General features: G+C 70.4%; 86 protein-coding genes (2 of these 86 running past the window's edge). 49 read left to right on the forward strand and 37 right to left on the reverse strand.

The window, feature by feature from the left end; translation table 11 throughout:
• The 5 genes from ABZ928_RS00765 to ABZ928_RS00785 form a co-directional block, all read left to right on the forward strand.
• Positions 1-3,045 carry the 3' portion of a glutamate synthase-related protein gene (locus tag ABZ928_RS00765; protein ID WP_361514234.1) on the forward strand. It extends 2,430 nt beyond the left edge of the window, so only the last 3,045 of its 5,475 coding nucleotides appear in the window; its start codon lies beyond the left edge, outside the window; the stop codon is at positions 3,043-3,045.
• Entirely contained in the window at positions 3,042-4,760 is a 1,719-nt protein-coding gene (locus tag ABZ928_RS00770; RefSeq protein ID WP_361514236.1) for a sulfite reductase flavoprotein subunit alpha, read from the forward strand. The genes ABZ928_RS00765 and ABZ928_RS00770 overlap by 4 nt, the downstream gene beginning before the upstream one ends.
• A gap of 2 nt (positions 4,761-4,762) precedes the next feature.
• The gene (locus ABZ928_RS00775) at positions 4,763-5,749 is read left to right on the forward strand and encodes a hypothetical protein (protein WP_361514238.1); all 987 of its coding nucleotides are present in this window, start codon (positions 4,763-4,765) and stop codon (positions 5,747-5,749) included.
• A 128-nt stretch (positions 5,750-5,877) separates the two neighbouring features.
• Positions 5,878-7,053, forward strand: coding sequence for a pyridoxal phosphate-dependent aminotransferase (locus ABZ928_RS00780; protein ID WP_361514240.1), 1,176 nt, complete (start codon positions 5,878-5,880; stop codon positions 7,051-7,053).
• A gap of 74 nt (positions 7,054-7,127) precedes the next feature.
• Positions 7,128-8,234, forward strand: a complete 1,107-nt coding sequence (locus ABZ928_RS00785; RefSeq protein WP_361514242.1) for an FAD-dependent oxidoreductase — start codon at positions 7,128-7,130, stop codon at positions 8,232-8,234.
• A 69-nt stretch (positions 8,235-8,303) separates the two neighbouring features.
• On the opposite strand, the gene katG is transcribed toward ABZ928_RS00785, so the two are convergent.
• Positions 8,304-10,493 carry a catalase/peroxidase HPI gene (katG, locus tag ABZ928_RS00790; protein WP_361514244.1) on the reverse strand — a complete coding sequence of 730 codons (2,190 nt, stop codon included), beginning with the start codon at positions 10,491-10,493 and terminating at the stop codon, positions 8,304-8,306.
• A gap of 26 nt (positions 10,494-10,519) precedes the next feature.
• A complete protein-coding gene (locus tag ABZ928_RS00795; RefSeq protein ID WP_361514246.1) occupies positions 10,520-10,957 on the reverse strand; it encodes a Fur family transcriptional regulator in 438 nt (145 codons plus the stop codon).
• A gap of 166 nt (positions 10,958-11,123) precedes the next feature.
• On the opposite strand from ABZ928_RS00795, the gene ABZ928_RS00800 reads away from it, so the two are divergent.
• The 4 genes from ABZ928_RS00800 to ABZ928_RS00815 all read left to right on the forward strand — a co-directional run bounded on the left by ABZ928_RS00800 (position 11,124) and on the right by ABZ928_RS00815 (position 14,009).
• Positions 11,124-11,762: a hypothetical protein gene (locus tag ABZ928_RS00800; RefSeq protein ID WP_361514248.1), complete on the forward strand. Its 639-nt coding sequence runs from the start codon at positions 11,124-11,126 to the stop codon at positions 11,760-11,762.
• Between the two features lie 38 nt (positions 11,763-11,800).
• Positions 11,801-12,529: a YcnI family protein gene (locus tag ABZ928_RS00805; protein WP_361514250.1), complete on the forward strand. Its 729-nt coding sequence runs from the start codon at positions 11,801-11,803 to the stop codon at positions 12,527-12,529.
• 84 nt (positions 12,530-12,613) lie between these two features.
• On the forward strand, positions 12,614-13,276 hold the full coding sequence (locus tag ABZ928_RS00810) for a hypothetical protein (protein ID WP_361514252.1): 663 nt from the start codon (positions 12,614-12,616) through the stop codon (positions 13,274-13,276).
• A gap of 127 nt (positions 13,277-13,403) precedes the next feature.
• Entirely contained in the window at positions 13,404-14,009 is a 606-nt protein-coding gene (locus ABZ928_RS00815) for a sigma-70 family RNA polymerase sigma factor (RefSeq protein WP_361514901.1), read from the forward strand.
• An 84-nt stretch (positions 14,010-14,093) separates the two neighbouring features.
• Here the strand turns inward: ABZ928_RS00815 and ABZ928_RS00820 are convergent, their stop codons facing one another.
• Both ABZ928_RS00820 and ABZ928_RS00825 read right to left on the reverse strand, forming a co-directional pair.
• Positions 14,094-17,207 (reverse strand): FAD-binding and (Fe-S)-binding domain-containing protein, encoded by a 3,114-nt coding sequence (locus ABZ928_RS00820; protein WP_361514254.1) that lies wholly within the window; start codon positions 17,205-17,207, stop codon positions 14,094-14,096.
• An 80-nt stretch (positions 17,208-17,287) separates the two neighbouring features.
• Complete coding sequence (locus ABZ928_RS00825; RefSeq protein ID WP_361514256.1) at positions 17,288-17,770, reverse strand: MarR family transcriptional regulator; 483 nt, start codon at positions 17,768-17,770, stop codon at positions 17,288-17,290.
• Positions 17,771-17,862: 92 nt separating this feature from the next.
• On the opposite strand from ABZ928_RS00825, the gene ABZ928_RS00830 reads away from it, so the two are divergent.
• A complete protein-coding gene (locus ABZ928_RS00830; RefSeq protein ID WP_361514258.1) occupies positions 17,863-18,378 on the forward strand; it encodes a YceI family protein in 516 nt (171 codons plus the stop codon).
• Here the strand turns inward: ABZ928_RS00830 and ABZ928_RS00835 are convergent.
• Positions 18,359-20,071 carry a hypothetical protein gene (locus ABZ928_RS00835; RefSeq protein ID WP_361514902.1) on the reverse strand — a complete coding sequence of 571 codons (1,713 nt, stop codon included), beginning with the start codon at positions 20,069-20,071 and terminating at the stop codon, positions 18,359-18,361. The genes ABZ928_RS00830 and ABZ928_RS00835 overlap by 20 nt on opposite strands.
• Positions 20,072-20,183: 112 nt before the next feature.
• Positions 20,184-24,227: a bifunctional nitrate reductase/sulfite reductase flavoprotein subunit alpha gene (locus tag ABZ928_RS00840; protein ID WP_361514260.1), complete on the reverse strand. Its 4,044-nt coding sequence runs from the start codon at positions 24,225-24,227 to the stop codon at positions 20,184-20,186.
• A 274-nt stretch (positions 24,228-24,501) separates the two neighbouring features.
• On the opposite strand from ABZ928_RS00840, the gene ABZ928_RS00845 reads away from it, so the two are divergent.
• The 4 genes from ABZ928_RS00845 to ABZ928_RS00860 all read left to right on the forward strand — a co-directional run bounded on the left by ABZ928_RS00845 (position 24,502) and on the right by ABZ928_RS00860 (position 27,349).
• Positions 24,502-24,891 (forward strand): cell division protein SepF, encoded by a 390-nt coding sequence (locus ABZ928_RS00845; protein ID WP_361514262.1) that lies wholly within the window; start codon positions 24,502-24,504, stop codon positions 24,889-24,891.
• A 172-nt stretch (positions 24,892-25,063) separates the two neighbouring features.
• The gene (locus ABZ928_RS00850; protein WP_361514264.1) at positions 25,064-26,380 is read left to right on the forward strand and encodes an ATP-binding protein; all 1,317 of its coding nucleotides are present in this window, start codon (positions 25,064-25,066) and stop codon (positions 26,378-26,380) included.
• Positions 26,377-26,703: a nucleotide pyrophosphohydrolase gene (locus tag ABZ928_RS00855; protein WP_361514266.1), complete on the forward strand. Its 327-nt coding sequence runs from the start codon at positions 26,377-26,379 to the stop codon at positions 26,701-26,703. The genes ABZ928_RS00850 and ABZ928_RS00855 overlap by 4 nt, the downstream gene beginning before the upstream one ends.
• A 175-nt stretch (positions 26,704-26,878) precedes the next feature.
• Complete coding sequence (locus ABZ928_RS00860; protein ID WP_361514268.1) at positions 26,879-27,349, forward strand: DUF6099 family protein; 471 nt, start codon at positions 26,879-26,881, stop codon at positions 27,347-27,349.
• A gap of 36 nt (positions 27,350-27,385) precedes the next feature.
• Here the strand turns inward: ABZ928_RS00860 and ABZ928_RS00865 are convergent, their stop codons facing one another.
• A complete protein-coding gene (locus ABZ928_RS00865) occupies positions 27,386-27,553 on the reverse strand; it encodes a hypothetical protein (protein ID WP_361514270.1) in 168 nt (55 codons plus the stop codon).
• A gap of 238 nt (positions 27,554-27,791) precedes the next feature.
• On the opposite strand from ABZ928_RS00865, the gene ABZ928_RS00870 reads away from it, so the two are divergent.
• Positions 27,792-28,715, forward strand: a complete 924-nt coding sequence (locus tag ABZ928_RS00870) for an LLM class F420-dependent oxidoreductase (RefSeq protein WP_361514272.1) — start codon at positions 27,792-27,794, stop codon at positions 28,713-28,715.
• A 56-nt stretch (positions 28,716-28,771) separates the two neighbouring features.
• Here the strand turns inward: ABZ928_RS00870 and ABZ928_RS00875 are convergent, their stop codons facing one another.
• Positions 28,772-29,572 (reverse strand): SAM-dependent methyltransferase, encoded by an 801-nt coding sequence (locus ABZ928_RS00875; protein WP_361514274.1) that lies wholly within the window; start codon positions 29,570-29,572, stop codon positions 28,772-28,774.
• A 132-nt stretch (positions 29,573-29,704) separates the two neighbouring features.
• Between ABZ928_RS00875 and ABZ928_RS00880 the strand changes: the two genes are divergently transcribed.
• Both ABZ928_RS00880 and ABZ928_RS00885 read left to right on the forward strand, forming a co-directional pair.
• Entirely contained in the window at positions 29,705-31,174 is a 1,470-nt protein-coding gene (locus ABZ928_RS00880) for a 3' terminal RNA ribose 2'-O-methyltransferase Hen1 (protein ID WP_361514276.1), read from the forward strand.
• Entirely contained in the window at positions 31,171-33,750 is a 2,580-nt protein-coding gene (locus tag ABZ928_RS00885) for a polynucleotide kinase-phosphatase (protein WP_361514278.1), read from the forward strand. Before ABZ928_RS00880 ends, ABZ928_RS00885 begins: the two co-directional genes overlap by 4 nt.
• A gap of 35 nt (positions 33,751-33,785) precedes the next feature.
• On the opposite strand, the gene ABZ928_RS00890 is transcribed toward ABZ928_RS00885, so the two are convergent.
• Both ABZ928_RS00890 and ABZ928_RS00895 read right to left on the reverse strand, forming a co-directional pair.
• Positions 33,786-34,676, reverse strand: a complete 891-nt coding sequence (locus tag ABZ928_RS00890; protein ID WP_361514280.1) for a hypothetical protein — start codon at positions 34,674-34,676, stop codon at positions 33,786-33,788.
• Positions 34,673-35,713 (reverse strand): SPFH domain-containing protein, encoded by a 1,041-nt coding sequence (locus tag ABZ928_RS00895; protein ID WP_361514282.1) that lies wholly within the window; start codon positions 35,711-35,713, stop codon positions 34,673-34,675. The genes ABZ928_RS00890 and ABZ928_RS00895 overlap by 4 nt, the downstream gene beginning before the upstream one ends.
• 134 nt (positions 35,714-35,847) lie before the next feature.
• On the opposite strand from ABZ928_RS00895, the gene ABZ928_RS00900 reads away from it, so the two are divergent.
• Together ABZ928_RS00900 and argF are read left to right on the forward strand one after the other, a co-directional pair.
• On the forward strand, positions 35,848-37,071 hold the full coding sequence (locus ABZ928_RS00900; protein WP_361514284.1) for an arginine deiminase: 1,224 nt from the start codon (positions 35,848-35,850) through the stop codon (positions 37,069-37,071).
• Positions 37,072-37,153: 82 nt separating this feature from the next.
• Positions 37,154-38,164, forward strand: coding sequence for an ornithine carbamoyltransferase (gene argF, locus ABZ928_RS00905; RefSeq protein ID WP_361514286.1), 1,011 nt, complete (start codon positions 37,154-37,156; stop codon positions 38,162-38,164).
• A gap of 75 nt (positions 38,165-38,239) precedes the next feature.
• On the opposite strand, the gene ABZ928_RS00910 is transcribed toward argF, so the two are convergent.
• Positions 38,240-38,692 (reverse strand): ATP-binding protein, encoded by a 453-nt coding sequence (locus ABZ928_RS00910; RefSeq protein WP_361514288.1) that lies wholly within the window; start codon positions 38,690-38,692, stop codon positions 38,240-38,242.
• A gap of 315 nt (positions 38,693-39,007) precedes the next feature.
• Here ABZ928_RS00910 and ABZ928_RS00915 point away from each other — a divergent pair, with 315 nt between their 5' ends.
• Together ABZ928_RS00915 and ABZ928_RS00920 are read left to right on the forward strand one after the other, a co-directional pair.
• Positions 39,008-39,835 carry an enoyl-CoA hydratase family protein gene (locus ABZ928_RS00915; protein ID WP_361514290.1) on the forward strand — a complete coding sequence of 276 codons (828 nt, stop codon included), beginning with the start codon at positions 39,008-39,010 and terminating at the stop codon, positions 39,833-39,835.
• A 2-nt stretch (positions 39,836-39,837) separates the two neighbouring features.
• Positions 39,838-42,129, forward strand: coding sequence for a bifunctional salicylyl-CoA 5-hydroxylase/oxidoreductase (locus ABZ928_RS00920; RefSeq protein WP_361514292.1), 2,292 nt, complete (start codon positions 39,838-39,840; stop codon positions 42,127-42,129).
• A 37-nt stretch (positions 42,130-42,166) separates the two neighbouring features.
• Here ABZ928_RS00920 and ABZ928_RS00925 read toward each other — a convergent pair whose 3' ends face one another.
• The 5 genes from ABZ928_RS00925 to ABZ928_RS00945 form a co-directional block, all read right to left on the reverse strand.
• Positions 42,167-43,375, reverse strand: a complete 1,209-nt coding sequence (locus ABZ928_RS00925; RefSeq protein ID WP_361514294.1) for a GTP-binding protein — start codon at positions 43,373-43,375, stop codon at positions 42,167-42,169.
• A gap of 2 nt (positions 43,376-43,377) precedes the next feature.
• A complete protein-coding gene (cysD, locus tag ABZ928_RS00930; RefSeq protein WP_361514296.1) occupies positions 43,378-44,319 on the reverse strand; it encodes a sulfate adenylyltransferase subunit CysD in 942 nt (313 codons plus the stop codon).
• Positions 44,320-44,324: 5 nt separating this feature from the next.
• On the reverse strand, positions 44,325-44,876 hold the full coding sequence (gene cysC / locus ABZ928_RS00935; RefSeq protein ID WP_361514298.1) for an adenylyl-sulfate kinase: 552 nt from the start codon (positions 44,874-44,876) through the stop codon (positions 44,325-44,327).
• Between the two features lie 167 nt (positions 44,877-45,043).
• On the reverse strand, positions 45,044-45,856 hold the full coding sequence (locus tag ABZ928_RS00940; protein ID WP_361514300.1) for a PaaX family transcriptional regulator C-terminal domain-containing protein: 813 nt from the start codon (positions 45,854-45,856) through the stop codon (positions 45,044-45,046).
• Between the two features lie 15 nt (positions 45,857-45,871).
• Positions 45,872-47,464, reverse strand: coding sequence for an AMP-binding protein (locus ABZ928_RS00945; RefSeq protein ID WP_361514302.1), 1,593 nt, complete (start codon positions 47,462-47,464; stop codon positions 45,872-45,874).
• A 148-nt stretch (positions 47,465-47,612) separates the two neighbouring features.
• Between ABZ928_RS00945 and ABZ928_RS00950 the strand changes: the two genes are divergently transcribed.
• Both ABZ928_RS00950 and ABZ928_RS00955 read left to right on the forward strand, forming a co-directional pair.
• Positions 47,613-48,947, forward strand: a complete 1,335-nt coding sequence (locus ABZ928_RS00950; RefSeq protein ID WP_361514304.1) for an acyl-CoA dehydrogenase — start codon at positions 47,613-47,615, stop codon at positions 48,945-48,947.
• The gene (locus ABZ928_RS00955; protein WP_361514306.1) at positions 48,944-49,342 is read left to right on the forward strand and encodes a RidA family protein; all 399 of its coding nucleotides are present in this window, start codon (positions 48,944-48,946) and stop codon (positions 49,340-49,342) included. Before ABZ928_RS00950 ends, ABZ928_RS00955 begins: the two co-directional genes overlap by 4 nt.
• Positions 49,343-49,399: 57 nt before the next feature.
• Here ABZ928_RS00955 and ABZ928_RS00960 read toward each other — a convergent pair whose 3' ends face one another.
• The gene (locus tag ABZ928_RS00960; protein ID WP_361514308.1) at positions 49,400-49,588 is read right to left on the reverse strand and encodes a DUF5999 family protein; all 189 of its coding nucleotides are present in this window, start codon (positions 49,586-49,588) and stop codon (positions 49,400-49,402) included.
• Between the two features lie 241 nt (positions 49,589-49,829).
• On the opposite strand from ABZ928_RS00960, the gene ABZ928_RS00965 reads away from it, so the two are divergent.
• The gene (locus tag ABZ928_RS00965) at positions 49,830-50,252 is read left to right on the forward strand and encodes a DUF6299 family protein (protein WP_361514310.1); all 423 of its coding nucleotides are present in this window, start codon (positions 49,830-49,832) and stop codon (positions 50,250-50,252) included.
• Here ABZ928_RS00965 and ABZ928_RS00970 read toward each other — a convergent pair.
• A complete protein-coding gene (locus tag ABZ928_RS00970; protein ID WP_361514312.1) occupies positions 50,233-51,378 on the reverse strand; it encodes a helix-turn-helix domain-containing protein in 1,146 nt (381 codons plus the stop codon). The two genes, ABZ928_RS00965 and ABZ928_RS00970, sit on opposite strands and share 20 nt — an antisense overlap.
• 125 nt (positions 51,379-51,503) lie before the next feature.
• Between ABZ928_RS00970 and ABZ928_RS00975 the strand changes: the two genes are divergently transcribed.
• From ABZ928_RS00975 to ABZ928_RS00985, 3 genes are all read left to right on the forward strand, one after another.
• Positions 51,504-53,279: an FAD-binding dehydrogenase gene (locus ABZ928_RS00975; protein WP_361514314.1), complete on the forward strand. Its 1,776-nt coding sequence runs from the start codon at positions 51,504-51,506 to the stop codon at positions 53,277-53,279.
• 153 nt (positions 53,280-53,432) lie between these two features.
• Positions 53,433-54,314, forward strand: coding sequence for a helix-turn-helix transcriptional regulator (locus ABZ928_RS00980; protein WP_361514316.1), 882 nt, complete (start codon positions 53,433-53,435; stop codon positions 54,312-54,314).
• The gene (locus ABZ928_RS00985; protein ID WP_361514318.1) at positions 54,311-54,502 is read left to right on the forward strand and encodes a DUF397 domain-containing protein; all 192 of its coding nucleotides are present in this window, start codon (positions 54,311-54,313) and stop codon (positions 54,500-54,502) included. Before ABZ928_RS00980 ends, ABZ928_RS00985 begins: the two co-directional genes overlap by 4 nt.
• Positions 54,503-54,538: 36 nt before the next feature.
• Here ABZ928_RS00985 and ABZ928_RS00990 read toward each other — a convergent pair whose 3' ends face one another.
• Both ABZ928_RS00990 and ABZ928_RS00995 read right to left on the reverse strand, forming a co-directional pair.
• Positions 54,539-56,068 (reverse strand): UDP-N-acetylglucosamine 1-carboxyvinyltransferase, encoded by a 1,530-nt coding sequence (locus tag ABZ928_RS00990; RefSeq protein WP_361514320.1) that lies wholly within the window; start codon positions 56,066-56,068, stop codon positions 54,539-54,541.
• 73 nt (positions 56,069-56,141) lie between these two features.
• Positions 56,142-56,339 (reverse strand): DUF4236 domain-containing protein, encoded by a 198-nt coding sequence (locus tag ABZ928_RS00995; protein WP_328874363.1) that lies wholly within the window; start codon positions 56,337-56,339, stop codon positions 56,142-56,144.
• A gap of 249 nt (positions 56,340-56,588) precedes the next feature.
• On the opposite strand from ABZ928_RS00995, the gene acnA reads away from it, so the two are divergent.
• The 3 genes from acnA (at position 56,589) to ABZ928_RS01010 (ending at position 61,666) form a co-directional block, all read left to right on the forward strand.
• Positions 56,589-59,306 (forward strand): aconitate hydratase AcnA, encoded by a 2,718-nt coding sequence (gene acnA / locus ABZ928_RS01000; RefSeq protein WP_361514322.1) that lies wholly within the window; start codon positions 56,589-56,591, stop codon positions 59,304-59,306.
• Between the two features lie 135 nt (positions 59,307-59,441).
• Complete coding sequence (locus ABZ928_RS01005; protein ID WP_361514324.1) at positions 59,442-60,167, forward strand: response regulator transcription factor; 726 nt, start codon at positions 59,442-59,444, stop codon at positions 60,165-60,167.
• Positions 60,164-61,666: an ATP-binding protein gene (locus ABZ928_RS01010; RefSeq protein WP_361514325.1), complete on the forward strand. Its 1,503-nt coding sequence runs from the start codon at positions 60,164-60,166 to the stop codon at positions 61,664-61,666. Before ABZ928_RS01005 ends, ABZ928_RS01010 begins: the two co-directional genes overlap by 4 nt.
• On the opposite strand, the gene ABZ928_RS01015 is transcribed toward ABZ928_RS01010, so the two are convergent.
• Positions 61,639-62,382: a methyltransferase domain-containing protein gene (locus tag ABZ928_RS01015; protein WP_361514326.1), complete on the reverse strand. Its 744-nt coding sequence runs from the start codon at positions 62,380-62,382 to the stop codon at positions 61,639-61,641. The two genes, ABZ928_RS01010 and ABZ928_RS01015, sit on opposite strands and share 28 nt — an antisense overlap.
• Before the next feature lie 68 nt (positions 62,383-62,450).
• Between ABZ928_RS01015 and ABZ928_RS01020 the strand changes: the two genes are divergently transcribed.
• Positions 62,451-63,035: an HD domain-containing protein gene (locus ABZ928_RS01020; RefSeq protein ID WP_361514327.1), complete on the forward strand. Its 585-nt coding sequence runs from the start codon at positions 62,451-62,453 to the stop codon at positions 63,033-63,035.
• Position 63,036: 1 nt separating this feature from the next.
• Here ABZ928_RS01020 and ABZ928_RS01025 read toward each other — a convergent pair whose 3' ends face one another.
• From ABZ928_RS01025 to ABZ928_RS01035, 3 genes are all read right to left on the reverse strand, one after another.
• Positions 63,037-64,386 (reverse strand): MFS transporter, encoded by a 1,350-nt coding sequence (locus ABZ928_RS01025; RefSeq protein WP_361514328.1) that lies wholly within the window; start codon positions 64,384-64,386, stop codon positions 63,037-63,039.
• Positions 64,387-65,130 carry a GntR family transcriptional regulator gene (locus tag ABZ928_RS01030; protein ID WP_361514329.1) on the reverse strand — a complete coding sequence of 248 codons (744 nt, stop codon included), beginning with the start codon at positions 65,128-65,130 and terminating at the stop codon, positions 64,387-64,389. It lies immediately after the preceding gene.
• Between the two features lie 121 nt (positions 65,131-65,251).
• The gene (locus ABZ928_RS01035; protein ID WP_361514330.1) at positions 65,252-65,854 is read right to left on the reverse strand and encodes a Uma2 family endonuclease; all 603 of its coding nucleotides are present in this window, start codon (positions 65,852-65,854) and stop codon (positions 65,252-65,254) included.
• 306 nt (positions 65,855-66,160) lie between these two features.
• Here ABZ928_RS01035 and ABZ928_RS01040 point away from each other — a divergent pair, with 306 nt between their 5' ends.
• Positions 66,161-67,267, forward strand: a complete 1,107-nt coding sequence (locus ABZ928_RS01040) for a lytic polysaccharide monooxygenase (RefSeq protein ID WP_361514331.1) — start codon at positions 66,161-66,163, stop codon at positions 67,265-67,267.
• A 185-nt stretch (positions 67,268-67,452) separates the two neighbouring features.
• Positions 67,453-70,797: a GH92 family glycosyl hydrolase gene (locus ABZ928_RS01045; protein WP_361514332.1), complete on the forward strand. Its 3,345-nt coding sequence runs from the start codon at positions 67,453-67,455 to the stop codon at positions 70,795-70,797.
• On the opposite strand, the gene ABZ928_RS01050 is transcribed toward ABZ928_RS01045, so the two are convergent.
• Positions 70,778-71,776 carry an acetylxylan esterase gene (locus ABZ928_RS01050; RefSeq protein WP_361514333.1) on the reverse strand — a complete coding sequence of 333 codons (999 nt, stop codon included), beginning with the start codon at positions 71,774-71,776 and terminating at the stop codon, positions 70,778-70,780. The genes ABZ928_RS01045 and ABZ928_RS01050 overlap by 20 nt on opposite strands.
• 228 nt (positions 71,777-72,004) lie before the next feature.
• Between ABZ928_RS01050 and ABZ928_RS01055 the strand changes: the two genes are divergently transcribed.
• Genes ABZ928_RS01055 through ABZ928_RS01075 form a run of 5 tightly spaced genes read left to right on the forward strand, consistent with a single transcriptional unit; the run spans position 72,005 to position 78,283 of the window.
• Entirely contained in the window at positions 72,005-72,988 is a 984-nt protein-coding gene (locus tag ABZ928_RS01055; protein WP_361514334.1) for an ABC transporter permease subunit, read from the forward strand.
• Positions 72,982-73,854: a carbohydrate ABC transporter permease gene (locus ABZ928_RS01060; RefSeq protein ID WP_361514335.1), complete on the forward strand. Its 873-nt coding sequence runs from the start codon at positions 72,982-72,984 to the stop codon at positions 73,852-73,854. Before ABZ928_RS01055 ends, ABZ928_RS01060 begins: the two co-directional genes overlap by 7 nt.
• A 53-nt stretch (positions 73,855-73,907) precedes the next feature.
• A complete protein-coding gene (locus ABZ928_RS01065; RefSeq protein WP_361514336.1) occupies positions 73,908-75,563 on the forward strand; it encodes an extracellular solute-binding protein in 1,656 nt (551 codons plus the stop codon).
• Between the two features lie 21 nt (positions 75,564-75,584).
• Positions 75,585-76,277: a hypothetical protein gene (locus tag ABZ928_RS01070; protein ID WP_361514337.1), complete on the forward strand. Its 693-nt coding sequence runs from the start codon at positions 75,585-75,587 to the stop codon at positions 76,275-76,277.
• The gene (locus ABZ928_RS01075) at positions 76,274-78,283 is read left to right on the forward strand and encodes a beta-galactosidase (protein ID WP_361514338.1); all 2,010 of its coding nucleotides are present in this window, start codon (positions 76,274-76,276) and stop codon (positions 78,281-78,283) included. The genes ABZ928_RS01070 and ABZ928_RS01075 overlap by 4 nt, the downstream gene beginning before the upstream one ends.
• Here the strand turns inward: ABZ928_RS01075 and ABZ928_RS01080 are convergent.
• The 5 genes from ABZ928_RS01080 to ABZ928_RS01100 form a co-directional block, all read right to left on the reverse strand.
• Positions 78,270-79,475 (reverse strand): VWA-like domain-containing protein, encoded by a 1,206-nt coding sequence (locus tag ABZ928_RS01080; RefSeq protein WP_361514903.1) that lies wholly within the window; start codon positions 79,473-79,475, stop codon positions 78,270-78,272. The genes ABZ928_RS01075 and ABZ928_RS01080 overlap by 14 nt on opposite strands.
• Before the next feature lie 287 nt (positions 79,476-79,762).
• Positions 79,763-81,019 carry a MoxR family ATPase gene (locus ABZ928_RS01085; protein WP_361514339.1) on the reverse strand — a complete coding sequence of 419 codons (1,257 nt, stop codon included), beginning with the start codon at positions 81,017-81,019 and terminating at the stop codon, positions 79,763-79,765.
• Positions 81,020-81,140: 121 nt separating this feature from the next.
• Positions 81,141-82,568 carry a hypothetical protein gene (locus tag ABZ928_RS01090; protein ID WP_361514340.1) on the reverse strand — a complete coding sequence of 476 codons (1,428 nt, stop codon included), beginning with the start codon at positions 82,566-82,568 and terminating at the stop codon, positions 81,141-81,143.
• 126 nt (positions 82,569-82,694) lie between these two features.
• Positions 82,695-84,665, reverse strand: coding sequence for an alpha-glucuronidase (locus ABZ928_RS01095; RefSeq protein WP_361514341.1), 1,971 nt, complete (start codon positions 84,663-84,665; stop codon positions 82,695-82,697).
• Positions 84,666-84,686: 21 nt separating this feature from the next.
• Complete coding sequence (locus tag ABZ928_RS01100; RefSeq protein WP_361514342.1) at positions 84,687-88,445, reverse strand: GH92 family glycosyl hydrolase; 3,759 nt, start codon at positions 88,443-88,445, stop codon at positions 84,687-84,689.
• Positions 88,446-88,834: 389 nt separating this feature from the next.
• On the opposite strand from ABZ928_RS01100, the gene ngcE reads away from it, so the two are divergent.
• The 10 genes from ngcE to fxsT all read left to right on the forward strand — a co-directional run bounded on the left by ngcE (position 88,835) and on the right by fxsT (position 105,117).
• Positions 88,835-90,280, forward strand: coding sequence for an N-acetylglucosamine/diacetylchitobiose ABC transporter substrate-binding protein (ngcE, locus tag ABZ928_RS01105; RefSeq protein ID WP_361514343.1), 1,446 nt, complete (start codon positions 88,835-88,837; stop codon positions 90,278-90,280).
• Between the two features lie 67 nt (positions 90,281-90,347).
• On the forward strand, positions 90,348-91,283 hold the full coding sequence (locus tag ABZ928_RS01110) for a sugar ABC transporter permease (RefSeq protein WP_361514344.1): 936 nt from the start codon (positions 90,348-90,350) through the stop codon (positions 91,281-91,283).
• Between the two features lie 17 nt (positions 91,284-91,300).
• Positions 91,301-92,224 carry a carbohydrate ABC transporter permease gene (locus ABZ928_RS01115; protein ID WP_361514345.1) on the forward strand — a complete coding sequence of 308 codons (924 nt, stop codon included), beginning with the start codon at positions 91,301-91,303 and terminating at the stop codon, positions 92,222-92,224.
• A gap of 194 nt (positions 92,225-92,418) precedes the next feature.
• Positions 92,419-93,618 (forward strand): ROK family transcriptional regulator, encoded by a 1,200-nt coding sequence (locus tag ABZ928_RS01120; protein ID WP_361514346.1) that lies wholly within the window; start codon positions 92,419-92,421, stop codon positions 93,616-93,618.
• Positions 93,619-93,751: 133 nt separating this feature from the next.
• On the forward strand, positions 93,752-94,837 hold the full coding sequence (locus ABZ928_RS01125; RefSeq protein WP_361514904.1) for a substrate-binding domain-containing protein: 1,086 nt from the start codon (positions 93,752-93,754) through the stop codon (positions 94,835-94,837).
• A gap of 272 nt (positions 94,838-95,109) precedes the next feature.
• A complete protein-coding gene (locus ABZ928_RS01130; protein WP_361514347.1) occupies positions 95,110-95,901 on the forward strand; it encodes an ATP-binding cassette domain-containing protein in 792 nt (263 codons plus the stop codon).
• Positions 95,898-97,220 (forward strand): sugar ABC transporter permease, encoded by a 1,323-nt coding sequence (locus tag ABZ928_RS01135; RefSeq protein ID WP_361514348.1) that lies wholly within the window; start codon positions 95,898-95,900, stop codon positions 97,218-97,220. The genes ABZ928_RS01130 and ABZ928_RS01135 overlap by 4 nt, the downstream gene beginning before the upstream one ends.
• A 201-nt stretch (positions 97,221-97,421) precedes the next feature.
• Complete coding sequence (gene dxs, locus ABZ928_RS01140) at positions 97,422-99,347, forward strand: 1-deoxy-D-xylulose-5-phosphate synthase (protein ID WP_361514349.1); 1,926 nt, start codon at positions 97,422-97,424, stop codon at positions 99,345-99,347.
• Between the two features lie 147 nt (positions 99,348-99,494).
• Positions 99,495-101,018, forward strand: coding sequence for an amino acid permease (locus ABZ928_RS01145; RefSeq protein WP_361514350.1), 1,524 nt, complete (start codon positions 99,495-99,497; stop codon positions 101,016-101,018).
• A 160-nt stretch (positions 101,019-101,178) separates the two neighbouring features.
• Complete coding sequence (gene fxsT, locus ABZ928_RS01150; protein ID WP_361514351.1) at positions 101,179-105,117, forward strand: FxSxx-COOH system tetratricopeptide repeat protein; 3,939 nt, start codon at positions 101,179-101,181, stop codon at positions 105,115-105,117.
• 18 nt (positions 105,118-105,135) lie between these two features.
• Here fxsT and ABZ928_RS01155 read toward each other — a convergent pair whose 3' ends face one another.
• The 3 genes from ABZ928_RS01155 to ABZ928_RS01165 all read right to left on the reverse strand — a co-directional run bounded on the left by ABZ928_RS01155 (position 105,136) and on the right by ABZ928_RS01165 (position 107,461).
• Positions 105,136-106,032, reverse strand: coding sequence for an alpha/beta hydrolase (locus ABZ928_RS01155; protein ID WP_361514352.1), 897 nt, complete (start codon positions 106,030-106,032; stop codon positions 105,136-105,138).
• A 78-nt stretch (positions 106,033-106,110) separates the two neighbouring features.
• Complete coding sequence (locus ABZ928_RS01160) at positions 106,111-106,482, reverse strand: NTP pyrophosphohydrolase (RefSeq protein ID WP_361514353.1); 372 nt, start codon at positions 106,480-106,482, stop codon at positions 106,111-106,113.
• A 97-nt stretch (positions 106,483-106,579) separates the two neighbouring features.
• Complete coding sequence (locus ABZ928_RS01165) at positions 106,580-107,461, reverse strand: NAD(P)-dependent oxidoreductase (protein WP_361514354.1); 882 nt, start codon at positions 107,459-107,461, stop codon at positions 106,580-106,582.
• A 513-nt stretch (positions 107,462-107,974) separates the two neighbouring features.
• Here ABZ928_RS01165 and ABZ928_RS01170 point away from each other — a divergent pair.
• Entirely contained in the window at positions 107,975-108,994 is a 1,020-nt protein-coding gene (locus tag ABZ928_RS01170; protein WP_361514355.1) for a hypothetical protein, read from the forward strand.
• A 94-nt stretch (positions 108,995-109,088) separates the two neighbouring features.
• On the opposite strand, the gene ABZ928_RS01175 is transcribed toward ABZ928_RS01170, so the two are convergent.
• The 4 genes from ABZ928_RS01175 to ABZ928_RS01190 all read right to left on the reverse strand — a co-directional run.
• Complete coding sequence (locus ABZ928_RS01175) at positions 109,089-111,218, reverse strand: 3-hydroxyacyl-CoA dehydrogenase NAD-binding domain-containing protein (RefSeq protein ID WP_361514356.1); 2,130 nt, start codon at positions 111,216-111,218, stop codon at positions 109,089-109,091.
• Positions 111,215-112,432 (reverse strand): acetyl-CoA C-acyltransferase, encoded by a 1,218-nt coding sequence (locus ABZ928_RS01180; RefSeq protein ID WP_361514357.1) that lies wholly within the window; start codon positions 112,430-112,432, stop codon positions 111,215-111,217. Before ABZ928_RS01180 ends, ABZ928_RS01175 begins: the two co-directional genes overlap by 4 nt.
• A gap of 154 nt (positions 112,433-112,586) precedes the next feature.
• Positions 112,587-113,624: a LacI family DNA-binding transcriptional regulator gene (locus ABZ928_RS01185; protein WP_361514358.1), complete on the reverse strand. Its 1,038-nt coding sequence runs from the start codon at positions 113,622-113,624 to the stop codon at positions 112,587-112,589.
• Positions 113,621-115,343, reverse strand: partial view of a glycoside hydrolase family 2 protein gene (locus ABZ928_RS01190; protein ID WP_361514359.1) — the 3' portion only. The gene runs 650 nt beyond the window's last position; the window shows 1,723 of its 2,373 coding nt (coding positions 651-2,373); its start codon lies off the right edge, out of view — the gene reads right to left on this strand; its stop codon occupies positions 113,621-113,623. Before ABZ928_RS01190 ends, ABZ928_RS01185 begins: the two co-directional genes overlap by 4 nt.

Genomic DNA, 115,343 nt, shown 5'->3' on the forward strand with positions numbered 1-115,343 from the left:
TTCGGCGACATGGTCGAGGAGAAGCCGGAGTTCGGGAAGTCCGAGGACTCCGACGCGCTGCGCCTCCTCACCCTCGGCCAGCTCGACGACGCCTTCGGCATCACCGACGCCGCGTACCGGAACACGGGGTACGACGCCCTCCGCGACGCCGAGATCGACGCGTTCCGGATCACCCCGGGGTACCGGGCCTTCCTGCGGACCACGCACGAGGAGCGGTCCCGCCGGCCGGCCGCGCTGCGGGACGTGCTCGCGCTGCCCGCCGATGTCACCGGGCTGCGCACGGCGGAGGACTTCGCCCGCGAGCTCGGCCGGTTCTCGACGGACGGGAACGCGAGCATCACCCTCCGGGGTGTCGCCGTGTCCGGCACGGACCGGGACACCTTCCGGCTCCGTCTGACGAACCCCGACCCGGAGCGCCACACCGCCCTCGCCGAAGGCCTCGCGCACCTGGGTGAGGAGATCCTCGGCGTCGACGGGGACGGCGTCGAGGTCACCGGCCCCATCACCCGCCTCCTCGCCAACGCCCCCGCCAGCGTCCCCCTCGACGAGGTCCAGCCCGCCCACGAGATCACCCGCTCCCTCGCCTCCGGCGCGATGAGCCACGGCGCCCTGGTCGCCACCGCCCACGAGGCCGTCGCGCACGGCACCAACATGGTCGGCGGCATGTCCAACAGCGGTGAGGGCGGCGAGCACCACACCCGGTACGGCACCATCCGCGGCTCCCGCATCAAGCAGTTCGCGTCCGGCCGGTTCGGCATCTGGGCGGGCTATCTCGCCGACCCCATGCTGGAGGAGCTGGAGATCAAGATCGGGCAGGGCGCCAAGCCCGGCGAGGGCGGCCAGCTGCCCGCGCCGAAGGTCACGGTCGACATCGCGGCCGCCCGTGGCGGCACCCCGGGCATCGAGCTGATCTCCCCGCCCCCGCACCACGACACCTACTCCATCGAGGACCTGGCCCAGCTCATCCACGACTGCAAGGCGGCGCGGGTCCGGGTCATCGTCAAGCTGGTGTCCTCCGAGGGCATCGGCACCATCGCGGTCGGCGTCGCCAAGGCGGGCGCGGACGTCATCAACGTCGCCGGAAACACCGGCGGTACGGGTGCGGCGGCCGTCACCAGCCTCAAGTACGCGGGCCGTTCGGCGGAGATCGGCGTGGCCGAGGTCCACCAGGCGCTCGTCGCCAACGGCCTGCGCCAGAAGGTCGTCCTGCGCTGCTCCGGCGCCCACCAGACCGGCGGCGACGTCGTCACCTCCGCCCTTCTCGGCGGCGACAGCTTCGAGTTCGGCACCACCGCGCTGATGATGCTCGGCTGCGTGATGGCCAAGAACTGCAACGTGAAGTGCCCGGCGGGCCTCACCACCAACCCCGAGGTCTTCGAGGGCGACCCGCGCGCACTGGCCCAGTACCTGCTCAACATCGCCCACGACGTACGGCAGATCCTCGCCCGCCTCGGCCTGCGCTCCCTGCGCGAGGCCCGGGGGCGCACGGACCTGCTCCAGCTCCTCGACCACCCGGCGAGCGTGGGCCGCCTCGACGTGCGGCGCCTGCTCGCACAGGTGCCCGAGAAGATCGTCGAGAACCCGGAGTACCTGGAGAAGGACTTCACCACCGACGACGCCCTCATCGAGCGCGTCCGCGCCGCGCTGTTCGAGCGGCGCGAGCCGTCGCTGCTCGTCGAGGGCATCCGCCTCGGCAACAGCGACAAGTCGGTGGGCGGCCAGCTGAGCATCGACATCGAGCGGCTGCTCAACCACACGGCCGTCGAGGACGCCCCCGCCGTCACCACCGACGACCGCGGCCGTCGCCGCCTCACCGACGACGCCGTCCGCATCCGCACCACCGGCTCCGCCGGACAGTCGTACGGCGTCTTCTGCAACGACGGCATCACGCTGGAGCACACCGGTACGGCGAACGACGGCGTCGGCAAGAGCCAGAGCGGCGGCCGGATCGTCGTCCGCGCCCCCGGCGGCGGCAGCACCGAGCGCGGCGGCAACGTCCTCATCGGCAACTTCGCGCTGTTCGGCGCGACCGGCGGCCGGACCTTCGTGGAGGGCGAGGCCGGCGACCGGTTCGCCGTGCGCAACTCCGGGGCGACGGCGGTCGTCGAGGGCGTCGGCGACTTCGGCTGCGAGTACATGACCGGTGGCACGGTCCTCAACCTGGGCGGCTTCGGCAAGGGCCTCGGCAACGGCATGAGCGGCGGGTTCCTGTACCAGTACGACCCGTCGGGCGAGATCCGGGACCGGGTGAGCGCCGACTCGCTCCTCGTCTTCCCGGTGACGGACACCGCGCACGGCACCTTCCACGAAGAAGTCGTACGGCTCCTGCTGACCTGGCACGTCGAGGCGACCGGATCCCCGCTCGCCGCACGGCTGCTGGAGAACTGGCCGAGCGAACGCGAGCACGTGTACTGCGGAATGCCCCGCGCCCTCCTCCTCTACCAGGACGCCGGCGAGATCCTCGCCGCCGCGACCCGGGGCCAGCTCCTCGACGAGCTCGCGACCTCGATCGCCACGGACAAGCTCCGCGCGTTCAAGGTGGACTACCGCGACCGCCGTACCGTCCTCGGCGGCCGCGCCCCCGCCTTCGGCGACCAGGGCAGCGACGACATGTTCTCGCTGCTCTCCTCCTACACCGTCCTCGGCGCCGCCCAGGACCTCGCGCTCCAGCGGGTGCCGGGCGCGACCGGCCCGGACGACCCCCGGGTCACCGAGGCGGTCCGCAACCTCGTCCTCACCGAGGACTTCTTCGTGAAGCAGAAGGTCGTGAAGTATCTGCGCGGCACACTGGACCGTTTCGACGACGGAGAGCTGGCCACGCTCATCGCGATCAAGCGCCTCGACGACTACAAGCGCGCCCTGAAGCAGCGCAACAACCTCAGCGTGGACGCCCCCGGCACCTACGGCTGGATCGTCCACCAGACCATCAAGAACGCCGGCCGGGTCCAGGCCGCCCGCTTCGACGAGCTGCTCGCCACCGCCGCGCTCGACGACATCGCGAACCGCCACATCCCGCAGGCCCCGACCGAGGCGGTGACCGCATGACCGTCATGCCCCCTACCGGGACCCTCATCCCGGCCGACGCCCCGTTCTCCGCCCAGCAGGAGTCCTGGCTCGCCGGGTTCATCGCCGGCATCGCGGCGGCCGGACGCCGCGGCACCAAGTCCGACGCGCCTGCCGCGACCATCGACGTCCTCATCGGCACCCAGACCGGCAACGCCGAGCTGGTGGCCGAGGACATCGTCGCGGGCGCCCGCGCCCGCGGCCTCGGCGGCCGGGCCACCGCCCTCGACGACGTCACGCCCGAGGCGCTCGCGGCCATGTCCCATGTCGTCGTGGTCACTTCGACGTACGGCGAGGGCGAGATGCCCGACAACGCCGGGCTGTTCTGGGAGGCGCTCCAGTCCGACACCGCACCCCGCCTGGAAGGCGTGCGCTACTCGGTCCTCGGCCTCGGCGACCGCGGCTACGACGACTTCTGCCAGGCCGCGAAGCTCATCGACACGCGCCTGGAGCAGCTGGGGGCGACCCGGCTGCACGAACGCGTCGACTGCGACGTGGACTTCGAGGAGCCCGCCGCCGAGTGGACGACGGCGGTCCTTGACGTGCTCGTCGCCGAGACGGGCGCGAAGGGCACGGGCGCCGCCGCGGAGGCCGCCCCGAAGAAGCAGCGCTCCCAGTGGAACAAGCGCACCCCCTACCCGTCCCGCCTCACCACCAACCGCCTCCTCTCCGCCCCGCACAGCGCGAAGGAGATCCGCCACTACGAGTTCGACCTCGGCGACAGCGGCATCACCTACGAGGCGGGCGACGCGCTGGCCGTCGTACCGGTCAACGACCCGCGTCTCGTGGGCGAGTTGCTCGACCACCTCGGGGCGAGCGGCGACCGGGCGACGGCCGAACTCCTGCGCACGGAACGGGAGATCCGCACCCCGTCGAAGGAACTGATCGCCGACCTCGTCGAGCGCGCCCCGTCGAGCGAGCTGGCCGCCGTCGTCGCCCACGGCGACCGCGACGACCTCGACTCCTGGCTCTGGGGCCGGGACGTGCTCGACCTGCTCAGGGACGCCGGGCCCAAGGCGCCGGACCTCGCCGAACTCCTGCCGTTCCTGCGGCCGTTGCAGGCGCGCCAGTACTCGATCTCGTCGAGCCCGCTCGCCCACCCGGGCAGCATCCACCTCACCATCGCGTCCGTGCGGTACGACCGGTACGAGGGCGTGGCCTCGACGTACCTGGCGGACCGGGTCGGCGAGGACTCCACGGTGGGCATCTACCTCCAGCCCAACGCCGCCTTCAGCATCCCCGCCGACGACGACGCACCCATGATCATGATCGGCCCCGGCACGGGCATCGCCCCCTTCCGCGGCTTCCTGCACGAACGGGCCGCGCGAGGCGCCTCCGGCCGCAACTGGCTGTTCTTCGGCGACCAGCACCGCGAGACCGACTTCGTGTACGAGGACGAGCTGACGCGGCTTCAGAAGAGCGGCGTGCTCAGCGAGTTGGACCTCGCCTTCTCACGCGACCAGGCCGAGAAGGTCTACGTCCAGACCCGGATGCGGGAGCGGTCGGCCGAGCTGTACGCGTGGCTGGAGGAGGGCGCGTCCGTGTACGTCTGCGGCGATGCCTCCCGGATGGCGAAGGACGTCGAGGCGGCCCTGCTGGGGATCATCGGCGAGCAGCGCGGACGCGGCGAGGACGACGCGGCGGAGTACCTCGCGGACCTGCGGCGGGCCAAGCGCTACGTACGGGACGTGTACTGAGCATGACCGACCCGCACGGCTGTGCCTTCGACGGCTGCTGCCCGCGCCGGAACACCGGCGTCCGGCTGATCGACCCCCGCATGCCGGAACTGGCGCGATGCCTCACGCTCTTCCGGTACGTCCAGGCGGTCACCGGAGGCCCCGTCGCACGGATCGACCAGGCCGGCAGCTACGCCGTCCCGACCCTGCGCGGCGAGCCCTTCGCCGTCCGCCCGGGCACGATCACCCTGCGCCTCGACGCCGAGCGCGTGTCCACGGCCGTGGTCGCCCGCGAGGAGGGCTCGGTCCTCGTACGGCTCCTGGACGGCGAGGGCCGGACCGCACACGAGGGACGGCTCCTCTCGGACGGCGACCGGCTGCTGGCCGGGCTGGCCCGCACGGTCGAGGCGGGGGCGGTGCCGGGGGAGGCTTCCCGGGCTCGCGCGACACCGGACGAGGAGGCTTCCCGCGCGCCCGAGGCATCGGACGGGGAGGCCGGAAGCCCGGCCCGGGGGACTGGAACACCGGTCGGCGGGAGCGCACCCGTCTGGGAGTACGGCGATCAGCTCGCCCAGCTCGACGCCGTGCTGGCGGACGGCGGGGTCGCCCGGCGTGCCGCCTTCGGCCGGTATCGCGGGGAGCACCGGGAGGTCGAGGCCGGGCTCGTCTCCGCCGTGCTCGACCACGTCTGTTCCGTGGGCCTGCCCATCGGCGTCGCGGTGTTCGCCCCGGCGGCCATGCAGGCGTGCGCGGGCCGGGTCCATGTCACCGACCGGACCGTCGGCGGCCGGGTCTTCGCCGCGCTCGCCGACAGCTCGGTGGAGATCGACCTCGCCGACGTACGGGCGTGCCACCTGGTGCGTTCCACTGCGGCGCACGGCCCGACCTCGGCGCTGGAGCTCGACGACGCGGACGGGCGCTGTGTCGCGGTCCTCACCCAGTTCGGGATCGTCGGCGAGCAGGTGCACCGGGCGTGGGAGGACCTGACGGCATCCCTGCCCGACGCGTAGCCCCCTCGGTGTCAGGCTCGGCATCAGGCCCGCGTTATCAGGCCTGAGTCCGCCTGGATTACGGCACCAGCGCGCCACCACTTAGGCTCGAGTACGTCCCCATCCGTCGTCGAGCCGGAGGTCGCAGCATGCGGATCTCGCAGCGGGCCGCAGCCATCGCCCCGTTCTACGCCATGGAGTTCGGCAAGCACGCCGCCGCTCTGGAGGCCCAGGGCCACCACGTCGTGAAGCTCAGCCTCGGCGAGCCCGACTTCGGCGCGCCCCCGGCCGTCGTACAGGCGATGCGGGACGCCATGGACGGCCGGCCCATGTCCTACACGGAGTCCCTCGGCATGCCCGCCCTGCGGCAGGCGATTGCGGGGTTCTACGGAGAGCGGCACGGCGTGGACGTGGACCCGGGCCGCGTGGTCGTGACCGCCGGCGCCTCGGCCGGTCTGGTGCTGGCCGCGGCGGCGCTCGTGGACGCCGGGGACGAGGTGCTGATCGGCGACCCGTCGTACCCCTGCAACCGGCAGATCATGGAGAGCTTCGGCGCGCGGGTCACCCTCGCGCCGACCACCGCGGCCTCCCGCTTCCAGCTGGACGCCGACACCGTACGGGCGCACTGGACGGACGGCACCCGCGGGCTCATGGTCGCCACCCCGTCCAACCCGACGGGCACCTCGGTGCCGGGCGACGAGCTGACCGCGCTGTGCGACTTCGCGCGGGAGCGGGACGCGTGGCGGGTCGTCGACGAGATCTACCTCGACCTCGCCGACCACGACGCGCACGACCGCCCGCCGCGCAGCGCGCTCGCCTCCGACCCCGACGCCTTCGTCATCAACAGCTTCTCGAAGTACTTCGGCATGACCGGCTGGCGGCTCGGCTGGTGCGTCGTCCCCGAACCCCTCGTACCGGTGCTGGAACGCCTGGCCCAGAACTACTTCCTGTGCGCCTCCACCCCGGCCCAGCACGCCGCCCTGGCCTGCTTCACCCCGGAGTCCCTCGCCGTGTGCGAGGAGCGGCGCGCCGAGTTCGGGCGGCGCCGCGCGCTCGCCCTCGACGGTCTGGAGCAGCTCGGGCTGCCGGTGCCGGTGCGGCCCGACGGCGCGTTCTACGTCTACTTCGACGTCAGCGGCACCGGCCTCACCTCCTGGGAGTTCTGCGCCCAGGCCCTCCAGGAGGCCCACGTCGCGCTCACCCCGGGCCGCGACTTCGGCGTCCACACCGCCGAGACCCACGTACGGCTCTCCTACGCGGCCTCCGCGGAGGAACTGCACGAGGGGATCGCCCGGTTGGGCAAGTTCGTGGCGTCGCTTCACTGAACGCACACAGGGCTTCCCCGATAACTTTAAACTTCAAGCGTTAGGCTCGTCGCCAACCGAGTGGGGAGAGTCGTGTGAGCGACGGCGACGTAGTGGTGATCGGCGGCGGCTACGCGGGCGTCCGGCTGGCGAAGAAGCTGGACGCGACGGCACGGGTCACGCTGGTGGACCGCAAGGACGTGTTCTTCCACCGGATCGCCTCGCTGCGGGCCGGCGTACGGCCGGAGTGGTCGGTGACGCCGTTCATCCCGTACGACCGGCTGCTCACCCGCGGCCGGGTGGTCGTGGGCAAGGCGCTGCGCGTCGACACCGACGTACGCCAGGTCGTGCTGGCCACGGGGGAGCGGCTGCCGTACGACGTGGTGGTGATCGCCACCGGCGCCGACTACCCGGAACCGGCCCGCTTCAGCGGCACCACCACCGACGAGGCGGTGAAGGGCTTCGCCGGACACCAGCAGGCCATCGCCCGCGCCGGGCACGTCCTCGTCGTCGGCGGCGGGCCCTCCGGCGTCGAGCTCAGCGCCGAAATACGGCTGGCCCGGCCGGACGCCCGGGTCACCCTCGCCCACTCCGGGGCCGCGCTGCTGCACAACACCGGGAGCGAGCGGGCCGGGAAGAGGGCGCTCGCCTGGCTGGAGGCGCACGACGTGGAGGTCCGGCTCGACTCGTTCATGTCGCCCGGCTTCGACTTCGGCACCTATCGCGACGCGCACGGCAACGTCCTGGAGGCCGACCTCTCCTTCTGGGCGACCGGCACCACACCCAACACGCTCTGGCTGCGGCTCGGCGGCCACGGCGACTGGCTGACCCCCTCCGGGCACATCAAGGTCGACCGGACCCTGCGGGTCGCCGGGCACCCGGACGTGTTCGCGGTCGGCGACGTCAACGACGCGACCGAGGTGAAGATCACCCCCGCCGCGCTCGCCCAGGCCGACCTCGCCGCCCACAACATCCGCGCCCACCTTCAGAGTTCGGGCAAGCACCGCAAGGAACCCCGCTACTACAAGCCGGTCCACCGCACCCCGCTCATCGTCCCCTTCGGCGGGGCGGACGGGATGACCCTGCTCCCGGTGCCGGGCGGGGAGAGCGCGGTGCTGGGCGGCCGTACGTCGGTGCTGGCGAAGGCGAAGACGCTCATGACGCCTTATATGCGGCGGCAGTTGGGGTACGCGGGGAGCTGACCCACCGTCATATACAGGTGCGCCCCGGCCAACCCGTGAGGGCTGGCCGGGGCGCACCCGGTGTCAGGCTCAGACCAGGTCGAAGCGGTCAGCGTTCGACACCTTGACCCACGCCGCGACGAAGTCCTTCACGAACTTCTCCTTGGCGTCGTCGGACGCGTACACCTCGGCGATCGCACGCAGCTCGGAGTTCGAGCCGAACACGAGGTCGGCGCGCGTACCGGTCCACTTGACCGCACCCGAGGCGTCACGGGCCTCGAAGTGGTTCTGGTCCTCGGACGTCGACTTCCACTCCGTGCCCAGGTCGAGCAGGTTGACGAAGAAGTCGTTGGTGAGGACACCGGGGGTCTCGGTGAGGACACCGTGGGACGTGCCGCCGTGGTTGGTGCCGAGGACCCGCAGACCACCGACGAGGACGGTCAGCTCGGGGGCGCTCAGACCGAGCAGGTTCGCCTTGTCGAGCAGCAGGTACTCGGCCGGGAGGCGGTTGCCCTTGCCCTGGTAGTTGCGGAAGCCGTCCGCGGTCGGCTCCAGGGCGGCGAAGGACTCGACGTCCGTGTGCTCCTCGGTGGCGTCGACACGACCGCCGGTGAAGGGCACCTCGATGTCGTGACCGGCGTCCTTGGCGGCCTTCTCGATCGCGGCGGCACCGCCGAGGACGATCAGGTCGGCCAGGGAGACCTTCTTCGCGCCGGAGTTCGCGTTGAACTCGGACTGGACGCCCTCCAGGACACGCAGCACCTGGGCCAGCTCGTCGGGCTGGTTGACCTCCCAGCCGGCCTGCGGCTGGAGGCGGATACGGGCGCCGTTGGCACCGCCGCGCTTGTCGCTGGAACGGAACGTGGACGCGGACGCCCACGCGGTCGTCACCAGCTGCGAGACGGTCAGACCCGAGGCGAGCAGCTTGGCCTTGAGCGCCGTCACATCGGCGGCGTCGATGGCCTCGCCCTCGGCCTGCGGCAGCGGGTCCTGCCACAGCAGGGTCTCCTCCGGGACCTCCGGGCCGAGGTACAGGGACTTCGGGCCCAGGTCACGGTGGGTCAGCTTGTACCAGGCGCGGGCGAAGGCGTCCGCGAACTGGTCCGGGTTCTCGTGGAAGCGCTTGGAGATCTCGCCGTAGATCGGGTCGAAGCGCAGCGAGAGGTCCGTGGTGAGCATCGTGGGGAGCTTCTTGGAGTCGCTGTGGGCGTCGGGGATGATCGCCTGCGCGTCCTTGGCCACCCACTGGTTGGCGCCGGCGGGGGACTGGGTCAGCTCCCACTCGTAGCCGAAGAGGATGTCGAAGAAGTCGTTGCTCCACTGGGTCGGCTTGGTGGTCCAGGTGACCTCCAGGCCGGACGTGATGGCGTCGCCGCCCTTGCCGGTGCCGTAGGTGCTGGCCCAGCCGAGGCCCTGGGCCTCGATCGGGGCGGCCTCGGGGTCGGCGCCGACGCTCTCCGCCGGGCCCGCGCCGTGGGTCTTGCCGAAGGTGTGGCCACCGGCGATGAGGGCGACGGTCTCCTCGTCGTTCATCGCCATCCGGCGGAACGTCTCGCGGATGTCGCGGGCCGCGGCGATCGGGTCCGGGTTGCCGTTGGGGCCCTCGGGGTTGACGTAGATCAGACCCATCTGGACCGCGCCGAGCGGGTTCTCCAGCTCACGGTCGCCGGTGTAGCGCTGGTCGTCGAGCCAGGTGGTCTCGGGACCCCAGTACACGTCCTCGTCGGCCTCCCACACGTCGGCGCGGCCGCCGCCGAAGCCGAAGGTCGTGAAGCCCATGGTCTCCAGCGCCACGTTGCCGGTGAGGATCATGAGGTCGGCCCAGGAGATGGACTGGCCGTACTTCTTCTTGACGGGCCACAGCAGACGGCGGGCCTTGTCCAGGTTGCCGTTGTCCGGCCAGCTGTTCAGCGGCGCGAAACGCTGCTGACCGCGGCCGCCACCGCCGCGGCCGTCGCTGATGCGGTAGGTGCCGGCGCTGTGCCAGGCCATCCGGATCATCAGCGGGCCGTAGTTGCCGAAGTCGGCCGGCCACCAGTCCTGCGAGTTGGTCAGGATCTCGGCGATGTCCTGCTTGACGGCCGCGAGGTCCAGGTTGCTGAACGCCTCGGCGTAGTCGAACTCCGCGCCGAGCGGGTTCGCCACGACCGGGTCCTTGGCGAGGATCTTCAGGTTGAGCCGCTCCGGCCACCACTGCCGGTTTCCGCCACCCTGGGTGGGGTGGGCGGCGCGCTCGTGCGCGACCGGGCATTTACCTTCAGCGGCGCTGTTCTCGGACATGAGGGGGAATCCTTCCGGGTTGGTGCTCAAGCCTTGCGGGCGGTGGAACAGGTGGGGCAGAGCCCCCAGTAGATGACCTCGGCCTCGTCGATCGAGAAGCCTCGGTCGTCCGATGCGGTCAGACAGGGGGCGTGACCGACCGCGCAGTCGACGTCGACGACGGCACCGCACTCCCGGCAGACCAGGTGGTGGTGGTTGTCGCCGACCCGGCCCTCGTACCGGGCGGGGCTGCCCGGGGGCTCGATACGGCGGACGAGTCCGGCCGCGGTGAGCGCGTGGAGGGCGTCGTAGACAGCTTGCGTCGATATGTGGCCGACCCGGTCCCGGACCCCGGAGGCGATGGCGTCGGCACCGAGGTGGTCTCCGGCGCGGACGGTCTCCAGGAGCGCGACGCGGGCGGCCGTCACCCGCAGGCCGGCCCCCCGCAGATCCCCTGCGGTGGTCGGAGGCTGCGGTGAAGTCATGGGGCCAACCTACCCCCACAAACACGAATGGTTCAAGAAATGGATTCGTTCCAAGTCTGTGCCGTGTCGTGTCACCGGTTGTTCGCTTTCCTGCTATGTGCGCGATGACGCGAACAAGCTCACCCGGGGCCCCGCGGGCCCGCCCGCCGTGGCAGGATCGGGCGCCATGAAGGCGTCCCCCGCGATACGCGGCCTGCGCGCGGCGGTGTTCGGCGCGCTGTGCGTGCTGCTCGCCGTGGGGGCGCACGCGCTGGCGACCGGCGGGGCGCCCCCGGTGTGGGCGCAGGGTCTCGGGTTCGTGCCGGTGTTCGTCGCCGCCTTCGCGCTGGGCGGGCGGGAGCGGAGGCTGCCGTCCATCGGCGGCGGGACGATCGCCGCGCAGGGCGGGCTGCACGCCCTGTTCGGCTGCGTACGCCCGCATGCCATGGTGGGCGCACACATGGGTCACGCCCACACCATGACCGCCATGGGCGGTATGCGCATGACCCACCCGCACGCCCTGACCACCCACGCCCTGACCACCCACGTCCTGACCGCTCACGCCACCTCGGCCCATGTCACCGCAGCCCTCGTCCTGACCTGGTGGCTGCGGCGCGGCGAGGCCGCCCTGTGGTCGCTGCTGCGCCGGGCCGCCGCGTTCGTGCCGGGACTCGTCGCGTGGTGGCGGCGGGTGCGGGGCGTGCCCGTCGTGCCGCGCGCGGTGTGCCGGGCGGATGCCGGGGAGGCGCGTCCGCTGCGGCGGCTCCTGCTGCGGCACGCGGTGCAGCGGCGTGGGCCGCCGGCGGGGATCTCGTACGCGATCTGACCCCCAGACCTGCTTCCAGTACGGAGATCCACTCACCCATGTCCTCTTCGGTACGCACCACCCTGCGCCGCGGCGCCCTCGGCGCGGCCCTGGCCGCCGCCGCGGTCCTCACCGCCGCGGGCGCCGCCTCCGCGCACGTCACCGTCCACCCCGACAGCTACGCCAAGGGCGCCACCGACGGCGCCCTGACCTTCCGCGTCCCCGATGAGTCGGACACCGCGAGCACCACGAAGGTGCAGCTGTTCCTGCCGACCGACCACCCGCTGCTCGGCGTCGTCGTCAGCCCGCACGACGGCTGGACCGCCGAGGTCACCACCAGCAAGCTCAAGACCCCCGTGAAGACGGACGACGGCACCATCACCGACGCCGTCTCCGAGATCACCTGGACCGGCGGGAAGATCACGCCCGGCCAGTACGAGGACTTCGACGTCGCCTTCGGAGAGCTGCCCGACGACACCGGAGAGCTCACCTTCAAGACGCTCCAGACCTACTCCGACGGCAAGGTCGTCCGCTGGATCGAGGCGGACGAGCAGGGCGGGGAGGAGGCGGAGAACCCGGCGCCGGTGGTGAAGCTGACGGCGGCGTCGGATGAGTCGGAAGAGACACCCGCGCCGGCCGTGGCGGCGGACTCGGATTCGGCCTCGGAGTCAGCCTCGGACTCCACGGCCCGAGGGCTGGGCGCCGCCGGGCTGGGCGTCGGTGTCCTCGGTCTCGCGGCGGCGGTCTTCGCCGTCGTGCGGACGCGCTCCACGGGACGGACCGACTGAGTCGGCTGAGTCGGCTGAGTCGTCCGCGAGGGAATTCCGTACCCCCGCACGACGACCCAGGTCCGGATGCGAGGATGTGACGCCATGACCGCAGGGTGGTGTTCTCGCACGGTACGGGCCGCGGTGTTCGCGGCCGTCTGTGTGCTGCTCGCCGCCCTGGGCCACGTCCTCATGTCCGGGCAGCACGTACCCGCCTGGGCACTGGCCGTCGGCGCGGTCCTCACCGGGGCCGCGGGCTGGTGCCTGGCGGGGCGTGAGCGCGGGCTGCCGGTGGTCGTGGCTGTTGTGGTCGCCGCCCAGACGGCCCTTCACGAGGGCTTCTCGCTGGCGCAGTCCACCACCTCCAGCTCCGGCGGTGGCGGCATGGGGTCCATGGACATGGGGTCCATGCATATGCACTCCACTGACGCCATGGATATGGGCCACATGGGCGCGGGCCACACCGGCGCCGGAGTGGCCTCGTCCTCGTCCTCGTCCTCCTCCTTCGGCATGCTCGCCGCCCACTTGCTCGCCGCGCTGCTCTGCGGCCTGTGGCTGGCCTACGGCGAGCGCGCCGCGTTCCGCATCCTGCGCGCCGTCGCCGGATGGCTCGCGGCGCCGCTGCGGCTGCTGCTCGCCGTCCGGGTCCCGGCGCACCGCCCGCTTCCCGGGCGGCCCCGTCGGCGTTCCGAACGCGCGCCGCGCCTTCTCCTTCTCGTCCACGCGATCACCACGCGGGGTCCGCCCGCGGGGACCGCTGTCGTCTGACAGACAGCTGGTGACCCGAGGCAGCCCCTGTGCGCCTCGGGCTTCGGCCGTACGCCTGCTTCCGAGCCGTACGGCCGTCTCCCCGTTCCCGGATGACCTCGAAGGACACCTGGTGATCACTTCTGCCCTGCCCGTCGCGCGCGTCGCGCGTGTCTCGCACGAGGAACACGACCGACGAACCGCGCTCGACGAATCCGCCACCGCGTGGGCGCTCGCCGCCCGTGGCGGTGACCCGGTCGCCGTCGAGCACTTTGTGCGCGCCCTCCACCGTGACGTCCAGCGGTACGTCGCCCATCTGTGCGGTGACCCCCAGGCCGTGGACGACCTGGCTCAGGACACGTTTCTGCGGGCGCTCGGCAGCCTGCATCGGTTCGAGGGGCGGTCGTCGGCCCGTTCCTGGCTGCTGTCCATCGCTCGGCGGGCTGTGATCGACGGCTATCGGTGCGCGGCGGCGCGACCGCGATTGGCCGACGTGGCGGACTGGGAGCTCGCCGCCGAGCTTGCCCAGCCGTGTGGTGTGCCGGGGTTCGATGACGGTGTGGCTCTTCTTGATCTGTTGGAGGCGCTTCCTGAGGAGCGACGGCAGGCGTTTGTGCTGACCCAGGTGATGGGGTTGCCGTATGCGGAGGTGGCTGCGTTGAGCGGTTGTCCTGTGGGGACGGTGCGGTCTCGGGTCGCGCGGGCGCGGGAGACGCTGATCGAGTTGGTGACAACTGTTGATCTCGCCGCTTGAATCTGCGGGCCGGTGGGGGTTGATCGCGCAGTTCCCCGCGCCCCTGAAGGGGCGCGACAGCGCACCGGCATTCAACCGAGCCGCTCAGTAGTGCAGCCTGCGCGTCAGCCTGGTCGCCGCTCCCACGGCGGCCAGGCCTACCGCGCCCACCCCCGTCAGGGCCCATGCCTTGGCCGCCCGCCTCGGCGGCTCAGGTCGCACACCCGGCGCCACCCCGTACGCGCTGCCGCCCGCCCCCGGCACCCCGCACGCCAGCAGCTCCGCCAGATGCACCCCCTCATGGCCCCCGCTGTCCAACTGATGGATCTGCGTACGGCAACTGAAGCCGTCCGCCAGTACCACCACCCCCTCCTCCGCCTCCCGCAGCCGAGGCAGCAGCGCCCGTTCCGCGCACGCCTCGCTGACGTCCAGGTGGCCGGGCTCGAAGCCGAAGTTGCCCGCAAGGCCGCAGCACCCGGAGTCCAGCCGTTCCACGTCGACCCCGGCCCTGTGCAGCAGTTCGCGGTCGGCGTCCCAGCCGAGGACCGCGTGCTGGTGGCAGTGCACCTGGGCCAGGGCCCGCGCGGACCGGTCCGGTATCTGGGGCGGCTCATAGCCGGGGGAGTGCTCGGTGAGCAGCTCGGCCAGGGTCACCGTCTGTGCCGCCAGCCGCCGCACGTCCGGGTCGTCCGGGAGCAGCTCGCCCGCGTCCGAACGGAACACCGCCGTACAGCTCGGCTCCAGCCCGACCACCAGCCCGCCGCCCCGCACATGCTCGGCCAGCCGGCGCACGGTACGGCCCAACACCCTCTTCGCGACCCCCAGTTGCCCCGTCGAGATCCACGTCAGCCCGCAGCACAGCGGCTCCTCGGGCAGCTCCACCCGCCACCCCGCGTGCTCCAGCACCTCCACCGCCGCCTGTCCGACGTGCGGGTGGAAGTGGTCGGTGAAGGTGTCCGGCCAGAGCAGAACAGTGCCGCGCGCGCCATCCCCGTAAGACGAGCCATCCCTGCACGACGCGCTGTTCCCGTAAGTCCCGTACGGTTCACGCCCCTTGAACCACTGCCGCAACGTCCGCCCCGCGAACAGCGGCACCTCCCGGTCCTCGATGCCCGCTACCGCGACGGCGGCCCTCGACAGCGGTGGTGTGTGCGTGAGGGCGTTGACCGTCGAGCCGAGCCGCGCCCGTCCCACCGTCTGTGCCACCACCGGCAGCCAGCCCATGGAGAGATAGGCGCGCGGCCTGCGCCACCACCGGCCCTCGTAGTGGTGGGACAGGAACTCGGCCTTGTAGGTGGCCATGTCGACATCGGCCGGGCAGTCCTTCTTGCACCCCTTGCAGGACAGGCACAGGTCGAGCGCGTCCCGTACCGCCTCCGAGCGCCAGCCCTCCTCGATCGCGCTGTCGCCGTGGCCGTCGAGCATCTCGAACAGCAGCCTGGCCCGGCCGCGCGTGGAGTGCTCCTCCTCGCGGGTCACCTGATACGAGGGGCACATCACGGAGCCCTTGGACTCCAGCTGGCGGCATTTGCCCACGCCCACGCACCGGTTGGCGGCCGCCGCGAAGGAACCGCCGTCGTCCGGGAAGCGGAAGTGGAGGTCGTGGGGGGCCTGGGGGTCGTACGGGGTCCAGTCGCCGCCGAGGCGGAGGTTCTCGTCGAGTCGGTACGGCGCCACGACCTTGCCCGGGTTCATGCGGTTCCGTGGGTCGAAGACCTCCTTCAACTCACCGAACGCGTCCACCAGTTGCCGCCCGAACATGCGCGGCAGCAGCTCGCCCCGGCTCTGTCCGTCCCCGTGCTCACCGGAGAAGGAGCCGCCGAACTCGACGACCAGGTCGGCCGCTTGTTCCATGAAGCGCCGGTACGTGGCCACCCCTTCCACGCTGTACAGGTCGAAGGGGATCCGCGTGTGCACGCACCCCTGGCCGAAGTGGCCGTACAGGCTCGGCCCGGTGTCGCTCTGGTAGCCGAACTCCTCGAACAGGAGCCGCAGTCGGCGCAGGTACTCGCCCAGCCGTTCCGGCGGGACCGCCGAGTCCTCCCAGCCCTCGAAGGTGTCCGGGTGGCCGGGGATGTGGGCGGTGGCGCCCAGGCCGGACTCCCGTACCTGCCACAACTCCTCCTCGTGCGCGGGATCGTCGAGGAAGGCGACCTCCGGGTCGTGCTCGGACTCGTGGAGGGCGTCCAGCATCCGGTGCGCGCGCTCGTCGGCCTCCTCGACGGTGTCGCCGCCGAACTGGACCATCAAGTAGGCGTCGCCTGCGGGCATCTGGGCGCGGGCCTTGGGGTTGAGATGCTTGAGGCGTTCGTCGCGCAGGAGGTAGCGGTCGAGGCCCTCCAGGGCAATCGGCTCGTACGGCAGGATCTCCGGTACGGCGTCGGCGGCGCGGTCGATGCCGTCGAACCCCAGGACCACCAGAGCCCGTTCCTTCACCACCGGCACCAGCTCCAGCTCCGCGCGCAGGACGGTGACCAGCGTGGACTCACTGCCGACGAGCAGTCCGGCCACGTCGAAGCCGTACTCGGGGAGCAGCGAGTCGAGGTTGTAGCCGGAGACGCGGCGCGGGATGTCGGGGTAGCGGCGGCGGATCTCGTCGGCGTGGGTGTCGCGCAGGGCGCGCAACCGGCGGTACACGGAGGCCCGTAGGTCCCCCTGCCGCTCGATCTCGGCGTACTCCTCGTCGCTCGTCTCCCCGCACCAGAACCGGGTGCCGTCGTAGCAGAGCACCTCCAGGCGGGCGATGTTGTCGACGACCTTGCCGGTCGCCTGAGCGGTGGCCCCGCAGGAGTTGTTGCCGATCATGCCGCCGATCGTGCAGTTGGCGTGGGTCGCGGGTTCCGGGCCGAACCGCAGGCCCGTAGGCGCGAGTTGGCGGTTCAGGTCGTCGAGGACGATGCCGGGCTGGACGACACATGTGCGGGCGTCGGCGTCCACGGACTCCAGGCGGTGGCAGTACTTCGACCAGTCGATGACGACCGCCGTGTTCGTGCACTGCCCGGCCAGACTGGTGCCGCCGCCCCGGGACAGGACGGGCGCGTCGTGCTCCCGGGCCACGGCCACCGCCTCCGCGGCCGCCTCCGGAGTACGGGGGACGACCACGCCGATCGGGGTCTGCCGGAAGTTGGAGGCGTCCGTGGAGTAGGCGGCCCGGCTCCCGGCGTCGAAGCGGACCTCCCCGTCGACGCGTTCACGCAGGGCGGCTTCCAGAGCGGTCATGAACCCCTCCTCGGTGTCGGCGCGGGCACCGCCCGGGTACCCGCAACCGCACCGGCGACTACTCGGCCGCCCCTCTGTGACTACTCCGCCGCCGTCTCCTCGGCGAACCCCGACATCAGGCCCCGCATCGCCTCGCACTGCGTGGGCCCCATGATCCGGGCGAGCGCCTCCTTCACCGTCTCGGCGAGGATCCCGGAGGCCTCCGTCAGCAGCCCCCGCGCCTTCTCCGTGAGGGCGACCTCGATGCCGCGCTTGTCGCCGCAGACGGATCGGCGGACGACGAGCCCGGCGTGCTGGAGGCAGGCGATCTGGTAGGTCAGACGGGTCTTGGGGCGGCCCAGGAGCTCGGCGATCCGCGTCATGCGCACACCCTCGCCGGGGTTGCCGGCCAGCAGGCACAGGATCAGGAACTCGTCGTGCGAGACGTCGAGGCGCTCCTTGACGACCGAGCGCAGCTCCTGCTCCACCGCTCCGGTCGCGGCCAGCATCAGCATCCAGGCGTGCAGCTCCGCGGGCAGGAGTCCGCCACCTGCGGCGGAGGGGCAATCGGAGTGGTCGGCCATGGTTTCCAGTCTACCTGTTGTCCAAATTTGAAGTATCGGATAGCGTGCTGTCATCCAAATTTGGACTACAGCCGTAGCAGGAGTGAGTGATCATGACCGTCGCCGTCGAAACCGGAACCTGGCAGCTGGACTCCGCCGCCTCGACCGTGGGGATCAAGCACAAGACGATGTGGGGCCTCGTGACCGTGAAGGGCACCTTCGGCGCCGTCTCCGGTCAGGGCGAGGTGCGGCCCGACGGATCCGCCGTCGGCACGCTGACCCTGGCCGTCGCCTCCCTGGACACCAAGAACGCCAAGCGCGACACCCACCTCAAGGGCGCCGACTTCTTCGACGCCGACAACCACCCCGAGATCACCTTCGCGGTCCGCAGCGCCGAACTCCGTGACGGCGACAAGGTCCACGTCATCGGCCAGCTCACCGCGCGCGGCATCAGCCGCCCCCAGACCTTCACCGCCCGCCTCACCGGCGCGGACGCCGACGCGCTCACCCTGGACGCCGAGTTCTCCGTGGACCGCGACCACTTCGGGATGGGCTGGAACCAGCTGGGCATGATCCGCGGCCTGACCACGGTCAGCACCACCCTCCGCTTCACCCGGACGGCAGCCTGACGGACGCGCTGGACAGCGTCTGCGGCCCGTCCGTGAAGGCGCGCAGCCGGATCCGGACGCCCGCGCGGGGGATGACGTACCGCTCCAGGTACGGCCCCGCCGGAGGCCGGAGTTCGTAGCGCGCCGTGGCGTGTGCGGGGAGGGTCGCCGGGCCCCGTACGACCGTCCAGTACTGGCTCATGCCCTGCCCCGCGGTCAGCATGAAGTGGGGCGTGAGCGCGGTGTCGGCCGTGTTGGTGACCTGGAGGGTCAGCCGGGAGCCGGCCACCGGTGACGTCCGGTGCAGCGAGGCGACCCGCATGCGCAGCGGCGCCGTCCCGGTCGCCGCCCACGCGGCACTCGCCAGGGCCGGGAGCAGCACGAGCACGGCCACCGCGATCCGCGCCGGACGGGAGGGCAGGCGGCGCAGCCGAGGCTGCCACGCCGTCGCGAACTCGGACGCCGGGGCGGTGACCGCCGCCGCCAGCCACAGCGGCGTCATCATCAGGTAGTAGCCGTCCTGCGAACGCGTCGCCAGGAAGAAGGCGCACCAGGGCAGCACGGTCGCGGCGGGCCCGAGCCGCCGTACGAACAGCGTGAAGAGGACAAGCAGGCCCGCGGCCAGCAGCAGGCTCGCGTGGGAGTACCAGTCGAGGCGGTCGCTCCCGTCCGTGAGATAGATCGACACGTCCACCAGGCCCTGGCCGTGCAGCACCGCGCCCTGAGTCAACGGCAGCGCGACCCCGGTGAGCCAGCGGCCCGGCTCGCTCACGATGAAGTACGTGTTGATGAGCAGCCATACGGTGACGGCGACCCCGGCGACCCGCAGCACCACCAGCGCCGCGGCCCGGCCGCCCAGCTCCCCGCGCCGCACCGCGTAGATCCCCACCAGCAGGAACGGCGCGAGGAACCACGGCAGTTGCTGAGCCGCGCACGCCGCGCCGAGGCATGCGGCCCGTGCCACCCCGGCCGCCCCGAGCCGTCCGCCCCGCCCGATCCGCGGCCAGCGCACCACCACCGGCACCAGCAGGGCGAGCGCGACGATCGCCGGATAGCCGAGCCGCCCGTACTGCGGCAGCATCGCGAAGCCGAGGCACACCATCGTCGCCGCCGACCGCCACGGCACCGGCAGCATCCGCCACAGCACCAGCGCGCCGACGATCAGCGCGCCGGTGCTCACCGCTGTCGCCGGGGCGGCTCCGTGGCCGAGCCACAGCAGGGGCGCGGTCAGCAGCGGGGCGAGCGGGGGATAGCCGTACGTCAGGTCGTAGCCGCCCGTCACCGTCGGGGTGAGGGCGACACCGTGACCGAAGAGCCAGGGCCACGGCTGCCCGTAGACGGGGTGCCCGGCGACCAGCTCCTTCGCGGCCTGGGTGGTCAGCAGCGCCTCGTCGCTGCCTTGGTGGAACACCGACCAGGCGCACAGCGTCAGCGTCACCGCCGTCACCAGCACGCACAGGTCGATCCGCGCGAGCGAACGGCTCCGGCGGACCGTCAGCGCCAGCACCCCGCACACCAGGATCGAGGCGTAGCAGACCGAGATGACCAGGGCCACGGCGATCCGGTGTGTGGCCGCCTGCGCCCACACCGTGCGGGTGCCGATGAGCAGGCTGATGTCGGCGAGCAGGGTCAGGACGCGATGCCACTGCGCGGGGGGCTCCGGGGCGGCGGACACCGCCGACTGCGTCCGCCGGCCGGGTGTCACCGGCTTCATCTCTGCCAAGTGCACGGCATCGGACCGTAATCGGAGGCGGTGAGCGGGGCGGCGGTGGAGGTGAAGAGTCCGGTAGGAGGGCAGTAAGAAATACGAGGTATGCCCCCGTCTGTCAGTAGACGTCCCGCACGTACCGCTTCGCCGCCGCCAGCTGCTTCACATACGCGGCGGCCTCCTCCTCGCCCAGCCCGCCGTGCGCGACCGCGATGTCCCTCAGCGCCCGGTCCACGTCCTTGGCCATCCGGGAGGCGTCACCGCACACATAGAAATGGGCGCCGTCCTGGAGCCACCGCCACAGCTCGGGACCGTGCTCGCGCATCCGGTCCTGGACGTAGAGCTTCCGCCGCTGGTCCCGGGAGAACGCGGTGTCGAGCCGGGCGAGCGTCCCCTCGCCGAGCAGCTCGGTCAGCTCCTCCTCGTAGTAGAAGTCGCTGGCCCGGTGCTGCTCCCCGAAGAACAGCCAGTTGGGCGCCCGGTGCCCCAGCGCCCGCCGCTCCTGGAGGAAGCCCACGAAGGGCGCGACCCCCGTGCCGGGCCCGATCATCACCATCGGCGTCGCCGGATCGGCGGGCGGCCGGAAGTGCGGCGAGGCCTGCACGAACACCGGTACTTCGGTATCGGTGTCGGCATCCGCGAGGAAGGGGGAACACACCCCGCCGCGCGGAGTCCCGTGCAGGTTCTCGTACCGCACCACGGACACCGTCAGCGAGACCAGGTGCGGGTCGACGAGCGGGCTCGACGATATGGAATACAGGCGCGGCTGAAGCTTCTTGAGTACGGCGGCCCAGTCCCGCGCGTCCGCCCGGACCGGATGCTCGGCGAGCACGTCCACCGCCTGCCGCCCCCAACTCCACTGCGCGAGCCCGTCCTTGTTGTCGGGCCGCAGCAGCCTCTTCAACTCCCGGTCGTCGCGGACGCGTTCGGCGACGAAGCGCAGGAGGTCCGGGGTGATCCGGGTGATGTCGAGATGCCGGTGCAGCGCCTCGGCGAAGGGCACCTCCCCAACCCCGTTGACCTCCACGGCCGTCGACCCGTCGACACCGGTCACCGCGAGCCACTCCTCCACCAGGGCAAGGGAGTTGACCGGCCGCACACCGAGCGCGTCCCCCGCCTCGTACGTCAGGGGCGACCCGCTCGTGTCGAAGGTGAACCGCCGGACCTCCTTGCCCGCGCCGGGCAGGCTCAGCAGCCGGTTGCCGACGAGGCGGGCGGTGATGGGGGCGGGTTTGGGGGTACGGGCGGGGGCGGGCTTCACAGGAGCCTCGGTGCCCAGCGCCGTCAGGACCTGGTCCAGCCACGCGTCCGCCGACGGCTCGAAGTCCGGCTCGCAGTCCGTACGCGGGGCCAGCCGCACTCCGCCCAGTTCGTCGAGCCGGGCGTCAAGACGCCGTCCGTGCCCGCAGAAGTCGTCGTACGACGAGTCGCCGAAGGCCAGCACGGAGTAGCGGACCCCGTCCAGGCGCGGCGCCTGCTCGGCCGCGAGCCGGTCCCAGAAGCCGGAGCCGTTGTCGGGGGCGTCGCCGTCCCCGAAGGTGCTGGTGACGAGCAGCAGGTCGGCGCCCCGGGGCAGCGCGCCGGGGTCGGTGTCGTCCATCCCGGCGAGCGTGGCCCGGTGCCCGCTCGCCGAGAGCCGGTCGGCGACGGCACCGGCGAACTCCTCCGCGTTCCCGGTCTGCGAGGCCCACAGCACGACGACCTCGCGGCCGGACAGGGGGCTGGGCGTCCGAGCGGAACGTGAGTACATCCCGGCGAGGACACCGTTGACCCACAGGGCGTGCTCGGCGCTGAAGGGCGCGTCCGGCGGGAGCACCGGGACGCCGGGGGCGCCGGAGTCGATGCCCGCGAGGAAGCCGGTGAGATACAGACGCTCCTGCGCGGTCAGGACGGGCGGCGGGGCGGGGCCGAGGCCGAAGGGGTCGGCACCGGGGGTGACGGAGGTGGGGACGATGACCTCGGGTGCGAGCGTGGGCGCGGGCGCGAGCAGCGTCGTGGGTGTGGCCGCCGGAGCCGAGGAGACCCGGGTCAGCGACACCGCGCACACCTTGAACTCGGGCTGGAAGGAGATGGGGTCCACGGCATCGCTGGTCACCGCGTTGACGCTCAGATACTCGCCGAAGAGGTCGTTCCAGTGGAACGGAGCGAAGCAGCCCCCGGGGCGCACTCGGTCGGTCACCACCGCGGGCAGCACCGCCCGCCCCCGCCGCGAGGCGACCTCCACCCCGTCCCCGTCGGCCACGCCCAGCTCACGGGCATCGTCCGGATGGATCTCCACGAACGGCCCGGGGTTCAGCTTGTTCAGCTTGGCGACCCGCCCGGTCTTGGTCAGCGTGTGCCACTGGTGCTGCACCCGCCCGGTGTTGAGGACGAACGGGAAGTCGTCGTCCGGCATCTCGGCGGCCGGCATGTGCGGCCGCGCGTGAAAGACGGCCCGCCCGCTGGCGGTCGGGAACCGCAGCTCGCCGGTGCCGCTGTCGACGTACCGGATCGGATTGCGCGCGGGCCCGCCCTCGGCGGCCGGCCACTGCACGGGAGTCTCCCGCAGCCGCTCGTAGCTGACCCCGCGCAGGTCCCACCCCGTGACGGGGTTCCAGGCGCGTCGGATCTCCTCGAAGACGTCCTCGGCGCTGTCGTACGAGAACCCCTTCTCGTACCCCATCTCCCGGGCGACGGCCGCGATGATCCGCCAGTCCGCCATCGCCTCGCCGGGCGGGTCGGCGACCGGCTGGGTGAGGGTGAGGTTGCGCTCGCTGTTGACGAAGACGCCCTCGCCCTCGGTCCACATCGCGCCGGGGAGGACGACGTCGGCGTAGGCGTTGGTCTCCGTCTCCCCGAACACGTCCTGCGTGACGACGAACTCGGCGGCCTCCAGGCCCTCGATGACGGTACGGCGGTTGGCGACCGAGGCGACCGGGTTGGTGCAGATGATCCAGCAGGCCTTGATCTCGCCGTCGGCCATCTTCTGGAACATCTCGACGGTGCCCTTGCCGACGCCCTCCGAGCGGAGGGTGCCTTCGGGCAGGTCCCACAGCTCCTCGATGAACTCCCTTTCGGAGTCGACGAGGACGGACCGCTGGCCGGGCAGCCCCGGCCCCATGTACCCCATCTCGCGCCCGCCCATGGCGTTGGGCTGGCCGGTGAGGGAGAAGGGGCCGCTGCCCGGGCGGCAGATGGCGCCGGTCGCGAGATGCAGGTTGACCAGGGCGTTGGTGTTCCAGGTGCCGTGGGTGGACTGGTTGAGGCCCATGGTCCACAGGCTCATCCACTCACCGGCCTCGCCGATCAGCCGCGCGGTGGTGCGCAGGTCGTCCTCGGCCAGCCCCGTGATCCCGGCGACGGCGGCGGGCGCGTAGTCGGCGAGGAAGGCGGGCATCGCCTCCCAGCCCTCGGTGTGGGCGGCGATGAAGTCGGCGTCGGTGTGTCCGCCCTCGACGAGGAGATGCAGCAGCCCGTTGAGGAGGGCGAGGTCCGTACCGGGCTTGACCTGGAGAAACAGATCGGCCTTGGCGGCGGTGGCGGTCCGTCGCGGATCGACGACGATGAGCTTGGCGCCCGCCTTGACCCGCTCCATCATCCGCAGAAAGAGAATGGGATGGCAGTCGGCCATGTTCGACCCGATGACGAGGAAGACATCGGCCCGCTCGAAGTCCTCGTACGACCCGGGCGGCCCGTCGGCGCCGAGCGACAGCTTGTAACCGGCCCCCGCGCTGGCCATGCACAGCCGCGAGTTGGACTCGATCTGGTTGGTCCGCACGAACCCTTTGGCGAGCTTGTTGCTGAGGTACTGGGCCTCCAGGCTCAGCTGCCCGGACACATAGAAGGCGACCGCGTCGGGCCCGTGCTCGTCGATGATCGCGCGCAGCCGCCGCCCGGTCTCGGCGATGGCGTCCGCCATGGGTGCGGGTACGGGTTCCTCGCCCCGGCCGCCGTCCCGGACCAGCGCGGTGGTCAGCCGGCCGGGCGCGGAGAGCATCTCGGCGGTGGTCGCGCCCTTGGTGCACAGCCGTCCCGCGTTGGCGGGGTGCGCCTTGTCCCCGCTGGCCTTGAGGACGGTACGCCGACCGTCCGGCCCCCTCCCGACGTCCAGCACGATGCCGCAGCCGACTCCGCAGTAGGAGCAGACCGAGCGCACCTGGGACGTGGGGGTGGTGGGGGTCACACGCGGCCCTTCTTCGGCGGTCGGTCTGAGGTCTGGCTGGGTTCTGGCTCGGTTCTGGCTGGGTTCTGTCCAGGTTCGAGAGCGTACGAATCGCCCATTACGTCGATGTCACATGGCTTGATCATGAGGAGTTACGTCGCACACACAGCCGTCCGTGGTGCGATGTGAGGGGGCGGGACTGTCGCGGTCCGTGTCGCTGTTGGGCCGAACGGGTGACTTGGCGTAAGAATTGGCTGGTGCAGGCAATGAAGGCGAGCGAGTCCGGGGGGAACCGGTGAGCAGGTACGACGTCACCGATGAACAGTGGGAAGGGCTCGCCCAGGTCGTTCCGTTGCGCGGCCGGGACGCGTGGCCGTCCGCGGTGGACCACCGGGTGCCGCCCGAGGCGGCCACGGAGCCGCGCCGCCGGTTCGTCGTCCTCCGGGTCAACGTCTTCGGCGACGCCCGCGAGGTCGCCGAGACCCTGATGGCGGGCATCCCGGTGCTCCTCGACTTGACCGGAGCGGAGGGCGAGGTCGCCAAACGCGTCCTCGACTTCAGCACAGGCGTTGTCTTCGGCCTCTCCAGCGGCATGCACCGCGTCGACCGCAACGTCTTCCTCCTCACCCCACCCGGCACCGAGGTGAGCGGCCTGATGGAGACCGCGGGCGCACCCAACGCGTGAGCCCGGTCCCCCGATCGTAGGAAGCGACTCCGGACGGAACGGTTCGCCTGGCGGCGAGGCGAGCGGGAGATGGAGAGTGCGGGGCGCTCAGCATGCGAGCCCGGTCCCCCGATCGTAGGAAGCGGTCTCCGACGGAACGGTTCGCCTGGCGGCGGAGCCCTACGGTCCGGATATGACCGTGTCTTCAGCGTCAGCCGCGTCGGCCGGAGCCGACGCGCCGGTGCCCCCGGGAGAGTCGTCGTGCGCGGCATCCCCGGACCGGGTGCCGTCTCCCCGGATCGCCGCCGGGTCGCCGCCAGGGCGCGAGGCCGCCTCCGGGAACCGCGGGAAACACCCGGAGCCCGCCTCCCCCTCTCCCACGGGCGGCGGCCACCACCCGGCCCGGCCCCGTGTCACCGGCCTGCACCTCTCCGCCTTCGCCAACCACCGCAGCACCGAAATCCCCCTCGACCCCCTTACCCTTCTCGTCGGTCGCAGTGGCTCCGGCAAGACGAGTGCGCTGCGGGCCTACGACGCGCTCGCGCGGCTCGGTGGGGGTGCTGGGGTCGGGGAGGTGTTCGTCGATGCCCGTGGGTGTGTGCCGGAGGGGGCGCGGCGGGATGCGCAGGGGCGGCGGGGGTTCCGGATCGGGTGTACCGCCGACGGTCCTGAGGGGGCGGTGCGGCTCGATGTCGCCGTGCAGGTCGAGCCCGAACTGCGGATCGTGGGGGAGCGGCTGACGGCCGGCGGGTCCGTCCTGCTGGAGACCGCCCTGCGGGACCCCGCACGGCGATTCGTGCAGGCCGCCTGGCACACCGCGGGCTCCGCGCCGGTCACCCGCGCCCCGCTCCCCGACGACCGGCTCGGCACGACGCTGCTCCCGTTACGCGTGGCGGGCAAGACCGAGGGCCAGCGCCGCGTGCTCGCCGCCGCCGAACAGATGGTCGTCGCCCTGCGGTCCGTGTTCGCCTGCGACCCCCGCCCCGACCGGATGCGCACCCCCGTCCCCACCGGCTACGGACGCCTCCTCGGCGGCTGCGACAACCTCGCCGACGTCCTGTGGCGCACCCGCGCCGAATGCGGCCGCCGCCATGCGCAGTTCGTCGCGGCGGTACGCGCCGGCTGCGCCGGGCCCGTGACGGACGTCCTCGCCGAACTCCTCGACGACGGCACGGTCCGCGCGGTCCTCGACCGCGGCGACGGATCCCGTACGGCACTGGCGAGGCTCGGCGACGGCGAGTTGAGGTACCTCGCCCTCGCGCTCGTCCTGTTCACCGGACCCGGGGTCCTGGAGGTCGACCCGGCCGGTGAGGTGCCCGCGGCGATGCAGACCCTCACCGTCCTCGCCGACGGCATCGACCGGCGCCTCGACCCCGGCCAGCGCGGCGAACTCCTGCGGCTCGCCGCCCGGATGTGCGACCGCGGGCACATCCGCCTCCTCGGCACGGCGACCGACGCGTCCTGGGCCACGGGGGTCCCCGGACTCACGGTGGTACACCTGGACCCGTGACAGAACATCTCGATGTGGCGAAGCTCCAGCGCAGGCTGGCCGAGTTCGCCGCGGCGCGGAACTGGCAGCCGTACCACACCCCCAAGAACCTCGTCGCCGCCCTCAGCGTGGAGGCCTCCGAACTGGTCGAGATCTTCCAGTGGTTGACCCCGGAGGAGTCGGCCCGCGTGATGGACGACGCCGACACCGCGCACCGCGTCACGGACGAGGTGGCCGACGTCCTCGCGTATCTGCTCCAGCTGTGCGAAGTGTTGAGGATCGACCTCCTCGCCGCGCTGGACGCGAAGATCGACCGGAACGAGCGGAGATTCCCGGCGCCCTAGCGGCGGTTTCGGTCCGCGTGGGAGCAGCTCGGTCCGTTTTCACTCTCCGCAGTCAAAATCCGGCCCGAAACCGATTTGTTGTCCACAGATTTCCGCCTTCCTCTGGCTTTTCGTCCCACACACCCTCACTCTGGGTAGTGGACTACGGAGTTCGGGCGGCGGACGGGGGCAGCGGATGGACGCGGTGCGGCTCATCGTGACGAGCAGGCGTGCCCTCGCGGGCGGCGGCGACGCACCTGAGGTGATGACGGAGGTGTGGCAGGCACAGGCGCTGGCGCAGGCGATAGGCAGCAGACTCGCCGTCTCCGGACCGCCCCAACTCCGGGGCGAGGCGATCGGGTTGACCGAACTGGCGGGCAGAGGCTGCGGTGTCCTGGACCGTCCCGACCTGGACACCGCCGACCTGCGCGCCGCCCAGCTCACCGAACTGGGCGACGCCCGCCAGGCCCTGCTCTGCCTCGGCGGTCTCCTCGGCGAGGTGGGTATCGCCCTGGTCGGCCTCGCCTGCGCCGCGGACGACGAGGGCACCTACTGGCAGTGCATGGAGGCGATCGATGCGGCGGACGAGTCCCGGGACCGCGTCCTGTGGATGCTCCGCAAACTGGAGGACGGGAACCAGGGGGTACCGGAGCGGGCGGCGGGATGACACCCCGGCCGGCCGACTTGGCTTCGACGCCGGTACCTACTTCGCTTCGCTCTCCTCCGTACCGCGTCCCGCCGACTGCAGATCCGCGTCCAGGGCGGAGAGATCCGCGTTGAGCGCCGCCATCAGCTCCTCCATCTGCTGCAGCAGCCCCTTCGGCTGGCCGGTGGGCCCGGCCCCCTGCTGCGGGACGGATTCTTCGGACATGACGGCCTCCTCGGCCCAGGCCTCCACGGGAGGCCGACACGGGTGACGCCCGGCGCTGACCGGCCGGCGCGGGCGCCGGTCGGTCCGGCTCCGCCCGAGCAACGATCACCGCCGTCACCGGGTCACTGGCCCGGGCAGCCCCCGTGCGCGGCGTTGACGGAATTTCACCCGACCGGGCAGGGGAGGGGCCACCGGGGCGGGTGGGGTTGACCGGGGCGGTGGCGTGCAGGATGGAGGTATGGATCTTCGCATCTTCACCGAGCCCCAGCAGGGCGCCACCTACGACACCCTTCTCGCCGTCGCCAAGGCCACCGAGGACCTCGGTTTCGACGCCTTCTTCCGCTCCGACCACTACCTGAAGATGGGCAGCGTCGACGGCCTGCCCGGCCCCACCGACGCCTGGATCACCCTCGCCGGCCTCGCCCGCGAGACCAAGCGCATCCGCCTCGGCACCCTGATGACCGCGGGCACCTTCCGGCTCCCCGGCGTGCTCGCCATCCAGGTCGCCCAGATCGACCAGATGTCCGGCGGCCGTGTCGAACTCGGCCTGGGCGCGGGCTGGTTCGAGGAGGAGCACAAGGCGTACGGCATCCCGTTCCCGAAGGAGAAGTTCGGCCGCCTGGAGGAGCAGCTGGCGATCGTCACCGGACTGTGGGCGACCGAGGCGGGCCGGACCTTCGACTTCCACGGCACGTACTACGACCTCACGGACTCGCCCGCGCTGCCCAAGCCCGCCCAGGCGAAGATTCCTGTCCTCGTCGGCGGCCACGGACCGACCCGTACCCCGGCGCTGGCGGCTCGCTTCGCCGATGAGTTCAACATGCCTTTCGCGTCCATCGAGGACAGCTCGCGCCAGTTCGCCCGGGTGCGCGCCGCGGCCGAGGCCGCCGGTCGCAAGGCCGACGACCTGACCTACTCCAACGCCCTCGTCGTCTGCGTCGGCAAGGACGACCAGGAGGTCGCCCGCCGTGCCGCCGCGATCGGCCGCGAGGTCGACGAACTGAAGCTCAACGGCCTCGCCGGCACCCCGTCCGAGGTCGTCGAAAAGATCGGCCGCTACACCGAGATCGGCTCCCGCCGCCTCTACCTCCAGGTCCTCGACCTCCACGACCTGGAACACCTGGAGCTGATCTCCTCGCAGGTGCAGTCACAGCTGTCGTAAGACAGGGGCAGAGGGCGTCACCGGACTCGGCCGAGCCCGCTGACGCCCTCTCTCGATCACCGCTTGCGGGCCACCCCCACGTACAGCGGAATCTCCTCGCCGCCCTGCGGCTCACCGAGTTCCGGATGCCACGCCGCCGCGAGGACCACTCCGGGGTCGATGAGCTCCAACTCCGAGAAGAACGCGGAGAATTCGGCGTGCGAGCGCACCTGTGCGTCGGTGCCGCCCTTGCGGTACACCTCGACCACGCGCTCCCAGGTCTCCGGGTCGAAGTCACCGGTCGCGTGGGACAGCGTCAGACAGCTGCCGGGCGCGAGCGGTGCGAGCAACTCCCGGACGATCCTGGCGGGTTCGTCCTTGTCCGCCACGAGGTGCAGCAGCGCCACCAGGGACAGCCCGATCGGCTGGGAGAAGTCGAGTGTCTCCCGGGCCGCCGCGATGATCCGGCCCGGGTCCCGTACGTCGGCCTGGACATAGTCGGTGCGGCCCGCGGGCGTGCTGTGCAGCAGCGCCTGCGCGTGCCGCAGGACGATCGGGTCGTTGTCCGCGTACACCACCCGGGCGTCCGGGGCGATCCTCTGCACGATCTGGTGGAGGTTCGGCTCGGTCGGAATGCCGGTGCCGATGTCGAGGAACTGCCGCACGCCCCGCTCGGCCAGCAGCCGGGTGGCCCGGTGCATGAACGCGCGGTTGGTCCGCGCCATCTGGCTCACCGCGGGGAAGTGCGAGGTCACCTGCTCGGCGGCCGCCACGTCGACCGGGTAGTTGTCCTTCCCGCCCAGGAAGTAGTCGTACATGCGAGCCGAATGCGGTTTGCTCGTATCGATGCGGTCCGCGCCTAATCCGGTCTCCGTCATATGAGGCCTCCGCTTCCCTGTGTCCTGTTTCCCACGGGCGCATTCCCACGGGCGAAAAATTCCCGAGTGCTGCCGATGTCCGGTCTGTACGGTGTGCATATCAGCAGTTCAGACCCTACTTGAGGCCAGCCCGTGTTCCTTTCGATCAGCACGACCGGTACCCCGGAACGCCCCGCCACCGACCTCGGCTTCCTGCTCCACAAGCACCCCGAGAAGGCGCAGGCGTTCTCCACGTCCTACGGCAAGGCGCACGTCCTCTACCCCGAGGCCGATGCCCAGCGCTGCACGGCGGCGCTGTTGCTGGAGGTCGACGCGGTCGCGCTGGTGCGGAAGGGCAAGGGGCGCGGCGGGGCGCCCGACGCGGCGCTCGCGCAGTACGTCAACGACCGCCCGTACGCCGCGTCCTCGCTGCTCGCCGTCGCGCTGAGCGCCGTCTTCTCCAGCGCGATGCGCGGAGTGTGCAACGCCCGCCCCGAGCGCGCCGCCGCACCGCTCCCGCTGCGCATCGAGGTGCCCGCGCTGCCCGCCCGGGGCGGCCCCGACCTCGTACGGAAGCTGTTCGAGCCGCTCGGGTGGGCTGTCACCGTCGCACCGGTCGCGCTGGACGAGCGGTTCCCGGAGTGGGGTGATTCGCGGTACGTCGGCCTGGTCCTGGAGTCGGAGACCCTGACCCTCGCCGAGGCGCTGCGTCATCTGTACGTTCTGCTGCCCGTCCTCGACGACGCCAAGCACTACTGGGTCGCCTCCGACGAGGTGGACAAGCTGCTGCGCGCCGGAGAGGGCTGGCTGCCGGACCACCCCGAGCAGAAGCTGATCACCAGCCGGTACCTGTCCCGCCGTTGGTCGCTGACGCGCGAGGCCATGGAGCGACTCGAACTGGTGCGGCTGGCCGAGGCCGACGACAGCGAGGTCGAGGAGATCGACAACGCCGTGGAGGCGGAGACCGAGGACGAGGAGAAGCCGACCCCGCTCGCCGTGCAGCGGCGGGACGCGATCATCGCCGCCCTCCACGCCTCCGGTGCCGCGCGCGTCCTCGACCTCGGCTGCGGACAGGGCCAGTTGGTGCAGGCGCTGCTCAAGGACGTGCGGTTCACCGAGATCGTCGGCGTCGACGTGTCGATGCGTGCCCTCACCATCGCCTCCCGGCGCCTCAAGCTGGACCGCATGGGCGAGCGGCAGGCGTCCCGCGTCAAGCTCTTCCAGGGCTCGCTCGCCTACACCGACAAGCGGCTCAAGGGGTACGACGCCGCCGTGCTCAGCGAGGTCGTCGAACACCTCGACCTGCCTCGGCTGCCCGCCCTGGAGTACGCCGTGTTCGGCGCCGCCCGCCCCCGGACCGTCCTGGTGACGACCCCGAACGTCGAGTACAACGTGCGCTGGGAGACCCTCCCGGCCGGCCATGTCCGGCACGGCGACCACCGCTTCGAGTGGACGCGGGAGGAGTTCCGGGCGTGGGCCGGGGCGGTGGCCGAACGGCACGGGTACGACGTGGAGTTCGTGCCGGTGGGACCGGACGACCCGGAGGTCGGACCGCCCACACAAATGGCAGTGTTCGAGATCAAGTCCACCGCGAACGTGGAGAAGGAGGCGAAGGCGGCATGACCGAGAACCAGACCAAGGGGCGCGTGCTGCCCGTCACCGACCTCTCCCTCGTCGTCCTCGTCGGCGCCTCCGGCTCCGGCAAGTCCACGTTCGCGCACCGGCACTTCAAGCCCACCGAGGTCATCTCCTCGGACTTCTGCCGCGGCCTGGTCTCCGACGACGAGAACGACCAGAGCGCGACGAAGGACGCCTTCGACGTGCTCCACTACATCGCCGGCAAGCGGCTCGCCGCCGGCCGCCGTACCGTCGTGGACGCGACCAGCGTGCAGTCGGACTCCCGACGCCAGCTGATCGAACTGGCGCGGCAGCACGACGTGCTGCCCATCGCCATCGTCCTCGACGTGCCCGAGGAGGTGTGCGCGCAGCGCAACGCGGGCCGCACCGACCGGGCCGACATGCCGGTCCGGGTCATCAAGCGGCACATCCGCGAACTCCGGCGTTCCCTCCGGCACTTGGAGCGCGAGGGCTTCCGCAAGGTGCACGTCCTGCGTGGCGTGGAGGACATCGAGCACGCCACCGTCGTCACCGAGAAGCGCTTCAACGACCTCACCCACCTCACCGGCCCGTTCGACATCGTCGGCGACATCCACGGCTGCGCCTCCGAACTGGAGTCGCTGCTGGGCAAGTTGGGCTACGCCGACGGCGTGCACCCGGAGGGCCGTACCGCCGTCTTCGTCGGCGACCTCGTCGACCGGGGACCGGACAGCCCGGGCGTGCTGCGCCGCGTGATGTCGATGGTGAAGTCGGGCAACGCCCTGTGCGTCCCCGGCAACCACGAGAACAAGTACGGCCGTCACCTGAAGGGCCGCAAGGTCCAGCACACCCACGGCCTGGCCGAGACCATCGAGCAGATGGAGGGACAGTCGGACGAATTCCTCGCCGAGGTGCGGGAGTTCATCGACGGCCTCGTCAGCCACTACGTCCTCGACGGCGGCAGGCTGGTCGTCTGCCACGCCGGTCTGCCGGAGAAGTACCACGGCCGTACCTCCGGCCGGGTCCGCTCGCACGCGCTGTACGGCGACACCACCGGGGAGACGGACGAGTTCGGGCTGCCGGTGCGCTACCCGTGGGCCGAGGACTACCGGGGCCGGGCGGCGGTTGTCTACGGTCACACTCCGGTTCCAGAAGCGACATGGTTGAACAACACCATCTGCCTCGACACCGGCGCCGTCTTCGGCGGCAAGCTCACCGCGCTGCGCTGGCCGGAGCGGGAGCTGGTCGACGTACCGGCGGAGCGGGTCTGGTACGAGCCGACGAAGCCGCTGAAGTCGGAGGCGCCGGGCGGGCACGACGGCCGGCCGCTGGACCTGGCGGATGTCAACGGGCGACGGGTCGTGGAGACCCGGCACCAGGGGCGGGTGGCGGTCCGTGAGGAGAACGCGGCCGCCGCGCTTGAGGTGATGAGCCGTTTCGCGGTGGACCCGCGGCTGCTGCCGTACCTCCCGCCGACGATGGCACCGACGGCGACCAGCCACATCGACGGCTACCTGGAGCACCCGGCCGAGGCCTTCGCTCAGTACGCGGAGGACGGGGTCGCGCGGGTCGTGTGCGAGGAGAAGCACATGGGTTCGCGGGCGGTGGCGCTGGTGTGCCGGGACGCGGAGACCGCCCGGAAGCGCTTCGGCGTGGACGGTCCGACGGGGTCGATCTACACCCGCACCGGCCGCCCGTTCTTCGACGACGAGTCGGTGACGGAGGAGATCCTGGACCGGCTGCGGTCGGCGGTGACCGAGGCCGGGCTGTGGGCCGAACTCGACACGGACTGGCTCCTGTTGGACGCCGAGCTCATGCCGTGGTCGCTGAAGGCGTCGGGGCTGCTGCGCTCGCAGTACGCCGCCGTCGGCGCCGCGTCCGGGGCGGTGTTCCCGGGTGCGCTCGCCGCGCTGGAGGGTGCGGCGGGACGGGGCGTGGACGTCGGGGAGTTGCTGGGCCGCCAGCGTGAACGGGCCTCGAACGCGGCCGCGTTCACCGAGGCGTACCGGCGTTACTGCTGGACGACGGAGGGCCTGGACGGCGTACGACTTGCGCCGTTCCAGATCCTGGCGGTACAGGGCCGCAGCCTGGCGTACCTGCCGCACGACGAGCAACTGGCGTTGCTGGACCGGCTGGTGGAGCACGACGGCACCGGTCTGCTCCAGACCACCCGTCGGCTGTACGTCGACACGGCCGACCCCGAGTCCGTGCAGGCGGGCGTCGACTGGTGGCTGGAGATGACGGGCCGGGGCGGTGAGGGCATGGTCGTCAAGCCGCTGGGCGCCGTGGTGCGATGGGGGTCCCCCCGCTCGAGCGGAGCCGAGAGTGGGGGAGAGCAGGGGCGGCTGGTGCAGCCTGGCATCAAGTGCCGTGGGCGGGAGTACCTGCGGATCATCTACGGTCCGGAGTACACCCGCCCCGACAACCTCACCCGGCTGCGTCAGCGCTTCCTCAACCACAAGCGCTCGCTCGCGATCCGCGAGTACGCGCTCGGCCTGGAGGCGCTCGACCGGCTGGCCGAGGGGGAGCCGCTGTGGCGGGTGCACGAGGCGGTGTTCGGGGTGCTGGCGCTGGAGTCGGAGCCGGTGGACCCGAGGCTGTGATCGTCGGCCGATGTGCTCGGCAGGTGCTGTGACGGTCAGCCGACCAGTCGCAGCCGCTCCCCGCACACCCCCACCCGGACGCTCTGGCCCCAGGTCAGCTCCAGGGCGTCCGACTCCATCCCGTCCCCGAACGCGATCAGCCGTTCGGATTCGACGGTGAGGTGGAGGGCGGTCGCCGCCGGGAGTTCGCCGGCCACCAGGGACGTACCGGTGGCCGGCGAGGGCCAGGCCTCGCGGACGAACCACACCAGGCGGTCCTCGGTCGGACGGGGCAGGGGCAGGGCGCTGCCCCGCTCCTGCCACACCGACCGCAGCCAGCCCGTCGCGCCCGTCCCCGTGCCCACCAGCACGCCCGAGGAAGCCTGGGCCTCGGCGGCACCCCCGTGGTCGTCGAGGCCCAGGCGGTAGCGGGCGGTCTGGTGGCCGGGGGCGCCCAGGTAGATCTCGTTGAGGGCGACCAGGCGCTGGGTGTCGTCGGCGACCGCCTCGACCATGGTGAGTTCGTCGACGGGTGGGGTTCTGGATGTCAGGAGTTTCGCCGTGTTCCCGGGAGAGTGGCGGACGAGTACGCCCGGGTTGCGGGCGGGATCGGGGTTGATGCCCACCACGGGTTGGCCGGAGAGGTACTTGGCCGTGTTCGCCACGAGCCCGTCCTGGCCGACCACGACCACCACGTCCTCCGGCGCGAACAGGAAACGGTCCAAGTCGGCGCGCTCGACCCTCGATTGACGCCACGTGAGAGGGATCGCCGACGTCACCTCGGCCAGGGCGCGGCGGGTACGGCGGTGGCGTTCGGCGACCTCCTCGATGTCCCGGCCGCGGGAGGAGAGGAAGAAGGCGGCCTGGCCGTGGGTGCCGTGGTGGGCCACCAACTCCTCGTACTCCGTGGTGCGGTGGACCAGGACGACCCGGGGCGCGAGGCTCATGCCGGGTCCTGGTTCCCGCTCAGCTTGGCCAGCAGGCCGGTCAGCACGTCGGGGGAGATGGTGAGGTTCTCGATGTGCGGCAGGTTCTCCGCGAGCCGGGTCCCGGTGAGCGCGTGCAGCACCGCCACCTCCACGTCCCCGTGCACCCGCAACCACGCCTCCTGCGCCTGCGCCCGAGCCGCCCCCACGGCTCGCGCCCCCTCGGCCTCGGCCTCCGCCAGTTTCACGGTCCGGGCCGCTTCCGCCTCCGCCAGTTTCACCGACCGCGCCGCCTCCGCTCCGGCCCGTACCGCGTCCGCCGCCGCGGCCTCCTCCGCCTCCCGGCGGGCGTTCGTGCCGCGTTGCTCGACCAACTGCTCCTCGCGGCGGGCGAGTTCGATCTGACTGGCCAGTTCGTTCTCGGCGATGGCCCGCTCCCGCTCGACGGCCACGGCTCGCCGCTCGTAGGTCGCCCGGTCCGCCTCCTGCTGGATCTGCTCACGGGCCGGGGTGCGCAGGGCCCGCTCCACCTCCGGTTCCGGGCGCAGGGCGACCACGCGGACCGCGACCACCTCGATGCCCGTGGCCGGGAGGCGCGGTTCTGCCGCCAGTCCCGCGGCGACCCGTTCCCGTACCGCCGCCACCCCGTCCACCAGCGCCGACGCCAATGACGTACGGGCAAGGACGTCCAGCGCGTGCTGCTGGGCCGTCTCCGTGAGCAGGGTGCCGAGCTGTTCCAGCGGGGTGCCGCGCCACGCGCCCGTGTCCGGGTCGATCGAGAAGTCGAGGCGGGCGGCGGCGAGGGCCGGGTCGCTGATCCGGTAGGTCACCGTCGCCTGGACCGCGACGTCCTGGAAGTCGGAGGTGCGGGCGTGGAAGGTCATCGCCAACTCCCGGTCGTCGACCGGGATTTCGGAGAGCGCGGCGGTCAGCGTGCGGTACCAGAAGCTGAGCCCCGGTCCGTCGTGGACCAGCTTTCCGCCGTGGTGGTGTCTTACATGCGCTGTCGGCGCGCCGCGCAGGTGGCGCCAGCCGAGGCGCCGGGTGATGTCGGCCACGAGACCCCCTCTTTTCGTCTTGACGACGATAAGCGGTCACCTCGCTTGTCGTCAATGGGACGAGAACAAGAAGTGCTCCAGCGGAAGTGCTCAAGCAGGGGGTGAATACGGTCCCAGATGGTCAGGATGGAGACATGGGATTGCATGTCGACTCCGAGGCCGGGCGGCTCCGCCGCGTCATCCTGCACCGGCCGGATCTTGAGCTCAAAAGGCTCACGCCCAGCAACAAGGACGCCCTTCTCTTCGATGACGTGCTCTGGGTGCGCCGGGCGCGCGCCGAGCACGACGGGTTCGCGGACGTGCTGCGCGACCGCGGGGTCACCGTCCATCTCTTCGGTGACCTGCTCACCGAGGCCCTGGCGGTACCGGAAGCCCGCACCCTCGTGCTGGACCGGGTCTTCGACGAGAAGGAGTACGGCGTCCTCGCCACCGACCACCTCCGCGCTGCCTTCGAGTCACTGCCCGCACCCGAACTGGCCGAGGTCCTCGTCGGCGGCATGACCAAGCGGGAGTTCCTGGACGCCCACGAGGAGCCGGTCTCCGTCCGCTTCCATGTGATGGACCTCGACGACTTCCTCCTCGCCCCCCTGCCCAATCACCTCTTCACCCGCGACACCTCCGCCTGGATCTACGACGGCGTCTCCGTCAACGCCATGCGCTGGCCGGCCCGGCAGCGCGAGACGGTCCACTTCGAGGCGATCTACCGCCACCACCCCCTCTTCCGCGACGAGACGTTCCGGGTGTGGAGCGAGGGCCAGGCCGACTACCCGTCCACCATCGAGGGCGGCGACGTCCTGGTCATCGGCAACGGCGCCGTCCTCATCGGCATGAGCGAGCGCACCACCCCGCAGGCCGTGGAGATGCTCGCGCACAAGCTGTTCGCCGCCGGGTCCGCGCAGACGATCGTGGCGCTCGACATGCCCAAGCGGCGGGCCTTCATGCACCTCGACACCGTCATGACGATGGTCGACGGCGACACCTTCACCCAGTACGCCGGGCTCGGCATGCTCCGCTCGTACACCATCGAACCGGGCGTCGGCGACAAGGAGTTGAAGGTCACCGACCATCCGCCGGAGCACATGCACCGCGCGATCGCCGCCGCGCTGGGGCTGAACGAGATCCGGGTGCTGACCGCCACGCAGGACGTGCACGCGGCGGCGCGGGAGCAGTGGGACGACGGCTGCAACGTCCTCGCCGTCGAGCCGGGGGTCGTCGTCGCCTATGAGCGCAACGCCACCACCAACACCCACCTCCGCAAGCAGGGCATCGAGGTCATCGAGATCCCGGGCAGCGAGCTGGGGCGGGGGAGGGGCGGGCCGCGCTGTATGAGCTGTCCGGTCGAACGGGAGGCCGTATAAAAGTACACCTGATCGCATATAAATGCCGAACGTCGTATAGACTTCCACGAGTACCTGTCACCCGTATCTCTGGAGCGTCCCCATGGCGACCGTCCCGACCGCCCTCGCCGGGCGCCACTTCCTCAAGGAGCTCGACTTCACCGAGGAGGAGTTCCTCGGTCTGATCGAGCTGGCCGCGGAGCTGAAGGCCGCGAAGAAGGCCGGGACCGAGACCCAGTACCTGCGCGGCAAGAACATCGCGCTGATCTTCGAGAAGACCTCGACGCGCACCCGCTGCGCGTTCGAGGTCGCCGCGGCGGACCAGGGCGCCTCGACGACGTACCTCGACCCGTCGGGCTCGCAGATCGGGCACAAGGAGTCCGTGCGGGACACCGCGCGCGTGCTGGGGCGGATGTACGACGGGATCGAGTACCGCGGGGACAGCCAGCCGAAGGTGGAGGAGCTGGCCGCGTACGCCGGTGTGCCCGTCTTCAACGGTCTCACCGACGACTGGCACCCCACCCAGATGCTCGCCGACGTCCTCACGATGACCGAGCACAGCGCCAAGCCGGTCAGGGAGATGTCCTTCGCCTACCTCGGCGACGCCCGCTTCAACATGGGCAACTCGTATCTGATCACCGGCGCCCTGCTCGGCATGGACGTCCGGATCGTCGCCCCGAAGACCTACTGGCCCACCCATGACATCGTCGAGCGGGCCCGGGAACTCGCCGTGGACAGCGGGGCCCGCATCACGCTCACCGAGTCGCTCGCGGAGGGCGTCGCGGGCGCGGACTTCGTCGCCACCGACGTCTGGGTCTCGATGGGCGAGCCCAAGGAGGTCTGGGACGAGCGGATCACCGCCCTCGCCCCGTACGCCGTGACCATGGACGTTCTGCGCGCCACCGGCAACCCGGACGTCAAGTTCCTGCACTGCCTGCCGGCCTTCCACGACCTCGGCACCAAGGTCGGCCAGGAGATATACGACTCCCACGGCCTGGACAGCCTGGAGGTCACCGACGAGGTCTTCGAGTCGGCCCACTCGGTCGTCTTCGACGAGGCGGAGAACCGGCTGCACACCATCAAGGCGATCCTGGTCGCCACGCTCGCGTCGTAGGGGCGCCGGTCGTGCTTCGGCTGCGGGACGGCTGTGGCTGGTCGCGCAGTTCCCCGCGCCCCTAGGTGGGTCCGGTTAAGCGGGTCGCCATTGGGGCGGCACTGCCGGCAGGCGGAACCATACGGCTTTGCCGGACTCCGTAGGCCTGTGCCCGCACGACGAGCTCAGGGCCCGGATCAGCAGCAGGCCGCGGCCGTGCTCCTGCCAGGGGTCCGGCTCCATGTCCACCGGGCGTGTGAGATTGCCCGGCGGCTCCGGGTCCGGGTCGTGCACCTCGACCTGGCAGCCGCTCGGCAGCAGCTCCACAACCAGCTCTATCGGCGCGTCCCCCGCGGTGTGCTCGACGGCGTTCGCGACCAGCTCCGCGGTCAGCAGCTCCGCGGTGTCACTGTCGGCCCCGTGTTCCAGCTCGGCCAGCGCCGTGCGCACCAACGCACGGGCCACGGGCACGGCCGCGGCGGAGTGCGGCAGCGCGATGCGCCAGGAGGCGGAGGCTGAGGGGCGATCTTGCAAGGCGGTTCCGTTCATGAGCAGGCTGTCCTGCTTTCAACCTTATGAATGGTACGGCGCCGCCCGGCAGAGGCGTCCGACGGGCACCGTGCGGGACCTTCGGCCCCGTTACCGGGCGGCTTACCCCTCACAACGGCTTGCCTCGCACGGCTGCTCCCGCCGTAGCCGCTCTGTCGACGAGCCGTGACGGATGTGACGGGACCAGGTCACATCGAGGTCGCATCGGCGGTGTGCTATCGCGCACTCGTGACGACAGTCAAAGATGAGTGATAGCTTCGAAGGAGTAGAGCAGGGGAAAGCGCACCTTGTCCGCGTACGAGGAGGCCGCACCGCATGAGTCCCTTCACCGGCTCCGCCGCCCGCACCGCCCGCTGGGAACACCTGCGCCTGGAGGTGACCTCCGGCGTCGCCACGGTCACCCTCGCCCGCCCCGACAAACTCAACGCGCTCACCTTCGGCGCCTACGCCGACCTGCGCGATCTCCTCTCCGAGCTGTCCCGGGAACGCTCGGTACGGGCCCTCGTCCTGGCCGGCGAGGGCCGCGGCTTCTGCTCCGGCGGCGACGTCGACGAGATCATCGGCGCGACCCTCTCGATGGACACCGCCCAGCTCCTCGACTTCAACCGCATGACCGGGCAGGTCGTCAGGGCGGTACGAGAGTGCCCGTTCCCGGTGATCGCGGCGGTGCACGGGGTCGCGGCGGGCGCGGGAGCGGTACTGGCGCTCGCGGCGGACTTCAGGGTGGCCGACCCGACGGCGAGGTTCGCGTTCCTGTTCACACGCGTGGGCCTGTCCGGCGGCGACATGGGCGCGGCCTATCTGCTGCCGAGGGTGGTGGGCCTGGGCCACGCGACCCGCCTGCTCATGCTGGGCGAACCGGTCCGGGCACCGGAGGCGGAACGCATCGGCCTGATCAGCGAGCTCACGGACGAAGGGGCGGTGGACGAGGCGGCCCAGTCCCTGGCCCGCCGCCTGGCCGACGGCCCCGCACTGGCGTACGCCCAGACGAAGGCGCTGCTGACGGCGGAACTGGACATGCCGCTGGCCGCGAGCGTGGAACTCGACGCGTCGACACAGGCCCTGCTGATGAACGGGGAGGACTACAGGGAGTTCCATGCGGCGTTCACGGAGAAGAGGCCGCCGAAATGGCAGGGGCGGTAGGCATGGCAAGGACGGTAAGCGCGGTGCGTCCTCTGCGCGTCGCGGTCATCGGCGGCGGCCCCGGCGGCCTCTACGCGGCCGCGCTGCTGAAACGCCTCGACCCGGCCCGCGAGATCACGGTCTTCGAACGCAACGCCCCCGACGACACCTTCGGCTTCGGCGTGGTCCTCTCCGACGAGACCCTCGGCGGCATCGAGCACGCCGACCCCGTGGTCTACGAAGCCCTCCAACGCGACTTCGTCCGCTGGGACGACATCGACATCGTGCACCGGGGGACACGCCACACCTCAGGCGGCCACGGCTTCTCCGCCCTCGGCAGGAAGCGGCTCCTCGACATCCTCCACACCCGCTGCCGGGACCTCGGCGTCGACCTCCGCTTCCGCACCGAAGCCCCGCCCGGCCTGGCTCAGGCGTACGACCTCGTCATCGCCGCCGACGGAGTCAACAGCACCACCCGCGAGACCCACCCCCACGTGTTCCACCCCCATGTGACCACCCACCACTGCCGCTACATCTGGCTCGCCGCCGACTTCGCCTTCGACGCCTTCCGCTTCGAGATCGCCGAGACCGAACACGGCGTGATGCAACTGCACGGCTACCCGTACTCCGCAGACGCCTCCACGGTGATCGTCGAGATGCGCGAGGAGGTCTGGCGAGCCGCCGGCTTCGACGATATGGACACCCGGGAATCCATCGACCGCTGCGCCAAGATCTTCGCGGAAGCGCTCGGCGGCGGTCCGCTCCGCTCCAACAACTCGACGTGGACCACCTTCCGCACGGTCGTCAACGAGCGCTGGTCGCACGGCAACACCGTCCTCCTCGGCGACGCCGCCCACACCGCCCACTTCTCCATCGGCTCCGGCACCAAGCTCGCGGTCGAGGACGCCCTCGCCCTCGCCGCCTGCCTGGAGGAACAGCCGTCACTGGAAAGGGCGTTGGCGGCCTACGAAGCGGAACGCAAACCCGTCGTCGCCTCCACCCAGCGCGCCGCCCGCGCCAGCCTGGAGTGGTTCGAGAACCTCGGCCGCTATCTCGACCAGCCGCCCCGCCAGTTCGCCTTCAACCTCCTCACCCGCAGCCGCCGCGTCACCCACGACAACCTCCGCCTCCGCGACGCCCACTTCACAGGTGCCGTGGAGCGGGAGTTCGGCTGCCCGCCGGGTACGCCCCCGATGTTCACCCCGTTCCGGCTGCGCGGCCTGACCCTGCACAACCGGGTCGTCGTGTCCCCCATGGACATGTACTCGGCGGTCGAGGGCCTCCCCGGCGACTTCCACCTCGTCCACCTGGGAGCGCGGGCGCTCGGCGGGGCCGGACTGGTGATGACCGAGATGGTGTGCGTCAGCGCGGAGGGCCGTATCACCCCCGGCTGCACCGGCCTCTACACCGGGAAGCAGGCCGAGTCCTGGCGGCGGATCACCGACTTCGTGCACGCGCAGGCACCCGGCACCGCGATCGGCGTCCAGCTCGGCCACAGCGGCCGCAAGGGCTCGACCAAGCTGATGTGGGAGGGCATCGACGAACCGCTGCCCGACGGCAACTGGCCCCTCGTGGCCGCGTCCCCGATCCCGTACGGCCCTTCCAGTCAGACCCCGCGCGAACTCACCCGAGCCCAACTCACCGACCTGCGCGAACAGTTCACCGCCGCCGCCTGGCGGGCCGCCCGCGCCGGATTCGACCTCCTCGAACTCCACTGCGCGCACGGCTATCTGCTCTCCGGCTTCCTCTCCCCGCTCACCAACCTCCGCACCGACGCCTACGGCGGCACCCTCGCCAAGCGGCTCCGCTTCCCCCTCGAAGTCTTCGACGCCATCAGGGGCGTATGGCCGGAGGAACGGCCCATGACGGTCCGTATCTCCGCCACCGACTGGGCGGAGGGCGGCACTTCGGCCGAGGACGCCGTGGAGATCGCCCGTGCCTTCGCGGCGCACGGGGCCGACGCCATCGACGTGTCGACCGGGCAGGTCGTGGCTGACGAACGCCCGGAGTACGGGCGGTCGTACCAGACGCCCTTCGCGGACCGCATCCGCCACGAGACCGGCGTCCCGGTGATCGCGGTCGGTGCGATCTCCTCCTGGGACGACGTCAACTCCCTGATCCTGGCCGGGCGTACGGACCTGTGCGCCCTCGCCCGACCGCACCTCTACGACCCGCACTGGACCCTCCACGCGGCCGCCGAACAGGGTTACGACGGACCGGGCGTCGTCTGGCCCGACCCGTACCGGGCGGGCAGCCGCCGCCCCCAGACCGGACGCACGGACGCCCCCAAGCCCCGCCTGACACTCGGGACTTGAGGGCGCTCGCGACTGAGGGGCGGCCTGAGAAAGGGGCTTATGACAGCGCGACCATGCCCGCCGTCAGCGTCGCCCCGTCCGCCGGGTCGATCAGGATGAACGCACCCGTGCGCCGGGAGACGGCGTAGTCGTCGAGGGCGAGCGGCTCCGCCGTGCGCAGCGTGACGCGGCCCAGGTCGTTCGCGCTCAACTCGCCCGCGTCGCCGAGGTCCTTGACGATGGCCTTGACCGTGCGGGTGGTGTGCCGCACCAGCACCCGGTCGCCGACCCGCAGCGGACGGTCGGCCAGATGGCAGACGGCCGCGCGCACGTCCTGGGTGAGCACCGGGACATCGACACCGGCGGTGATCATGTCGCCGCGCGACACGTCCCGCTGGTCGGCGAGGCGCACCCCGATCGACTGCGGCGCGTGGGCCACGTCGGCGGGGACGCCGAGGACGTCGATGCCGGTGATCTCGGAGCTCTCGCCGGAGGGGTGGACCGTGATCCGGTCGCCGACCCGGAGCGTGCCCGAGACCAACTGGCCCGCGTAGTGGCGGACTTCGCCGTCCCGCAGGACGTACTGGACCGGGAAGCGGGCGGGCGCGTCGGCGGCCTCGACACCCACCGGCACGTTCTCCAGGAACTCCAGCAGAGCCGGACCCTCGTACCAGTCCATCTCCGCCGAACGCTCCACCACGTTGTCGCCGACGAGCGCGGAGACCGGGATCGGCGTGAAGGACGGCAGCCCCAACTCGGCCGCGTACCCGGCGAAGTCCTCGACGATCCGGTCGAACTCCCTCTCCGCGTACCCGACCAGGTCCATCTTGTTGACGGCGAGCACCACGTGCGGGACCCGGAGCAGCGCCGCGATCGCCGCGTGCCGACGGGTCTGCTCGACCACGCCGTTGCGGGCGTCGACGAGGATGATCGTCAGCTCGGCCGTGGAGGCACCGGTGACCATGTTGCGGGTGTACTGCACATGCCCCGGGGTGTCGGCGAGGATGAACCGGCGGACCGGGGTGGCGAAGTACCGGTAGGCGACGTCGATCGTGATGCCCTGCTCGCGCTCGGCCCGCAGACCGTCGGTGAGCAGCGCCAGGTCCGGTGCCTCCTGGCCGCGGTTGCGGGAGGCGGTCTCCACGGCCTCCAGCTGGTCGGCGAGAACCGACTTGGAGTCGTGCAGCAGCCGGCCGACCAGGGTCGACTTGCCGTCGTCGACGGAACCGGCGGTCGCGAAACGCAGAGTGTCGATAGTCGTGCTCATGGTTAGAAGTACCCCTCGCGCTTACGGTCTTCCATCGCGGCCTCGGACATCTTGTCGTCGGCGCGGGTGGCACCGCGCTCGGTGAGCCGGGACGCGGCGATCTCGGCGATCACCTTCTCGATGGTGTCGGCGTCGGAGTCCACCGCGCCGGTGCAGGACATGTCGCCGACCGTGCGATAGCGGACCTGCCGCTTCTCGACGGTCTCGCCGTCCTTCGGGCCGCCCCACTCACCGGCGGTCAGCCACATGCCGGCGCGCGGGAAGACCTCGCGCTGGTGGGCGTAGTAGATCTCCGGGAGTTCGATCCGCTCGCGGGCGATGTACTGCCACACGTCCAGCTCGGTCCAGTTGCTGAGCGGGAACACGCGGACGTGCTCACCGGGAGCGTGCCGTCCGTTGTAGAGGTTCCACAGCTCGGGCCGCTGGCGGCGCGGGTCCCACTGCGAGAACTCGTCCCGCAGCGAGAACACCCGCTCCTTGGCGCGCGCCTTCTCCTCGTCGCGGCGCCCGCCGCCGAAGACCGCGTCGAACTTCTCCGACTGGATCTTCTCGGTCAGCGGCAGCGTCTGGAGCGGGTTGCGGGTGCCGTCGGGGCGTTCCCGAAGCACACCCCGGTCGATGTAGTCCTGTACGGAGGCCACATGGAGGCGCAGCCCATGCCGGGCCACCGTGCGGTCGCGGTAGTCGAGGACCTCGGGGAAGTTGTGCCCGGTGTCGACGTGCAGCAGCGTGAAGGGGATCGCGGCCGGGGCGAAGGCCTTCAGCGCCAGGTGCAGCATGACGATCGAGTCCTTGCCGCCGGAGAAGAGGATCACCGGCCGCTCGAACTCGCCCGCCACCTCACGGAAGATATGGACGGCTTCCGACTCGAGGGCGTCCAGGTGGGAGAGGGCAAAGGTCTTCTCGCTGGTGGTCTTCTCGCCGGTCGTCTTCTCGCTGGTCACGGCGCTCACACCAGCCCCCGCTCGGCCAGCACGGCATAGACGGCGTCGGCCGACTCCCGGGGCGTCTGCTCCTGCGTCCGCAGCACCAGAGCCGCGTCCACCGGAGGCTCGTACGGGTCGTCGACACCGGTCAGCCCGGACAGCTCGCCCGCGGCCTGCCTGGCGTACAGGCCCTTCACATCGCGCTCGCTGCACACCTCGACCGGGGTCGCGACATGCACCTCGACGTACGGCGTCCCGCTCGCCTCGTGCCGCTTGCGGACTGCCTCGCGGCTGTCGGCGTAGGGCGCGATGACGGGGACGACGGACAGCACGCCGTTGCGGGCGAGGACCTCGGAGACCAGACCGATGCGCTGCACATTGGTGTTGCGGTCCTCACGCGAGAAACCGAGCCCCGCGGACAGGAACCGGCGTATCTCGTCGCCGTCGAGGACCTCCACCCGGTGTCCCTCGGCCTTCAGCCGGTCACCGAGGTGGCGGGCAATGGTCGTCTTGCCCGCGCTCGGCAGCCCGGTGAGCCAGACCGTGGCTCCCTGAGCCCTTGCCGTGGTGGTCATGCGCAACAGTCCTCACTTCTTACCCGGCGTACGACGTCGTACGACCGTAGGTAAGAACTCTGAGAGGACCGACTAAGAAGCCTGAGGTTTAGCTGAGTGACTCGTGGTGCGCAAGAGGTCACAGGGCTTTGCCATGAGCTGTTCACAAAGCGGGGTGGGCCCCGGTCTCACAGCCCGACGAACACCGCCCCCGCGTCCCTGAGCCGCTCGTGCAGCCCCCGGAACACCGCCGCCGACCTGTCGCCCGGCCAGTCCTCGGGGAGCAGCCGGGAGGGGAGGCCGGGGTCGGTGTAGGGGAGGTGGCGCCAGGAGTCCAGGGCGAGGAGGTAGTCGCGGTAGGCCTCCTCGGGCGGGGTGTCCTCGCGCGCCTGCCACTCCTCCAGCACGCGCGCGTGGCGGTCGAGGAAGTCCTCGTGCTCCTTGGCGATCGCCGCGAGGTCCCACCAGCGGGCGACGGCCTCGGCGGTCGGGGCGAAGCCGAGATGGTCGCCGCGGAAGAAGTCGACGTACGGGTCGAGGCGGAGCCGCTGGAGCACGTGCCGCGCCTCCTCGTACAGCCGCGCGGGGGCGAGCCAAACCCCCGGTGCCGCGGTGCCGAAGCCGAGCCCGGCCAGCCGGGAGCGCAGGACGTGCCGCTTCTGCCGCTCGGACTCCGGCACCGAGAACACGGCGAGCACCCAGCCCTCGTCCTCGGGCGGTGCGACGGCGTAGATGCGCCGGTCGCCGTCCTCCAGCAACTGGCGGGCGTCCGGCGACAGTTCGTACCCGGCCGCGCCCTGTGCCGTGCGGGCCGGGACGAGGAGTCCGCGGCGTTTGAGTCTGGACACCGAGGAGCGTACGGAGGGGGCGTCCACGCCTACCGCGGCGAGCAGCCGGATGAGCTCGGCGACCGGTACCGGGCCGGGCACGAAGCGGCCGTAGGCGCCGTAGAGCGTGACGATGAGAGACCGTGGTGCATGTTGGTCGGACACGTTGATCATCTTAGGTCGTCGGTATCACTGCTGGTCACCCTCGGTGCGCAGCCGGAACCGCTGGAGTTTGCCGGTCGCGGTGCGCGGCAGCGCGTCCAGGAAGACGATCTCGCGCGGACACTTGTACGGCGCGAGCTCGGCCTTCACGAAGGCGCGCAGCGCCTCGGCGTCCCGTTCGGCGCCCTCCTTCAGCACCGCGTACGCCACCACGACCTGCCCGCGCGCCTCGTCCGCCCGTCCCACGACCGCGGCCTCCACCACATCGGGGTGGCGCAGGAGCGCGTCCTCGACCTCCGGGCCCGCGATGTTGTACCCGGCCGAGATGATCATGTCGTCCGCGCGGGCGACGTACCGGAAGTAGCCGTCGCCCTCCCGGACATACGTGTCCCCGGTGATGTTCCAGCCGAAGCGCACGTACTCGCCCTGCCGCGGATCGGCGAGATACCGGCACCCGACGGGTCCGCGCACGGCGAGCAGCCCGGGCTCCCCGTCCGGCCGGTCCCGGCCCTCCTCGTCGACCACGCGCGCGTGCCACCCCGGTACCGGCACCCCGGTCGTCCCCGGCCGGATCCGCTCGTCGGCGGCGGATATGAAGATGTGCAGCAGCTCGGTCGCGCCGATGCCGTTGATGATCCGCAGCCCGGTGCGCTCGTGCCAGGCCTGCCAGGTGGCCGCGGGGAGGTTCTCGCCGGCGGAGACACAGCGGCGCAGCGAGGAGATGTCGTGCGTGTCCAGCTCGTCGAGCATCGCGCGGTACGCGGTGGGGGCGGTGAAGACGACGGACACCCGGTGCTCGGCGATCGCGGGCAACAGCTGCTTGGGACCGGCCTGTTCGAGGAGGAGGGCGCTGGCCCCGGCCCGCATCGGGAAGACGACGAGCCCGCCGAGCCCGAAGGTGAAGCCGAGCGGGGGGCTGCCGGCGAAGACGTCGTCCACATGTGGCCGCAACACATGCTGAGAGAAGGTGTCGGCTATCGCGAGCACATCCCGGTGGAAGTGCATGCACCCTTTGGGACGCCCGGTGGTGCCCGAGGTGAAGGCGATCAGCGCCACGTCGTCGGCGGCGGTCGGGACGGCCGGGTACGGGGTGTCCGGCGCTGTCCGGTTCAGGAGGTCGTCGGGCGCGTCACCGCCGTACGTCGCGATCCGCAGCCCCGATATCTCGGCCTTCGCGAGGTCGTCGACCGCCCGGATGTCGCACAGGGCGTGCCTGACCTGCGCGATCTCGCACATCGTCGCCAGTTCGTGGGGCCGCTGCTGCGCCAGCACGGTGACCGCGACGGCCCCGGCCTTCAGCACGGCCAGCCAACAGGCCGCGAGCCACGGTGTGGTGGGCCCGCGCAGCAGTACGCGATTGCCGGGTACGACGCCGAGGTCCCCGGTGAGCAGATGCGCGAGCCGGTCGACGCGGGTGCGCAGGGTGCCGTACGTCCATGTGTCCCCGGTGGGGGTGTGGAACACGGGGCGGTCGTCGGGCGGGCCCGTCAGCAGCTCGGCGGCGCAGTTCAGCCGATCGGGGTACCGCAGCTCGGGGAGGTCGAACTGGAGCTCGGGCCACTGGTCGGGGGGCGGGAGATGGTCGCGCGCGAAGGTGTCGACGTGCGCCGAGCGGTTCATGGCGGTTCGCCCCCTGCCTTGTAGGGCTGCCTTGTGGGCATCGTGGGTGGCCTCGCGCAACGAGCGTATCGTCTTGGTGACGACAGTCAATGGGACGCGATATCGTCGAAGGGCCCAGTGGAGAGAGGACCGGCAGAGAGGACAGGCAATGTCCGCATTCTCGCTCGATCCGGTACAAACCGCCTGGTGTGCGGAGCTGCGTACGACGGCCGCGGAACGGCTGCGCCCGCTGGCGGAGAAGGGCGAGCCGGGCCGCGTGAACCGCCCCCTCGTCGCCGAACTCGGTCAACTCGGCCTCCTGCGCCGCCTGTTCACCTCCGGCGCCCTCGACCTCTGCCTGATGCGCGAGTCCCTCGCCTACGCCTGCACGGAGGCCGAGACCGCCCTCGCCTTGCAGGGACTGGGGGCGCATCCCGTACACGCCTACGGGACACCGGCCCAGCGGGAGCGGTGGCTGCCCCGCGTGGAGGAGGGGACGGCGATCGCGGCCTTCGCGCTGAGCGAGCCGGGGGCGGGCTCGGACGCGGCGGCGCTGGGGTTGCGGGCGGACCGGGACGGCTCGCCTGGGGATGGGCCGAGCGTGGGTGTCGCGGGCGCCTTGGGCGGACCCGGAGGTGAGTCGGGTGGCGGCGCCGACGTCGGCGGCTCGCCCGCGGATGTTCCCGACGCCAAGCCTCACCCGGGCGCTCGCGCCGCCGAGCCGCACCTCGACGCCCACGCCACCGGTCCCCGCCCTGACTCCCTCGCCGCCGCCCCCGACGGCCCCTCCCGCTGGCGGCTCACCGGGGAGAAGTGCTGGATCTCCAACGCACCAGAGGCCGACTTCTACACCGTCTTCGCCCGCACCACCCCCGATGCCGGTGCTCGCGGCGTGACCGCCTTCCTCGTTCCCGCCGACCGGCCCGGGCTCACCGGCACCGCCCTCGACATGCTCTCGCCGCATCCCATCGGCGCCCTCGACTTCGACGGCGTGCCCGTCACCGCCGAGGACATCCTCGGGGAGCCGGACCGTGGCTTTCGGGTGGCGATGGGGACTCTCAATCTGTTCCGGCCGAGTGTCGGGGCCTTCGCGGTGGGGATGGCGCAGGCGGCGCTCGACGCGACGCTCGCTCATACCGCCCAACGGGAGGCGTTCGGGGGGAAGTTGAAGGATCTCCAGGCCGTGGCCCACCAGGTCGCCGAGCTCGCCCTGCGTACCGACGCGGCCCGGCTCATGGTGTACGCGGCGGCGACGGCGTACGACGAGGGCGCCCCGGATGTCCCGAAGCGGGCGGCGATGGCGAAGCTGCTCGCGACGGAGACCGCGCAGTATGTCGTCGACGCGGCGGTCCAGTTGCACGGGGCGCGGGCGCTGCGGCGCGGCCATCTGCTGGAGCACCTGTACCGGGAGGTGCGCGCCCCGCGTATCTACGAGGGGGCCAGCGAGGTCCAACGGGGCATCATCGCCAAGGAGTTGTACGCGAGTCTGGAGGCGTCCCAGTGAGCACCGAGCGTGTGAACCCGCCCGGCCTGTCCCCGCCCACCGGCTTCTCGCACGCCGTCGTCGCCACGGGCACCCGCGTGGTCTTCCTGGCCGGCCAGACCGCCCTCGACCCCGACGGAAAGGTCGTGGGGGAGGGGCTGGTGGAGCAGTTCGAGAGGGCGCTCAAGAATTTGCTGAGCGCGCTGGAGGCTTCCGGCGGCACCCCCGCCGACCTGGCCCGCGTCACCGTCTACGCGACGGACGTCGCCGACTATCGCGCCCGAGCCGCTGAACTCGGGGGTGTGTGGCGGAGGTTGGCGGGCCGGAACTACCCCGCGATGGCCGTCGTCCAGGTCGTACGCCTGTGGGACGAGGAGGCGCTGGTGGAACTGGACGGCTTCGCGGTACTGCCCTAGATCAGGTCCCTAGAGGTCCCTAGAGGTCCCTAGAGGTCCCTGGATCAGATCCCTGGATCAGGCCGCCATCGCGAGGTGCGTCACCCGGTGAGGCGCCACGACACTCCCGTCGGCGCGCAGCTCACCCGTGTCGTCGAAGACGATCGCCCCGTCGCACAGGAGGCTCCAGCCCTGCTCGGGGTGGGCTGACACGACGTGCTGACCGGTGGCGTCGGAGGAAGGGCACGAAGGCTGGTGGGAACACATGGCGACCTCCACATCGGGAGGACGATCCCTACGGGTCGTCCGTATGGATAGACCATGCTCCCGTCGCGAACTCATCGGAACGGCCCGACGCCAACCGTGACAACACGCGGACAACACCCGGACGGATCCACGAAGACCGCTGCGGACTCGCCACCGAAGGAGTGACGATCACACCCCTGGGCAGGCCGGACCGGTACCTGTGGAGGCTCCCGTTCCCGCCCCATTGGAAGGCACTCCGCCCATGTCCGTACGCCCCGCCCCCGCCCTCGCCTTCGCCACGCTGCTCCTTCTGCTCGTGGCCCCGACCGCCGCCGCCGACCCCTACGAGACGGTGACCGTCGACCCGACCGGCACCGTCGCCGCGGACGGCACGGTCACGCTGTCCGGCACGTACCGCTGTCTCGGCGACACGGGCCCCGTCTTCGTGAGCTCGTCCGTGGGGCAGAAGTCCCCGTCCGTCCGGCACGGCATCGGCGGCACCCGGGCGGTGTGCGACGGCGTCGAGCGCCGCTGGGAGAACACGGGCAAGCCCTCGCCCGGCGCCCTTGAGCCGGGCACGGCCCACGTCGAGGCCACCGTCATGGAACTCGCCCCGCAGGGCGGCCTGCCCCTGCCCCGCTTCCACGCGGCCCAGCAGCAGGACGTCACGCTGGTCGAGGGCTGACCTCCAGCCACGTGGTGAGCGCCCACCGCCAGTGCACGGCCGGCAGCGGCGGCAGGTCGGCGAGCGATCCGCCGGTGAGCCGCTGGAGTCTGCCGAGCCGGTAGCGGACCGTGTTGGGGTGGGTGAACAGGGCCGAGGCGGTCTGGTCGAGGCGGCGGCCGGTGTCCAGGTAGGTCAGCGCGGTGAGCGCGAGCTGCCGGTGGAAGCCGTCCGCCGGGTCGAGGCCGCCGAGCAGTCGGCGGCTCAAGTGCGAGCCCAGCAACGGCTGTTCGGCCAGGGCGATCTCGGCGGCGAGGTCCGTCAGTTCGTACCGGCCCTCCCGGCCCTGCCGCCGCCCGAGGTCCAGCGCGCGGACGCACAGCCGGTAGAGCGCCCGTAGTTCCGCCGGGGGAGCGGCCGGTGCGACCACGACCAGGGCGCCCGGCGCGACCTCCTCCGGCGCGGGCGGCCGTGGGAACAACCCCGCGAGACGCCCCTCGACGACGGCGGTCGCGGCCCGCGACGCCGGTAGCGCGTGCGGGGCCGCGGGGTCGGCGGCCAGACAGTGGTACAGGCCCTCGTCGTTCGGCCGGAGTCCCGCCCGCGCCAACTCCTCGGCGGGCGGCAGGAGTCCGCCGAGCAGCACCTGGCCGAGGAGCCGGGTACGCAGCGCGCCGGTCTCGCTCGGCGGCTCCTGCTCGGCGGCCCGGTACCCGTTGATGACATGCCGCTCGACGGCGTCGCCGTACTCCTTCAACCGCAGTACGACGCCCAGCAGTACGGCGTCCGGGACCCCCGCCGAGCGGCAGCGGTCCACGGTGATCTCCACGACCCGCGTCAGTGCGGCCTGTACCCCGCGCACGACCGCCGTCATGGGTACGCCCTGCACGGCCCGGTCCGCGCCGAGGAGCAGCGCGGCGGCGAAGTCCTGGTCGGGCAGGGCCTCCACGCGGTCGAAGGAGACGAACCAGGCGCCGGCCGCCCGGACCAGTTCGGTGACATGGCTGCGGGTCTCCGCCTCGGTGAGCCGGGCCAGTTCGGGGGAGCGGTCGCGGGCGGCACGGACGAGTTCGGCGCGGACCTCGGTGTCGACGGCCATGGCACGCAGGATCTCGACGACCGGCTCGGACGCGTGGACGACGGTCATGGCCCCCTCTGTGTGGCCGGGCCACAACGAAGCTGTGGCGGTGTTGGCGTCCGGCGACTACCGCACGGTCTTGGTGAGCTGTTTACCTTGTGCGCTACCGACGGTAACACTGGAGGGCCGCCCCGATGGAAGACCAGGACCCCACCACCTTCACCCGCCGCCGCGCCCTCACCGTCGCCGGCGGTGTCCTCGCCGGCGCCTACCTGTCCGGGGCCGCGCCCGCCTCCGCCGCCGAGTCGCAGCACGCCGACGCGATCGTCGTCGGCCACGGCCTCGCGGGACTCGTCGCCACCGCCGAACTCGCCGCCGCGGGACACAAGGTGCTGCTCCTCGACCAGGAGCCGGAGGCGAGCCTCGGCGGGCAGGCGTTCTGGTCGTTCGGCGGGCTGTTCCTCGTGGACTCCGCCGAGCAGCGGCTCATGGGCGTCAAGGACTCCCACGAGCTGGCGTGGCAGGACTGGTTGGGCACCGCCGGGTTCGACCGGGGCGTCGACGACCCCGCCGGACAGGACCACTGGGCCTACAAGTGGGCCGAGGCGTATGTGGACTTCGCGTCCGGCGAGAAACGGTCCTGGCTCGCCGGGCTCGGCATGCAGTGGTTCCCGATCGTCGGCTGGGCCGAGCGCGGCGGCGGCCTCGCGGACGGACACGGCAACTCGGTGCCCCGCTTCCATGTCACCTGGGGCACCGGCCCGGCGGTGGTGGAACCCTTCGAGAAGAAGGTCCGCGCGGCGGTCTCCGACGGCAAGGTCACCTTCAAATTCCGCCACCGCGTGGACGAGTTGGTGACCACCGGCGGTGCCGTCACCGGCGTCCGCGGCGCGATCCTGGAGCCCAGCGGTGCCGCCCGCGGAAAGCCCAGCTCCCGCACGGTCGTCGGCGAGTTCGAGCTCCGCGCCCCGGTCGTGATCGTCACCTCCGGCGGCATCGGCGCCAACCACGAGCTCGTACGCGCCAATTGGCCAGCCCGCCTCGGCACACCACCCAAGTCGATGATCACCGGCGTGCCCGCGCACGTGGACGGCCGCATGCTGGCGATCACCGAACAAGCGGGCGGCCGGATCGTCAACCCCGACCGGATGTGGCACTACACCGAGGGCCTCCAGAACTACGACCCGATCTGGCCGGACCACGGCATCCGCATCCTCCCCGGCCCGTCCTCGATGTGGTTCGACGCGACCGGCAAGCGCTTCTCGGCGCCCGACATCCCCGGCTACGACACCCTCCACACCCTCAAGTCGATCCGCGACACCGGCTACGACTACTCCTGGTTCGTGACGACACAGAAGATCATCGCGAAGGAGTTCGCGCTCTCGGGTTCGGAGCAGAACCCGGACCTGACCGAGAAGAACATCTGGATGCTGCTCTCCCGCATCTGGCAGACACCGGAGCCGATCGAACGGTTCAAGGAGAGGGGCGCGGACTTCGTCGTCGCCGACACCCTCCCCGAACTCGTCGCCGGAATGAACGAGTTGACGGGAGAGGGCCTGATCGACCTCGCGGGCCTCAAGCGGCAGATCGAGGCCCGCGACCGCGAGACTGACAACCCGTACACCAAGGACGCCCAGGTGATGGGCATCCGCAATGCCCTCAACTACCCCGGGGACACCCTGAGTCGTACGGCCTCCCTCCACAAGATCCTTGACGCGAGCGCCGGTCCACTGATCGCCGTCCGCCTCAACATCCTCACCCGCAAGACCCTCGGCGGCCTCCAGACCGACCTCTCCGGCCGCGTCCTCCACCAGTCCGGTAACCCCGTACCGGGCCTGTACGCGGCCGGAGAGGTCGCCGGTTTCGGCGGCGGCGGAGTCCACGGCTACCGCTCCCTGGAGGGCACCTTCCTCGGCGGGTGCCTGTTCTCCGGACGGCAGGCGGGGAAGGCGGCGGCAGCCGCGCTCTGACCCCCTGCCGACCGTCCCCGGCGACCGCCCGGCCCGTACGCAGAGTCAGCGTACGGGCACACACCGTAGACAGTACGGTGCTTGATTCGTCACGCTGAGTGGCGAGTGCGGGCGGTGCAAGGAGCCGTCGCGGTACGGAGAGAGGGGTGGCGGATGGACATCGTCGAAGGGGATCTGGCCGAGGCTGTGGGCGAGCGGGCGGTTCCGGCGGGGGAGGTGGTGCGGGAGCCTCACCCGTCGGACAGCCTGCGGACGTTCGGGGCCGTGGTACAGGCACTGCGTGAGCACGCGGGACTCAGCCGCGAGGAATTCGCCAGGCTGGTGCAGTTCTCCAAACACACCGTGGAGTCGGTGGAGTTGGGGCGCCGGATGCCGGACGAGGCGTTCGTGGAACGCGGGGAGGAAGCCACCGGCAACACGGGGGCGCTGCGGAGGTCGGCTCGGTTTCTGACCCGGGGTGACGTGGGGCTCGCGGCCTGGTTCCGGCGGTGGGCGCGCCTTGAGCGGGAGGCGGTCAGCCTGTGCACGTATGAATGCCGGTTGGTGCCGGGGCTGTTGCAGTCCGAGGCGTATGCGCGGGCGGTGTTCCTGGGCACCATCCCGCTGCGGACGGACGAGGAGCTGGACGCGCAGCTCACCGCCCGGATGGAACGGCAGGCGATGGTGCGGGAGCGGCCGAAGGTGCCGTTCAGCTTCATCGTCGAAGAGCATGTGTTCCGGCGGAGGTTCGGGGACGCGGAGGTCATGCGGGGACTGTTCGACCATGTGCTGGAGCGCACCGCGCCGCGCAACGTGACCCTTCAAGTCGTGCCGCTGGACGCCGGGTTGCACCCGTGTCTGGACGGACCGGTGCGGATCCTGGAGACCCCTGCGGGGCAGCGGATCGGCTACTCGGAAGGGCAGGAGAACGGGCGGTTGATCTCGGACCGGAAAGAGGTGAGCCTCCTCTGCCAGCGCTATGACACACTGCGCTCGCAAGCCCTGAGCCCCAAGGATTCCCGGGGCCTGTTGGAGCGACTGCGAGGAGAGCTATGAGCAGCGGTACGACGGAACTCGCCTGGTTCAAGTCGAGCTACAGCGGCAGCCAGGGCGACGACTGCGTGGAGATCGCGATCGCCGAACAGACCGTCCACGTACGGGACTCCAAGGACGCCGGCCGCCCAGCCTTCAGGGTGGGCCGTGAAGGCTGGGCGCCGTTCGTGCGGTTCGCGTCAGGTCGCTGAGCGACCGGAGGGGGACGGGGTCCGGCGGGCGGACGTTCAGATGTCCCGGAAGATCTCGATCTGCGCCCCGATCGAGTTCAGCCGCTCCGCCAGATCCTCGTACCCCCGGTTGATGACGTACACGTTCCGCAGCACGGATGTGCCCTCCGCCGCCATCATCGCCAGCAGGACGACGACGGCGGGCCGGAGCGCCGGCGGGCACATCATCTCGGCGGCGCGCCAGCGGGTTGGGCCCTCGACCAGCACGCGGTGCGGGTCGAGGAGTTGGAGGCGGCCGCCGAGGCGGTTGAGGTCGGTCAGGTAGATCGCGCGGTTGTCGTAGACCCAGTCGTGGATGAGGGTCTTGCCCGAGGCGACGGCCGCGATGGCCGCGAAGAACGGGACGTTGTCGATGTTCAGGCCCGGGAAGGGCATGGGGTGGATCTTGTCGATCGGCGCTTCGAGCTTGCTCGGGCGGACGGTCAGATCCACAAGGCGCGTACGGCCGTTGTCGGCGAAGTACTCCGGAGTGCGGTCGTGGTCGAGGCCCATCTCCTCCAGGACCGCGAGCTCGATCTCCAGGAACTCGATCGGCACCCGGCGGACCGTCAGCTCCGACTCCGTGACCACCGCCGCGGCCAGCAGGCTCATCGCCTCGACCGGGTCCTCGGAGGGGGAGTAGTCGACGTCGACGTCGATGGTCGGCATGCCGTGCACGGTGAGGGTGGTGGTGCCGATGCCCTCGACCTTGACGCCGAGCGCCTCCAGGAAGAAGCAGAGGTCCTGGACCATGTAGTTGGAGGACGCGTTGCGGATGACGGTGACGCCGTCGTGGCGGGCGGCGGCCAGCAGCGCGTTCTCGGTCACGGTGTCGCCGCGCTCGGTCAGCACGATCGGGCGGTCGGGGGAGATCGAACGGTCCACCTGGGCGTGGTAGATGCCCTCGGTCGCGGCGATGTCCAGACCGAAGCGGCGCAGCGCGATCATGTGCGGCTCGATGGTCCGCGTGCCGAGGTCGCAGCCGCCGGCGTACGGCAGCTTGAAGCGGTCCATGCGGTGCAGCAGCGGGCCGAGGAACATGATGATCGAGCGGGTGCGGACGGCGGCCTCGGCGTCGATCGCGTCCATGTCCAGAGCGGCGGGCGGCACGATCTCCAGGTCGACGCCGTCGTTGATCCAGCGGGTGCGGACCCCGATGGAGTTCAGCACCTCCAGAAGGCGGTAGACCTCCTCGATCCGGGCGACGCGGCGCAGCACCGTGCGCCCCTTGTTGAGCAGCGAGGCGCACAGCAGGGCCACGCACGCGTTCTTGCTCGTCTTGACGTCGATGGCGCCGGAGAGCCGGCGCCCGCCGACGACCCGCAGATGCATCGGGCCCGCGTAGCCCAGAGAGACGATCTCGCTCTCCAGGGCTTCACCGATTCGAGCGATCATCTCAAGGCTGATGTTTTGGTTGCCGCGCTCGATGCGGTTGACGGCGCTCTGGCTGGTGCCGAGCGCCTCCGCGAGCTGCGACTGTGTCCAGCCCCGGTGTTGCCGGGCGTCACGGATGAGCTTGCCGATGCGTACGAGGTAATCGTCTGCCATGGGGTTGAGGCTATCTCAGATATGAGATGGCGCATTCCGGGGGGTCCGTACGGGTGAGGGACCTGACGCCGCGTCAACGCCGCCTGCTGGTACGGGTCCGGCGCCACCCGAAAGGTCCGGGCAAATCAACCGATGTCGTACGACGTCCGGTGCTGCTGTGGGTCCGGCGCGGGCCGTGTCGGCCGCCGGTGGTGATGGACCAGGAGTGCCGGTTGATGTTCAGGCGTACGCCGGGAAGGATCCGGAAACTCTTGCGGAACGTGAGTGGCATGTCCGCCCCCTTTCGTTCCGTACCGGATACCCGGAAGGGGTCGGGGCATGACGGTTCGGCGCGGGGCTGGACATGACCATTCCGCGCCCATGTACTAGGGTTATCTCGACATCGAGATATCTGCCGAGGCGTACCGCAGCCGCCAGCCCTAGTAAGGGTTACCTAACTTAGCCCTACCTTAGCGGATAGGCCAAGACGCCGTGGCGGCAGGATGCGGTGGGAACGCGCACATCAAAGAAGGAGACTGTCGTGTCGGCGAACAGCTTCGACGCCCGCGCCACGCTGAGCGTGGGCGACGAGTCGTACGAGATCTTCCGGCTGGACAAGGTGGAAGGCTCGGCTCGCCTTCCGTACAGCCTCAAGGTTCTGCTGGAGAACCTGCTCCGTACCGAGGACGGCGCGAACATCACCGCCGACCACATCCGCGCCCTCGGCAACTGGGACTCCCAGGCCCAGCCGTCGCAGGAGATCCAGTTCACGCCCGCCCGCGTGATCATGCAGGACTTCACCGGCGTGCCCTGTGTCGTGGACCTCGCCACCATGCGTGAGGCCGTCAAGGCGCTCGGCGGCGACCCGGCCAAGGTCAACCCGCTCTCCCCGGCCGAGATGGTCATCGACCACTCCGTCATCGCCGACAAGTTCGGCACCAACGACGCCTTCAAGCAGAACGTCGACCTGGAGTACGGCCGCAACAAGGAGCGCTACCAGTTCCTGCGCTGGGGCCAGACCGCCTTCGACGACTTCAAGGTCGTCCCCCCGGGCACCGGCATCGTCCACCAGGTCAACATCGAGCACCTGGCCCGCACGGTCATGGTCCGAGGCGGCCAGGCCTACCCCGACACCCTCGTCGGCACCGACTCGCACACCACCATGGTCAACGGCCTCGGTGTGCTCGGCTGGGGCGTCGGCGGCATCGAGGCCGAGGCCGCGATGCTCGGCCAGCCGGTCTCGATGCTCATCCCGCGCGTCGTCGGCTTCAAGCTGACCGGTGAGCTCACCCCGGGCACCACCGCCACCGACCTCGTGCTCACCATCACCGAGATGCTGCGCAAGCACGGCGTCGTCGGCAAGTTCGTCGAGTTCTACGGTGAGGGCGTCGCCGCCACCTCCCTCGCGAACCGCGCCACCATCGGCAACATGTCGCCGGAGTTCGGCTCGACCGCCGCGATCTTCCCGATCGACGCCGAAACGATCAACTACCTCAAGCTCACCGGCCGCTCCGCGCAGCAGCTCGCGCTCGTCGAGGCGTACGCCAAGGAGCAGGGCCTCTGGCTGGACCCGGCCGCCGAGCCCGACTTCTCCGAGAAGCTGGAGCTCGACCTCTCCACGGTCGTCCCCTCCATCGCCGGCCCCAAGCGCCCGCAGGACCGTATCGTCCTCGCCAACGCCGCCGAGCAGTTCAAGCTGGACGTCCGCAACTACGTCGACGTCGTCGACGAGGCGGGCCAGGAGTCCTTCCCGGCCTCGGACGCCCCGGCCGTCGCCCCGAACGGCGCCCCGTCCAACCCGGTCACCGTGACCGCCCCCGACGGCTCGACGTACGAGATCGACCACGGCGCGGTGACGGTCGCGGCCATCACCTCCTGCACCAACACCTCGAACCCGTACGTCATGGTCGCCGCCGCGCTGGTGGCCAAGAAGGCGGTCGAGAAGGGCCTGACCCGCAAGCCGTGGGTCAAGACCACCCTCGCCCCGGGCTCGAAGGTCGTCACCGACTACTTCGACAAGGCGGGCCTGACCCCGTACCTCGACAAGGTCGGCTTCAACCTCGTCGGCTACGGCTGCACCACCTGCATCGGCAACTCCGGCCCGCTGCCGGAGGAGGTCTCCAAGGCCGTCAACGACCACGACCTCGCGGTCACCTCGGTCCTCTCCGGCAACCGGAACTTCGAGGGCCGTATCAACCCCGACGTCAAGATGAACTACCTGGCCTCCCCGCCGCTGGTCGTCGCGTACGCCATCGCGGGCTCCATGAAGGTGGACATCACGCGCGACGCGCTGGGTGTGGACCAGGAGGGCAAGCCGGTCTACCTGACCGACATCTGGCCGACCGAGGCCGAGGTCAACGACGTCGTGGCCAACGCCATCGGCGAGGACATGTTCAACAAGTCCTACCAGGACGTCTTCGCGGGCGACGCCCAGTGGCAGGCCCTGTCGATCCCCACCGGCGACACCTTCGAGTGGGACGCGGAGTCGACGTACGTCCGCAAGCCCCCGTACTTCGAGGGCATGACGATGGAGACCACCCCGGTCACCGACATCACGGGCGCCCGCGTCCTGGCCAAGCTCGGCGACTCGGTCACCACCGACCACATCTCCCCGGCCGGTGCCATCAAGGCCGACACCCCGGCCGGCAAGTACCTCACCGAGCACGGTGTGGAGCGTCGTGACTTCAACTCCTACGGCTCCCGCCGAGGCAACCACGAGGTCATGATCCGCGGCACGTTCGCCAACATCCGCCTGCGCAACCAGATCGCGCCGGGCACCGAGGGCGGCTACACCCGCGACTTCACTGTTGAGGGTGCGCCGGTGTCGTTCATCTACGACGCCTCGCAGAACTACCAGGCCGCCGGCACCCCGCTGGTCATCCTGGGCGGCAAGGAGTACGGCTCCGGCTCGTCCCGCGACTGGGCCGCCAAGGGCACCGCGCTCCTCGGCGTCAAGGCCGTCATCACCGAGTCGTACGAGCGCATCCACCGCTCGAACCTCATCGGCATGGGCGTCCTCCCGCTCCAGTTCCCGGCCGGCCAGAACGCCGACTCCCTCGGCCTGACCGGCGAGGAGACCTTCTCCATCACCGGCGTCACCGAGCTCAACGAGGGCACCACCCCGAGCACGGTCAAGGTCACCACCGACACGGGCGTCGAGTTCGACGCGGTCGTCCGCATCGACACCCCCGGTGAGGCCGACTACTACCGCAACGGCGGCATCATGCAGTACGTGCTGCGCAGCCTGATCCGCGGCTAGTCCTTCCCCGAAGGTCCGTGTCCCCGGTACGCCGGGGACACGGACCTTCGGCGTTTCCGGGAGAACGTCCCAGGTCATCACCCGCCCTCAGGCGGAACACAGGATTCCCTCAGCCCACCGGGACAGGATCGGGACATGACTGGCACCGCTGGGTACCGAAACGGCCGCGTCCGCGTGCTCATCGTCGACGACGAGCCCGCGCTCACCGACGTGCTCTCCGTGGCCGTGGAGGAGGCGGGCTGGCGGCCCTACCCGGCGCTGGACGGCCAGAGCGCGCTGAAGCTCGCCCGCGGCTGCGCCCCGCACGTCGTCGTCCTCGACGGCATGCTGCCCGACCTGGACGGCCTTCAGGTACTGCGCCGCCTGCGCCACGAGAACCCGAAGCTGCCCGTCCTCATGCTCACGGCCCGCGACGCCCTGGAACACCGCCTGGACGGCCTGGGCGCCGGCGCCGACGACTACGTCACCAAGCCCTTCTCGCTGGAGGAGGTCGTCGTACGGCTGCGCGGACTGCTGCGCCGGGCCGGAGCCGAACACGCCAGGACCGAGGGGCCCGTCAGTGTCCTCGGCGACCTCGTCCTGACCGAGGAGACCCGCGAGGTGCATCGCGCGGGTGTGCCGGTGCAGCTCACCGCCAAGGAGTTCGACCTGCTCAGCCTGCTGATGGCCCACCCGCGCCAGGTCCTCAGCAAGGCCCAGATCCTCGACCACGTCTGGAGCACCTCCTTCGACGGCGGCGGCAACCTCGTCGAGGTCTACATCTCCGGCCTGCGCCGGAAGATCGACAAGGGCCGGGCGCCGATGATCCACACCGTGCGCGGCCTCGGCTACACCATCCGCCCGGTGGAGGACGGGAGATGACCGCCCGACGGCGGCTGCGCTCGATGCGCACCCGCCTGCTGCTCTTCATCGGCCTGGCCCTGGTGGCCGTCTGCACCGCGATGGCGCTCACCACGGTCTTCGTCCAACGCGCCTACCTCTACGGCGCGTTGGACGAACGCGTCCAGAACTCCGTGGAGCGCTGCCTGGGCGGCGCCGCCCTCCAGCCCGAGCGCGAGGACGACCTGGGCTTCCTCCACGAGCAGGGCCACCCGACCGGCATGGTCGCCGCCCGCCTGGACGACGACGGGACCATCGTCAGCGCCGCGCTCGTGGAGAAGGAGTACGCCACGCAGCCGCTCACCGCCGCCCAGACCGCCGCCCTCAAGGGCATCGAGGCCGACGGTTCCAAGCACACCCGGACCCTCCCCGGCCTCGGCACCTACCGGATCACCGCCGTCGAGAGCGACGGTATCCGTGTCCTCGCCGGCATCCCGATGGGCGACGTCCAGCACATGATCACCGGGATGCTCGTCGCCGAGGTCGCGATCGCGGCCGTCGGGCTGGCGGTCGCCGGATGCGTGTGCGCGGTCGTCATCCGACGCCAGCTGCGTCCGCTGGGCCGCGTCGCCGGTACCGCCGTGGAGGTCTCCCGCGCCCCGCTCGGCAGCGGTGTGGTCGGCGGCCTCACCCGCGTCGCCGAACGCGACACCGACCCCGACAGCGAGGCCGGCCAGGTCGGCGCCGCCCTCAACCGCATGATCGACCACGTCGAGTCCTCCCTCTCGGAACGCCAGCGCACGGAGGAGCGCATGCGCCGCTTCCTCTCCGACGCCAGCCACGAACTCCGTACGCCCCTGGCCTCGATCGCGGGCTACGCGGAGTTGATGAACCGAGGCACGGACCGCATCGAACCGGTACTGGCCTGGCGCCGGGTCTCCGCGGAGTCGGCACGGATGACAGGCCTGGTGGAGGACCTGCTGCTCCTGGCCCGCCTGGACGAGGGCCGCCCGCTGGAGTCCGCCGAGGTGGACCTCGCCGCCCTGGTCGCCGAGGCCGTCTGGGACGCCCGGGCCGCCGGCGGCGACCACGACTGGCAGCTCGAACTCTCCCTGGACGCCCCCGCGTTGGTCAACGGCGACGAGGCCCGCCTCCACCAGGTGATCGCCAACCTCCTCGCCAACGCCCGCGTGCACACCCCCGCGGGCACGCGGGTGGTCGCGGTGGTGGAGGCGAACAGCGCCCACTGCGTCGTACGCGTGCGCGACGACGGCCCCGGCATCCCGCCCGCCCTCCTCCCGACGGTCTTCGAGCGGTTCACGCGGGCGGACGCGTCGCGGACCAGGGCGGGTGGACTGGAGGGCGGTTCGGGACTGGGCCTCGCCATCGTGGCGGCGATCACGGCGGCGCACGGCGGCTGGATCGATGTGCGGAGCGAGCCGGGCCGGACCGAGTTCACCGTACGACTGCATGTGGCGGGGGCGGATGCCGCACCGGCGGCCAGACGCGTCGATCAGTGGTCGGCCACCAGCAGCCGGTAGCCGACGTCGAAGGTCTCGCGGGTGAACAGGTCCGCGTGGCGGGCGTGCCAGCGGCCGCCGGCCAGGTCGTCCGCGAGGCGGGCCAAGCCCGGTGCGAGGACGGCCTCGTCGGGCTGGGAGAGCAGGGAGATGCCCGCACGGACCCGGGGGTCAAGGTAGGCGTGCGGGCGGCGCCAGTACGCGGCGGCGAAACCGTCGGTGCAGTCGTGGGGGACCGGTACGGGCTCCACCCGCGCCCCGCCGAGCAGTTCGGCCAGCCGGTCGGTCGGCACGGCACGGGTGTCGTCGAAGTCGGCGGCCTCAGGGAGATACTCCCGCACGAGCCAGAACCGCTCCCGGAACACACGCTGGTCCCAGGTCAGAACGACGACCCGGCGCCGCGCCACCCGACGCAACTCCTCGATCCCGGCCGCCTGGTCGCTCCAGTGGTGCACCGTGAGCAACGCCATGACGGCATCGGCGGCACCGTCCCGGAGGGGCAGGCACTCGGCGACGGCCTGCACGGCGGGTGCGGAACCCGGCGGGCGCTGGGCGATCATGACTTGGCTGGGCTCGACCGCGAGCACGGTCTCGGGCGGCTCGTACGATCCGGTGCCCGCACCGACGTTGACGACGTCCGTGGCATCCCCGAGGGCGGCGTGGATCTGTGCGGCGATCCGTGGATCGGGCCGACGGGTGTGGGAGTAGCTGGCGCCGAGAGTGTCGTAGGTGGCCATGCGGGTCATCATTCCCGGCGAGGAACGGGAGAGCCCTGGGTACGGGACGTTCCCCCTACCCTGTCCGCGTGACCACCGGCCTCCTCCACCGCGCCCTCCACGACCCACCTCTCCGCAAACTCCCCGACCAGGCAGCGGAGTTGCTGCAACAGCTCGACGCACCCCCACGCCTGGCCGCCCACCTCAGAGCCGTGCACGACGTGGCACACCGCATCGTCGAGTGGCTGGAACCTCGCCACCCCGCCCTGCCGCTCGACCGCGACGCCGTACTGTTCGGCGCGGCCACGCACGACATCGGCAAGACGACGTACATTGCCGAACTCTCCGGCCCGGGCTCGGCCCACGAGGACGCCGGCCGCGAACTGCTCCTCTCCCACGGCATCGCCCCGCACCTGGCCCGCTTCGCCGCCACCCACGCCGCCTGGACCGGCCCGGACATCGGCATCGAGGACCTCCTCGTGAGCGTCGCCGACAAGATCTGGAAGAACAAGCGCGTCCCGGAGCTGGAGGACCTGGTGGTCCGCAGGCTGGCCGAGGCGAGCGGGCGTCCCGTGTGGGAGGAGTTCCTGGACTTCGACGACCTGCTGACGACGGTGGGCGAAGGCGCCGACGCCAGGCTGGCCTTCCAGTCGTCCTATCCGGTGGGAACCTGAGTCAGCCCGAACCGGCCTCGGGCACGTCCATGCCCACGCACCCGTCCACGTCCACGCACCCGTCCACGTCCACGCACCCGTCCATGCCCACGTCCACGCCAAGCGTCGCATCGGGAGCCGCACGCAGCGGCGACAGAAGAACGGGAAGGACGCTCAACGTCATCCCCGCCGCCCCGATCCACAAGGTCGCCGCCGCCCCGAACGCGGAGCCCGCCGCACCGCCCAGCAGCCCACCCACCGGAATCCCGCCCCACGACACGAAACGCGCGGTCGCACTCACCCGCCCCAGCAGCCGGTCCGGAGTGAGCGCCTGCTGGAAGCTCGCCTGCGCCACCACCCGCACCACCCCACCCAGGGAAAGAGCCGCAAGCCCGACGGCAGCCACGTACACGCTCCAGCCCGGCCGGGCCATCGGCATCAGGGCCGTCAGCGGACAAGTGGCAAGCGGCGCAAGCCAGATGACACGTCCCTGGCCGGTCCACCCGGCCACCCTCGTCGCCGACAGCGCCCCCAGCAACGCCCCGCACCCCATCCCGGAGAAGACGAGGCCGACGCCGAAGGAGCCCAGCCCCAACTCCCGCTCCAGGAAGACCAGAAGCATGGTCTGATACAGGACGAGGAAGAGGTTGAAGACCGAGTCCCCCAGCATGACCGCCCTCAACTCGGCATGCCCGAGAACGAACTTCAGCCCTTCCCTGATCTCCCGTCCCAGCCGAGGAAGTTCACGCGGCTCCGACCGATGCTCGCGTTCGCGGATACCGGTCGCGAGGAGCCCCGACACGGCCATCCCCGCCGAACTCGCCAGCACCGTCGCGGGAGCGCCGACCCAGCCGATCAACGGCCCCGCCACCCCCGGCCCGCCGATGCTGGTCACCGACCGTATCGCCGACAGTTTCGCGTTGCCCTCGACGAGACGGTCACGCCCCACCAGATGCGGCAGAAAGCTGACATGGGCGACGTCGAAGAAGACGGTCAGCACGCCATGGGCCAACGCGACCGCGTACAGCCACCAGATGGTGAGCAGCCCCGCCCACCACGCCACGGGAATCGTCAACAAGGCCAGGGCGCGCGCGAGATCGGTGCTGATCATCACCGACCGCTTCCGCATCCGGTCCACCCACGCCCCCGCCGGCAGCCCCACCAGGAGCGAGCCCGCGGTGGTCATCGCGGTCAGCACCCCCACCTGGAACTCATCGGCGCGCAATGCCGTGATGGCGACCAGCGGCAGCGCCAGGAAGTTGATCCGGTCGCCGAGTTGACCGAAGGCGGTGGCGGCGAACAGCCGTCGGAAGTCCGCGTCGAGAATCAGGTTCCGGTTCCGGTTCCGGTTCCGGTCTCGGTTCCGGTTCACTCAGCGCCCGTCCACCGCGAACTCGTAGGCCACTTCCCGCCGAGCGTCCGGAATGACGATGTCGGCGGTCTCCACCGGACGGCCGCCGGTGTCGTAGATGGTCCGCTCGATCTGAAGCACCAGGTCCCCGAAACCGATCCCCAGCAGATTCGCCTGCGCCCGCGTGGCACGGGCCGGCCGGGGCAGCTCGACCACGGTCGCGACGGTCACCCCGATGGAACGCATGCGCTCGACCACCCCCTTGCCCGCGAGCGGCCCCTTCTCGGGCAGCATGACCGGCGTACCGTCCGTGACGGCCATCGGCTCCCAGGACTCGGAGAGCTGCACGGGCTGCCCGTCGGCGAGGAACTCGTACCGCGTCCTGACACAGAGGTCCCCGACGCCGATGGCGAGCCGCTCGGCGACCGCCGCGGGCGCGGGCACCCGAACCTGGCTGTGCGCGTCCCACGCACCGGCCCGACCCCGCTCCTTCGCGGCGGCGAGCGAAGGGGAGCCGTGCCGCGACCGGACCATCCGCAGCCGCTCACGCGGTACGCGGACGTAGGTCCCCGACCCGGCACGCCCTTCGAGCAGCCCCTTGACGATCAGCAGATCCACGGCCCGCTGCGTGACATTCCGCCCGACCCCGTACTCCTCGGCCAGCCGCATCCGCGACGGCAACCGCTCCCCGACCGCCCACTCCCCGGCGACGATCCGTGCCCCCAACGCTTCGGCGACGGCAAGATAGGGCGCCTCTCGCGGCATACGTGACTCTCCGGCTGCTGATGACTCCAGGTGACGTCGGCAAGCTACTGCACGTCGGGAGAGCTACTGGAGGAGCAATACGGTGGGGGGTCGCGGGGTGGGGGCGCGGGGCGAAACGGGATCAGAAGCCGACAAGCGAATCGAGGTCGATCTCGACAGGAAACGGCAACTCGGTGATGAGCTTGTGCTGGTGCACCGGGTGCGACGGCGCGGGGAAGTACGTGAGGGTGTCGGCGTTGAGCCAGTACTCGTGCACCGCGAGTTTCTGGTCCCGGTCCAGTTCGACTCGCCAGTAGTACGGGACCTTGTTCGCGGAGAAGAGGGCGGGCTTGCGTACGCGGTCGGCCTGGCGGGAGGTGGGGGAGACCACCTCCACGGCCAGGGCAACCTTCTCCACCGGAGCGCACTCGACCTCGAAGACATCCAGTCCGCGCGGGTCGCAGACGATCAGATCGGGCTTGACGACGTTGTGCTCGTCGACCATGACGCACTGACCGCTCACCGCCGCGTACGGCCCGGTCTCAGCGGCTCTCAATACGCTCACCAGGGCACCTCGGACATGGTTGTGCCACAACGCGGTCTCCCCACGGACCACGACCACCCCGTCGACGAGTTCCCAGTCGAAAGGCACCTCCAAGTCCTTGACCTGATCGAAGGTCCAGCCGGTGACGGGCGGGAACATCCAGGTCCGCTCGGTGGCCGTCCGTCGCTCGCCGGTTTCCATGAGGTCAGTCTGGGCGTCGGCAACCAGCGCGGTCGTTCAGACGGGTACATCGCCACCCGAACCCGCGATGCCTAGCCCCGCCCTTGACGTACCTCTCCCGCGCCACCCGTTTACACCCGCCCCCGTTCGCGCTACCTTCCGCAACAGGCGGGGTGGGAGCGCTCCCATGCGGATGGACCGGAACCCACCCGAAGGGAACCGCCCCACCCCGCTCAATCCGCACACACGCACCTCACCAACCCGCACCTCACCAACCCGCACACCCGCACCCACACGGCCGTACCCCAAAGAACGGACTGGACTGTCATGATCCTGACAAAGTCATCGGCGTCCCCGGGGCGCCGATTAGCCCTCCCCTCCCTCCTCGCTCTCCCCACCCGCGCCAGAGCCCTCTTCCTCGTCCTGGTCAGCCTCCTCGCCACGATTCCCGCCGTCGCCCTGGTCATGACGGCCGGCGGCCAGGCGGAGGCACACGGCACGCCCATGAAGCCCGGCAGCCGCACCTTCCTGTGCTGGCAGGACGGTCTGACCGACACCGGTGAGATCAAGCCGGTCAACCCGGCCTGCAAGAACGCGCAGGCGGTCAGCGGTACGACCCCCTTCTACAACTGGTTCTCCGTACTTCGCTCGGACGGCGCCGGCCGCACCCGCGGCTTCGTGCCGGACGGACAGCTGTGCAGCGGCGGCAACACCAACTTCACCGGCTTCAACGCCCCGCGCAACGACTGGCCGTTGACCCACCTCACCTCGGGCGCGACCGTCGACTTCTCCTACAACGCTTGGGCCGCGCACCCGGGTTGGTTCTACGTCTACGTCACCAAGGACGGCTTCGACCCGACCAAGACCCTCACCTGGAACGACATCGAGGACCAGCCCTTCCTCTCCGTCGACCACCCGCCGCTCAACGGCACCCCGGGCACGGTCGAGGCCAACTACTCCTGGACCGGGCAGCTTCCTTCGAACAAGTCGGGCCGCCACATCATCTACATGGTCTGGCAGCGCTCGGACAGCGCGGAGACCTTCTACTCCTGCTCCGACGTCGTCTTCGACGGCGGCAACGGCGAGGTCACCGGCATCCACGAGCCGGGCAACCCGACCGACCCGGTACCGGGCACCTGCACCGCCACCCGCAAGACGACGGGCAGTTGGAACGGCGGCTACCAGTCCGAGGTGACCGTCACGAACTCCGGCGACGTTCCGATGCTCGGCTGGATGGTCGACTGGACGCTCCCGACCGGCCAGACGGTGAACAGCCTCTGGAACGGCAACGCGACCTACACCGGCCAGGACGTGATGGTCCACAACGCCGACTGGAACGGCTCCCTCAGTCCGGGGCAGAGCACGACGTTCGGATACGTCGTCTCCGGCTCGGGTGGGGATACGGCCACGACCCTGCCCTGCCGGGTCGGCTGAGCGAGCCCCCTCCGTGCGGACCCGGTGGACACCCCCACCGGGTCCGCGAGCCGGGCAGACGAAGGGGGAGTCCCTGCCCGGGTGTTGGTTGGTCTGTGGTTGGTCTGTGGTCATGACCCGCGGTGACAGTGCGTTGCCGGACAACGTTGTCGAGTGGTCTAAACCTCACTCTATCGTGTCAACGGATGCCGAAGTCAAGCGAGTTGGTCCTGGGCCGTTCGGGTGGCGCACCCGCGTGGTCGAGCCACCACCCGTGCCGCCCCGTGGTACGGCTGACGCACGTGAAGTCCCTGATCCTCGCCGCCGCCCTCGCCCTCACCGGCGTCACCCTCACGGCCCCCACCGCCACCGCCCCCGCGGCCCCGCCCGAACTCGTCGACGACCCCACCCCGTACGTCGACCCCCTCATCGGCACCAGGAACGGCGGCAATGTCTTCCCCGGCGCCGTCACCCCCTTCGGCATGCTCTCCTGGAGCCCCGAGAACACCTGGGGCGACGCCACCCGCACCGCCGCGCCCGGCGGCTATCACTTCGGCGCCACCCGCGTCCGGGGCTTCAGCCTCACGCACATGTCGGGCACCGGCTGCGCGGGCGGCAGCGGTGACATCCCGTTCTTCCCGTACGCCGGTGAGGTCACCTCCTCGCCCGCGAGCGACACGAAGGACGCGGTGTACGCCGCCGACTTCACCCACGCCGACGAGACCGCCGAGCCCGGCCATTACAAGGTCGCCCTCGCCTCCGGTGTCACCGCCGACCTCACGGCGACCACCCGCACCGGCTCGGCGCGCTTCACCTACCCGGACGGCAAGCCCGCCTCGCTGCTGATCCGTACCGCCAACTCCGAGGTGGGCTCGACCGATTCGCGCATCGACATCGATCCGGCCACCCGGACCGTCTCCGGCTCGGTCACCTCCGGCAACTTCTGCGGCCACATCGACCCGGAGGGGCAACGCGCCTACTACACCCTCCACTTCACCGCCCGCTTCGACCGTGACTTCAAGGCGACCGGTACCTGGCAGGACGACCGGCTTACTCCCGGATCCCGTCAAGCCTCCGGCGGCACCGGCGGGTTCGCCAACGCCGGGCGGCCCGTCGCGGGCAAGGGCGCGGGCGGGTACGTCGAGTTCGAGCCCGGCGCCGGACCGGTGAACGTCAAGGTCGGCATCTCCTACGTCGACCGCGCCGGCGCCGAGGCGAACCTCGCGGCCGAGAACCCGCCGGACCGCACCTTCGACGACGTCCGGGAAGCCGCCCGCGGCGCCTGGCGCGACCGCCTCGACGCGATCCGGGTCGGCGGCGGCACGGACACCGAGCGCACCACCTTCTACACCGCGCTCTACCACTCCCTCCTCCACCCGAACGTCATCAGCGACACCGACGGCCGGTACCGCGGCCCCGACGGCGACCCCCACACCACCGCCCGCCGGGCCCAGTACGGCACCTTCTCCGGCTGGGACGTCTACCGCGACCAGGTGCAACTCCTCACCCTGCTGGAGCCGGAGACCGGCTCCGACATCGCCCAGTCCCTCTACGAACTGGCCCAGCAGAACGGCGGCATCTGGGACCGGTGGCTGCACGGCGCGAGCGGCACCCACGTCATGAACGGGGACCCCTCGGCCGTCGCCCTGGCCGGCATCCACGCCTTCGGCGGCACGGACTTCGACCTGCGCGGAGCACTCGCCTCACTGGTGAAGGCGGCGACCGTCCCGACGGCGGCGGACCTGTCGCCCGCCGGGAGACCGGTGCTGTCCGTGGGCCAACGCCCCTCCCTCGACCTGTACTTGAAGCACCACTACATGCCGTCCGTCTCCAACGCCTGGGGCGGCGCCGCCGAGACCCTGGAGATGTCCGGTGCCGACTTCGCCCTCTCCCAACTCGCCGCGGCCGCAGGGGAGAAGGACACGGCGGCCGACTTCAGCCGCCGCGCCCAGTGGTGGCAGAACAACTTCAACCTCGCCGCCCACCCCGACGGCGGCTACATCGCCAACCGCGCCGCCGACGGCAGCTGGGTCCCCGGCTTCACCCCGGCCACCGGCAACGGATTCGTCGAGGGTACGGCGGCCCAGTACACCTGGATGGTCCAGCACAACCCCGCCGGGCTCTTCGCCGCGATGGGCGGCAAGGGCAGAGCGCTGGCCCGCCTCGACGCCTTCTTCCATAAGGCCGACGGTAGTTGGGCCCTCACCGGCAGCGGCGGCGAGAAGTCCGAGCTGGACAACGAGCCCTCGATCAACGTCCCCTACCTGTACGCCTACGCGGGTGCTCCCGCCAGGACGCAGGAGACCGTACGGGCCGCGATGCGGCACCTCTGGTCGACCCGGCCGGGCGGCATCCCCGGCAACGACGACCTCGGCGCGATGTCGTCCTGGTACGTCTTCTCCGCGCTCGGCATGTACCCCCAGGTCCCCTCCCGCGCCGAACTCGTCCTCGCCTCACCCCTGTTCCCCCGGATCGAGATCGACCGCCCGGACGGCAACGGCATCTCCATCACCGCGGAGGGCGCCGCCGGCGGATCGCCGTACATCCACGACCTGAAGCTCAACGGCACCACGACAGCACGCCCTTGGCTGCCCGCCGCCTTCGTCCGGGACGGCGGACGGCTCGACTACACCCTCTCCGCCACCCCGCCGGACCCGGCCTGGGGCACCGCCCCGGAGGACGCCCCGCCCTCCTTCCGCGAGGGCGAGCAGCCGTACCAGATCGGCGTCGGCCCGACCACGGCGACGCTCGCACCCGGTGGCAGCACCAGGCTCGGCATCAAGGCCCTGGCGATGAGCGGGCGCGAGGACGTGCGCTTCCGGGTGGAGACGCCCGAGGGCATCACGGCAACTCCCGCCGAGGGCAAGGTCGTCGAGGGGACACAGGAGATCGTGCTGACCGCCGACAGGGGCATCAAGCAGGGCTTCTACGACGTCCAGGTCGCCGTCCCTTCGTACGCCCAACCCGTCGCCCTCACCGTCGCCGCCCCCGGCACCCTCCTCGCCGCCTACAACACCACCGGCATCTCGGACGACTCCGGCGACCACACGGAGGCCGACTTCGACGGCGGCGGCTGGAGCTACTCCCGGCAGGCGCTCAGTGCGGCGGGCCTGAGCCCAGGCGGCCGGGGGACATCCGCGGGCCTGGCCTTCACCTGGCCCGACTCACCGAGCGGGCGCCCGGACAACGCCTCCGCCACCGGCCAGACCCTGCAACTGGTCGAGCCTGTACGGCAGTTGTCCTTCGTCGGCAGTGCGGTCTTCGGCGGCCGGCAGTCCAAGGCCACCGTCACCTACACCGACGGCACCACCGACTCGATCCCCCTCTCCTTCACCGACTGGACCCTCGACGGGGGCGGCGGCAGCGTCCAGTACGGCAACGAGGTCGTCGCCAAGGCCGCGTACCGGAACATCGCGGGGGCGGGGAAGGATCCGGTCGCCACGTACGTCTTCGGCACCAGGCCGTTCACCGCCCCGGACGGGAAGCGCATCGCGAGCGTACGGCTGCCGGACGAGTCTGCTCTCCATGTCTTCACTCTGGCGACCGGTTGAACTGCCCCGCCAGCCAGTCCAGTTGGCGCCGCACCTGCACCGCGTCCCCACCCTCGTGGCCGTTGTACGGATAGGCGTGGATCTCCGTGCGCGGGTCGGCGCCGGACAGCTCCCCATACCGGTTGAACGCGGCGTACGCCCCGCTCGGCGGGCAGACCGTGTCGCGCAGGCCGACGCCGAAGTGGGCGGGGGCGTGGGCGCGGCGGGCGAAGGAGATGCCCTCCATGTAGGCGAGGGTGCGGTAGGCGGGTTCCTCGGCGCCGCGGTGGACCGAGAGATACGCCGAGATCTCGCCGTACGGGCTCGCGTCGGTGAGGTCCAGGGCGCGGCGGATGCCGCACAGGAACGGGGCGGTGACCAGGGCCGCCGTCAGGTCCGGGACCAGGCCGGCGACCGCGAGGGCGAGGCCGCCGCCCTGGCTGTTTCCGGCCGCCGCCACGCGTCCGGCGTCGACGCCCGGCAGTGCGCGGACCGCCGTCACCGCGCGTACCGCGTCCGTGATGAGGCGCCGGTAGTGGTAGTCGCGGGGGGAGAGCAGGCCGCGGACCGCCGGGCCCGGGCCGCCCGGGGCCGTCGCGTGCGGGTCCGGGGTGGCGCCGCCGTTGCCGTACTGGTCGCCCTGGCCCCGGTTGTCCATCAGGAGGTGGGCGTATCCGGCGTTCACCCAGGTCAGGCGTTCGTGGGGGAGGCCTCGGCCGCGGCCGTAGCCCGCGAACTCGACGACCGCGGGGAGGGGTTCGGGGGCGCCCGCCGGTCTGCTGAACCAGGCGCGCACCGGGTCGCCCGCGAAGCCCCGGAAGGTGACGTCCCAGGTGTCCGTCAGGCGCAGGCCGGTCTCCACCGGGCGCAACGACACCAACACCTCCTCCTGGGCTGCCTCTTTGAGGGTCTCGCTCCAGAACTCGTCGAAGTCGGTGGGCTCTTCGGGCAGGGGGCGGTGGTGCACGAGTTCCGTCAGCGGCAGGTCGAACGCGGGCACGGGGAACCTCGCAGGAGTCGGTCGGAACAAGGAAACTTGCGGAGATTACTGCGCCGGTCGTCCGGGTTCTACCCCGTGCGCAGACCGCTTCAACTCCCCATGCCCGCCTCAAAAGCGCGCTGCTGCACCCATTGACAGCGCTTTCTAGGTGCCTTTAAGTTGCCGCGAAGTTACCGGTAAGAGCTCGAAAGTTTCGGTTCACCTCCTCCCCTCCTGAGAGGACCGAGCATGAGCACCTCCACCAAGTCGGCCGCTCCGCCCGGCGTCCAGAACCCGCCCGCGCCCGCCCCGCCGAAGGCGCCGTCCGCGCGGACGACCTGGAGACGGGCGCTGCGCCGCGACTGGCAGCTGTATTCGCTGGCGCTGCTTCCGCTGCTGTTCTTCCTGGTCTTCCGCTATCTGCCGATGCTCGGCAACGTCATCGCGTTCCGGCGCTTCGAGCCCGGCGGCTCGATCTTCGGCGAGCAGTGGGTGGGCCTGCGCTATGTCGAGATGTTCTTCAACGACCCCACGTTCTGGCAGGTGTTCCGCAACACCCTCTGGATCGGCGGACTCACCCTCGTCTTCTGCTTCCCGATCCCGATCGTGCTCGCCCTGCTCCTCAACGAGGTGCGCCGGCGTTCGCTGAAGCGGTTCGTGCAGTCGGTGTCGTATCTCCCGCACTTCCTGTCGATGGTGATCGTCGCCGGTATCACCCTCCAGATGCTCGCCTCCGACGGCCCGGTCAACCATGTCCTGGGCTGGTTCGGCCACGACCCGATCCGGTTCATCCAGGAACCCGAGTGGTTCCGCACGATCTACGTCGGCTCCGAGATCTGGCAGACCGCCGGCTGGGGCACGATCCTCTACCTCGCCGCCCTCACCACCATCGACGAGGACCTGTACGAGGCCGCCCGCATCGACGGCGCCAACCGCTGGCAGCAGATCTGGCACGTCACCCTGCCCGGCATCCGCCCCACCATGATCACCCTGCTGATCCTCAACATCGGCACGTTCATGGCGGTCGGCTTCGAGAAGGTCCTGCTGCTGTACAACGCGCTGACCTACCCGACCGCCGACGTGATCTCCACCTACGTCTACCGGACCGGTGTGGAGTCCAGCAGCTTCAGCTACGCCGCCGCCATCGGACTGTTCGAGGCGATCATCGGCCTGGTGCTGATCACCTCCGCCAACCAGCTCTCGCGCCGCACAGTGGGGACCAGCCTGTGGTGAAGCCGAGCCGTTCCTACCGGGTGTTCCAGGGCGTCAACGGGGTGGTCCTCACCGTTGTGGTGCTGGTGACGCTGTACCCCTTCGTCAACATCATCGCCCGCTCCTTCAGCGGGGAACGCCAGATCCGGGCCGGTGAAGTCACCTTGTGGCCCAAGGGGTTCAACCTCACCACGTACAAGATCGTGTTCCAGGACTCGATGTTCTGGCGGAACTACGGCAACACCGTCTTCTACACGGTCGTATCGACCGCCGTGGCCATGGTTCTGACGACCTGTTACGCGTACGTCCTGTCGAAGAAGAACCTCAAGGGGCGTACCGCGCTCGTCGGTGTCGCCGTGTTCACCATGTTCTTCACCGGCGGTCTGATCCCGCAGTACGTCCTGATCACCAGCCTCGGACTGAAGAACAGCGTGTGGGCGATCGCGCTGCCCAACGCGATCAGCGTCTTCAACCTGCTGGTGATGAAGGCGTTCTTCGAGAGCCTGCCGAGCGAACTGGAGGAGGCCGCGCAGATCGACGGGCTGAGCACCTACGGCATCCTGCTCAGGATCGTGCTGCCGCTGTCCAAGGCGGTCGTCGCGACGATGGTGCTCTTCTACTCGGTGTCCTTCTGGAACTCCTGGTTCAGCGCGTTCCTCTACATGGACAGCTCCGATCTGATGCCGGTCACCGTCTATCTGCGCAACCTCATCCAGGGCGCCACCGGGGGCTCCAACGCCGGAGCCGGCACCGAACAGCTCAGTCAGGTCGGGGCGAACATCCAGGCGGTGACCATCGTGCTCACCGCGCTGCCGATCATCTGCGTGTACCCGTTCGTCCAGCGCTACTTCGTCTCGGGCGTGATGCTCGGCGCGGTCAAGGGCTGACGGGCGCGCGGCCTGACGCTCGATCAATTCACTTACGGAACAAGGGAGTATCCGTGATGAACGAAGGACAGCTGTCGCGGCGTCAGATCCTGGCCGCCGCGGGCTTCACCGGACTCGCCGTCCTCACCGGCTGCGGCAGCGGCGACGACGGCGGGGACGGCAAGGACCTCTCCAAGAAGCAGAACGGCGCCATGAAGGAGTACCGCGCCGGCCAGCGGTTCAAGGCCGCGAAGCCGCTGTCCTTCTCCATGCTGCACAACGACAACCCGGTCTACCCGATGAAGAGCAGCTGGCTGTTCTGGAAGGAGGTCACCCGGCGCACCGGCATCACCCTCAAGCCCCTCGACGTTCCGCTCGCCGACTACGAGAAGAAGCGCAGCGTCCTCATCGGCGCGGGCGACGCCCCCTTCCTCATCCCCAAGACCTACCACCCGGGCGAGGTCCCCTTCGTGGCCTCCGGCGCGATCCTCCCGGTCAGCGAGTACGTCCACCTGATGCCCAACTACCAGGCCAAGGTGAAGAAGTGGCAGCTCGAACCCGAGCTGGACTCCATACGCCAGTCCGACGGCAAGTACTACCTCCTGCCCGGCCTGCACGAGAAGGTCAAGTCCGGCTACTCGCTGTCCTTCCGCACGGACACCCTCGAAAAGCTCGGCCTGACCCTGCCGGAGACCTGGGACCAGGTGTACGACGTCCTCAAGGCCCTCAAGTCGGAGTACCCCGACAAGTACCCGTGGAGCGACCGCTGGAGCACCAACTCCCCCTTCCCGTGCGGGGCGTTGTTCCAGTACCTCGGCCAGGCGTACGGCGTGAAGGCGGGCTGGGCCTACGACAACATCAGCTTCGACGGCTCGGCGAAGAAGTTCGTCTTCACCGCGACGACGGACGCCTACCGCCAGATGGTCGAGTTCATGAGAAAGCTCGTTGCCGAGAAACTCCTCGACCCGGAGAGCTTCACCCAGCAGGACGACCAGGCCCTTCAGAAGCTGCTCGCCGAGAAGTCCTATGTGATCAGCGCCAATCCGCAGGTCCTGGTCCAGGACTACCGCTACAACCTGGAGAAGCAGGTCAAGGGCGCCAAGATCGAGATGGTCCCGGTCCCGCTCGGCCCGGCCGGTCCGGTCGTGCTCGGCGGGGCTCGTCTGGAGAACGGCATCATGGTCTCCAGCAAGGCCCTCAAGAACGACACCTTCGTCGCGATGATGCAGTTCGTGGACTGGCTCTGGTACTCCGACGAGGGCCAGACCTTCTGCAAGTGGGGCGTCGAGGGCCAGACCTACACCAGGACCGGCGACCAGTTCCGACTGAAGCCCGGCATCTCCCTCATGGGCTCCGACCCGGACGCCCCCAAGGACCTCCAGAAGGACTTCGGCTTCTTCAACGGCGTCTTCACCTACGGCGGCAGCTGGGCCCTGGTCTCCTCCAACTTCAGCCCGGACGAGAAGAAGTTCCAGGACGCCATGGCCCAGCGCACCCAGCTCCCCATCGACCCCGCCCACCCCCTCCAGTCCGTCGAGCAGGAACAGGCGACCCTCTGGGACACCCCGCTCAAGGACACCGCCATCCAGAACACCCTCCAGTTCGTCCTCGGCAAGCGCCCGATGTCCGAATGGGACCAGCACATCTCCGAGTTGAAGTCCAAGAACATGCAGCAGCTCGTCGACCTCCACAACAAGGCGTACGAACGGTTCAAGAAGGACAACGGGTGATCCGCTGAGAAAGGAGCCGCGATGACCTCCCCGACCCCCACCTCCTCCACCGCCTTCGGCATCGGCCCCCTCTCCCGCGCCGCCGCCCTCGTCCACACCCTCGTCACCGTCGAGGCGCTCCTCCTGGTCGCCGCCGCACCCGGTCTGGCCGGCCTGCTCCTGCTGGGCACCGACCCGGCCAACCTCCCCCTCGCCGCCGTATGCCTGCTCCCGCTCGGCCCGGCTCTTTCCGCGGCCCTCTACGCCCTCCACCACCGCGACCGGGACCTCACCGACCTGCACCCGGCCCGCACGTACTGGCGCGGCTGGCGGCTCAACGCCCTTCCCGCACTGAGGCTTTGGGCGCCCCTGCTCGCCTGGCTCACGGTCATCGCGTTCACACTGACCCACTTCTCCGCGACGGGCCTGCCCAGGTGGTGGGCGGCGCTGCTCGCGGTGATCGGCGCGGGATCCCTCCTGTGGGGAGCGCACGCCCTCGTGCTGACCTCCCTCTTCAGCTTCCGCGCCCGTGACACCGGCCGCCTCGCCGCGTACTTCCTGTTCCGGCACGGCCGCGCCACCCTCGCCGCCGGCTCGCTGCTCGTCCTGACGGCCGCGGGCACCGCCCTGCTCACCGAGGCCCTGCCCGCCCTGCTGGCGTCGCCGCTGCTGCTGTCCCTGCTGCACGGCAGCCGCGCGGTGATCGCCGAGACCCAGGAGGACTTCACCGTATGAGCCGCAAGATCCGGTACGGCGGTGACTACAACCCCGAGCAATGGCCGGAGGAGGTGTGGGACGAGGACCACCGGCTCTTCACCCGGGCCGGAATCGACACCCTCACCGTCGGCGTCTTCTCCTGGTCGCTCACCCAACCCGCCGAGGACACCTACGACTTCACCGTCCTGGACCGCATCCTCGACCGCGCCGCCACCGAGGGCCGCCAGGTCTGCCTCGCCACCGGCACCGCCGCCCTCCCGCCCTGGCTGGCCAGGAAGTACCCCGAGGTGAACCGCACCGACTTCGAGGGCCGCCGCCACCGCTACGGCCAGCGCCACAACTTCTGCCCCAGCTCACCGGCGTACCACCGCCTCTCGACAGCGATGGCCGCCAAGCTCGCCGAACGGTACGCGCACCACCCGGCGTTGCTCGCCTGGCACATCAACAACGAGTACGGCGGCGTCTGTTACTGCGAGCGGTGCGCACAGGCCTTCCGGGACTGGCTGCGCGCACAGTACGGCGACTCGCTCGACGCCCTCAACGACGCCTGGTGGACGACCTTCTGGTCCCACCGCTACACCGACTGGACCGAGATCGAGCCCCCGAACGCCCTCACCGAACACTGGCGAGGCCCCGACCACACCGCCTTCCAGGGCCTCACCCTCGACTACTTCCGCTTCACCACCGACGCCCTCCTCGGCTGCTTCCTCGCCGAGAAGGAGGCGATCCGCTCCCATGACCCCGACACCCCCGTCACCACCAACTTCATGGGCATGTTTCGCCCCCTCGACTACCACCGCTGGGCACCCCACCTCGACTTCGCATCCTGGGACAGCTACCCGCCCCTCGACGCCCCGCCGACCTGGCCCGCCCTCGCTCATGACCTGATGCGCGGCCTGAAGGACGGCGCCCCCTTCTGGCTGATGGAACAGACCCCGTCCACGACGGCCTGCCGAGACGTCAACCCCCTCCGCAGACCAGGTGAGTTGAGGCTCGCCACCTTCCAGGCGATCGCCCACGGCGCCGACGCCGCCCTCTACTTCCAGATGCGCGCGTCCCGGGGCGCCTGCGAGAAGTACCACGGGGCGGTCATCGGCCACGCGGGTCGCGACGACACCCGAGTCTTCCGTGAAGTGGCGGAACTGGGAGGGGAGTTGGAAACGCTCGGCGCGGCCACGCTCGGCGCCCGCACCCCCGCCCGTACGGCACTGGTCTTCGACTGGGACAGCTGGTGGGCCCTGGAGATCTCCGACGGACCCTCGCGGCTGGTGAAGTACCAGGAGGTGCTCCACGCCTACTACCGGGCCGCCCGCGAGGCCGGCGCCGACGTGGACGTCGTACCGCAGACCGCCGACCTGACCCCGTACGACGTGGTCCTGGCCCCCGTCCTGCACCTGGTCAAGGGCGACCTCGCCACCCGCCTCGAAGCGGTCGCCGCACGGGGCGGCACGGTGCTGACCACCTTCCTCTCGGGGCGCGGCGACGAACACGACCGGGCGTTCCTGACGGACGTCCCGGGGCCGCTGGCCCCCCTGATGGGGGTGCGGGTCGACGAATGGGACTCCCGGCAACCGGAGTTCGCCCAACCCGTGCCGGAGTTGGGTGCGCAGGCGCGCCTCGTCTTCGAGATCGTGCAGCTGAGCGGAGCGGAGGCGGTCGCCACATACGGCTCGGACTTCTACGCGGGAACCCCGGCCGTGACCCGTAACGCTTTCGGGGAGGGCGAGGGGTGGTACGTGGCGACCGCCCTCGATCAGCGGGGTGTCGACGAGGTCGTGCGGCGGGTGCTGGTCCGCCACGACCTGATCGGCCCGTACGCCGAACACCCGGGGGTGGAGACGGCCACCCGGGTCGCACCCGACGGCAGCCGTCTTCTCTTCCTCCTCAACCACAGCCCCGAACCAGCTCACTTGATCGCCCACACGACCGCGATGGACCTGCTGACCGGTGAACGGACCGAGAAGGGTGAGCCGTTGACCCTCGACCCGCTGGGCGTGGCGGTTCTGCGCCTCAGCCGATGGTGACGACACGGGCCCAGGGCGGTGGGGTGTCCGGGACATAGTCCGGGTCCTGTTCGTTCACGGCGTCACCCGGGCGCGGGAAGAGACCGACGACCGTACGGCAGGGCGGCGGCGCGGACGGCCACGGTGTCTGGCCGTCCGTCAGGGCGACGATCACGTCCGGGCGGGGCCGGGCACGCAGGGCCCTCGCGAAACCCGAGCGCAGGTCCGTGCCCCCACCGCCGATCAGCTCGATGGCCTCGGCGCGGCAGAGCGGTACGGCGACCCCGGCCGCCGCGTCGCAGGAGATCACCGAGACCAGGTCACGCCTGCCGCCCACCGCCCGCGAGATCGCCGCCACCTCCAGCAGGGCGGAGCCCAGTTCGGCATCGCTCACCGACGCGGAGGTGTCGATCACCACGCAGACCCGGGGCGGAGTACGCCGCAGGCTGGGCAGCAGCACCCCGGGGACACCGGCCGAGCGCCGGGACGGACGCCGGTACGTGTGATCCTCACCGGCCCCCGGCGCACCCGCCGCCGAACGCACCGCCGCGCCCAGCAACTGCCGCCACGGCTGCGGCGGTTGGAACGCCTCGTCCGCCCACCGGCGCCACCCCTCCGGGGCCTCGCCCGGCCGCGCCTTGATCCCCTCGGCGACCCGGAACCGTACGGCGTCCCGCTGCTGCCGGGTGAGCCCGTGCGCCCCGTCCGCCCCCAACTCCCAGGGCCGCTCCTGCCCGTCGGCACCGCTGCCGCAGTCCAGCCACGCGAGGTCGGCGGTGAGCCCGGACATCGACGACCGCCGCAGATACTCCTCCATCAGCAGGCCGTCGGGCAGCCCCAGCAGCGAGGGGAGCACGGCTCCGGCGGGCCGGGGCAGGCCGTCGCCGTAGATGTCGTCGTTGATCTCGAAGTCGGCGGCGATGTTGCGCCGCAGTCTTTCGCCCTGGCCGTGCTCCTCGTTCTCGCGCGCGTACCGCTCGCCCCGGCCGTGGTGGTCCCGGAGCAGATGAGACACCTCGTGCACCCACACTCCCGCCAGCTCCTCCACCGGCATGCGCGCCACGAAGCCGGGGGAGACGTAGCAGCGCCAGTGCGCGTCGACCGCCATCGTCGGGATCGACCGGTCCTCCACGACCTGGAGTGCGAACAGGGCCGCGGCGAGGTAGGGCCGCACCTTCACGGCGTGCAGCCGGGCCGCCAGCAACTTCTCCATGTCCAGGGGGAGCCCGGGCGGGTTGTCGGGGGTGGCCGGTCCGGAGGGCGGGGCCGGGACGGTGGCGCGTACGGGGCGTGGGGGTGGGGGAGGGGGCATGGGGTGGGGGACCGGGCGGGGTCGGCGCGCGGAGGTGCCCCCGTTTCCTGCCGCCTGGCTTGTGACTGGCCCGCTCCCGACTCCCGCCGCCTGGCCTGCGACCAGCCCGCTCCCTGTTCCCGCCGTCGGCCTCATCATCGGCACACCTCGGGTTCCTCCGGCTCCACTGGATCCTCTCGCGGCTCCGCTCATCGCCGTACCCCCGCCCCACGTCCCGCCGCGGCCGCCGCAGTCGCCCGGCCCACCGACCGTTCCGCCTCCCGGGCGAGTCCGATCACCCCCGCGAGCCGCTCCACCGCACCCGGCACCTCCCAGTCGTCGCGCCGCAGCCCGGCCAGGGCTGTGGCCGGGGCGACCAGCAGGTCCGGGGCGCCCGTCTCCAGCGCGCGGACCAGTACGGCCCACCCCGCCTCCCACCGCTCCCGCTCCGGCCGCGCGCCGACCGCCGCGACCACCGCCTCCAGCGCGGCTTGCCGCAGATCGCCCCGCTCCGGGAGCTCGGCGCCGGCCGGATCGGCGAGGAGGAACTCCGGGTCCGGCAGGTCCATCCGGTCGACGTGGGCGAGGAGTTCGAGCCCCGGACCGTCTCCTACGGCACCCCGCACCAGCAGCGCGAGCACCTCCCGGGAGACTCCGGCCGCCGTGCCGAAGGCGAGCAGGGTCAACGCCGTCTCCCAGCTCCGGGGCGAGGGCCAGGCACCGCCACGCCGCGTCTCCGTGCTCGGCAGCCGGTGGATCAGCGTCGGCCGGGCCTGGAGGAACCCGCAGACCGCACGCCGGGCGAAAGCCACCGCGTCCGGCAGCAACTCCGGCTCCAACCGGGGCAGTTCAGCGCGCGGCCAGACTCCGCCGAGCCCCCGCACCACCACATCCTGGTCGTGCACCCAGTACAGGTGCACGAACCGGTTGGCCAACGGCGGACTCAGCTCCCACCCGTCCGCCGCCGACGCCCGCGGGTTCGCGGCGGCCACGATCCTTACCCCCGGCGGGAGTTGCAGTGCCCCCACCCTCCGCTCCAGCACGACCCGGAGCAGCGCGGCCTGCACGGCCGGCGTGGCGGTGGACAACTCGTCCAGGAACAACAGCCCCCGCCCCGCCCGTACCAACTCCACGGCCCACTGCGGCGGCGCCATCGGCACCCCCCGCACCGCGGGGTCGTCGCCCACGATCGGCAGCCCGGAGAAGTCGGTCGGCTCATGAACACTGGCGATCACGGTCGTCAACGGCAGGTCGAGCGAGGCGGCGAGCTGCGTCAACGCCGCCGTCTTCCCGATCCCCGGCTCACCCCATAGCAGGACGGGCAGATCGGCGGCGACGGCCAGGGTGAGCGCTTCGAGCTGGTCGTCGGGGCGGGGTTCGGTGGTGGTCGTCCGAAGGAGGGTCAGGAGGTCGGAGGCGAGGGCGAGTTGGGAGGACTCGGCGGGCAGGAGCGTGCTGGAAGACATAGGCATCACCTGAGGGGTATAGGGGAACGGGACACGACCCGTTCCGGAGACGACGGAAAGCGCCCTGAGGGCACGGGAGTTGAAAGGGGGGCAGCCGGAGGCGAGGTAGGGCCGGGCGTGATCAGGCGAACTGACCGCTGCGCGGCCGAGCCCGACTGCTCCGCTTGCTGCGCAGCACAGGAGGAACACGCCGATCCAGCCGCGGCCGCCGACTCGTCGCCCCCTGCCCCTCGGCGCAATCCGCACCGGGATGCACGGGGACCAGCCCCGACCGGAACAGCCCCTGCTCGATACGGCGAACCGCGGCCGTCTCCAACTCCTCCCGGAGCGGCCCGTCCCGCAGCACCGCCGCCGAACCGAGCAGCCCCTCGACCACGGCGAGCGCCCCGACGACGTCACCGTGACGGAGCCGCTCCCGGACCGCCGGCAGCGCCTCCGGATTGCGGTGCACCGAGTCGATCGCCCGCAGACAGGGCAACGGAGGCCCACCGAGCGCCACGAGCAGCTCCTCGCGGTGCAGTTGGGCCGGATCGTGATCGACGGCGGTCAGCACCCCGTCCCGCAGCGCGATCCGATGGACCTCGCCCCGGCACTCGACGCGGTGCGGATCGCTTGTCACGACGGTGGAATCGGGCATCGCCCCCGAGTCGGGGCGCCCCTCCACCCCGCATGCCCTCAGCGCGTCGGCGACCAGAGGATGGAGCTCATCGACCTTGACCAGACCACCCCGTATCAGCTCCAGATCCGGAAGGGTCCGGGCCGCCGCATCGGGCAGCACCGGCAGCGCGGCGACCTCCTGCGGGGGCAGTGCCTCCAACAGCGGCCGGAAGGACGGGACATGACTGTCATCGGGGGCGACAAGTTCCAGCACGGCCCGCTCGCGCGTACCGAGCCGCACGGCGAAGGCCCCGCGAGAGCGCCCCTCCGCCCGCAACAGCAGTTCCGCTTCGGCGGCCCAACCACCCACCGCCCACGAGGAGTCGAGGTCAACACCCCGCTCGCCCACCCCGACGGCCACGCACCGCCGCGCCAACTCCCCACTCCGCCCGGCATCCCACAGATGCCGATGCAGATCGAGCCGGAAGCGCCGGTCGGGATGCGGATGAGGATGCGGATGGTGCCCGGTGCCGCCGTCGCCGCCCCCGGACTCCTCCCACAGCCCCAGCGTCATCCGCTGCCCGGCATCCGCCCAGGCCGGCGGCGTCCGCACGACCAACTGCGCACCCGCATACCGGGCCAAGGCAACGGTGAGACCGGGCCGGAGCCGCCCGTCGGGAGCGATCCGGGGCATGTGCCAGCGCAGCAGATCCGGCGCCAACCGACGCAGATCCCCACGCAACGACGTGACAAATGAACTGCCGTAGCGATGACGCACGGCGCGCAGATCGAGATCGACGTCGATCCGGGCGGCGGCACAGGCGCCGGCCCAGTCACCGGCCGCACGCCGTGCGGTGGCCGTCTCGATCATGGACAGTGGCACGGCGTACTCACGTACGCGCTGCCACATCAACAGGCGGGTCGGAATCGAGTTCGCGAAGTGAGCTGTCATCAGCACTCACCCTGAGCGAACGATTCCCCCAATCCGAACGAGGAGAAGTTCTTCATCGGCGGCATCATAAGCACCAGGTTCGCGATCTGTCAGCCGAGATTCATCAGCTGGGATTCAGTGGATGATTCAGTGGATGCGCCTTCCGTGGGCGTCCCCCACACCGGACTTCCGCAGGAAGTAGCTGTTGACCTGATCCCGCCACTCCCGCGCGCTGCGGACCTGCTCCTCGTACCGCTCCACCACCCGCACATACCGCTCCGCGTCGACGAGACCCGCCAGCGAGTCCCACACCGCACGGGCCTTCTCCACCTCCGCCACGCCCTCGAAGTGCGTGTCGTAGATGTGCTGGATCACCGTCTTCCCGCCGCGCAGCACATGCCGGTACGGCACATGATGGAAGAAGAGCAGCAACTCGTCCGGGCAGCTCTCCACGGACTCGTACACCTCGGCCCACCCCTTGCCGTACTGCCCCGCGAACCCGGTCCCCGTGCCCCGGCTCCGGTCCACCCCGATCCCGTCCCGATCGGCGAAGTGATACGTCCCCCAGGGGCTGTACTCGTACCCGTCCACACTCGGCCCGTAGTGATGCCCCGGCTGCACCATGAACCCGACCCCGAGCGGCGCGGTGTACTTCTCGTACGTCGACCAGGACCCGTCGAGCACGGCGTGCAGCCCCTCCACCAGCCGTGTCTCCGCGTCGGGGAAGGCGAGCCGGATCCACTCGTCGAGGATCTCCAGCGGATCGGCGTCCGGCTGCCAGGCCAGCCGCCCGAAGGTGTAGAGGTTCGCCTGGGCCAGCGGATGCCCGGTCCAGAACGGATCGTCACCCACATTGGACACGGCGACCAGTCCGCCCCGCGCCAACTCCCCGACGGACGGCCCCTCTTCGGCATCCGAGGGCCGGAACCGCAGCACCTCGCTCCACATCGGTCCCAGCCAGCACACATGCCGCTGCTGCCCGGTGTACTCCTGCGTGGCCTGCACCTCCACCGCGAGCCGCGTCCCCGGCATCGCGCCGATCAGCGGCGACACCGGCTCCCGCACCTGGAAGTCCATCGGTCCGTGCTTCACCTGGAGCACGGCGTTCGCCGCGAACTCCCCGTCCAGCGGCACGAAATGGTCGTACGCGGCCCGGGCCCGGTCCGTCGTCCGGTCCCGCCAGTCCTGGCGGTGGTCGTAGACGAACGCCCGCCAGTGCACGGTCCCGCCGTACGGCTCCAGCGCGGCCGCCAGCATGTTCGCCCCGTCGGCGTGCGTGCGACCGTACGCGAACGGCCCCGGCTGCCCCTCCGAGTCGGCCTTCACCACGTACCCGCCGAAGTCCGGTATCGCCTCGTACACCCGCCCGGTGGCCTCGGCCCACCACGCCCGCACCCCTTCGTCGAGCGGATCGGCCGTCGCGAGCCCGCCGAGCACGACCGGCGCGGCGAAGCTCACCGAGAGATGCGTGCGAATCCCGTACGCCCTGAACGCCTCGGCCAGCAAGGCGACTTCACCGATCCGATCGGTCAACAGGTGAGCCTCGGTCTCGTGCACATTGACGTTGTTCACCGCCAGGGCGTTGATCCCGCAGGAGGCGAGCAGCCGCCCGTACGCCCGCACCCGCTCCAGGTCCCCGCGCGCCCGCCCGTCCTCCCAGAACAGTGAGCCGCCCGCGTACCCGCGCTCCACCTGCCCCATGACCGGGTGCACGGCCACGTTGTCCCAGTGGTCCAGCATCCGCAGGCCCAGCGCGGGGCCGTGGGTCTCCCGCCGCGCCTCGCCCAGGAACGCGTCCTCGCCGAGCCGCACGACATGGAACAGGCCGTACAGCAGGCCTGAAGGGCCGGACGAGGTCACCTTCGTCCGGCCCTCCTCCCGTAGGAAGGTGAACCCCTCGGAGCCGTCGTCACCGGTCAGCTCCAGCAGCAGGTCATGCGGGTCGTACGGTCCGGGGGATGCGTCGCGCGAGACGCTTCCCCCGAACTGCTCACAAGCTTCGGCCACTTCGGTGTGCACGGTGTCCACCAGGGGACCCGAACCACGGAGCAGCGTCCGCCGGGTGCCGATCGGCCGGAACACCTCACGCGGCAGCCACGCCGGATCGACACCCTGCACAAGACCTCCCAATGGACCTGCTCAGGCGAGCAGTTCGGCTTCGGACAGCACCGCCTCACCGTCCAGTACGAGGCGGTACCTCTCGTACGTACCCGGCGACCCCACCGTGAACGCGCGTGTCTGTCTGTCCCAGGCGAAGGATTCCCCGGACCGCTCGTCCAGCGTCGTCCACGTGGTCCCGTCGGACGACCCCTGGAGCGTCCAGCCCCCGGGCGCCTTCGCGTGGTCCGCACCCGACGTCAGCGTGTACTGCGCCGCCTCCACACCCTTTGCGACGGGCAACTCGACAGCGGTAACCGCCACTTCAGTGGCCGACGTATCGTCGAAGAGTTCACCCTCCCCCTTCAACACATCCGCCCGAGGCGCCGGAACCTTGTCGTCCTCGGTGATCGACGTCGGCGCCGCGTCCTTGCCCGTGCCCCACGACGAGGGCCGTGGCCCCATGTCGAAGGTCAGGGTGCCGCCCTTGGCGATCAGTGAATGCGGAAGCGAAGTCGACGTCCAGGTACGCCCGTTGACCTTCAGCCCCTGGACGTACACATTGCGGTCGCTGTTCCTCGGCGCCTCGACGACGAGATCCCGCCCGTTCTCCAGATGCACGGTCGCCTTGGTGAACAGCGGTGACCCGACGGCGTACTCACCACTGCCCATCACCAGCGGGTAGAAGCCCAGCGCGGAGAACAGGAACCACGCCGACTGCTCGCCGTTGTCCTCGTCGCCGTGGTAGCCCTGTCCGATCGCGCTGCCGGTGTACAGCCGCGACAGCACCTCCCGGACGTTCCGCTGGGTCTTCCACGGCTGCCCGGCCGCGTCGTACATGTAGTTCACGTGGTGGGCGACCTGGTTGGAGTGCCCGTACATGCCCATCCGGACGTCCCGTGCCTCCGTCATCTCGTGGATGACCCCGGGGTACGAGCCGACGAACTCCGGTGAGGCCGTCTCCGGCGTACCGAAGTACGCGTCGAGCTTCTCGGCGAGCCCGGTCCGCCCGCCGTACAGGTTGGCGAGGCCCCGGCTGTCCTGCGGGGCGGTGAAGGCGTACCCCCAGCCGTTGGTCTCGGTGTAGTCGTAGCCCCACACGCGGGGGTCGTACTTCGAGGACTCCACGCGCCAGTCACCGGCCAGGTCCCGCCCCTGGAAGAATCCGGCCTCGGTATCGAACAACCGCACATAGTCCTGGGCCCGGTTGAGGAAGTACTCCGACTCCTCCCGGTACCGCTTCTCGCCCGTCTTCTCGTACAGCGCCCGCCCCATCCGCGCGATGCCGTAGTCGTTGAGGTATCCCTCCAACGCCCAGGAGAGGCCCTCGTGCGTCTCGGTGCTCGTGTAGCCGAGGAAGGGGGAGGTCTCCATCCCCTTCCGCCCGACCCCCGACATCGGCGGCACGACCGTCGCGTTCTTCAGCGCCGCCTCGTACGCCGACTTCGCGTCGAAGTCGACGCCCTTGACATACGCGTCGGCGAAGGCGACGTCCGAGGAGGTGCCGGTCATCAGGTCGGCGTAGCCGGGGGAGGACCAGCGTGAGGTCCAGCCGCCGTCCTTGTACTGCTGCACGAACCCGTCGACCATCTCGCCCGCCTGAGAGGGCGTCAGGAGCGAATACGCCGGCCAGGTCGTCCGATAGGTGTCCCAGAAGCCGTTGTTGACGTACACCTTGCCGTCGACGATCTTCGCGCCAGTGTGCGTGGGGGTGTCGGGACCCGGCATCGGTGAGAAGGGTGAGGCGTACCGGTACGTCGAACCCACCTTCTCGAAGCCGGAGTTGGGGTACAGATACAGCCGGTACAGGCTGGAGTACAGGGTCGTCAGCTGGTCCGGCGTCGCGCCCTCCACCTCGACCTTGCCGAGCAGCCGGTCCCACTGGCGCTGGGCCCCCGCCTTGACCGCCCCGAAGCTCGTCCCGTCGGGGATCTCCTGGCGCAGGTTGTCCTCGGCCTGGTCGACGCTGATGAGCGAGGTCGCGAGCCGCAGGGTGACGGTGGAGGCGTCGAACCGCAGATACCCCTTGACCCCGTCCACGGCCCCGTCCGTGACCGGCGCGTCGAACTTCCCGTACACGAACAGCCGGGTCGCCCCCGTCGACAGCCCGGACTTCACGTCCGAGTACCCGGTGACGACCCCGTTCTCCTTGTCGAGCGTCAGCCCCGCCTGGTCCGTCACGTTGTCGAACAGGACGCTCGCCTGGTCGCCGGGGTAGGTGAAGCGCAGCGCCGCCGCGTGGTCGGTCGGCGCCATCTCCGCCTTGAGCCCGTTCTCGAACCGCACCCCGTAGTAGTACGGCCGCGCGGTCTCGTTCTCGTGCCGGAAGGCCAGCTCCCGCGCCTCGCGGCCGGTGTCCGGCACCCCCGTCGCCGCCGAGGGCATCACCTGGAAGGTCTGCCGGTCGCCCATCCAGGGGCTCGGCTCATGGCTCGCGCTGAACGCCTGGATCGTCGGCAGGTTGTCTGCGTTGTTGGCCCGCGCGTAGTCGTACAGCCAGCTCAGCGATCCCGCGTCGGTCACCGGCGTCCAGAAGTTGAAGCCATGGGGCACGGCCGTCGCGGGGAAGTTGTTGCCGCGCGAGAAGGCGCCGCTGGAGTTGGTGCCGCGGGTCGTCAGCGCGTAGTCGGACAGATGGGCCTTCGGTCTCTCGGGTGCCACCGGCTCGATCCGTACGTCGTCCAGCCAGCCCCGGAACTTCGCCGGGCCCGCGGGGGAGTCGTACGCCACCAGGATCCGGTCGACGGTCTTCCCGGACGCCACCGACCCGATCCGCGAGACCACGTCGTTCCACTGGTTGACGTAGAGCACCTTCGCGGCGCCCTGAGCCCGCGGCGACAGCCCGAAGCCGTGCTGGTCGACGGCGCCGAGGGCGCTCAGATACGTGCCGTCCGTGAAGGCGAGGTCCACCGCCACGTTCGTGGCGTCGTAGTCCCGGTCGCCGTCCGCCATCGACGGGAACAGGCGGTACGAGAGGCGGGTGTCCCGGCCGACGGCCACGTTCACGTCGTAGACCTTGTTGTACGAGTACGCCCGGCCGGCCGCCGTGTGCCGTCCCGCATACCGCAGCGCCCGTTTGCCGGTGAATCCGGCCCGCGCCTTCGCGGTGGGGGAGCCCTTCGGGCCGCGGTCGACCAACGACAGCATGTCCGGGGGCGCGGGGCCGTCGCCGCCGCCCGTCGAGAACTGTACGTCGGCGAGCTGGAGGATGCCGGGGGCGCCGTTGTTCGCGGTGATGTCCAGGCGGAAGTGCTGGTACTCGGCCGGGTCCGTGAGGTCGTACGACTTCGTCTGGAACCGTTCGTCGAACGCCTGCCCGGAGCGGGTGTCGAGGGTCTTCCAGTCCTTGCCGTCCGTCGAGCCCTTGAGGGTCCAGTCCTTCGGGTCGCGTTCGGCGTAGTCGTTGGCCGAGGTGAGCGCGTAGGCGGCGATCCTGACCGGGTTGTCGAAGTCGAACTCGACCCAGCCGGTGGTCTCGAAGGCCAGCCACTTGGTGCCGGGCTCGCCGTCGACGAGGCGTTCCTTCACCTCGCCGCCGTCGGTGTTCTCGGCGCTCGCGCGGACGTCCGTGACATCGTCGGTGATGTTGCCGGGGATGCCGGTGGTCCAGCCGCCGTCCACCCCGGAGGCGCGCTCCGGGGTGCTGAGCCAGTCCGGCGGCGGATCGTCCGTCTCGAAGGAGGAGGCGAACCCCCGGTCGGCGGCCGCCGGGGCCTCCGGTAGCGCCGCCACCCCCTGTGAGCTCGCCGCCAGAGCGAAGGCCGCCAAGAAGGCGACCGCCGAGAACCGTCTGTGCCGCATGGGCCAGCACCCTCCCTGCCATCGTGGACAACGTTGTCAGCTTCGATGCGCAAGGATCAGTAGTGACCCAAGTGGTCAACGATGTCAAGGGTGTTGGGTGTGGCATTCGGGCGCAATGGCGAGCATATTTCCGTCACCCGCCGCACAGCTCGCACATATTTCCGCGAGGTCTCAACTCGGAAAAGACCAATGGCCAACCTTGCATTCGATCTTGCTCCGCTGGCGGGAAGTGGACTATACCTGTCGGCGATTCACCCGATCCGTTCGAGCGCGCCCTGCGCACGATCTGCATGATCCGCACTTCCTGCACGACCCAGCGTGACCCGATCGCGGTGCCCGGCAAGGATCCGGTTCACCGCCTGAGTCCTGGAGAAGGCGAGGACTTGAGCATGGGATCCACTTCCGCCGAGAACGACAAAGGCTCCGTCGGCCGCCGTGATCTGATCAAGCGGTCCGCCGCGCTCGGTCTGATCACCGTACCCACGATGAGTTTCCTGTCCGCGTGTGCCAGCGGTGGCGGGGACGACGACTCCGGCAACGACACACCCAAGGGCAAGACCACCAAGGACAACCCCTTCGGCGCCGAGAAGGGCAGCAAGCTCGACGTCGTCATCTTCAAGGGCGGCTACGGCGACAACTACGCGAAGGTGTGGGAGGCCGACTTCCAGAAGAAGCTCGGCATCACCTCCTCCCACACCGGGACGCAGGAGATCACCGGCAAGCTCCAGCCCCGCTTCAACGCGGGCACCCCGCCGGACATCGTGGACGACTCCGGCGCCCAGCAGATCAAGGTCGACGTCCTCAACAAGAACGGCCAGCTCCTCGACCTCGCCGAGGTCCTGGACGCCCCGTCGGTCGACGACCCCTCCAAGAAGGTCCGCGACACCCTCATCGCCGGCACCCTCGACCCGGGCACGTTCGAGGGCAAGGTCGTCGCCCTGAACTACATCTACACGGTCTGGGGCCTGTGGTACTCGGGCAAGCTCTTCAAGGAGAAGGGCTGGGAGGAGCCCAAGACCTGGGCCGACTTCCTCGCCATCTGTACCGACGCCAAGAAGCAGGGCATCGGGGGCCTGGCCCACCAGGGCAAGTACCCGTACTACATCAACGTCGCGATCATGGACCTGATCGCCAAGACCGGCGGCCTGGACGCCATGAAGGCGATCGACAACCTCGACCCCAAGGCGTTCGTCGGCTCCGACGCGGCCCAGGCGGGCGTCGAGGCGATCTACGAGGTCGTGGAGAAGGGCCTGTTGATGCCCGGCACCAACGGCCTCACCCACACCGAGTCCCAGACCCGCTGGAACCAGTACAAGGCCGTGTTCATCACCAGCGGCTCCTGGCTGGAGAACGAGCAGCTCAAGACCACGCCGTCGGACTTCGACATGAAGTTCCTGCCGATGCCGCTGCTGCCCGACAGCAAGCTGCCCTTCGAGGCGATCCGGGCCGGCGCCGGCGAGCCCTTCATCATCCCGAACAAGGCGAAGAACCTCGCCGGGGCCAAGGAGTTCATGCGGCGCATGCTCTCCAAGGAGTGGTCGACGCAGTTCGCCAAGGAGGCGAACTCGCTGACCATCCTCAAGGACGGCGTCGACTCCAGCGTCACGCTGCGCCCGGGCACCCAGTCCACGGTGGAGGCGTCCAAGGCGGCGGGTGACAACACCTTCCGCTACCTGTACGTCGACTGGTACAGCGAGATGGGGGCGGCCATCGAGGCCGCGTCCAACGAGCTGATGGCCAAGCGCATCCAGCCCAAGGAGTGGCTGAAGCGCGCCCAGGCCGCGGTCGACAAGCAGGCCAAGGACCCGGCCTCCAAGAAGAACCACCGGGACTGACCAACGCCGTTTCCCGGGCCGGATCCCCTTCCGGCCCGGGGAAGGACATCAGGGGCAGGAAACGCCAATGCGCAAAGGGCAGTACAGGTTCGTCGCGGGATTTCTGTTCGTCCCCGTGGCGCTCTATCTGATCTTCGTGATCTGGCCGTACGTCCAGACGTTCGGCTATTCGCTGACCGACTGGAAGGGACAGTCGCAGACCTTCAAGTTCGTCGGCCTGGACAACTACAAGGCGCTGTTCGACGACGACGTCTTCATGCAGGCCATCTGGCACAACATCCTGTTCCTGATCTTCATCCCGGTGATCACGATCCTGCTCGCCCTTTTCTTCGCGTTCATGCTGAACGCGGGCGGACGCAGCCGGGCCGGCGGAGTATCGGGCGTCGCCGGATCGTCGTTCTACAAAATCGTCTACTTCTTTCCGCAGGTGCTGTCCCTGGCGATCGTCGCGGTGCTCTTCAACGCCGTGTACCGCAGTGACGGCGGCGGTCTCCTCAACGGCCTCCTGATCAAACTCGGACTGGTCGACGCCCAGAACCCGATGGAATGGCTGAACGAGCCGAACCTGGTGCTGTGGATGCTGATGATCGCCGTGGTCTGGCACGGCGTCGGCTTCTACCTGGTGCTGTTCTCGGCCGCCATGCAGTCCATCCCCAAGGACATCTACGAGGCCGCCCTGATCGACGGCGCGGGCCGCAACCAGTCCTTCTTCCGCATCACCCTGCCGCTGCTCTGGGAGAGCGTGCAGACCGCCTGGGTGTACCTGGGCATCGTCGCGATGGACATGTTCGTCCTCGTCTCCTCGATGACCCAGAACATGGGCGCCTACGGCGGCGGTCCCGACCACAAGAGCGACGTGATGTCGACCGTGATGATGCGCAACTTCCAGTACTTCGGCAAGAGCGGATACGCCTGCGCGATGGGCGTCGTCATGCTGCTGCTCACCCTGGTCCTGTCCGTGGTCATGCTGCGTGCCACCCGCCGCGACCGCGTCGAGTTCTGAGCGGGAGAGATACGACGATGAGCGCCCCCATCAAGGAGACCGCGGACGCCCCCGTACGGCGCCCCGTGGCCAAGACCCCGGCCCGCCCCGGCGGTGAACGCAGCGAAGGCGTCGTCCTGAACGTCTTCTCGCACGGCTTCCTCGCCCTCTGGGCCCTGCTGATCATCCTGCCCCTGCTCTGGCTGGTCCTGAGCTCCTTCAAGACCGACACCCAGATCGGCGGTTCGGCCTTCGGCTGGCCGCAGAACTGGTCGCTGGACGTCTTCTCCCGGGCCTGGGACAAGGGCATCGGCGACTACTTCCTCAACACGGTCATCGTGCTGGTCTTCTCCGTGCCGCTGACGATGCTGTTCGGCTCGATGGCCGCGTACGTGCTGGCCCGCTATCAGTTCTGGGGCAACAGGTTCCTGTACTACTTCTTCGTGGCCGGCGCGATGTTCCCGGTGTTCCTCGCCCTCGTCCCGCTGTTCTTCATGGTCAAACGGCTGGACATGCTGAACACCTACCAGGGTCTGATCCTGGTGTACGTCGCCTACTCGATGCCGTTCACGGTCTTCTTCATGCACGCCTTCTTCCGGACCCTGCCGACCGCCGTCTTCGAGGCGGCGGTCCTCGACGGCGCCTCGCACAGCCGCACCTTCTTCCAGGTGATGCTGCCGATGGCCAAGCCCGGTCTGGTCAGCGTCGGCATCTTCAACACCCTCGGCCAGTGGAACCAGTTCATCCTGCCGACGGTCCTCATGCAGCCGCAGAGCGGTGACGATCCCGAGCGCTACGTCCTCACCCAGGGGCTCATCCAGCTCCAGCAGCAACAGGGGTACGCCTCCGACCTCCCGGTGCTCTTCGCGGGCGTGACCATCGCGATGATCCCGATGCTGGTCGTCTATCTGTCCTTCCAGCGCCAGGTACAGGCGGGGCTGACCTCCGCCACCTTGAAGTGAGGCGCGGGTAGCGCTCCGGAACCGACCGTGCGCACGCCGTTCCCGGCCCTGGGAGCGGCGTACGCGCGCGTGCGTGGCGCCGCGGAAACTGTTCAACCTCTTGACGGAAGGCGACCCGAACGGCTCAGCTTAGAGTTCACTAGTTGGACATGGACGGGGCCTCATCGATGCGGTCCCGCGCGCAGGAGGTCGTCGTGGAGACTCCGGGGTCGCAGTCGTCGCTGCACCGAGCCAACCTGGAGCGGGTGGTCCGGGCCGTCCGGCTGGCCGGGTCGCTCACCCAGGCGGAGATCGCAAGGACCACCGGGCTGTCCGCGGCAACCGTCTCCAACATCGTCCGTGAGCTCAAGGACGGCGGGACCGTCGAGGTCACGCCCACATCGGCGGGCGGCCGCCGGGCCCGCAGCGTCTCGCTCAGCGGGGACGCCGGCATCGTGATCGGCGTCGATTTCGGCCATACGCACCTACGGGTCGCCGTCGGCAACCTCGCCCACCAGGTGCTCGCCGAGGAGTCCGAGCCACTGGACGTGGACGCCTCCTCCACCCAGGGCTTCGACCGGGCGGAAGAGCTGGTCAACCGGCTGATCGCGGCGACCGGCGTCGACCGCTCCAAGATCGCCGGGGTGGGTCTCGGCGTCCCCGGCCCGATCGATCTGGAGTCCGGCTCGCTGGGCTCCTCCGCGATCCTGCCGGGCTGGATCGGCACCAAGCCCGCCGAGGAGCTGGGCGGCCGTCTGGGCGTCCCCGTGCACGTCGACAACGACGCCAACCTGGGCGCCCTCGGCGAGATGGTCTGGGGCAGCGGCAGAGGCGTCAGAGACCTGGCGTACATCAAGGTCGCCAGCGGTGTCGGCGCAGGCCTGGTCATCAACGGCAAGATCTACCGGGGCCCGGGTGGCACAGCGGGAGAAATCGGGCATATTACTCTTGATGAATCCGGCCCGGTCTGCCGCTGTGGAAACCGGGGCTGCCTGGAGACCTTCGCGGCCGCGCGCTATGTGCTCCCGCTCCTCCAGTCCAGTCACGGCACGGACCTGACGATGGAAGGCGTCGTGCGGCTGGCCAGGGACGGAGACCCTGGCTGCCGTCGGGTGATCGCCGACGTCGGCCGCCATATCGGCAGTGGAGTGGCCAATCTCTGCAATCTCCTGAACCCGAGCAGGGTGGTCCTCGGCGGTGATCTCGCGGAGGCGGGCGAGCTGGTCCTCGGGCCCATCAGGGAGTCCGTCGGCCGGTACGCCATTCCCAGCGCGGCACGTCAACTCACCGTTCTCCCGGGGGCACTTGGGGGCCGTGCGGAGGTGCTCGGAGCGCTCGCTCTCGCGCTCAGTGAGATGGGCGATTCGACCCTTTTGGACGGCACGCTGCACACAGCGGCTCCTGCCTTCACTTAGAGAACGAAACCCGCCGTTGCCAACCCGTTAAGTATTTACTTCTTGACGTCGCACGTGTGGCCGAGTTGACTTCCAGCCACCTCGGCCGCAACGACGCGGCCTCGTCAGGGAGGTTTCTGAAGTGAACACGCTTATGCGTCGTGCGGCCGTACCCGTTCTGGTCTCGGCTCTCGCTCTGACCGCCGCCGCCTGTGGCAAGGCCGGCGACGACGACAACGACAGCGGCAGCTCCGACTCCGGCAACAAGTCGATCGGCCTGCTCCTGCCCGACAGCGTCACCACGCGTTACGAGCAGTTCGACCGGCCGTTCTTCGAGGCCAAGGTCAAGGAGCTGTGTGACGACTGCACGGTCTCCTACAACAACGCCGGCGCCGACGCCGCCAAGCAGGCCCAGCAGGTCAGCACCATGGTCACCAAGGGCGTGAAGGTCATCGTGATCTCCGCCCAGGACTCGGCCGCCATCAAGTCCTCGATCGACGCCGCGGTCAAGAAGGGCGTCAAGGTCGTCGCGTACGACCGTCTGGCCCAGGGCCCGGTCTCCGCGTACGTCTCCTTCGACAACGAGAAGGTCGGCCAGCTCCAGGGCCAGGCCCTGCTCGACTCGCTCGGCTCCAAGGCGACCCCCTCGGCCAACGTCGTCATGATCAACGGTGACGACGCCGACCCGAACGCCGCGCTGTTCAAGAAGGGCGCCCACAGCGTCCTCGACGGCAAGGTCAAGATCGCCTACGAGCAGTCCGGCCTCTGGAAGGACTCGATCGCCGCGCAGAAGATGAAGGCGGCCATCACCCAGCTCGGCGCCAAGAACATCGCGGGCGTCTACGCCGCCAACGACGGCATGGCCGGCGGTATCGCCACCACCCTGAAGGGCGCCGGCATCTCCGGCATCCCGCTGACGGGCCAGGACGCCGAGCTCGCCGGTATCCAGCGCATCGTCGCCGGCACGCAGTCCAGCACGGTCTACAAGGCCTTCAAGCCCGAGGCCGACGCCGCCGCCCAGCTCGCGGTCAACCTGGTCGAGGGCAAGAGCATCGACTCCCTCGCCACCACGACCATGACCAACGGCTCCGGCGACAAGGTTCCGTCGCAGCTGCTGACCCCGGTCTCCGTCACCGTCGCCAACATCAACGACACGGTGATCAAGGACAAGCTGTACACCGTCGACCAGATCTGCACCTCGGCCTACGCCGCCGCGTGCAAGAAGGCCGGCCTTCAGTAACCACCGCCCCGAGGGCGTGCCTGGACGGGCACGCCCTCCCGGCAGGAGAAGCCCCTCCGGCGCCCGCCCCGCCTTCATACCCCGCTAAAGCGGGTCGGTGTCCACCGACCCGCTAGGGGCGGGTGCCGGAGAGAAGCATGGCGAACGCGCCCGTTGCCAACCGGTACGGGCCGCGCGCAAGTTCATCAGTAAGCAATTCGGTGCCTCCTTCGGCACCCCCCTCCGCGTCTTACCCCAAGCGCGGCATCCCCGCCGGTCAGGCGGCGAAGGAGATGGTTCACGTGTCCGCTACGCCCGTGCTGGCGTTGCGCGGAGTCTCCAAGCGATTCGGTGCGGTGCAGGCACTCACCGACGTCGAGCTGGAGGTCCACGCCGGAGAAGTAGTCGCCCTGGTCGGCGACAACGGCGCAGGAAAGTCCACGCTGGTCAAGACGATCGCCGGCGTCCACCCCATCGATGAGGGCGTCATCGAGTGGGACGGCAACCCGGTCAGCATCAACAAGCCGCACGACGCCCAGGGACTCGGCGTCGCGACGGTCTACCAGGACCTCGCGCTGTGCGACAACCTCGACGTCGTCGGCAACCTCTACCTCGGACGCGAGCTGCTGCACCGCGGCGTCATCGACGAGGTCACGATGGAGAAGAACGCTCGGGAACTGCTGAGCACCCTCTCCATCCGCATCCCGAGCGTCCGCATCCCGATCGCGAGCCTCTCCGGCGGTCAGCGTCAGGTCGTCGCCATCGCGCGCGCCCTGATCGGTGACCCCAAGGTCGTCATCCTGGACGAGCCCACCGCCGCCCTCGGCGTCGAGCAGACCGCACAGGTCCTCGACCTCGTCGAGCGGCTGCGCGAGCGCAACCTCGGCGTCATCCTCATCAGCCACAACATGGCCGACGTGAAGGCTGTCGCCGACACCGTCGCCGTGCTGCGCCTGGGTAAGAACAACGGTTCCTTCTCCGTGAAGGACACCACCCACGAAGAGATCATCGCCGCCATCACGGGCGCCACGGAGAACGCCGTGACCCGTCGTGCGGGGCGTCGCAGCACGGAGGCGGCAAAGTGAGCGACACGTCGAAGGTAGAGAAGTCGGACGGCGTGGTGGAGGAACAGACCACCGTGGCCCCCGCCGACGACCCCACGGCCGCGCCGGTCGCCGTCGTCGACCCGCGCCTGCTGATCCGTGAAGAGGGTCTCAAGGGCTACTGGACCGAGTTCAAGCGCAAGGTCAAGGGCGGCGAGCTCGGCCAGCTGCCGGTCGTCGTCGGCCTCATCGTCATCTGGACGATCTTCCAGCTGAAGAACGACCTGTTCCTGAGCGCGGACAACCTGTCCAGCATCAGCTACTTCCTGTCGGCCACCGGCATGCTCTCCATCGGCCTCGTCTTCGTGCTGCTGCTCGGCGAGATCGACCTGTCCGTCGGCTCGGTCAGCGGCCTCGCGTCCACGATCTTCGCGGTGTTCGTGGTCAACCACGGCATGAACGTCTGGCTGAGCCTGATCCTGGCCGTCCTGACCGGTATCGCCATCGGTGTCCTGCACGGCTGGTTCTTCGCCAAGATCGGTGTGCCGGCGTTCGTCGTCACCCTGGCCGGCTTCCTCGGCTGGAACGGTCTGATGCTGTGGCTCCTTGGCGACAGCGGCACGATCAACATCCCGGACGACAGCGGCCCGATCCACATCCTCGGGCAGGGCTCCTTCTTCATGGACCAGGCCATCGTCGGCGCCTACCTGCTGGCGGCCCTCGGTGTGGCGTCCATGCTCGTGGGCTCGCTGATGGAGCAGCGCCGCCGCAAGGCCGCGGGTGTGCCGTTCCGTCCGACCAGCGAGATCCTGGTGCGCGTCGGTCTCCTCGCGGTGGCGTCCTTCGCCGCCGCGGCCGTGCTGAACAACGCCGCGGGTGTCTCCAACGCCCTGGTGATCTTCCTCGCCGCGCTGGTGATCGTCGACTTCGTGCTGCGTCGCACCACGTTCGGCCGCAAGGTCTTCGCGGTCGGCGGCGGTATCGAGGCGGCGCGTCGTGCCGGTATCAACGTGGCGGCGATCCGGATCTCCGTGTTCGCCATCGCGGGTGGCTTCGCCGCGATCGGCGGCATGTTCTTCGCCGGCCAGACGGCGTCGGCGACGCTGAACGCGGGCGGCGGCAACACGCTGATGCTGGCCATCGCGGCCGCGGTCATCGGCGGTACGTCGCTGTTCGGTGGCCGGGGCACCGTCTGGTCGGCCCTCCTGGGCATGCTGGTCATCCAGTCGATCCAGACCGGTCTTGACCTGCTGAACATGAACACGTCGATCCAGTACATGATCACCGGCGGCGTCCTCCTCGGCGCCGTGGTCATCGACTCGGTCTCCCGCAGGAGCCAGAAGGCCGCAGGCCGCGGCTAGCCCGCACGGAAATGGCCCGGCGCTGTTCAGCGCCGGGCCATTTTCATGTCGTACGACCCATGGATCTTACGAACGGCGGATCTTGGGTACAGCCGATCGCGTGACGTATGACGCACCTCCCGGGCGCCGTCCGCAAAGGCGGAACATTAGACTCGACAAGCCCGGCAACAGCTCGATCAGCTCTACTGCAAGGAGGCACGGGTGCCGCTGCTGACCCGCATCAGGGGACCGCGCGATCTGGACCGGCTCAGCCTGGAGCAGCTGGACCAGCTGGCAGAGGAGATCCGGACCTTCCTCGTCGACGCCGTCTCCAAGACCGGCGGCCACCTCGGCCCGAACCTCGGCGTGGTCGAGCTCACCATCGCCCTGCACCGTGTCTTCGACTCCCCGAAGGACAAGGTGCTCTGGGACACCGGCCACCAGTCCTACGTCCACAAGCTGCTCACCGGCCGCCAGGACTTCTCCAAGCTGAAGATGAAGGGCGGCCTGTCCGGCTACCCCTCGCAGGCCGAGTCCGAGCACGACGTCATCGAGAACAGCCACGCCTCCACGGTCCTCGGCTGGGCCGACGGCCTCGCGAAAGCCAACCAGATCCAGAAACGCGACGACCATGTCGTAGCCGTGATCGGGGACGGCGCCCTCACCGGCGGTATGGCCTGGGAGGCGCTGAACAACATCGCCGACGCCAAGGACCGCCCGCTGGTCATCGTCGTCAACGACAACGAGCGCTCCTACGCGCCCACCATCGGCGGCCTCGCCAACCACCTCGCGACCCTGCGCACCACCGACGGCTACGAGCGCTTCCTCGCCAAGGGCAAGGACCTCCTGGAGCGCACCCCGGTCGTCGGCAAGCCGCTCTACGAGACCCTCCACGGCGCCAAGAAGGGCCTCAAGGACTTCATCGCCCCGCAGGGCATGTTCGAGGACCTCGGCCTCAAGTACGTCGGCCCCATCGACGGCCACGACATCGAGGCCATGGAGTCCGCGCTGGCCCGCGCCAAGCGCTTCGGCGGCCCTGTCATCGTCCACGTCCTCACCGAGAAGGGCCGCGGCTACCAGCCCGCCCTCCAGGACGAGGCCGACCGCTTCCACGGCATCGGCCCCATCCACCCCGACACCGGCCTGCCGATCAAGGCCTCCGGCGCCGACTGGACCTCCGTCTTCGGCGACGAGATGGTGCAGCTCGGCAAGGAGCGCAAGGACATCGTGGCCATCACGGCGGCGATGCTCCAGCCGGTCGGCCTGAAGAAGTTCGCGGACACCTTCCCGGACCGGATCTACGACGTCGGCATCGCCGAGCAGCACGGCGCGGTCTCCGCGGCGGGCCTGGCGACCGGCGGACTGCACCCCGTCTTCGCCGTCTACGCCACCTTCCTCAACCGCGCCTTCGACCAGGTCCTCATGGACGTGGCCCTGCACAAGTGCGGCGTGACGTTCGTCCTGGACCGCGCCGGCGTCACCGGCACCGACGGCGCCTCCCACAACGGCATGTGGGACATGTCGATCCTCCAGGTCGTCCCGGGCCTGCGCCTGGCCGCCCCGCGCGACGCCGACCAGGTCCGCGCCCAGCTCCGCGAGGCCGTACAGGTCGACGACGCGCCGACGGTCGTACGCTTCTCGAAGGGCGCCGTAGGCCCCGCGGTACCGGCTGTCGGACGCGTCGGCGGCATGGACGTACTGCGCGAGCCGGGCACGGACACGCCGGACGTGCTCCTGGTCTCCGTCGGAGCCCTCGCCCCCATGTGCCTGGAGATCGCCTCGCTCCTCGACAAGCAGGGCATCACCACCACCGTCGTCGACCCGCGCTGGGTCAAGCCGGTGGACGAGGCCATGGCCCCGCTCGCCGAACGCCACCGCGTGGTCGTCACGGTCGAGGACAACTCCCGCGTCGGAGGCGTCGGTTCGGCGATCGCCCAGGCCCTGCGCGACGCCGGCGTCGACGTACCGCTGCGCGACTTCGGCATCCCGCCGCGCTTCCTCGACCACGCCTCGCGCGCCGAGGTCATGGCGGAGATCGGTCTGACGGCCCCGGACATCGCCCGCCAGGTCACCGGCCTGGTCTCGAAGCTGGACGGCAGGTACAGCAGTGCGGCGGCGGCCGAGGAGCCGGAGCCCGCGCGCGACTGACACGCCTGACACGCCGCAATGGGCCGGTCGAACCACCGCGAAGGGTGGTACGACCGGCCCATTTGCGTGAATCCCCACGCGCCGGGGCATACGCAGTACGCCCCCTCTCGATCATGTCGAGGACGACACAGCGTGGGAGGTACGCCCGTGAGCAGCACACTCTTCCGGACGAAGAGAGTCGAGCAGTCCATCCTCGATACCGAGGAACCAGAGCACGCGCTGAAGAAGTCCCTGTCCGCTCTGGACCTGACGGTCTTCGGCGTCGGCGTCATCATCGGCACCGGCATCTTCGTCCTGACCGGCACGGTCGCCAAGAACAACGCCGGACCGGCGGTCGCCCTGGCCTTCGTCGTCGCCGGCGTCGTCTGCGCGCTCGCCGCGCTCTGCTACGCCGAGTTCGCCTCCACGGTCCCGGTGGCCGGCTCGGCATACACCTTCTCGTACGCCTCCCTGGGCGAACTCCCCGCCTGGATCATCGGCTGGGACCTGGTCCTGGAGTTCGCGCTCGGCACGGCGGTGGTCGCCGTCGGCTGGTCGGGCTACATCGCCTCGCTCCTGGACAACGCGGGCTGGCACCTTCCGGAAGCGTTGAGCGGCAGGGACGGCGCGGACGGCTTCGGCTTCGACATCCTCGCGGCGGCCCTCGTCCTGATCCTGACCGGCATCCTGGTCCTGGGCACGAAGTTGTCCGCGCGGGTGACCTCCCTGGTGGTCGCCATCAAGGTCACGGTGGTCCTGACCGTGATCATCGCGGGCGCCTTCTTCATCGAGAAGGACAACTACGACCCGTTCATCCCGAAGTCACAGGCGGTCGAAGCGGGCGGCAGCCTCCAAGCCCCGCTGATCCAGCTGATGTTCGGCTGGGCCCCGTCCAACTTCGGCGTGATGGGCATCTTCACGGCCGCGTCCGTCGTCTTCTTCGCCTTCATCGGCTTCGACGTGGTGGCCACGGCGGCGGAGGAGACGAAGAACCCGCAACGGGACATGCCGAGGGGAATCCTGGGCTCGTTGGTGATCTGCACGGTCCTGTACGTGGCGGTGTCGATCGTGGTGACCGGCATGCAGAAGTACACGGACCTGTCGATCACCGCACCCCTGGCGGACGCCTTCAAGGCGACCGGGCACCCCTGGTTCGCGGGCTTCATCAGCTTCGGCGCGGCGGTGGGCCTGACAACGGTCTGCATGATCCTGCTGCTCGGCCAGACCCGAGTCTTCTTCGCGATGAGCCGCGACGGCCTCCTGCCCCGCTTCTTCTCCCACGTCCACCCACGCTTCAAGACCCCGCACCGCCCGACCATCCTCCTCGGCGTGATCATCGCGATCGTCGCCGGCTTCACGCCCTTGAGCGAACTCGCCGAACTGGTCAACATCGGCACCCTGTTCGCGTTCGTGGTGGTCGCGATCGGCGTCATCATCCTCCGCCGCACCCGCCCGGACCTGCACCGCGCGTTCCGTACGCCGTGGGTGCCGGTCCTGCCGGTGGTGTCGGTGCTGGCCTCGCTGTGGCTGATGTTGAATCTGCCGGCGGAGACGTGGCTGCGGTTCGCGATCTGGATGGTGCTCGGGTTCGTCGTGTACTTCCTGTACGGGCGGTCGCACAGTCGGCTGGCTCGGGGGGAGGAGACTTCGGTGGGGGAGGTGTTGAAGCGGCCGGGTGGGGGTGTGGAGTAACCAACGGCGGCCTCGTGTCCCGGCCCCGTACGATGCGCCGCGTCGCGTTGTGCGGGGCCGGGGCATGTGCTGCGGCTTGTCCTATCCTGGTGTGAATAGGCCGTTGCCATAAGGTAGTTGAACTTTCGCCCGGTAGCCGGGGCGACCAGGAGGCCCATCCGTGACTGGCGTGCACCCTCGCTCCGGAGACGGCAAGATCGTCACCTTCTACGCCTACACGGGGGGTACCGGCCGCACCATGGCCCTGGCCAATATCGCCTGGATCATGGCCTCCCAGGGGCGACGGGTCCTCATGGTCGACTGGGACCTGGACGCCCCTGGGCTCGACCGCTTCCTTCGCCCGTTCCTGGATCCGAACTCCTTACGCGACCGACCCGGAGTGCTGGAACTCATCAACGACTATGTCCTAAAGGTCGATCACCTGGGTGACACCCACGTGCGCAGCGAGTGGATCGCCGAACAAGCCGACATCGGCCGCGCGGTGAACCCGCTGGTGTGGAACTTCCCCGGCGACGGCCGCCTGGACCACATCTCGGCGGGCCGTCAGGACCGCAACTACTCCTCGATCTTCTCCCAGTTCGACTGGACCCGCTTCTACGAGGAGCAGTACGGCGGTCAGTTCCTGGACGCCATGTGCGCCCAGTTCCGGCACGGATACGACTACGTCCTCATCGACAGTCGTACCGGCCTCAGCGACATCTCCGACATCTGCACCCTTCACTTCCCCGACGTGCTGGTGAACTGCTTCACCCACAACGACCGGAGCATCGAGGGCGCCGCGGCCGTCGCCCGCCGCGTGGCGGACACGTATTACCGCGAACGGCGCATCCGTATTCTGCCGGTGCCCATGCGGGTGGTGGACTCCGAGGCGGACCGGCTGGAGGCCGCCCGCGCCAAGGTCCGGCTCGCCTTCGAGCAACTGCTGATCCGCACCCCGCACATTGACGTCAGCCGCTACTGGGGCAACGTGGAACTGCCCAGTAAGCCCACATACGCCTACGAGGAGATGCTCGCCACCTTCCGTGACGAGCCGGGCAACCACAACTCCCTGCTTGCCGCCTGTGAGCGGCTGACCTCGGTCATCACCGAGGGCGAGGTGAGTTCGCTCGTTCCTATGAGCGACGAGGAACGTCAGAACTACCTCAATGGCGTCGTGCGGCGCAGGCCGCCGGACCCCACCCATGTGTTCCTCAGCTACGTCCCCGAGGACCGAATGTGGGCCGAGTGGATCGGGCAGACCCTCGGCGACGCCGGTTTCACCGTCAGTGATGCCCGTTCCGAGGACGGCTCCGGGGCTGGTGTCGCACTGCGCGACCACACCGACAGCAAGGTGCGCGGCGCCACCCGCACGGTGGCCGTGGTGTCCGCCGCCTATCAGAGGTCCCCGCAGGCCAGAGCGGTGTGGGAGGCGGTCGCTGCGGCCGACCCGATAGGCGCGCGGCGCACTCTGGTGCCGGTGAGGATCAGCGACGCACGGCTTCAGCATCCGTTCTCGGACCGGACGCCGATCGACCTGAGCACCATGGACGAGAGCCAGGCCAGGAAGGCGCTGCTGCGGGCTCTGGACGCCCACGCCGTCCAGGGCGAGCACCCCGCGGACGCGGGAGCCGGCGGCCCTCGCTTCCCCGGCGCGGAGCCACGCGTATGGTCCGTCCCGGTACGCAACGCGGCCTTCACCGGACGCGTCGAACTGCTGGAGCACCTGCGCCAGCGACTCAAGGACACCGGTACCGCCGCCCTGCTCCACGGCATGGGCGGTGTCGGCAAGACACAGCTGGCGACCGAGTACGCGCACCGCTACCGGGGTGACTACGACGTCGTCTGGTGGATCGAGGCGGAGTTCGGTGACCTCGCGCTGCGTCAGTACTCCGAACTCGCCACCCATCTGGGCGTGGCGGAGCGGGACAGCATCAGTGCCACTGCTGACGCGGTCCGGGACGCGCTGCGCCGGGGCACCCAGTACGACCGTTGGCTGCTGGTGTTCGACAACGCGACAACTTCCGAGTCCATCGAGCGGCTGCTGCCCAACAGCCCCACCGGCCACGTACTGATCACTACCCGTAACGAAGGCTGGGCTCAGGTAGGCGAGCGCGTCGAGGTCGACGTCTTTTCGCGTACCGAGAGTGTCGAGCACCTCCTGCGCCGCGTCTACGCCATCAGCACCGAGGACGCCGACCGGGTTGCGGACGCCCTCGGCGACCTGCCGCTCGCCGTGGACCAGGCGGCGGCCTGGCTGAACGAGACGGGCCTGGATCCCACCGAGTACCTGAGGTTGCTGGAGGCCCAGTTGGAGAGTTCGGAGGCGGACATCGACGTCTCCGGCGTCCCGCTCCAGGTGGGCGCGACTTGGAGCGTCTCCATCCAGCAACTCAAATCTCCGGCCGCGCGGCGGCTGTTGGAGCTGTGCGCGTTCTTCGGCGCGGATCCCATCTCCCTCGACCTGGTGTTCGGCAAGGAGATGAGCGACGCGCTGCGCGAGGCGGAGCCGGGCAGCGGCAGTACGGCGCTGCTGTCGCGGGCCATCCAGCAGCTGCACCGCTACGCCTTGGCCAAAGTCGACCGCAGGAGCAGGAGCATCCAGGTGCACCGGCTCGTCCAGGCCACCGTGCGCTCGTCGATGTCCGCCAACGAGCAGGAGGCGGCGCTCCGTGCCGTGCGCAATGTTCTTTCCGGCGCCCGCCCGGTCGAGGGCGATGTGGAACGGCCGGCGAACTGGGAGCGCTACGACGCCATCTGGCCGCACCTCAGGACTCCGTGGACCAGGTACTCGCTCGACGACCGGATCCGCAGACTGATGACCGAGTGGGTGCGGTATCTGCGGGCCCGCGGCGAATACGCGGAGGCCATGGCGCTCGCCGAGGATCTGCTGGGCGTCTGGCAGCGAGAGACCGGCCCCGGCGACCGCTGGACCCTGCACCTGCGCCACGAGACCGCCAACCTGCTGCGGCTCCAGGGCTGGTACAGCAGGGCGCTCGACATCGACCAGGACGTCTACGAGCAACAACGCGAGGCCCTCGGCGACGACGACAGCCACACCCTCATGACAGCGGGCGGCCTTGCCTCCGACCTACGGGCTGTGGGACGAGTTGGAGAGGCCCTGGAGATCGACCGCCAGACGTACGAGCGGTCCATGGAGCTCCTCGGTGAGGATCACCCCTGGACCCTGTTCGCGGCGAACAACCTCGCCGTGTCGATGCGCATTGCCGGAGACTGCTACGAGGCCCTGGACATCGACAAGGAGAACTGCGACCTGCGCGGCTTGACCCTGGGCCGCGAGCACCCGTGCACGCTGTTCTCCCGGATCAACCTCGGCCGCGACCTGCGCTCCTGCGGCCAGTACGAAGCCTCGGAGGAGACGCTGCGCCGGGTCTACGAGACTGGCGTGGAACTCGGACCGGAATCACCGCCGGCGCTGGAGGCCGCCAAAGCTCTCGCGATCACACTCCGCCGCCTCGACCGGCTGGACGAGGCCATGGACATCAGCGGACAGGTCCTGGACATCTGCCGTCGGCGACTGGGCGAGGCCTCGCCCGAGACGCTGGTGGTGCGCCTGGGGTACGCCGGCCACCTCTCGGCGGCGGAACGCCACGAGGAGGCCTGTCGGGAGACCGCCGACCTGCTCGACCGGTTCCGCGCCACGCTCGGGGAGAGCCACCCCAACACGCTGGCGTGCGCGGTCAACCACGGCATCAACCTGCTGTCGACCGGCAGGCTCACGCAGGCCCGCGAGGTGTGCGAGCAGGCCGGTGCCGCGCTCCGGGCCACGCTCGGTCCGGAGCACCCCTTCAGCATGAACTGCCGGATGAACCTGGCCAACACCGAGGCGGCGCTGGGTGAGACGGAGAAGGCGGAGAGCAACTACCGCAAGGCGTACCGGGCGTTGTCCGATCGCCTCGGTGAGGATCACCCCACCACCCTCACCTGCCGAGGCAACCTCTCGGTCCTGCTGCGCGAGCTCGGCCGTACCGCCGAGGCCGACCAGCTGTCCGGGGAAACCCTCGACATGCTCAGCACCAAGCTCGGCGCCAAGCACTCCAGGCTGATCCGGCTGCGCGTCGGCCAACGCGTGGGTCTGGAACTGGATCCGCACCCGATCTGACGGCGGCGGATCCGGGGGTCACGCCGTCGTGGCGCTGCCATCGGGCCGCGCCTGGTCCCGAAGCCACCCGAGCACCTCGGGCAGCACGGGAACGGCCGCGAAGTGCGCCGCGGAGGGCTGAAGTACGACGGTGGCGTGCTTGATGCGTCGGGCCAGCCACTTGAAGTGCTCGACGGGGGAGAACACATCGTCCTCACCGTGCCACAGCAGGGTGGGCGCGGTGATCTCCCCCGGGTCGAAACCCCAGCTCCTGCTGAAGGCGATGGCGTCGTCGATCCAGCCGTCCGCGTTCCTCTCGATCGCGCTCGCGAAGTTCCGGTGCAGCAGCCGGCGGATACCGGCGTCCGCCACGATCTGCCGGTCGACCGCGGGCATCTCGTCGTCGAGGCCGTCGAACAGGGCCATCGGGTCGGCTCGCATGTCATCCGCGTTCTGCACGAGGGTTTCCATGAGCAGCTGCCGGTTGTCGCGGGCGTTGCGATACTCGCGGACGTTGAACTCGGTCATCCCCTCGAACCAGTCCAGCTCCTGCGCGTCCGGCGGAGCGAGACTGACCAGAACGGCCGCGCTCCGCACACGCTCCGGCAGCCTCGCGGCGCAGGCCAGCGCGTGCGGCCCACCGCCGGACCGGCCGACGACGGAGAACTCGGCCAGGCCGAGGTGGTCGGCGATGACCTCGACATCCGCGGCGGCGTCGACCACGGTGCGGCCCGGCCGGCGCGTCGAACCACCGTAGCCGGGACGGTCGTAGGCGATCAGCCGGATACCCAGCTGGTACAGCACCATCGACCGCGGCCGCGGCCCCTGATGGCTGCCCGGAGTCCCGTGCAGAAGAAAGACGGGGTGCCCTTGCGGGTCACCCCACGAATCGAAGACGAGCTCATGTGCGTCTCGGCTGAGAGCGGCAGGCGCCAACTCGGCCTCCCGTGCGACGTGATCGGGACGACACCGGACATCCGTGTCCCGGGATGCCGGGAGACTACGCCCAGGAAGCTAGCCGCGCACGCTCCGAGGCCCCGCCACCTCAGCCCCCAACTCGTCGACCCGCCGTCGCAGTTCCCGGTCCGCAGTGACGACCAGAACGTCCCGTCCGTCCGCCTCGGCGACCAGCTCGACCATACGGTCGTCCCCGCTGCCGGACGCCGACACGACCCGTACGCCGGGTACGGACTCCACACCCCGGGCGGCACCTTCGACCACGAGCACGATCTCCACGGGGCCTTCGCGCCCAGGCACCCCGTCCGCCGCGAGCCGGTCCCGCAGCCGCTCGGCGGCCCCTCTCCGGTCCCGCCACCATCCGTCGGGCACCGACCCGACGACGTTGGCGGCATCGACGATCACGAGGAGCGGGGCTTCGGCGTTCATGGGGTCAGGGTGCCAGGTCCGGCGCACCGGGGGGCGACCGGCGCCAGGGCGCGGGGTTCCGTGCTCCGAGCGGTGGACCGGCGTCGGCGTGCCGGTTTCACCCCTCGTCCTTCTCCTCGAAGCTCGCGAAATACGCCGCCGCCATGTCCTCCTCCCCATGCCCCAGCGCCCCCGCCCGCTCCAGCCGAGCCGCACTCGCCGCCGCCACGTCCAGCCGGACACCGTTCTCCTCACCGGCCTGGACAATCAGCCGGGCATCCTTCGCGGCCGTGTCGACCGCGAACTGGGCGGGCGAGAGCTTGCCGTCCAGCACCAGCCCCGCCTTGGCGCGCAGATACCCCATGTCCAACGGCCCGCCCTCGATCAGCGAGAAGAAGTCCCGCGGGTCCACGCCGAGCGCCTCGGAGAGGGCCAGCACCTCCCCGGTCGCCGCGGTCGCGGCCAGCACCCAGCTGTTGGCGACCAGCTTCAGCCGGGTCGCGCTGCCCGCCTCCCCGGTCCACACGGTCCGCGCGCCCACCGCGTCGAACACGGGCGTTACGGAGTGCCGGTGGGCCTCAGGGCCGCCCGCCAGTACGGTCAGTTGACCGGCCTCGGCGGGCTGGCGGGTGCCGAGGACGGGGGCGTCGTAGAAGACGAGGCCGTGCGCGGCGGCGAAGGCGGCGAGTTCGCCGAGCCCTTCGAGACCGGCCGTCGTCGACTGCGCCCACACCACACCGGGGCGCAGCGAGGGCAGCGCCTCCGTCATCACCTCCAGCGCGGCCGGACCGTCGTACAGCATGGTCAGGACGACATCCGCGCCCTCGACGGCCTCGGCGGGGGAGTCGGTGACGCGGATACCGGCGTCGGCGAGGGGCTCGGCCTTGGCGCGGGTGCGGTTCCAGGCACGGACAGTGAGCCCGGCCGAGGCGAGGTTGCGGGCCATGGCGGCGCCCATGATGCCGGTGCCCAGGACGGTGACGGTGAGCTTGTCGGTCATGCCGTCCACGCTAAGCGCTCCGCTGGATGTGCGGCGACGTGTCGGCGTTCGTCTGCGGCGCCGTCGTGGCTGGTCGCGCAGTTCCCCGCACCCCTTAGCGGCGCTGCCGTACCGCAGCCGACTTCACCGGGTCCGCTTAGTTCCTGTACGGCGGATCATGTCGGCGTCGGCGGGTCCGGCCCGCACATCCCCGGCGCTGCCCGGGCAGCCGACCCCCTCCTCTCGGCGCCGCCCGAGCCCCGAGCCCCGAGCCCCGAGCTCCGAGCCCCGAGCTCCGAGCTCCGAGCTCCGAGCTCCGAGCTCCGAGCTCCGAGCCCCGAGCCCTGAGCCCCGAGCCCTGAGCTCCGAGCCCCGAGCCCCGAGCCCTGAGCTCGAAGCCCGAGGGACGCCCATCGCCCCCCGCGGGTCGGCCGAACAGCACCGCTCCTCGCGGCCGCCCGCCCGATCCGCAGAACAGCCCCGGACATAGGGGCGACCGGCCAGCCCGCGAAACGCGCCGCATAGAGTGAACCAGTGAACGGCGACTGGCTCCTCCGCGGCCGTGACGGCCGGCTCAGTGTCTATCTGCCGTCCGGTGAGGCCGTACTGTGCCGGGCCGAGCGCGGACCTGGCGGCCCCTGGGAAGCGACCCCGCGCAAGGTGGGCGGCGAGCAGAAGCTCCGCCCGGGTCCGGCGATCGGACAGGGCGTCGACGGCTACGCCCATCTGGTGTCCTGGCGGCCCACGAAGCCGGGCGAGTCCGGGCTCGTGCACTCCACGCACTTCCGGCCGCGGCTGGCCGCCCTCGACTGGGCCCCGATCGGCCACCCCGACAAGACCGGCGACCGCACCGGCGCACCCGCCGTCACGGTCGACGGCCAGGGCCGCGCCCACGTCTTCGTCCGCAACAAGGGCGGCGGCGTGAGCATGGTCGCTCAGAAGGAGAAGGGCGGCTGGGACCCGTGGCGGGACCTCAAGGGGAGTGACGTACAAGAGGACTTGGCGGCCGTGACCGGTGAATCGGGGTGCGTCGAGCTGTACGCGGCCCTCCCCGGCGGCATCCTCTACTGGCGCCAGCAGGAGCCGGGTGCTCAACCCGCCCTGGAGGAGGCCCTGGAGACCCCGGTACGGCCGGGCACGCTCCGGGCCCTGCCCACCTCCGCCGAGCACACCACGGTCTTCTACACCGACGACTCCGGCGACCTGTGCGCGTGGCGCCCGGGCAGCAAGCCCGTCACTCTCCTCCCGTCGGCAGGACCCGGCCCCGTCTCCGCCGTCCGCTGCGAACTCGACGGCCACGACTGCACGTTGCTCGCCCAGCGCTCCGCGAGCGGCCGCGTCGCCTTCGCCGCGTACCCGACCGAGCAGGAGTCGGCGGGCGCCTGGTGGACCGAGTCGGGCCCTCAACTCCCCGCGGACGCCGAGGTGTCACTGGCCACCGACGAGGACGGCAGGGTCGTCGCGGCGACCGTGTCCCCGTCGAGCGGCCAACTCCTGCTGACCCGGCGGAAGGACGAGCCGGGGCTGGCGCTGGAGGCGTGGCGGGAGGTGTGAGGCGGCCTCCGCCCCGAGAACCGAACGGCAAAGGGCCTCCGCCCGAAAGCGGAGGCCCTCTTCACGGCCGTACGGCTGTTACACCGACTGAGCGTTACGCCGGAACCGACGCCACGCCTGGAGCCAGGAACTTCTTGCCGTTCACGCGCTCCGAGACACCCTCGCGGTCCAGGTAAGGCGTGATGCCGCCCAGGTGGAAGGGCCACCCCGCGCCCGTGATCAGGCAGAGGTCGATGTCCTGGGCCTCGGCGACGACACCCTCGTCGAGCATGAGCCCGATCTCCTGGGCCACCGCGTCGAGCACCCGGTCCCGGACCTGCTCCTCGGTCAGGACGACATCGCCCTGCTTCAGGAGCGCCGCGACCTCGGGGTCCAGCTCCGGCTTGCCGGAGTCGTAGACGTAGAAGCCGCGCTTGCCCGCCTTGACGACGGCCGCGAGGTTCGGGGAGACCGTGAAGCGGTCCGGGAAGGCCCGGTTGAGGGTCTCCGAGACGTGCAGGCCGATCGCCGGGCCGACCAGCTCCAGAAGCACCAGCGGGGACATCGGCAGGCCCAGCGGCTCGACCGCCTTCTCCGCGACCTCGACCGGCGTGCCCTCGTCGATGACGTTCTGGATCTCGCCCATGAAGCGGGTGAGGATGCGGTTCACGACGAACGCCGGGGCGTCCTTCGTGAGCACCGCGGTCTTCTTCAGCTTCTTGGCCACCGCGAAAGCGGTCGCCAGCGAGGCGTCGTCCGTCTGCTCACCCCGGACGATCTCCAGGAGCGGGAGGATCGCGACCGGGTTGAAGAAGTGGAAGCCCACGACCCGCTCGGGGTGCTGGAGCTTCGACGCCATCTCCGACACCGACAGGGAGGACGTGTTCGTCGCGAGGATCGCGTGCGCCGGGGCGACCGCCTCGACCTCCGCGAACACCTGCTGCTTGACGCCGATCTCCTCGAAGACGGCCTCGATGACGAAGTCGGCGTCGGAGAAGCCCTCGGCCTTGTCCAGGACACCGGTGACCAGGGCCTTCAGGCGGTTGGCCTTGTCCTGGTTGATACGGCCCTTGCCGAGCAGCTTCTCGATCTCGGCGTGGACGTAGCCCACACCCTTGTCGACGCGCTCCTGGTCGATGTCCGTGAGGACGACCGGGACCTCCAGGCGGCGCAGGAACAGCAGCGCGAGCTGCGAGGCCATCAGGCCCGCGCCCACGACGCCGACCTTGGTGACCGGGCGGGCCAGCGACTTGTCCGGGGTGCCCGCGGGACGCTTGCCGCGCTTCTGCACCAGGTTGAAGGCGTAGATGCCGGAGCGCAGTTCGCCACCCATGATCAGGTCGGCGAGGGCGACATCCTCGGCGTCGTAACCCTGCTGGAGGTCGCCGTTCTTGGCGTTGGCGATGATGTCCAGGGCGCGGTAGGCGGCCGGAGCGGCCCCGTGCACCTTGGAGTCGGCGATGAACCGGCCGCGCGCGACGGCCTGGTCCCAGGCCTCGCCACGGTCGATGACCGGACGCTCGACCTCGACGTCGCCCTTCAGCACCTGGGCGGTCCAGATGAGCGACTGCTCCAGGAAGTCCGCACCCTCGAAGAGGGCGTCGGCGATGCCCAGGTCGAAGACCTGCTGGCCCTTGAGCTGCTTGTTCTGGTTCAGGCTGTTCTCGATGATCACCGAGACGGCCTTGTCGGCGCCGATCAGGTTCGGCAGGATCGTGCAGCCGCCCCAGCCGGGCACCAGGCCGAGGAAGACCTCGGGGAGCGAGAAGGCCGGGAGGGCCTTCGAGACGGTGCGGTACTTGCAGTGCAGACCGACCTCGACGCCGCCGCCCATGGCGGCACCGTTGTAGTACGCGAAGGTCGGCACGGCCAGGCCCGACAGGCGCTTGAAGACCTCGTGGCCGCCCTTGCCGATGGCGAGCGCGTCCTTGTGCTCCTTCAGCAGCTCGACACCCTTGAGGTCGGCGCCGACCGCGAAGATGAACGGCTTGCCGGTGATACCGACGCCGACGATGCTGCCGGCCGCGGCCTCCGCCTCGACCTGGTCGATCGCGGCGTCGAGGTTGGCCAGCGACTGCGGGCCGAAGGTGGTCGGCTTGGTGTGGTCGAAGCCGTTGTCCAGCGTGATGAGCGCGAAGCGCCCGGCGCCGAAGGGCAGGTCGAGGTGGCGTACGTGCGCGGACGTCACGACCTCGTCGGGGAACAGCTCGGCCGCACCCTTCAGAAGCTCAGCGGTGGTGCTCACTTGTCCCCCTCGAAGTGCGGGTTCTCCCAGATGACGGTCGCGCCCATGCCGAAGCCGACGCACATGGTGGTCAGGCCGTAGCGGACGTTCGGCTGCTCCTCGAACTGACGGGCGAGCTGCGTCATCAGACGCACACCCGAGGAGGCCAGCGGGTGACCGAAGGCGATGGCGCCGCCGTACTGGTTGACGCGCGCGTCGTCGTCGGCGATGCCGTAGTGCTCAAGGAAGGCCAGCACCTGGACGGCGAAGGCCTCGTTGATCTCGAACAGGCCGATGTCCTCGATGGACAGCCCCGCCTGGGCGAGCGCCTTCTCGGTGGCCGGGATCGGGCCGTAGCCCATGACCTCCGGCTCCACACCCGCGAAGGAGTAGGAGACCAGGCGCATCTTCACCGGGAGGTTGTTCTCGCGGGCGAAGTCCTCGGAGGCGATGAGGGAGGCGGTGGCACCGTCGTTCAGACCGGCGGCGTTGCCCGCGGTCACCCGGCCGTGGACGCGGAACGGCGTCTTCAGACCGGTCAGGTTCTCGATCGTCGTGCCCGGGCGCATCGGCTCGTCGGCGGTGACCAGGCCCCAGCCCGTCTCACCGGCCTCCGGGTTGGTACGGCGCACGGAGATCGGGACCAGGTCGGCCTGGATCTTGCCGTTGGCGTACGCCTTGGCGGCCTTCTCCTGCGAGCGCACGGCGTACTCGTCGGCGCGCTGCTTGGTGATCGTCGGGTAGCGGTCGTGCAGGTTCTCGGCGGTCATGCCCATGAACAGGGCCGACTCGTCGACGAGCTTCTCGCTCACGAACCGCGGGTTCGGGTCCACGCCCTCACCCATGGGGTGGCGGCCCATGTGCTCGACACCGCCGGCGATGGCGATGTCGTACGCACCGAAGGCGACCGAACCGGCGACCGAGGTGACGGCGGTCAGCGCGCCGGCGCACATGCGGTCGATCGAGTAGCCCGGGACGGACGTGGGCAGACCGGCCAGGATCCCGGCGGTACGGCCGATGGTCAGGCCCTGGTCACCGATCTGCGTCGTCGCGGCGATGGCGACCTCGTCGATCTTCTTCGGGTCCAGACCCGGGTTGCGGCGCAGCAGCTCCCGGATCGCCTTCACGACGAGGTCGTCGGCGCGGGTCTCGTGGTAGATGCCCTTCGGGCCCGCCTTGCCGAACGGGGTGCGGACGCCGTCGACGAAGACGACGTCCCTGACGGTACGAGGCACGATGGCTCTCCTCCAGATGCGGGATGGCACTGCTGGCACTGCTGCGCGGCGCATGCGCTGAGCGCGCGCTCAGGCCCATGCTACTTGTGGGTAACGTAGCTGCACAGTCCTGGAGGGGGGAGCGGCGAAGGTCACATCCGCGGGGGAGCGATGTTCACATCCGCGGAGGTGCCGTCGAGCCACGCGGAGTGAGTACGGGGGTGGGCACAGGGTGTGACCCCGGCCCCTGCCCGGTGATCACCCCGAACAGCGTACGAGCCGCCTCCGCCCCGAATCCGTGCACGTCATGGCTCATCGCGGACAACGTCGGATGCGTCAGTCGGCACAGCTGCGAGTCGTCCCAGGCGAGCAGCGACACATCCCCCGGCACGCTCAGCCCCATCTCCGCGGCCACTGACAACCCCGCCACCGCCATGATGTCGTTGTCGTACACGATCGCCGTCGGCCGGTCCGCCACGTCCGCGGTCAGCATGGACCGCGTGGCCCGCGCCCCCGCCTCCCCCGAGTAGTCGGTGGTGACCTGCCAGGCCCCCGCCAGCTCAAGGGAACGCGCCGCCTCGTCGAAGGCGGCGGTCCGCGCCGAGGTGTGCCCCAGAGCCGCCGCACCCCCCACCCGGGCGATCCGCCGATGCCCGAGCGCCGCCAGATACCGCACGGCCTCCGTCACGGCGGTGGCGTCATCGGTCCACACGGAGGTGAGGCTCCCGGTCAGCGAGGGGTGCCCCACCGCCACCACCGGCATCCCCAGCCGCTCCGCCAGCCCCACCCGAGGATCGTCGGGCCGGAAGTCGACGAGGATGGCCCCGCCGATCTGCCGCCCCCGCCACCAGGACTCCTGGAGCCCGACCTCCTCCTCCACATTCCGCACGAGCCGCAGCAGCAGCGCACACGAATGCTCGGTCAGCACGCTCTCCACACCGGAGATGAACTCCATGTAGAAGGGCTCAAGGCCGAGCAGCCGCGCGGGCCGGCAGATCGCCAGCCCCACCACGTCCACCCGCGACCCGGCCAGCGTCCGCGCCGTGAGATTCGGCGCCCACCCCAACTCCCGCGCGGCCCGGAAGATCCGGTCCCGGGTCGCCTCCGACAACCCCGGTTTGTGGTTGAAGGCGAGCGACACGGCCCCCTTGGACACCCCCGCACGCGCGGCGACGTCCTTGATGGTGACGCGGGAAGCCGGTTGAGCTGTCATCGTGCGGACTCCATGCAGAACAGGGCGGACCGGGCAGCGGCCGCATCAGGAGTCTCCCAGCCACTGACACCGATGGTGACCCGTTCCCCGGGCAGCAAGGTCACCAGCCCCCGATCGGCCCGAGCATCCGGATCCAGCCGATCGGCCTGAAGCAGCAGATCCCGTACGAGGGTATGGGCCGTCACCGTCACCGAACCCGGCGCGACCGCCACGTCGAACTCCGGCCGGGGGTACGGGATTTCACGGTCCGCCGCGGGAAAGTGACAGGCCCGCAGCCCGCCCGCGTCCCCGACCAGGAACTCCTTCGCCCCCGCGGGCTCCAGCTCCTTCGCTACGTCGAGGAGCGCGACGCCCCGCGCACCGACCCCGAACTCCACCTCCCCCTCGCCGATCACCTCCCCCTCCACCGACATCCGCCGCAGCCGCACACTCCCCGACCACTCCCCCGCCCCCTGATTGACGACGGCCAACACCAGCCCACCGCCCCGCACTTGAACCGTCAGCAACCGGTCCGCGTACAGCCGCCGCAGCTCGTGATACAGCGGCTTCTCCCGCCCGTCCCCGTCGATCGCCGCCCACGACGTCACGGGCCAGCAGTCATTCAGCTGCCACACGACGGTCCCCGCGCACACCGGCCAGTTGGACCGCCAGTGCTCGATCCCCGTGGCCACGGCCCGCGCCTGATTGACCTGAGTGAGGTAGTGCCACCGATCGAAGTCCCCCTCGGGAAAAGCGAAATGACGCTCAAGCCCCCGCCGCAGCTTCCCGTTCCCGTCCTCCGCCTTCTGGTGGTGCAGCATCCCGGGGGAGTCCGGCGCGAGCTCCTCACCCGGCAGCGCCCGCCGCAGGGTCGCGTACGCGGGCGGCGCCTGCCATCCGAACTCAGCCATGAACCGCGGCACTTCGCGCAGATACCCGGCGTAGTCCTCCCGGTTCCACACCTCCCACGAGTGACGCGTCCCGTGCGAAGGATCGTTCGGATGCCGCTCCCACGACCCCGACCAGGGACTCCCCGCCGTGTACGGCCGCGTCGGATCCAACTCGGCCACCACCCGCGGCAGTACGCCCAGGTAGTACCCCTCGCCCCAGGACTCCCCGGCGAGCCGCGCCTCCCACCCCCAGTCCCGGAACCCCCACAGGTTCTCGTTGTTGCCGTTCCACAGCACCAGCGAGGGATGCGGCATCAGCCGTACGACGTTCTCCCGGGCCTCAGCCTCCACCTCGCCCCGCAGCGGCTGCTCCTCGGGATACGCGGCGCACGCGAACGGGAAGTCCTGCCACACCAGCAGCCCCAACTCGTCGCAGGCGTCGTAGAAGTCCTCGCTCTCATAGATCCCGCCACCCCAGATCCGCACGAGATCGACGCCCGCCCCGGCGGCCTGCGCGAGCCGCTCCCGGTAGCGCTCACGGGTGATCCGGGACGGAAACACGTCGTCCGGGATCCAGTTGACCCCACGAGCGAAGATCCGCACCCCGTTCACGACGAAGGTGAACCCGCTCCCGTGCTCGTCCGCCGACCGGTCCAGCCCGACCCTCCGGAACCCGACCCGCCGCCGCCACACATCCAGCACGTCGTCCCCGTGCAGCAACCTCAACTCGACGTCGTACAACGGCTGTTCGCCGTACCCACGCGGCCACCAGAGCCGCACGTCCGGCACTTCGAGCCGTACGACCCCACGCGCCCCGTCGACCGCGGCCCGCACCCGGACCCCGCCGACC

This window comes from Streptomyces sp. NPDC046909 (genome assembly GCF_040644695.1).
Classification (GTDB): Bacteria; Actinomycetota; Actinomycetes; order Streptomycetales; family Streptomycetaceae; genus Streptomyces.

What these genes read in the sequence shown, in the direction of transcription:
- ABZ928_RS00770 (WP_361514236.1), top strand. Translation starts at nt 3,042, where the DNA reads ATGACCGTCATGCCCCCTACCGGGACCCTCATCCCGGCCGACGCCCCG.
- ABZ928_RS00775 (WP_361514238.1), top strand. Translation starts at nt 4,763, where the DNA reads ATGACCGACCCGCACGGCTGTGCCTTCGACGGCTGCTGCCCGCGCCGG.
- ABZ928_RS00780 (WP_361514240.1), top strand. Translation starts at nt 5,878, where the DNA reads ATGCGGATCTCGCAGCGGGCCGCAGCCATCGCCCCGTTCTACGCCATG.
- katG (WP_361514244.1), bottom strand. Translation starts at nt 10,493, where the DNA reads ATGTCCGAGAACAGCGCCGCTGAAGGTAAATGCCCGGTCGCGCACGAG.
- ABZ928_RS00795 (WP_361514246.1), bottom strand. Translation starts at nt 10,957, where the DNA reads ATGACTTCACCGCAGCCTCCGACCACCGCAGGGGATCTGCGGGGGGCC.
- ABZ928_RS00800 (WP_361514248.1), top strand. Translation starts at nt 11,124, where the DNA reads ATGAAGGCGTCCCCCGCGATACGCGGCCTGCGCGCGGCGGTGTTCGGC.
- ABZ928_RS00805 (WP_361514250.1), top strand. Translation starts at nt 11,801, where the DNA reads ATGTCCTCTTCGGTACGCACCACCCTGCGCCGCGGCGCCCTCGGCGCG.
- ABZ928_RS00810 (WP_361514252.1), top strand. Translation starts at nt 12,614, where the DNA reads ATGACCGCAGGGTGGTGTTCTCGCACGGTACGGGCCGCGGTGTTCGCG.
- ABZ928_RS00820 (WP_361514254.1), bottom strand. Translation starts at nt 17,207, where the DNA reads ATGACCGCTCTGGAAGCCGCCCTGCGTGAACGCGTCGACGGGGAGGTC.
- ABZ928_RS00825 (WP_361514256.1), bottom strand. Translation starts at nt 17,770, where the DNA reads ATGGCCGACCACTCCGATTGCCCCTCCGCCGCAGGTGGCGGACTCCTG.
- ABZ928_RS00830 (WP_361514258.1), top strand. Translation starts at nt 17,863, where the DNA reads ATGACCGTCGCCGTCGAAACCGGAACCTGGCAGCTGGACTCCGCCGCC.
- ABZ928_RS00835 (WP_361514902.1), bottom strand. Translation starts at nt 20,071, where the DNA reads ATGAAGCCGGTGACACCCGGCCGGCGGACGCAGTCGGCGGTGTCCGCC.
- ABZ928_RS00850 (WP_361514264.1), top strand. Translation starts at nt 25,064, where the DNA reads ATGACCGTGTCTTCAGCGTCAGCCGCGTCGGCCGGAGCCGACGCGCCG.
- ABZ928_RS00860 (WP_361514268.1), top strand. Translation starts at nt 26,879, where the DNA reads ATGGACGCGGTGCGGCTCATCGTGACGAGCAGGCGTGCCCTCGCGGGC.
- ABZ928_RS00865 (WP_361514270.1), bottom strand. Translation starts at nt 27,553, where the DNA reads ATGTCCGAAGAATCCGTCCCGCAGCAGGGGGCCGGGCCCACCGGCCAG.
- ABZ928_RS00870 (WP_361514272.1), top strand. Translation starts at nt 27,792, where the DNA reads ATGGATCTTCGCATCTTCACCGAGCCCCAGCAGGGCGCCACCTACGAC.
- ABZ928_RS00875 (WP_361514274.1), bottom strand. Translation starts at nt 29,572, where the DNA reads ATGACGGAGACCGGATTAGGCGCGGACCGCATCGATACGAGCAAACCG.
- ABZ928_RS00885 (WP_361514278.1), top strand. Translation starts at nt 31,171, where the DNA reads ATGACCGAGAACCAGACCAAGGGGCGCGTGCTGCCCGTCACCGACCTC.
- ABZ928_RS00890 (WP_361514280.1), bottom strand. Translation starts at nt 34,676, where the DNA reads ATGAGCCTCGCGCCCCGGGTCGTCCTGGTCCACCGCACCACGGAGTAC.
- ABZ928_RS00900 (WP_361514284.1), top strand. Translation starts at nt 35,848, where the DNA reads ATGGGATTGCATGTCGACTCCGAGGCCGGGCGGCTCCGCCGCGTCATC.
- argF (WP_361514286.1), top strand. Translation starts at nt 37,154, where the DNA reads ATGGCGACCGTCCCGACCGCCCTCGCCGGGCGCCACTTCCTCAAGGAG.
- ABZ928_RS00910 (WP_361514288.1), bottom strand. Translation starts at nt 38,692, where the DNA reads ATGAACGGAACCGCCTTGCAAGATCGCCCCTCAGCCTCCGCCTCCTGG.
- ABZ928_RS00915 (WP_361514290.1), top strand. Translation starts at nt 39,008, where the DNA reads ATGAGTCCCTTCACCGGCTCCGCCGCCCGCACCGCCCGCTGGGAACAC.
- ABZ928_RS00920 (WP_361514292.1), top strand. Translation starts at nt 39,838, where the DNA reads ATGGCAAGGACGGTAAGCGCGGTGCGTCCTCTGCGCGTCGCGGTCATC.
- ABZ928_RS00925 (WP_361514294.1), bottom strand. Translation starts at nt 43,375, where the DNA reads ATGAGCACGACTATCGACACTCTGCGTTTCGCGACCGCCGGTTCCGTC.
- cysC (WP_361514298.1), bottom strand. Translation starts at nt 44,876, where the DNA reads ATGACCACCACGGCAAGGGCTCAGGGAGCCACGGTCTGGCTCACCGGG.
- ABZ928_RS00940 (WP_361514300.1), bottom strand. Translation starts at nt 45,856, where the DNA reads ATGATCAACGTGTCCGACCAACATGCACCACGGTCTCTCATCGTCACG.
- ABZ928_RS00945 (WP_361514302.1), bottom strand. Translation starts at nt 47,464, where the DNA reads ATGAACCGCTCGGCGCACGTCGACACCTTCGCGCGCGACCATCTCCCG.
- ABZ928_RS00950 (WP_361514304.1), top strand. Translation starts at nt 47,613, where the DNA reads ATGTCCGCATTCTCGCTCGATCCGGTACAAACCGCCTGGTGTGCGGAG.
- ABZ928_RS00960 (WP_361514308.1), bottom strand. Translation starts at nt 49,588, where the DNA reads ATGTGTTCCCACCAGCCTTCGTGCCCTTCCTCCGACGCCACCGGTCAG.
- ABZ928_RS00965 (WP_361514310.1), top strand. Translation starts at nt 49,830, where the DNA reads ATGTCCGTACGCCCCGCCCCCGCCCTCGCCTTCGCCACGCTGCTCCTT.
- ABZ928_RS00970 (WP_361514312.1), bottom strand. Translation starts at nt 51,378, where the DNA reads ATGACCGTCGTCCACGCGTCCGAGCCGGTCGTCGAGATCCTGCGTGCC.
- ABZ928_RS00975 (WP_361514314.1), top strand. Translation starts at nt 51,504, where the DNA reads ATGGAAGACCAGGACCCCACCACCTTCACCCGCCGCCGCGCCCTCACC.
- ABZ928_RS00980 (WP_361514316.1), top strand. Translation starts at nt 53,433, where the DNA reads ATGGACATCGTCGAAGGGGATCTGGCCGAGGCTGTGGGCGAGCGGGCG.
- ABZ928_RS00985 (WP_361514318.1), top strand. Translation starts at nt 54,311, where the DNA reads ATGAGCAGCGGTACGACGGAACTCGCCTGGTTCAAGTCGAGCTACAGC.
- ABZ928_RS00990 (WP_361514320.1), bottom strand. Translation starts at nt 56,068, where the DNA reads ATGGCAGACGATTACCTCGTACGCATCGGCAAGCTCATCCGTGACGCC.
- ABZ928_RS00995 (WP_328874363.1), bottom strand. Translation starts at nt 56,339, where the DNA reads ATGCCACTCACGTTCCGCAAGAGTTTCCGGATCCTTCCCGGCGTACGC.
- ABZ928_RS01005 (WP_361514324.1), top strand. Translation starts at nt 59,442, where the DNA reads ATGACTGGCACCGCTGGGTACCGAAACGGCCGCGTCCGCGTGCTCATC.
- ABZ928_RS01010 (WP_361514325.1), top strand. Translation starts at nt 60,164, where the DNA reads ATGACCGCCCGACGGCGGCTGCGCTCGATGCGCACCCGCCTGCTGCTC.
- ABZ928_RS01015 (WP_361514326.1), bottom strand. Translation starts at nt 62,382, where the DNA reads ATGGCCACCTACGACACTCTCGGCGCCAGCTACTCCCACACCCGTCGG.
- ABZ928_RS01030 (WP_361514329.1), bottom strand. Translation starts at nt 65,130, where the DNA reads ATGCCGCGAGAGGCGCCCTATCTTGCCGTCGCCGAAGCGTTGGGGGCA.
- ABZ928_RS01035 (WP_361514330.1), bottom strand. Translation starts at nt 65,854, where the DNA reads ATGGAAACCGGCGAGCGACGGACGGCCACCGAGCGGACCTGGATGTTC.
- ABZ928_RS01040 (WP_361514331.1), top strand. Translation starts at nt 66,161, where the DNA reads ATGATCCTGACAAAGTCATCGGCGTCCCCGGGGCGCCGATTAGCCCTC.
- ABZ928_RS01045 (WP_361514332.1), top strand. Translation starts at nt 67,453, where the DNA reads ATGCCGAAGTCAAGCGAGTTGGTCCTGGGCCGTTCGGGTGGCGCACCC.
- ABZ928_RS01055 (WP_361514334.1), top strand. Translation starts at nt 72,005, where the DNA reads ATGAGCACCTCCACCAAGTCGGCCGCTCCGCCCGGCGTCCAGAACCCG.
- ABZ928_RS01070 (WP_361514337.1), top strand. Translation starts at nt 75,585, where the DNA reads ATGACCTCCCCGACCCCCACCTCCTCCACCGCCTTCGGCATCGGCCCC.
- ABZ928_RS01075 (WP_361514338.1), top strand. Translation starts at nt 76,274, where the DNA reads ATGAGCCGCAAGATCCGGTACGGCGGTGACTACAACCCCGAGCAATGG.
- ABZ928_RS01080 (WP_361514903.1), bottom strand. Translation starts at nt 79,475, where the DNA reads ATGGAGAAGTTGCTGGCGGCCCGGCTGCACGCCGTGAAGGTGCGGCCC.
- ABZ928_RS01085 (WP_361514339.1), bottom strand. Translation starts at nt 81,019, where the DNA reads ATGTCTTCCAGCACGCTCCTGCCCGCCGAGTCCTCCCAACTCGCCCTC.
- ABZ928_RS01090 (WP_361514340.1), bottom strand. Translation starts at nt 82,568, where the DNA reads ATGACAGCTCACTTCGCGAACTCGATTCCGACCCGCCTGTTGATGTGG.
- ABZ928_RS01100 (WP_361514342.1), bottom strand. Translation starts at nt 88,445, where the DNA reads ATGCGGCACAGACGGTTCTCGGCGGTCGCCTTCTTGGCGGCCTTCGCT.
- ngcE (WP_361514343.1), top strand. Translation starts at nt 88,835, where the DNA reads ATGGGATCCACTTCCGCCGAGAACGACAAAGGCTCCGTCGGCCGCCGT.
- ABZ928_RS01110 (WP_361514344.1), top strand. Translation starts at nt 90,348, where the DNA reads ATGCGCAAAGGGCAGTACAGGTTCGTCGCGGGATTTCTGTTCGTCCCC.
- ABZ928_RS01115 (WP_361514345.1), top strand. Translation starts at nt 91,301, where the DNA reads ATGAGCGCCCCCATCAAGGAGACCGCGGACGCCCCCGTACGGCGCCCC.
- ABZ928_RS01125 (WP_361514904.1), top strand. Translation starts at nt 93,752, where the DNA reads ATGCGTCGTGCGGCCGTACCCGTTCTGGTCTCGGCTCTCGCTCTGACC.
- ABZ928_RS01130 (WP_361514347.1), top strand. Translation starts at nt 95,110, where the DNA reads ATGGTTCACGTGTCCGCTACGCCCGTGCTGGCGTTGCGCGGAGTCTCC.
- ABZ928_RS01160 (WP_361514353.1), bottom strand. Translation starts at nt 106,482, where the DNA reads ATGAACGCCGAAGCCCCGCTCCTCGTGATCGTCGATGCCGCCAACGTC.
- ABZ928_RS01165 (WP_361514354.1), bottom strand. Translation starts at nt 107,461, where the DNA reads ATGACCGACAAGCTCACCGTCACCGTCCTGGGCACCGGCATCATGGGC.
- ABZ928_RS01185 (WP_361514358.1), bottom strand. Translation starts at nt 113,624, where the DNA reads ATGACAGCTCAACCGGCTTCCCGCGTCACCATCAAGGACGTCGCCGCG.